Annotated in this window: 101 protein-coding genes and 4 pseudogenes (1 of these 105 only partly in view); 48 read left to right on the top strand and 57 right to left on the bottom strand. The window is 61.6% G+C overall.

Going from position 1 to position 114,837, the window contains the following annotated elements; genetic code table 11:
* Positions 1-361 precede the first annotated feature (361 nt).
* From QMO80_RS26865 to QMO80_RS26855, 3 genes and pseudogenes are all read left to right on the top strand, one after another.
* Complete coding sequence (locus tag QMO80_RS26865; RefSeq protein WP_283200919.1) at positions 362-1,333, top strand: hypothetical protein; 972 nt, start codon at positions 362-364, stop codon at positions 1,331-1,333.
* A 222-nt stretch (positions 1,334-1,555) separates the two neighbouring features.
* Positions 1,556-2,282: pseudogene (locus QMO80_RS26860) on the top strand (DUF2726 domain-containing protein).
* Between the two features lie 48 nt (positions 2,283-2,330).
* Positions 2,331-2,461: pseudogene (locus tag QMO80_RS26855) on the top strand (ABC transporter ATP-binding protein); the annotation flags it as partial.
* A gap of 149 nt (positions 2,462-2,610) precedes the next feature.
* On the opposite strand, the gene QMO80_RS26850 reads toward QMO80_RS26855, so the two are convergent.
* Together QMO80_RS26850 and QMO80_RS26845 are read right to left on the bottom strand one after the other, a co-directional pair.
* Positions 2,611-4,830 carry a P-loop NTPase fold protein gene (locus QMO80_RS26850; protein WP_283200918.1) on the bottom strand — a complete coding sequence of 740 codons (2,220 nt, stop codon included), beginning with the start codon at positions 4,828-4,830 and terminating at the stop codon, positions 2,611-2,613.
* Positions 4,831-5,043: 213 nt separating this feature from the next.
* Positions 5,044-5,535 (bottom strand): hypothetical protein, encoded by a 492-nt coding sequence (locus QMO80_RS26845; protein WP_283200917.1) that lies wholly within the window; start codon positions 5,533-5,535, stop codon positions 5,044-5,046.
* Between the two features lie 208 nt (positions 5,536-5,743).
* On the opposite strand from QMO80_RS26845, the gene QMO80_RS26840 reads away from it, so the two are divergent.
* The 8 genes from QMO80_RS26840 (at position 5,744) to QMO80_RS26805 (ending at position 17,533) form a co-directional block, all read left to right on the top strand.
* Positions 5,744-7,516, top strand: a complete 1,773-nt coding sequence (locus QMO80_RS26840; RefSeq protein WP_283200916.1) for an adenylate/guanylate cyclase domain-containing protein — start codon at positions 5,744-5,746, stop codon at positions 7,514-7,516.
* Between the two features lie 215 nt (positions 7,517-7,731).
* Positions 7,732-10,341 carry an AMP-binding protein gene (locus QMO80_RS26835; RefSeq protein ID WP_283200915.1) on the top strand — a complete coding sequence of 870 codons (2,610 nt, stop codon included), beginning with the start codon at positions 7,732-7,734 and terminating at the stop codon, positions 10,339-10,341.
* A gap of 108 nt (positions 10,342-10,449) precedes the next feature.
* On the top strand, positions 10,450-13,458 hold the full coding sequence (locus tag QMO80_RS26830; protein ID WP_283200914.1) for an AAA family ATPase: 3,009 nt from the start codon (positions 10,450-10,452) through the stop codon (positions 13,456-13,458).
* A 19-nt stretch (positions 13,459-13,477) separates the two neighbouring features.
* Positions 13,478-14,638 (top strand): YcaO-like family protein, encoded by a 1,161-nt coding sequence (locus QMO80_RS26825; protein WP_283200913.1) that lies wholly within the window; start codon positions 13,478-13,480, stop codon positions 14,636-14,638.
* Positions 14,628-15,392: a TfuA-like protein gene (locus tag QMO80_RS26820; protein WP_283200912.1), complete on the top strand. Its 765-nt coding sequence runs from the start codon at positions 14,628-14,630 to the stop codon at positions 15,390-15,392. Before QMO80_RS26825 ends, QMO80_RS26820 begins: the two co-directional genes overlap by 11 nt.
* A gap of 54 nt (positions 15,393-15,446) precedes the next feature.
* Positions 15,447-16,655, top strand: coding sequence for a hypothetical protein (locus QMO80_RS26815; protein ID WP_283200911.1), 1,209 nt, complete (start codon positions 15,447-15,449; stop codon positions 16,653-16,655).
* A 19-nt stretch (positions 16,656-16,674) separates the two neighbouring features.
* Positions 16,675-17,142 carry a hypothetical protein gene (locus QMO80_RS26810; RefSeq protein WP_283200910.1) on the top strand — a complete coding sequence of 156 codons (468 nt, stop codon included), beginning with the start codon at positions 16,675-16,677 and terminating at the stop codon, positions 17,140-17,142.
* Positions 17,120-17,533, top strand: a complete 414-nt coding sequence (locus QMO80_RS26805; RefSeq protein WP_283200909.1) for a hypothetical protein — start codon at positions 17,120-17,122, stop codon at positions 17,531-17,533. The genes QMO80_RS26810 and QMO80_RS26805 overlap by 23 nt, the downstream gene beginning before the upstream one ends.
* Positions 17,534-17,553: 20 nt before the next feature.
* Here QMO80_RS26805 and QMO80_RS26800 read toward each other — a convergent pair whose 3' ends face one another.
* From QMO80_RS26800 to QMO80_RS26790, 3 genes are all read right to left on the bottom strand, one after another.
* Positions 17,554-18,450 carry a GGDEF domain-containing protein gene (locus tag QMO80_RS26800; protein WP_283201234.1) on the bottom strand — a complete coding sequence of 299 codons (897 nt, stop codon included), beginning with the start codon at positions 18,448-18,450 and terminating at the stop codon, positions 17,554-17,556.
* 375 nt (positions 18,451-18,825) lie between these two features.
* Complete coding sequence (locus QMO80_RS26795; protein ID WP_283200908.1) at positions 18,826-20,943, bottom strand: carboxy terminal-processing peptidase; 2,118 nt, start codon at positions 20,941-20,943, stop codon at positions 18,826-18,828.
* 275 nt (positions 20,944-21,218) lie between these two features.
* On the bottom strand, positions 21,219-21,464 hold the full coding sequence (locus tag QMO80_RS26790) for a hypothetical protein (RefSeq protein ID WP_283200907.1): 246 nt from the start codon (positions 21,462-21,464) through the stop codon (positions 21,219-21,221).
* Positions 21,465-22,286: 822 nt separating this feature from the next.
* Between QMO80_RS26790 and QMO80_RS26785 the strand changes: the two genes are divergently transcribed.
* From QMO80_RS26785 to QMO80_RS26770, 4 genes are all read left to right on the top strand, one after another.
* The gene (locus tag QMO80_RS26785) at positions 22,287-22,958 is read left to right on the top strand and encodes a hypothetical protein (protein ID WP_283200906.1); all 672 of its coding nucleotides are present in this window, start codon (positions 22,287-22,289) and stop codon (positions 22,956-22,958) included.
* Positions 22,959-23,431: 473 nt separating this feature from the next.
* Entirely contained in the window at positions 23,432-23,698 is a 267-nt protein-coding gene (locus tag QMO80_RS26780) for a DUF1488 domain-containing protein (RefSeq protein ID WP_283200905.1), read from the top strand.
* Between the two features lie 38 nt (positions 23,699-23,736).
* Positions 23,737-24,003, top strand: a complete 267-nt coding sequence (locus QMO80_RS26775; protein WP_222140703.1) for a BON domain-containing protein — start codon at positions 23,737-23,739, stop codon at positions 24,001-24,003.
* Between the two features lie 163 nt (positions 24,004-24,166).
* On the top strand, positions 24,167-24,532 hold the full coding sequence (locus QMO80_RS26770; protein WP_283200904.1) for a hypothetical protein: 366 nt from the start codon (positions 24,167-24,169) through the stop codon (positions 24,530-24,532).
* Between the two features lie 44 nt (positions 24,533-24,576).
* Here QMO80_RS26770 and QMO80_RS26765 read toward each other — a convergent pair whose 3' ends face one another.
* Entirely contained in the window at positions 24,577-24,792 is a 216-nt protein-coding gene (locus QMO80_RS26765; protein WP_283200903.1) for a hypothetical protein, read from the bottom strand.
* 406 nt (positions 24,793-25,198) lie between these two features.
* Here QMO80_RS26765 and QMO80_RS26760 point away from each other — a divergent pair, with 406 nt between their 5' ends.
* The 3 genes from QMO80_RS26760 to QMO80_RS26750 all read left to right on the top strand — a co-directional run bounded on the left by QMO80_RS26760 (position 25,199) and on the right by QMO80_RS26750 (position 26,694).
* Positions 25,199-25,492, top strand: coding sequence for a hypothetical protein (locus QMO80_RS26760; RefSeq protein ID WP_097584852.1), 294 nt, complete (start codon positions 25,199-25,201; stop codon positions 25,490-25,492).
* A 232-nt stretch (positions 25,493-25,724) separates the two neighbouring features.
* Positions 25,725-26,033: a hypothetical protein gene (locus tag QMO80_RS26755; RefSeq protein WP_283200902.1), complete on the top strand. Its 309-nt coding sequence runs from the start codon at positions 25,725-25,727 to the stop codon at positions 26,031-26,033.
* A 349-nt stretch (positions 26,034-26,382) separates the two neighbouring features.
* A complete protein-coding gene (locus QMO80_RS26750) occupies positions 26,383-26,694 on the top strand; it encodes a hypothetical protein (protein WP_283200901.1) in 312 nt (103 codons plus the stop codon).
* Positions 26,695-27,018: 324 nt separating this feature from the next.
* On the opposite strand, the gene QMO80_RS26745 is transcribed toward QMO80_RS26750, so the two are convergent.
* The 9 genes and pseudogenes from QMO80_RS26745 to QMO80_RS26705 all read right to left on the bottom strand — a co-directional run.
* Positions 27,019-27,735 carry an NmrA family NAD(P)-binding protein gene (locus tag QMO80_RS26745; protein ID WP_369685948.1) on the bottom strand — a complete coding sequence of 239 codons (717 nt, stop codon included), beginning with the start codon at positions 27,733-27,735 and terminating at the stop codon, positions 27,019-27,021.
* A gap of 173 nt (positions 27,736-27,908) precedes the next feature.
* Positions 27,909-29,870 (bottom strand): elongation factor G, encoded by a 1,962-nt coding sequence (locus tag QMO80_RS26740; protein ID WP_283200900.1) that lies wholly within the window; start codon positions 29,868-29,870, stop codon positions 27,909-27,911.
* A gap of 154 nt (positions 29,871-30,024) precedes the next feature.
* A complete protein-coding gene (locus QMO80_RS26735) occupies positions 30,025-33,150 on the bottom strand; it encodes a sacsin N-terminal ATP-binding-like domain-containing protein (protein ID WP_283200899.1) in 3,126 nt (1,041 codons plus the stop codon).
* Position 33,151: 1 nt separating this feature from the next.
* Entirely contained in the window at positions 33,152-36,361 is a 3,210-nt protein-coding gene (locus tag QMO80_RS26730) for a DEAD/DEAH box helicase (protein ID WP_283200898.1), read from the bottom strand.
* On the bottom strand, positions 36,358-36,888 hold the full coding sequence (locus tag QMO80_RS26725; protein ID WP_283200897.1) for a hypothetical protein: 531 nt from the start codon (positions 36,886-36,888) through the stop codon (positions 36,358-36,360). Before QMO80_RS26725 ends, QMO80_RS26730 begins: the two co-directional genes overlap by 4 nt.
* Positions 36,889-37,030: 142 nt before the next feature.
* Entirely contained in the window at positions 37,031-38,944 is a 1,914-nt protein-coding gene (locus QMO80_RS26720; RefSeq protein WP_283200896.1) for a hypothetical protein, read from the bottom strand.
* A complete protein-coding gene (locus tag QMO80_RS26715) occupies positions 38,941-39,510 on the bottom strand; it encodes a hypothetical protein (RefSeq protein WP_283200895.1) in 570 nt (189 codons plus the stop codon). The genes QMO80_RS26720 and QMO80_RS26715 overlap by 4 nt, the downstream gene beginning before the upstream one ends.
* On the bottom strand, positions 39,507-40,688 hold the full coding sequence (locus QMO80_RS26710) for a dsDNA nuclease domain-containing protein (RefSeq protein WP_283200894.1): 1,182 nt from the start codon (positions 40,686-40,688) through the stop codon (positions 39,507-39,509). The genes QMO80_RS26715 and QMO80_RS26710 overlap by 4 nt, the downstream gene beginning before the upstream one ends.
* Positions 40,689-40,930: 242 nt before the next feature.
* Positions 40,931-41,555 (bottom strand): annotated as a pseudogene (locus tag QMO80_RS26705) (RHE_PE00001 family protein); the annotation flags it as partial.
* Between the two features lie 94 nt (positions 41,556-41,649).
* Here QMO80_RS26705 and QMO80_RS26700 point away from each other — a divergent pair.
* Positions 41,650-41,938, top strand: a pseudogene (locus tag QMO80_RS26700) (hypothetical protein); the annotation flags it as partial.
* A 108-nt stretch (positions 41,939-42,046) separates the two neighbouring features.
* Here QMO80_RS26700 and QMO80_RS26695 read toward each other — a convergent pair.
* The 6 genes from QMO80_RS26695 to QMO80_RS26670 all read right to left on the bottom strand — a co-directional run bounded on the left by QMO80_RS26695 (position 42,047) and on the right by QMO80_RS26670 (position 51,117).
* Complete coding sequence (locus QMO80_RS26695) at positions 42,047-43,417, bottom strand: alpha-glucosidase/alpha-galactosidase (RefSeq protein ID WP_183777949.1); 1,371 nt, start codon at positions 43,415-43,417, stop codon at positions 42,047-42,049.
* 22 nt (positions 43,418-43,439) lie between these two features.
* Complete coding sequence (locus QMO80_RS26690; protein WP_283200893.1) at positions 43,440-45,107, bottom strand: ABC transporter ATP-binding protein; 1,668 nt, start codon at positions 45,105-45,107, stop codon at positions 43,440-43,442.
* A gap of 10 nt (positions 45,108-45,117) precedes the next feature.
* Entirely contained in the window at positions 45,118-46,257 is a 1,140-nt protein-coding gene (locus QMO80_RS26685) for an ABC transporter permease (protein WP_283200892.1), read from the bottom strand.
* 1 nt (position 46,258) lies between these two features.
* Positions 46,259-47,266, bottom strand: coding sequence for an ABC transporter permease (locus tag QMO80_RS26680; protein WP_183777946.1), 1,008 nt, complete (start codon positions 47,264-47,266; stop codon positions 46,259-46,261).
* A gap of 172 nt (positions 47,267-47,438) precedes the next feature.
* On the bottom strand, positions 47,439-49,526 hold the full coding sequence (locus tag QMO80_RS26675) for an ABC transporter substrate-binding protein (protein WP_283200891.1): 2,088 nt from the start codon (positions 49,524-49,526) through the stop codon (positions 47,439-47,441).
* Between the two features lie 124 nt (positions 49,527-49,650).
* Positions 49,651-51,117 (bottom strand): alpha-glucosidase/alpha-galactosidase, encoded by a 1,467-nt coding sequence (locus tag QMO80_RS26670; protein ID WP_116276666.1) that lies wholly within the window; start codon positions 51,115-51,117, stop codon positions 49,651-49,653.
* A 245-nt stretch (positions 51,118-51,362) separates the two neighbouring features.
* Here QMO80_RS26670 and QMO80_RS26665 point away from each other — a divergent pair, with 245 nt between their 5' ends.
* On the top strand, positions 51,363-52,205 hold the full coding sequence (locus tag QMO80_RS26665) for an AraC family transcriptional regulator (RefSeq protein ID WP_283201233.1): 843 nt from the start codon (positions 51,363-51,365) through the stop codon (positions 52,203-52,205).
* Positions 52,206-52,223: 18 nt separating this feature from the next.
* Here QMO80_RS26665 and QMO80_RS26660 read toward each other — a convergent pair whose 3' ends face one another.
* Positions 52,224-53,285, bottom strand: coding sequence for a class I SAM-dependent methyltransferase (locus QMO80_RS26660; RefSeq protein ID WP_283200890.1), 1,062 nt, complete (start codon positions 53,283-53,285; stop codon positions 52,224-52,226).
* Positions 53,286-53,692: 407 nt separating this feature from the next.
* Between QMO80_RS26660 and QMO80_RS26655 the strand changes: the two genes are divergently transcribed.
* The 4 genes from QMO80_RS26655 (at position 53,693) to QMO80_RS26635 (ending at position 57,244) form a co-directional block, all read left to right on the top strand.
* Positions 53,693-54,013: a helix-turn-helix transcriptional regulator gene (locus QMO80_RS26655; protein ID WP_064843132.1), complete on the top strand. Its 321-nt coding sequence runs from the start codon at positions 53,693-53,695 to the stop codon at positions 54,011-54,013.
* A gap of 3 nt (positions 54,014-54,016) precedes the next feature.
* The gene (locus tag QMO80_RS26650) at positions 54,017-54,277 is read left to right on the top strand and encodes a hypothetical protein (RefSeq protein ID WP_088940643.1); all 261 of its coding nucleotides are present in this window, start codon (positions 54,017-54,019) and stop codon (positions 54,275-54,277) included.
* A gap of 9 nt (positions 54,278-54,286) precedes the next feature.
* Positions 54,287-54,526: a hypothetical protein gene (locus tag QMO80_RS26645; RefSeq protein ID WP_097625540.1), complete on the top strand. Its 240-nt coding sequence runs from the start codon at positions 54,287-54,289 to the stop codon at positions 54,524-54,526.
* Between the two features lie 156 nt (positions 54,527-54,682).
* The gene (locus QMO80_RS26635) at positions 54,683-57,244 is read left to right on the top strand and encodes an FAD-dependent oxidoreductase (protein ID WP_283200888.1); all 2,562 of its coding nucleotides are present in this window, start codon (positions 54,683-54,685) and stop codon (positions 57,242-57,244) included.
* A 57-nt stretch (positions 57,245-57,301) separates the two neighbouring features.
* On the opposite strand, the gene QMO80_RS26630 is transcribed toward QMO80_RS26635, so the two are convergent.
* Positions 57,302-58,039, bottom strand: a complete 738-nt coding sequence (locus QMO80_RS26630) for a phosphatase PAP2 family protein (protein WP_283200887.1) — start codon at positions 58,037-58,039, stop codon at positions 57,302-57,304.
* Positions 58,040-58,229: 190 nt separating this feature from the next.
* Between QMO80_RS26630 and QMO80_RS26625 the strand changes: the two genes are divergently transcribed.
* Positions 58,230-58,772, top strand: a complete 543-nt coding sequence (locus QMO80_RS26625; protein WP_283200886.1) for a hypothetical protein — start codon at positions 58,230-58,232, stop codon at positions 58,770-58,772.
* Between the two features lie 13 nt (positions 58,773-58,785).
* Here QMO80_RS26625 and hutH (QMO80_RS26620) read toward each other — a convergent pair whose 3' ends face one another.
* From hutH (QMO80_RS26620) to QMO80_RS26600, 5 genes are all read right to left on the bottom strand, one after another.
* Complete coding sequence (gene hutH / locus QMO80_RS26620; RefSeq protein WP_283200885.1) at positions 58,786-60,279, bottom strand: histidine ammonia-lyase; 1,494 nt, start codon at positions 60,277-60,279, stop codon at positions 58,786-58,788.
* Positions 60,276-61,052 carry an ABC transporter ATP-binding protein gene (locus QMO80_RS26615; RefSeq protein ID WP_283200884.1) on the bottom strand — a complete coding sequence of 259 codons (777 nt, stop codon included), beginning with the start codon at positions 61,050-61,052 and terminating at the stop codon, positions 60,276-60,278. Before QMO80_RS26615 ends, hutH (QMO80_RS26620) begins: the two co-directional genes overlap by 4 nt.
* A 140-nt stretch (positions 61,053-61,192) precedes the next feature.
* Positions 61,193-61,897 (bottom strand): ABC transporter permease, encoded by a 705-nt coding sequence (locus QMO80_RS26610; protein WP_040140927.1) that lies wholly within the window; start codon positions 61,895-61,897, stop codon positions 61,193-61,195.
* Between the two features lie 10 nt (positions 61,898-61,907).
* On the bottom strand, positions 61,908-62,633 hold the full coding sequence (locus QMO80_RS26605; RefSeq protein WP_283200883.1) for an ABC transporter permease: 726 nt from the start codon (positions 62,631-62,633) through the stop codon (positions 61,908-61,910).
* A gap of 105 nt (positions 62,634-62,738) precedes the next feature.
* Positions 62,739-63,581, bottom strand: coding sequence for a transporter substrate-binding domain-containing protein (locus tag QMO80_RS26600; protein WP_283200882.1), 843 nt, complete (start codon positions 63,579-63,581; stop codon positions 62,739-62,741).
* A gap of 191 nt (positions 63,582-63,772) precedes the next feature.
* Between QMO80_RS26600 and hutC (QMO80_RS26595) the strand changes: the two genes are divergently transcribed.
* Complete coding sequence (hutC, locus tag QMO80_RS26595; protein ID WP_283200881.1) at positions 63,773-64,528, top strand: histidine utilization repressor; 756 nt, start codon at positions 63,773-63,775, stop codon at positions 64,526-64,528.
* 32 nt (positions 64,529-64,560) lie between these two features.
* On the opposite strand, the gene hutC (QMO80_RS26590) is transcribed toward hutC (QMO80_RS26595), so the two are convergent.
* Together hutC (QMO80_RS26590) and QMO80_RS26585 are read right to left on the bottom strand one after the other, a co-directional pair.
* Positions 64,561-65,283, bottom strand: coding sequence for a histidine utilization repressor (gene hutC, locus QMO80_RS26590; protein WP_064808163.1), 723 nt, complete (start codon positions 65,281-65,283; stop codon positions 64,561-64,563).
* Between the two features lie 162 nt (positions 65,284-65,445).
* Positions 65,446-66,792 carry a formimidoylglutamate deiminase gene (locus tag QMO80_RS26585; protein ID WP_283200880.1) on the bottom strand — a complete coding sequence of 449 codons (1,347 nt, stop codon included), beginning with the start codon at positions 66,790-66,792 and terminating at the stop codon, positions 65,446-65,448.
* A gap of 122 nt (positions 66,793-66,914) precedes the next feature.
* On the opposite strand from QMO80_RS26585, the gene hutI reads away from it, so the two are divergent.
* The 6 genes from hutI (at position 66,915) to QMO80_RS26555 (ending at position 73,838) form a co-directional block, all read left to right on the top strand.
* Entirely contained in the window at positions 66,915-68,177 is a 1,263-nt protein-coding gene (gene hutI, locus QMO80_RS26580; protein ID WP_283200879.1) for an imidazolonepropionase, read from the top strand.
* The gene (gene hutH / locus QMO80_RS26575; protein ID WP_283200878.1) at positions 68,174-69,709 is read left to right on the top strand and encodes a histidine ammonia-lyase; all 1,536 of its coding nucleotides are present in this window, start codon (positions 68,174-68,176) and stop codon (positions 69,707-69,709) included. The genes hutI and hutH (QMO80_RS26575) overlap by 4 nt, the downstream gene beginning before the upstream one ends.
* 235 nt (positions 69,710-69,944) lie before the next feature.
* Positions 69,945-70,751, top strand: a complete 807-nt coding sequence (gene hutG, locus QMO80_RS26570) for an N-formylglutamate deformylase (protein WP_283200877.1) — start codon at positions 69,945-69,947, stop codon at positions 70,749-70,751.
* Positions 70,752-70,781: 30 nt separating this feature from the next.
* Complete coding sequence (gene hutU, locus QMO80_RS26565; RefSeq protein ID WP_283200876.1) at positions 70,782-72,455, top strand: urocanate hydratase; 1,674 nt, start codon at positions 70,782-70,784, stop codon at positions 72,453-72,455.
* A 4-nt stretch (positions 72,456-72,459) separates the two neighbouring features.
* Positions 72,460-73,035, top strand: a complete 576-nt coding sequence (locus QMO80_RS26560) for a HutD family protein (protein ID WP_283200875.1) — start codon at positions 72,460-72,462, stop codon at positions 73,033-73,035.
* 173 nt (positions 73,036-73,208) lie between these two features.
* A complete protein-coding gene (locus QMO80_RS26555; protein WP_283200874.1) occupies positions 73,209-73,838 on the top strand; it encodes a J domain-containing protein in 630 nt (209 codons plus the stop codon).
* Positions 73,839-73,850: 12 nt separating this feature from the next.
* On the opposite strand, the gene QMO80_RS26550 is transcribed toward QMO80_RS26555, so the two are convergent.
* Together QMO80_RS26550 and QMO80_RS26545 are read right to left on the bottom strand one after the other, a co-directional pair.
* A complete protein-coding gene (locus tag QMO80_RS26550; RefSeq protein WP_283200873.1) occupies positions 73,851-74,552 on the bottom strand; it encodes a DUF899 family protein in 702 nt (233 codons plus the stop codon).
* A 472-nt stretch (positions 74,553-75,024) separates the two neighbouring features.
* Complete coding sequence (locus tag QMO80_RS26545) at positions 75,025-75,207, bottom strand: hypothetical protein (protein ID WP_179613035.1); 183 nt, start codon at positions 75,205-75,207, stop codon at positions 75,025-75,027.
* 70 nt (positions 75,208-75,277) lie between these two features.
* On the opposite strand from QMO80_RS26545, the gene QMO80_RS26540 reads away from it, so the two are divergent.
* A complete protein-coding gene (locus QMO80_RS26540; RefSeq protein WP_283200872.1) occupies positions 75,278-75,910 on the top strand; it encodes an alpha/beta family hydrolase in 633 nt (210 codons plus the stop codon).
* Here QMO80_RS26540 and QMO80_RS26535 read toward each other — a convergent pair.
* From QMO80_RS26535 to pcaQ, 3 genes are all read right to left on the bottom strand, one after another.
* Positions 75,907-76,578 (bottom strand): RES family NAD+ phosphorylase, encoded by a 672-nt coding sequence (locus QMO80_RS26535; RefSeq protein ID WP_283200871.1) that lies wholly within the window; start codon positions 76,576-76,578, stop codon positions 75,907-75,909. The genes QMO80_RS26540 and QMO80_RS26535 overlap by 4 nt on opposite strands.
* A complete protein-coding gene (locus QMO80_RS26530; protein WP_283200870.1) occupies positions 76,575-77,099 on the bottom strand; it encodes an MbcA/ParS/Xre antitoxin family protein in 525 nt (174 codons plus the stop codon). The genes QMO80_RS26535 and QMO80_RS26530 overlap by 4 nt, the downstream gene beginning before the upstream one ends.
* 72 nt (positions 77,100-77,171) lie before the next feature.
* A complete protein-coding gene (gene pcaQ, locus QMO80_RS26525) occupies positions 77,172-78,089 on the bottom strand; it encodes a pca operon transcription factor PcaQ (protein WP_283200869.1) in 918 nt (305 codons plus the stop codon).
* A gap of 665 nt (positions 78,090-78,754) precedes the next feature.
* Here pcaQ and pcaD point away from each other — a divergent pair.
* The 5 genes from pcaD to QMO80_RS26500 all read left to right on the top strand — a co-directional run bounded on the left by pcaD (position 78,755) and on the right by QMO80_RS26500 (position 82,573).
* The gene (pcaD, locus tag QMO80_RS26520; protein ID WP_283201232.1) at positions 78,755-79,564 is read left to right on the top strand and encodes a 3-oxoadipate enol-lactonase; all 810 of its coding nucleotides are present in this window, start codon (positions 78,755-78,757) and stop codon (positions 79,562-79,564) included.
* A complete protein-coding gene (gene pcaC, locus QMO80_RS26515; RefSeq protein WP_064843055.1) occupies positions 79,561-79,962 on the top strand; it encodes a 4-carboxymuconolactone decarboxylase in 402 nt (133 codons plus the stop codon). The genes pcaD and pcaC overlap by 4 nt, the downstream gene beginning before the upstream one ends.
* Before the next feature lie 9 nt (positions 79,963-79,971).
* Complete coding sequence (gene pcaH, locus QMO80_RS26510) at positions 79,972-80,721, top strand: protocatechuate 3,4-dioxygenase subunit beta (RefSeq protein WP_283200868.1); 750 nt, start codon at positions 79,972-79,974, stop codon at positions 80,719-80,721.
* Positions 80,722-80,723: 2 nt separating this feature from the next.
* Positions 80,724-81,335, top strand: coding sequence for a protocatechuate 3,4-dioxygenase subunit alpha (gene pcaG / locus QMO80_RS26505; protein WP_283201231.1), 612 nt, complete (start codon positions 80,724-80,726; stop codon positions 81,333-81,335).
* A gap of 191 nt (positions 81,336-81,526) precedes the next feature.
* The gene (locus QMO80_RS26500; protein ID WP_283200867.1) at positions 81,527-82,573 is read left to right on the top strand and encodes a 3-carboxy-cis,cis-muconate cycloisomerase; all 1,047 of its coding nucleotides are present in this window, start codon (positions 81,527-81,529) and stop codon (positions 82,571-82,573) included.
* Here the strand turns inward: QMO80_RS26500 and QMO80_RS26495 are convergent.
* The 8 genes from QMO80_RS26495 to QMO80_RS26460 form a co-directional block, all read right to left on the bottom strand.
* On the bottom strand, positions 82,570-82,749 hold the full coding sequence (locus tag QMO80_RS26495; RefSeq protein WP_283200866.1) for a hypothetical protein: 180 nt from the start codon (positions 82,747-82,749) through the stop codon (positions 82,570-82,572). The genes QMO80_RS26500 and QMO80_RS26495 overlap by 4 nt on opposite strands.
* 64 nt (positions 82,750-82,813) lie before the next feature.
* Positions 82,814-83,644: a shikimate dehydrogenase gene (locus QMO80_RS26490; protein ID WP_283200865.1), complete on the bottom strand. Its 831-nt coding sequence runs from the start codon at positions 83,642-83,644 to the stop codon at positions 82,814-82,816.
* Between the two features lie 4 nt (positions 83,645-83,648).
* Complete coding sequence (locus tag QMO80_RS26485) at positions 83,649-84,716, bottom strand: Gfo/Idh/MocA family protein (RefSeq protein ID WP_283200864.1); 1,068 nt, start codon at positions 84,714-84,716, stop codon at positions 83,649-83,651.
* Between the two features lie 42 nt (positions 84,717-84,758).
* Positions 84,759-85,523, bottom strand: a complete 765-nt coding sequence (locus tag QMO80_RS26480) for an amino acid ABC transporter ATP-binding protein (protein WP_283200863.1) — start codon at positions 85,521-85,523, stop codon at positions 84,759-84,761.
* 55 nt (positions 85,524-85,578) lie between these two features.
* Positions 85,579-86,220: an amino acid ABC transporter permease gene (locus QMO80_RS26475; RefSeq protein ID WP_097625615.1), complete on the bottom strand. Its 642-nt coding sequence runs from the start codon at positions 86,218-86,220 to the stop codon at positions 85,579-85,581.
* 9 nt (positions 86,221-86,229) lie between these two features.
* Entirely contained in the window at positions 86,230-86,898 is a 669-nt protein-coding gene (locus tag QMO80_RS26470; RefSeq protein ID WP_012555312.1) for an amino acid ABC transporter permease, read from the bottom strand.
* Positions 86,895-87,344 carry a type II 3-dehydroquinate dehydratase gene (locus tag QMO80_RS26465; protein WP_283200862.1) on the bottom strand — a complete coding sequence of 150 codons (450 nt, stop codon included), beginning with the start codon at positions 87,342-87,344 and terminating at the stop codon, positions 86,895-86,897. Before QMO80_RS26465 ends, QMO80_RS26470 begins: the two co-directional genes overlap by 4 nt.
* A 280-nt stretch (positions 87,345-87,624) precedes the next feature.
* Positions 87,625-88,455 (bottom strand): transporter substrate-binding domain-containing protein, encoded by an 831-nt coding sequence (locus tag QMO80_RS26460; protein ID WP_071087126.1) that lies wholly within the window; start codon positions 88,453-88,455, stop codon positions 87,625-87,627.
* 220 nt (positions 88,456-88,675) lie between these two features.
* On the opposite strand from QMO80_RS26460, the gene QMO80_RS26455 reads away from it, so the two are divergent.
* Positions 88,676-90,571 (top strand): bifunctional sugar phosphate isomerase/epimerase/4-hydroxyphenylpyruvate dioxygenase family protein, encoded by a 1,896-nt coding sequence (locus QMO80_RS26455; RefSeq protein ID WP_283200861.1) that lies wholly within the window; start codon positions 88,676-88,678, stop codon positions 90,569-90,571.
* 105 nt (positions 90,572-90,676) lie between these two features.
* On the opposite strand, the gene QMO80_RS26450 is transcribed toward QMO80_RS26455, so the two are convergent.
* Together QMO80_RS26450 and QMO80_RS26445 are read right to left on the bottom strand one after the other, a co-directional pair.
* Positions 90,677-91,351: a GntR family transcriptional regulator gene (locus QMO80_RS26450; protein WP_184341621.1), complete on the bottom strand. Its 675-nt coding sequence runs from the start codon at positions 91,349-91,351 to the stop codon at positions 90,677-90,679.
* 58 nt (positions 91,352-91,409) lie between these two features.
* Positions 91,410-92,078, bottom strand: a complete 669-nt coding sequence (locus tag QMO80_RS26445) for a GntR family transcriptional regulator (protein ID WP_088940680.1) — start codon at positions 92,076-92,078, stop codon at positions 91,410-91,412.
* Between the two features lie 499 nt (positions 92,079-92,577).
* Between QMO80_RS26445 and QMO80_RS26440 the strand changes: the two genes are divergently transcribed.
* From QMO80_RS26440 to QMO80_RS26430, 3 genes are all read left to right on the top strand, one after another.
* Entirely contained in the window at positions 92,578-93,408 is an 831-nt protein-coding gene (locus QMO80_RS26440; protein WP_283200860.1) for an MBL fold metallo-hydrolase, read from the top strand.
* 95 nt (positions 93,409-93,503) lie between these two features.
* Positions 93,504-93,878, top strand: a complete 375-nt coding sequence (locus QMO80_RS26435) for a GFA family protein (RefSeq protein ID WP_283200859.1) — start codon at positions 93,504-93,506, stop codon at positions 93,876-93,878.
* Entirely contained in the window at positions 93,875-94,771 is an 897-nt protein-coding gene (locus QMO80_RS26430) for an alpha/beta fold hydrolase (RefSeq protein WP_283200858.1), read from the top strand. The genes QMO80_RS26435 and QMO80_RS26430 overlap by 4 nt, the downstream gene beginning before the upstream one ends.
* A gap of 34 nt (positions 94,772-94,805) precedes the next feature.
* On the opposite strand, the gene QMO80_RS26425 is transcribed toward QMO80_RS26430, so the two are convergent.
* Positions 94,806-95,558, bottom strand: a complete 753-nt coding sequence (locus QMO80_RS26425; protein WP_283200857.1) for a polysaccharide deacetylase family protein — start codon at positions 95,556-95,558, stop codon at positions 94,806-94,808.
* Positions 95,555-96,649: a glycosyltransferase family 4 protein gene (locus QMO80_RS26420; protein ID WP_283200856.1), complete on the bottom strand. Its 1,095-nt coding sequence runs from the start codon at positions 96,647-96,649 to the stop codon at positions 95,555-95,557. The genes QMO80_RS26425 and QMO80_RS26420 overlap by 4 nt, the downstream gene beginning before the upstream one ends.
* A 180-nt stretch (positions 96,650-96,829) precedes the next feature.
* Between QMO80_RS26420 and QMO80_RS26415 the strand changes: the two genes are divergently transcribed.
* From QMO80_RS26415 to QMO80_RS26405, 3 genes are all read left to right on the top strand, one after another.
* Entirely contained in the window at positions 96,830-98,548 is a 1,719-nt protein-coding gene (locus QMO80_RS26415) for an adenylate/guanylate cyclase domain-containing protein (RefSeq protein WP_283200855.1), read from the top strand.
* On the top strand, positions 98,548-99,426 hold the full coding sequence (locus tag QMO80_RS26410; protein ID WP_283200854.1) for an FkbM family methyltransferase: 879 nt from the start codon (positions 98,548-98,550) through the stop codon (positions 99,424-99,426). The genes QMO80_RS26415 and QMO80_RS26410 overlap by 1 nt, the downstream gene beginning before the upstream one ends.
* Positions 99,427-99,513: 87 nt before the next feature.
* Entirely contained in the window at positions 99,514-100,257 is a 744-nt protein-coding gene (locus QMO80_RS26405; RefSeq protein ID WP_283200853.1) for a dienelactone hydrolase family protein, read from the top strand.
* Between the two features lie 219 nt (positions 100,258-100,476).
* Here the strand turns inward: QMO80_RS26405 and QMO80_RS26400 are convergent, their stop codons facing one another.
* The 9 genes from QMO80_RS26400 to QMO80_RS26360 form a co-directional block, all read right to left on the bottom strand.
* Positions 100,477-101,373, bottom strand: coding sequence for an RDD family protein (locus tag QMO80_RS26400; protein WP_283200852.1), 897 nt, complete (start codon positions 101,371-101,373; stop codon positions 100,477-100,479).
* Positions 101,370-102,431 carry a stage II sporulation protein M gene (locus tag QMO80_RS26395; RefSeq protein WP_283201230.1) on the bottom strand — a complete coding sequence of 354 codons (1,062 nt, stop codon included), beginning with the start codon at positions 102,429-102,431 and terminating at the stop codon, positions 101,370-101,372. The genes QMO80_RS26400 and QMO80_RS26395 overlap by 4 nt, the downstream gene beginning before the upstream one ends.
* Positions 102,431-103,735 carry a DUF58 domain-containing protein gene (locus QMO80_RS26390; protein ID WP_283200851.1) on the bottom strand — a complete coding sequence of 435 codons (1,305 nt, stop codon included), beginning with the start codon at positions 103,733-103,735 and terminating at the stop codon, positions 102,431-102,433. The genes QMO80_RS26395 and QMO80_RS26390 overlap by 1 nt, the downstream gene beginning before the upstream one ends.
* Positions 103,736-104,692, bottom strand: a complete 957-nt coding sequence (locus QMO80_RS26385) for a MoxR family ATPase (protein WP_283200850.1) — start codon at positions 104,690-104,692, stop codon at positions 103,736-103,738.
* Positions 104,679-105,953 carry a hypothetical protein gene (locus QMO80_RS26380; RefSeq protein ID WP_283200849.1) on the bottom strand — a complete coding sequence of 425 codons (1,275 nt, stop codon included), beginning with the start codon at positions 105,951-105,953 and terminating at the stop codon, positions 104,679-104,681. The genes QMO80_RS26385 and QMO80_RS26380 overlap by 14 nt, the downstream gene beginning before the upstream one ends.
* Positions 105,946-106,695 carry a hypothetical protein gene (locus tag QMO80_RS26375; RefSeq protein ID WP_283200848.1) on the bottom strand — a complete coding sequence of 250 codons (750 nt, stop codon included), beginning with the start codon at positions 106,693-106,695 and terminating at the stop codon, positions 105,946-105,948. The genes QMO80_RS26380 and QMO80_RS26375 overlap by 8 nt, the downstream gene beginning before the upstream one ends.
* 3 nt (positions 106,696-106,698) lie before the next feature.
* Positions 106,699-107,142 carry a DUF805 domain-containing protein gene (locus tag QMO80_RS26370; protein WP_283201229.1) on the bottom strand — a complete coding sequence of 148 codons (444 nt, stop codon included), beginning with the start codon at positions 107,140-107,142 and terminating at the stop codon, positions 106,699-106,701.
* Between the two features lie 210 nt (positions 107,143-107,352).
* On the bottom strand, positions 107,353-107,799 hold the full coding sequence (locus QMO80_RS26365) for a DUF805 domain-containing protein (RefSeq protein ID WP_283200847.1): 447 nt from the start codon (positions 107,797-107,799) through the stop codon (positions 107,353-107,355).
* Positions 107,800-108,144: 345 nt separating this feature from the next.
* Complete coding sequence (locus QMO80_RS26360) at positions 108,145-108,624, bottom strand: class I SAM-dependent methyltransferase (RefSeq protein ID WP_283200846.1); 480 nt, start codon at positions 108,622-108,624, stop codon at positions 108,145-108,147.
* A 124-nt stretch (positions 108,625-108,748) separates the two neighbouring features.
* Here QMO80_RS26360 and QMO80_RS26355 point away from each other — a divergent pair, with 124 nt between their 5' ends.
* On the top strand, positions 108,749-109,924 hold the full coding sequence (locus QMO80_RS26355) for a DUF3095 domain-containing protein (RefSeq protein ID WP_283200845.1): 1,176 nt from the start codon (positions 108,749-108,751) through the stop codon (positions 109,922-109,924).
* Here QMO80_RS26355 and QMO80_RS26350 read toward each other — a convergent pair.
* The gene (locus QMO80_RS26350) at positions 109,914-111,251 is read right to left on the bottom strand and encodes a nucleotide sugar dehydrogenase (RefSeq protein WP_283200844.1); all 1,338 of its coding nucleotides are present in this window, start codon (positions 111,249-111,251) and stop codon (positions 109,914-109,916) included. The genes QMO80_RS26355 and QMO80_RS26350 overlap by 11 nt on opposite strands.
* Before the next feature lie 564 nt (positions 111,252-111,815).
* On the opposite strand from QMO80_RS26350, the gene QMO80_RS26345 reads away from it, so the two are divergent.
* The gene (locus QMO80_RS26345) at positions 111,816-113,159 is read left to right on the top strand and encodes an adenylate/guanylate cyclase domain-containing protein (protein WP_283200843.1); all 1,344 of its coding nucleotides are present in this window, start codon (positions 111,816-111,818) and stop codon (positions 113,157-113,159) included.
* Positions 113,160-113,313: 154 nt separating this feature from the next.
* Positions 113,314-114,837, top strand: partial view of an ABC transporter ATP-binding protein gene (locus tag QMO80_RS26340; protein ID WP_283200842.1) — the 5' portion only. Its footprint extends 366 nt past the window's final position; the window shows 1,524 of its 1,890 coding nt (coding positions 1-1,524); it begins with the start codon at positions 113,314-113,316; its stop codon lies beyond the right edge, outside the window.

The following is a 114,837-nucleotide window of genomic DNA, read 5'->3' as shown; positions in this document are numbered from 1 at the left end:
TTGGCGGCTGCGATGCGCAGACCACTTCAATGTACCTGTCGGCCCTCGGAACAGCCATAAACGACCAAAACACACCTCAAAGGCCAAGCGTTTATTATACACCTCCTCCTAGGATTCCAACTTATTCTCCGTATCAGGCACCAGTATATTCCGGCGCCCCAAATTCTTCAGGACAACGCGGCGTTGAGAGCTACGAGCCTCCCCAGAATGCGTATGTTGAGCCTCCCAGGTATACAGCTGAACCAGTGACCAACCCGGTCGGCCCCCCCGGTGCAAAGGCACCGATCCTGGGCGGGGGATGCGGAAACTACACAAAGCCGACGTTCGAATCGCCGAAGTATCCCGGGGCTCCCGCAGGACAATGTTGAAGGAATTATCTGCTATAGCGCTGACGTTTGGCGGCTTCTTTGGAGGTTTGCAGAACGCTGCTCAAGCTCAATCGGCAGGTCCATACCACCCTCGTTGTGTCGAAGCATTCAATGATCTACCCCTCGATGAAAATGACGATTTTATAGAGACGGATGTAAATGGCGAGACGCGGCTTACCCGTTCCTTGGAGATACATTTCTCGAAGCACCGCAAAGAATATCTGTCTTACGACGCGGATTGTTTCTCACCGTGGGAGGACCTGCGCCAACCTACCAAGGATTTCATCAGCGGCAGTTTAGGGACACTTTTTACCGATGATACGGCCACCCCATTTTGTGCAGCTTTCCGTATTTCTCGGGACATTTTGTTAACCGCTGCCCATTGCGCCCGACAGGCAAAGTACAGCGAATTTCGCTTGATTGGCTACCCTGATCGACGCATCAAGGTTGTGGGTCTTTTGGATGAGGCACCCTCCTCAGATGACATCTCGGATTTCGATGACTATGTTCGCTTGAAGATACGCGATCCGAAACTACCGGGACATTGGGACGCCAAGGATTTTTCACGCGATGCTGCACCCCATCAGGCCGTTATCGTAATCGCTTTAAGTATCGTTGCCCGGCAACTCATTGTTGGGAGCTCAATTGACAACTGGCGCCAAGCAGTGCGGTTCTCGCGGGCCAACTCAGCTCAGCTTTGGCCGGCGGGTGAGGTGGACACTGGCCTGCCTAAGGGCGCGGACATAAGGGAGTGCCTTTATCACCGGGCGCCTACATTTCCTGGGATGAGTGGTGCACCAATTATTGCAATTCATCGGCCGGCATCACCGACATCGCCACCAACATTCACAGTCATCGGCATACATCTGCGGAATGGGGTAGCGAGGAGCAACGGCTGCGGATCACCTCCTGACTTTAACGTCGGGATCAAGTTGCCAGCTTCCATAACTCGCGTGAGTCAGTAACTCTCAGTTCGGCCTGTTTCTTGAAGTTCAGTACCTTGGGCAAGCTGTCGCCAAACAGTGACAGCACGATTTTCGATGGCCTCAAATATAGCTCTCCAGCAGAATCTGTCGTTCTCTTCTCCGACCGTCCGCCGCGCTCGCCTGAGGTACCTAATTCATTTGAGTGACTTTCGCGCATGTTCCACGCGCTCTACTATCCCAGCGGGAAATCTGGAGAGGGGCATGCACTATCGCCAAAGGTCGATGCTGCTCGCGGCGTCCTGGCTAATCATCGGAGCTACCGCAGTAGGCGCGTCGGGCGAGATAACTGTTGCGGACTTCGATAATAAGCCAGAACTGCTGATCGTAGCACTGTTTTTCGGCTTCGCCATGGCATGGCCGTCGAGCAGCTCTTAGCCGCGATGAGAAAACAGGCGTGGCAGGAGAGAAACAGGTCACGCTCCGAGGAAAGGCGCAGCAATGAGCGCATCCTATTGGGACCTTGGCGTCAGATGCCGGCTCCGGAGTCATTGAGACCAGTCGAGGCCGCCGACGAAATGCGTATCGTGATGCGTTCGCAGTTCATTATTCAGCCGTTGCTGAACAAGAGCGAAGCTCGAGTGTTTCGGGAGCTCGACAGCATGGTGATCGGTTGCAATTCTTCCTGGCAGGTGATGGCGCAGGTTTCGTTTGGGGAAATCCTCCGAAGCACCGATGCTGACGCCCACCGTTGCATCAACTCCAAGCGTGTCGACTTACTGCTCGTAGACAGCAATTGCCAACCGCGACATGTCATCGAGTACCAGGGCGGAGGACACCATCAAGGGGCCGCGGCCGCACGCGACGCTGTAAAGAAGGAGGCGCTGCGACGCGCCGGAGTCGGCTACCACGAGGTGTGGCTGGCCAAACGACCCCGTCAGAACTTAGGCGATTGGTCGAAAAGCTGGTGGACAAACCCGATGTCATCTAACGTGCCCTCGTCACAAATATCTGCACGGCCGAGCCTAGGCCTACACAAGTCAACGTCCTCGCCGTCGCGACAACGAGCGCGGCCCTTCGATCAACTACATCACACATGGTCTCGCGACGGCCTATTACGTCAGCGACAACACTATCATATCGCACAAGGGTGAGATCGTGGAACGGGGAGGCATAGTAGATTGCGGAGATCTGTTTGAAGCGCGGTTTGACTGCTGCCCGCCTATGAGCGGATTTTAGTTGTAGCTTCCATTCGGAAGCAACTTGGCCGCTTTCTCCGACTGTGCCGGCACCATACGTCCCCAATGACGTTGGCTGGGTCAATAATTTTTTCCCTCACCGTTGCGAAGCGCCTCCCGGACGTCCTCGACACGGGCCTTCTTGACCGGATCAGTCGTGCTGGCTTCGATGACGTCAAGCCGTCCCATGGTTTCACCCCAATCCAGAAACGCTTCAACTGTTTTTCGACTGAGTGGGTAAGTGATCTTGGTGCTCATCGACCAGCCTCGCATCCCGAGCAGGTACGTGAGTAGGTTGTCGTCATCTTCGGTGAATTCACGAGCCCACGTCCGAGGCTCACCTTCAAGGTTGAGGTCACGCCAGCCCCAAATGAAGCTTCCAAGATCCGGCAGGTTCCCCAATCCGGAACGGATCTCCGGCTTCGATAAGCGTTCGCCGAGAGTCTTGATTGCCTTCTCGGCTTCCCCCTTCGTTAAAACCGCTTCCTCCGGCCGAGCTCGGTCCCCCACTTCACCTAGGTCCCACAGTTGTTGCCGGATGAACTCCCCGACGAGCCAGCCGATGGAAGGAGCATTGAACAGGCGATCGAGAGTTTCAGGAATGTCTGAGGGCTTGATCTTCCGCAGGTGGCGGATCAACCGGCCCACGACGAATTTGGCTTTCTGTCGGGGAGAAAGGGCAAGGAAATGTGGCGCATGTTCATCGTAGGCAAGTTGGTCCATCACTTCGGTAAGACCCAATATCAGCCCACGCGTCTGGGCTGCGTTCAAGGCAGGAATTTCCCCTTCATCCAGCCGATTCAGCAGGTATTCCAGCCAGCTTTTGCCCAACAGTCGCTTCATTGAGATATACTGCGAGAGCTGTTGCACCAAGCCAGAATGGTCGGTTTCCGCCAGTCGCAGGAGGCGCCTGAAATCAGACTCTGGCATGACGGTTTTGGGGCCGGTCAGAGCGAAATAGTACCGATAGTGATTAGGGCTGCCGAGACGTTTCTTGTCACTCGCCTCCTTTACTTCCCGATCACTTACCGTGTTGAAGACGCGCTTGGCTGGCTCTTCGTCCCATTGAACACCCAAAACATAGCTTGAAAGTGTTGAGATCGAGCGTGTCGAATAGGTAGCCTTTGACGGCAGCATCTCGTCAAGTTGTTTCCCAAGATCCGCTTTCTCATCATCCTCTATCTGGGCGTCCCCCGTGAAGACCACCGACTGCAACGAAAGATACACCTCCAGCCAACGATAGAGGCGTGGATTGAGGATCTTCAATAGGTTGACCCGGCAGACGTCCGGGAAATACACGTCGTCGCGGATACTTGGGAACATGAATCGCACGCCATTGAGTACCAACTTGATATCTCGCGGTGTCTTCAAGGCGCCACCTTCCCTGTCGACGGCGCGATGAAGATCGTTAGCCTCCTCGGTGGACAGAGGTTTGCGGCTAACCTTTTCGTAGATCTCAGTAAGCTTCTCGCGCAGCGATATACGCAGGTCGAAGGGCTCAGGCAGGGGAATCTGAAACGTGAGCTGAACCACCTTCTGAAGGAAGAGGTCCCCGTCAGCGACCTGGAGGCCATTCTGAAGCGCATGCGCCAGCACCCCTCTGTCATAACACATTGCATATGCGACCTTCGGAAAGTCCGCGACAGACCGTACAAGGCGAACGATTTCGACGGCCTGACGGGGTTCGAGCCGGTCAAGGTCATCGACAAGGACAAGAAACTTCGCGTCTATCTTGCCGAGCCGCTGAATGATCTCTGCCTTTAAAGCCGCCTCGGTGCAGTTTTTTCCGAGCTTTTCGAGATAGTCGGATCCTAAATCGAGGGCGTCTCCGGCAATCGCCGCGCCGGGCAAGAAGTTCCCGGCAAATTTGGCCAGCGGCGATAAAACGCGGCCGGTTTTCGCGCTGTAGATACGGAGCATCTCCCCGATTCCAGAGGCTTTTTTCTTATTTCTTTTGAAGAACGCTTGCTTCTGATTAGCCTGTTCAGCAACATCAAGCTTTTCGCCCATGGCACCAAGCAGTGTTGTCACCAGACTCGAACTGTCGCCTATCAGCCATGGTGCAATCTCGATGACGTGGAGATTCTCAATCTTGTTCCGATCGAGTTCACCTTTAAGGAAATTCAGAAGGCTGGTTTTGCCCGAACCCCATGGGCCCTCGATGCCGATTACCATACCTGCACTTTCGGTGGCCTCGACCAACGACGGCGCCAACTTGGCAGCCAGAGGTTTGAACCCAAATTCATCTACCCCATCGGCTGCGACAGCACGATCCGAATCAGGCTCCAGTACATTCATCATTGTCTTATTATTTCTCATCTGTGAGCAATGGACATCTAGCCACGCTGTCGCGCTCGCGGCCATTAGCCGCAATCGCAGAGTCCTCCTCGGAAATTCGGTTATCGGCTCCCCTCCCTGAAGTTGTCACGCGATATAACGTGCTCCACAATAGGAGGCCATTTTCAATCCAGCGCTGTCTACTGCAAAACCGGCCCATAACAAACCCGCCTTGAGCTATCGCTTGAGGCTCCTTAGCGGCGTCTTCGCCTGAACATTGGAGATCCAATACATGGCTGCCCCAACGGACAAACGCAATTCAAATCGCCTGGAGCTGCCCTCCCGGCCCATCCGACCGTCAAAGATCGGATAGCTTGAATCGGGCTGCTTGAGATTGATGCCGTTGAACGCGCACCACTTCTTTAAGCTGCTTGGCGACATCCCGTGAGAAGAGTCCGACGACAACATCGCCCAGTCGCCCGGCAATGTCTTGATGAGAGTTTTCGGGCTTAGATCCGCGCCGAAATCGAACGTCTGCACCAGCGTCTCGGCGACGGCTTGTACGCGTTCGCCGACGGTTTCGGCATTTGCCTTGATCGGCGCAATGGCTGCATCCTGCGCCAGAGGCGCCGATGGTCCGACCGCGAAGATAACGAGTCCCGCCAACACGCCAAGGGTCATACGATCAAGCTTTGCGCCCGGAGATTTAAAATCGGTTTTTAGCAGCATGTCTCAATCCGTCATTGCGATGATGACGGTGTTAACAGCCGGGCATTAACAATTCGCCTGTACGCCCGTTAAAGTTGCACATAGTCAGCGTGGGGCTAGAACGTCAGCTGCGTCCAGCTCGACCGCAACCGAGATCGCTTCACCAGCGGCTAAAACTTCTTTCTTGCCCTCTGTCTCCCTGCTATCCTGAAAGGGAGGAGACGGCGCCATGAGCGAGATCCGAAAGCTGGCTGCAATCCTGGCTGCTGATGTGGTTGGGTACAGCAGGCTTGCCGGCGCCGATGAGGAGCGCATCCTGGCGCGGTTGCGGGCACTGCGCAGCGATCTCATCGATCCGACGATCGCCGTGCATCATGGCCGGGTGGTGAAACGAACCGGCGATGGTGCGCTGGTCGAGTTCCGCAGCGTGGTGGACGCCGTACGTTGCGCCATCGAGGTGCAGAACGGCATGGTGGAGCGCAATGACGGCGTGCCGCAGGACCGTCGCATCGAGTTCCGGATCGGTATCCATTTGGGCGACGTCGTCGAGGAAAGCGACGGCGATCTGATGGGCGACGGCGTCAACATCGCCTCGCGATTGGAGAGCGTCGCCGCGGCGGGCGCGATCTGCCTGTCCGAGGATGCCTATCGCCAAGTCAAGGCGAGGCTCGACCTCTCGGTCAGCGATCTCGGCAACACGCAACTCAAGAACATCGCCGAGCCGATCCGGGTCTATTCGCTGCAAGTCGGCAGCGCCGGGATCAAGGCAGCCGCGACCCCGGAAACCGCGGGGGGCCAACCGGGGGCGGCAGCGTCGCCGAAGCTGTCGATCGCCGTCCTGCCCTTCGTCAACATGAGCGGGGACGCCGAACAGGACTACTTCGCCGACGGCATCTCGGAAGACATTATCACGGCGCTATCGAAACTGTCGCAGCTCTTCGTCATCGCCCGCAATTCGTCGTTCACTTTCAAGGGCAAGAACGTCCATGTGCAGGAGGTGGGCACGAAGCTCGGCGTCCGGCATGTCCTTGAGGGCAGCGTCCGCAAATCGGGGAACAGGGTCCGCATCACCGCGCAGCTCATCGACGCGACCACCGGTGGGCATCTCTGGGCGGAGCGGTTCGATCGCGAGCTCACCGACATATTCGCGGTTCAGGACGATGTCACGCAGCAGATCGTCGACGCGTTGGCGGTCAACCTGACGGAGGGCGATCGGAAAAGGCTGGCGCCGGGGCAGACCGGGCACCCCGAGGCGTATGACTGCTTCTTGCGTGGCCGGGAGCTATGGCACCGGCTGACGAAGCAAACGAACAGCGACGCCCGCAACCTTTTACAACATGCCGTCGAACTGGACCCGAACTTCGCCTCGGCGCACGCCTTCCTCGCCCTGACCCACGGGCTCGACTACCTGAACCGCTGGAGCGCGTCGCCGCAGCGATCGATCGAGCAGGCCGAAGAGGCTGCGACGCTGGCGGTAGCGCGGGATGACAGCGATCCCGTGGCGCACTGGGCGCTGAGTGTGGTCAGGCTTTACTCGCGCCGGCACGATAGCGCCATCGGCGAGGCCGAGCGTGCGATCGTCCTCAATCCGAATTTCGCCGAAGGGCAGGTCAGCCTGGGCGAGGCACTTCTCTATTCAGGCAGATCCGAGGAGGCACTCGCCTGTTTCGATCGGGCAAGGGTCCTGAACCCCTACTTTCCGGATGTCGTTCTCCACTTTCAGGCCTGGGCCTGGTTTCAGCTGCAAAGGTACGAAGAGGCCGTCGAACTGTTGCTGCAGCGCGTGAGCCGCAATCCCGTCACCGATGTCTCGCGGGCGCTTCTCGCCGCCTGTTACGGACACCTCGGCCGTCTCGAAGAGGCTCGGGCGACGTGGCAGGAGGTGCTGCGCATCAATCCCGACTTCTCCTTGGAATACCGCCGCAAAGTCTTGCCCTTCAAGAATTCCGACGATTTCGAGCTCGCCGTAGAGGGGTTACGCAAGGCCGGCGTCGTACAATGACGAGTGAGCAGGCGGCCACATGTCTTCTCGCCGGATTGAAGGCCGTGATAAGACGGGCCTGGGGTTCTAACGGCCGTTGCGCCGGGCGCGAAGCCGCCCTTCTCGCAGCCGAGCGCGAAATGCGCCGCACCGAGGTCATACAGCCGCAAATTACTTGACTGCAATTATCAAGGATTATACCCGCTTCGCCAGTTTCTGCCATTCGAAGCGTAAGCATGATCCCCGCCGACCTGTTTTCTGAAATCGCTCGCGCCGATCAGCGCCCAGCCCTTATCTTCGCCGACGGTCGCACGCTCTCCTATGCCGATCTCGACGCCCAGACGCAGCGCTTTGCCGAGCGGCTGGGACGGGGGGAAAAGCGGCTTGTGGCGATTTCGGCTGATCTCTCGGAACATGCGATCGTCGCCTATCTCGGCGCGTTGCGCGCCGGCCATGCGGTGGCGATGCTGCCGCCCTGCGATGACAGGCAATGGCAAGAGTTTCTGTCAGCCTTTCAGCCGGATTTCACCTACCGGCCGGCCGACGGCCGCTGGCGGCTCGTCGAAGAAAGCCGGCCCGGGCAAAACGACGCGCCGCTGCATCCGGATCTCGCCTTGCTGCTGAAGACCTCAGGCAGTTCCGGGTCCGCGAAAGCCGTGCGCCTTTCCTATGCCAGTCTTGACGCCAATGCGCGCGCGATCGCTGACTATCTCGAGCTCTCCCCCGCCGACAGAACCGCCCTCGTTCTGCCGCTTCACTATTCCTACGGCCTCTCCGTCCTCCATTCGCATCTCGTTGCCGGCGGCAGCATCTTCATTCCCGGCGTCTCCGTGGTGAGCGAGGATTTTGCAAAACTGCTCGGCGACAGCGGCTGCACCAATCTTTCGGGCGTGCCCTATTCCTATGAGCTGATGGAAAGGACGCGCTTCCGAAGCCACGAATTCAAGGCGCTGCGCTTCATGACGGTGGCCGGCGGACGGCTGGCGCCCGAGCTCATCCGCCTCTACCGCGACCATATGCGCGCAAACGGCGGCCGCCTCTTCGTCATGTACGGCCAGACCGAGGCAGCCGCCCGCATCGCCTTCGTGCCGCCGGAAAGCCTGGGCGACAATGAGGAGCGGATCGGCATCGCCATTCCCGGCGGCAGCCTGAGCCTCGTCGACGATGACGGGCATCCGCTCGACCGACCTGATGTTGCCGGAGAGCTCGTCTATGCCGGCCCGAACGTGATGATGGGCTACGGCGCCGACCGCGCCGATCTTCGGCGCGGCGCCGAGGTCGCGGCATTGAAGACCGGCGACATCGCCATGCGCGACGAGGACGGCTTCTACAGGATCGTCGGCCGCAAGAGCCGTTTCGCCAAGATCGCCGGGCTGCGGATCGGCTTCGACATCATGGAGCAGGGTCTGGCGGAGAAGGGGATCGCGGCGGCCGTTGTCGGTGACGATCACGGTCTGCAGGCCTATGTGACCGATGCGCGTGACGCCGACCGGGCGCTTGATGTGCTCGTCGAAGCGAGCCATCTTCCGGCGAGCCTGATCTCCGTCAGGGCGCGACAAGAGCTGCCGAGGCTTGCCTCCGGCAAGATCGACTATGCCGGTCTCAGCGAAGAGATGCTGACGACGCGCCAAACGAGCCGCGCCGCGGCGGTCAGCGTGCTCGATGCCTATAGCAGGGTCTTCTATCCCCACAGGGTCAGCCGCAACGACAGCTTCGTCTCGCTCGGCGGCGATTCACTGCGCTTCCTGCAATTGACGATGGAACTCGACAGGCTGGGTATCGCGCTGCCGGAGGGCTGGGAGCAGACGGCGATCGCCGCGCTCGATGTCGCCCCGCAGCCTGCACGGACCGATAGCGCCGAGGTCAGGGCGCTGCCGACCGATCTGGTGCTGAGGGCGATCGCCATCCTGCTCGTCGTGGTCCATCACCAAATGCTCTGGCCCATTCCCGGCGGATCGGGGGTGATGCTGCTCCTCGTCGGCTTCAGCCTGGCGCGCTTCCAGTCGGGCCATTTCCTCGCCGGCAATTTCCGCCCTGCGCTGCGGCCGGCAATCAACGTCCTCGTTCCCTATTTTCTCATCGTCGCCGCCTATGGCCTCGCCTGGCGCACCGTTCCCTGGGCCTCGGTCACGCTGACCGGCAATTTCGGTTATGCCGAGCCGGAGCGCCACGAGATGCTTCCCTATCTCTACTGGTTCATCGAAACCTATGCGCAGACACTTCTCGTCTTCTTAATGGTTTTTGCCGTGCCTGATGTGCGCAGGCTGGCGCGAGCGCAACCCTTCGCCTTCTCGCTCGCGCTGCTGGCGCTGGCGGTCGCGGCGCGGTTTTCGCTGCCGCTCCTCTTCGATGTCGGCAGGCGGCAGATTTTCACCCTCTACTGGGGCCTGCATCTCGCCATGTTCGGCTGGTGCGCGGGCCTTGCCGGCAGGAAGGCGCAGCGGATCATCCTGACGGCGATTGCCGCCGCCGTGCTCGGTTATCTCGCTTTCTGGGAAACGCTCTGGATCGGCACGACGGTCAAATATCTGACGATCTTCGCAGCGCTTCTCGCCCTTCTCTACCTGCCGCGCATTCACTTGCCCGTGCGGCTGGGGCGTCTGGTGACGCTGATCGCCGTTTCGGCTTTCCCAACCTACCTGCTGCACCGTTTCGTGCCGGAACTGCTGATGCCTGAGGCAGCGGCCGTGCTGCCGGCTCCCCTCTTTCATCTGCTGGCGATATCAGGCGGCCTGGCGCTCGGCGTCATCGCCAACAAAATCGCGGCCGACCTTCGCAATCTGCTTGGCGGGATAGCAATGGCTCGCGGCATGGCCCGACGTACGGTGATGGCGGAGACTGTCTGAACCGTAAGCGAACAGCAGAATATATTAGCATTACCGCACGAAAAGCTTGCATGCAGGCATTAAATCGGATGTCCTGAATACGGCTTCAGTGGTGTTGGGCGCCCCGCTATGAAAACCCTCGACGCACGGATTCGGTTTACAGGTGAACGGCGACAGGTCACTGCCCTTTTCTATGACATCGTCGGCTCCACGGAACTGTTGTTGCGCAGCGAGCCGGAGAAATTCTTCCGGTCCGTGTCGGCGTTACATCAAAGCGCCGAAGCGATCATCAAAAAGCACGGGGGATTTCTTCATCAGCGGCTCGGCGATGGCGGATGCTGTTTCTTCGGCTATCCCGAACAGTCCGAAGATGCCGCTGAAAGCGCGGTGCGCGCTTCTCTGGAGCTGCTGCGCGTCGTGGCCGGGGCCCAGACGCAGACCGAGGCCCAGACCAAAGCCAAGGCACGCAGGCCGTTCCGGCTGCGGATCGGGGTGGCCACCGGTCTTGTCGTCTTCTCCACGGCCGGCGATGAGATCGTCGGCACTGCGCCGGTTCTGGCCGCCCGCCTGCAAGCCGAGGCCGATCCCAATTCCGTCCTTGTCGCCGATTCCACGGTTCAGCTCACCCGGCAGAAATTCGACTACAGCCTGCTGCGGGAGGCAAGGCTCAAGGGGTTCGAACATCCGATTGCGCTGTGGCGCCCGCAGGAGCGCGATCGATCGACCGCCGAGCCATCGCCGCCTGAGGCAGGGGACAGGCCGATCCGAGGCAGAGAGAAGGAGCTTGCCGCCCTCTCCAGCGCCTGGAATTCGGCCGTCGGCGGCAAGGGACGTCTGATCGCCGTCGTCGGCGAGGCCGGCATCGGCAAATCCAGGCTGGTCGGCGAATTCGCCGAAACTCTGCGGCAGACTGCGCATGAGACAGTAATCTTTCAGTGCGGCAGGCGCCTGGAGAGCCAGCCGCTGCATCCCTTCGTTTCGTTTCTCGAACGGCTGGCCGCCGAACCCTCGGTCCTGAAGGATGGCGACAAGGACGCCTTTATGCGGGCTCTTCACGCCTCCGGCCGGGACGTCGATGCAGCCGTCGCCGACGCCATCCTCGCCTTCACCGCCGAGCGTTCGCCGGCGACGTCGCGCAATATCCGCGTCTCTGATCTCTCCGGGCGCGCCTTCCGGCGAAAAGTCATCGAAGCCGCCGCCGACATTCTGACATGCAAGGCGGTCCCGACGCTCCTCGTCTTTGAGGACGTACACTGGGCCGACGACATGACGCTGGAGCTGATCGACAGGCTGGGATCGCTGGCCGCCGGGCTTCCGATCCTCGTCATTCAGACATCGAGAATCCGGCGATCACTCGCGCTTGCAAGCGAGATCGAACTGCCAGGGCTGACGGCTGCCGCGGTTCGCGATCTCGTCGCCTCGATCTGGCGGGAGCATCCCCCGCCCGGCCTCTCGGATTTCATTCTCGACCAATGCGACGGCATGCCGCTCTACGCGGAAGAACTCGCCAGTTTCTTCCGCGCAAGGCAGCCATTGGGCAAATCACTCTCGGAATGGAAAGGGCTGCTGCTGGAAGGCGGCGTCACCTCGCTCAACGATCTGCTGTCCGCGAGGCTTGCTGCGACCGGTTCGGCCCGCCGGGCGGCGCAATTTGCCAGTGTCATCGGCCGCGAATTCAGCGTCTCGCTGCTCACCTATCTCGTCGAAGCGGGCAGCCGCCGCACCGTCGACGTCGATATCGAGCGGCTTCTGTCTCAAGGCATCATCGAGCGCTCGACCGTCACGCGTGGCTCCTATCAGTTCCGGCACGTGCTGGCGCAAGAAGCGGCCTACAGCAGTCTTCTCAAGAGCGACCGCCGTCGCATCCACCGGCGGATCGCAGATTTCCTGATCGGCGAGGGAAAACCCAGCCTGCCGGCGGCGATCGCCGCTTGGCAGTGTGCCGAAGCGGGCCTGCATGACGCTGCTGCCCGATTTGCCCTGGCGGCGGCGGAGGCAAGCGTTCTCCGCTCGGCAATGCAGGAGGCAAACGTCTCGCTCGAACTCTGCGCCGAAGAGGTCGACAGCCTTTCCCGGCGCCACCCCGACCGCACCGAACTGGCGCTCAGCCTGTTCGAACTTCAAGGCCTCGTGGCGAGCGCACTCGAAGGCGAGGGATCGGAGAGCGCGCGGCGGGTCTATGCCCGCGCCATGCAGCTTCTGCGCAAACAGTCCTCGGCCGTGCGCGCGAAACATTTCCCGGTCTATTGGGGATGGTGGTTCACCGCCCCCAACATTCTGACCCAGCAGTCGCGAGCGCGCATTCTCGTCGGCGACATGCAGGCCGTCGAAGATCGCGAGACAAGGCTTCAATCCTATCATTGCGGCTGGGCGACGAGCTTCCATGCCGGCGAGCATGAGTTTTGTCTCGATTGTGTGGCCGAAGGCCTTACTCTCTATGACCCCGAAAGCGCGGTGCGGAATCGAGCCTTCTTCGGCGGACATGACGCCAAAGTCTGCGGCTTGGGCGAAAGCGCCCTCTCCTACCTGCTGCTCGACGAAACCGGCGCGAGCGAAAGTGCGATCGAACAATGCCTGGAATGGGCGAACGCCACGGATCACGCCGGCAGCATGGTGCATGCGCTCTATTACGCCATGGTGCTTGCCCGCTGCCAAAGCCGATATGACGATGTTCATGCACTCGGCGAACAGATGCTGTCGCTCGCCGAGCGGCACGGGCTGGCGGCAAGCCAGGCGCGGGCCAACATGTATTGCGGCTGGGCGGAGCTGATGACGTCGTCCGCAGCAGGCGGCGAAGAGCGTTTTGCCGGTGGCCTTGCTCTCCAGCAGCAATTGGGCACCGATGACAATTTTTCCATGCACAGCGACATGCATGCGCAAGTGCTGCAGCATCTCGGCCGGTCGGCCGAAGCCCTGGCGACCGTCCAGAATGCCATCGATGTCGGGCGCAGCAGCGGCCAATCCTTCTGGCTTGCCGAACTCTACCGCCGCAGCGCCAAACTGAGGCGTGATCTGAACGAGCCGCCGGCATCGATAAAAAGGGACCTGACACGCGCCATCCAGATTGCCGAAAGCCAGAAGGCCGGCTGGCTGGCCGAAAGAGCAAGGCGCACATTGAACGGGCTGGCGATATTTTAACCTCGGACGGCAGGATGTGATGGACGAACAGACGCTCGATAACATCCTCGATACCGTCTTCAATATCCGGCCCCCCTCGCCGCCCGATCCCCGGCAGACGGTGCAGCGCATCCTTGCGCGCAGAAAGGACTATGGCATCACCAGGCTCGGCTCGATCACCGAGCTCGACTGGATCGGCGTTCCCGTTGTCCAGGTCGTGCGGCCGCACTCACGCTCCGTCGCCGTCAGCCAGGGCAAGGGGCTGACCTTTCCCCTGGCGGCGATATCGGGCCTGATGGAATCCCTCGAAGGCTGGGCCTCGGAGCGGATTGATCAGGCGCGCATCTTCACCGCAAGCCTGCGAGACATGAACGTAAGGGGAGACTGGTCGCACGTCGGCACCGGCCGGGACGAGGCGATGCTCTCCTGGATTGCCGGGCTGGATCTCCTTTCGGGGCGGAAAATGGCCGTACCGCTTGCCCTGGTCGATACCGCCTACATCGTCCCGTCGCCGCATCCCCATTGGATCGCCCGGGACACGACGGGCCTTGCCGCAGGCACGAGCCTGCAAGGCGCTGTCCTGCATGCCTGCCTGGAGATCCTGGAGCGGCAGGCCCGCTGCACGGCGATGAAGACGCCGCATTTCTTCGACCGCTGCCAGATCGACAGCCGGTCCGTGCAATCGGGAAACGCCGGCGACATCATGCGGCGGCTTTCCCAGGCAGGTTTTGTCGTCGGCATCTGGCAGATCCCGACGCCGCACGCGCTGCCGGTCTACTGGTGCCACGTCATGGAAGATGCCAGCCGGGCCCCCTTTGCGCCGCTGCCGGCGGAAGGCTTCGGCTGCGATGTCAGCCACAACAGGGCGCTGACCAGCGCCTTGCTGGAAGCCTGCCAGTCCCGCCTCGGGGTTATTTCGGCGGCGCGCGACGATATCAGGACGGAGCTTTACGCCCATGCCGACGCCGGCGAACTGGCCGCCTGGCGGCTGCAGCTCGCAAAGGGGGGCCGTTCCTTTCCCACGGACCGTCCCGCGGCCGAAGAGCGATCCATCCGGCCGATCATCGAGGCGTTGCAGCTGGCCGGCGCGCATGCGGCCGCTCTTGTCGTCCTTCATTCGGATGAGCGCATTCCGCTTCACGTCGTCCGCGTCGTCGCTCCGCCGCTGGAGACAAATCCGGAGGCCGATCTTGCGGGATGATATCGTGGTTTTCCTCGGCCCCACCCTCTCAGAGGCGCAAGCCCGGACCTGTCTGGATGCGATCTATCTTCCCCCCGTCGGCTGCGCCGATGTCGTGCGGGCCGTCACCAAATATGCGCCGGCGGCGATCGTGCTGATCGACGGCGTCTTCGGCCAGCTTCCGGCCGTTCGCCATCAGGAAATCCTCTGGGCGATGGCCCGCGGCGTGCGCATCTATGGCGCCGCCAGCATCGGCGCGCTCAGGGCAGCCGAACTCGCGCCCCAGGGCATGATCGGCCACGGGCTGGTCTACCGGTGGTACCGAAGGCACCCGCTCGCCGACGATGCCGACGTCACGGTGCCGATGGCCCCCGCGGCACTCGGATCACGCGCCCTGGGCGACGCTCTGATCGATATCAGGCTGACGCTCAAAAGCGCCGAGCGCACCGGCATCATCGAAAGACGGCTGCGATGCGAGCTCGAATCTCTGGCGCGCGCGCTTCACTTCAGCGAAAGATCCTTCCCGAAACTCCTGGCAGCGGCTGAAAACAATTGCGCCGCCGGAGGCGAAATCGAAGCACTGAAGGCCTGGCTGCCAACCGGAGCGGCAAGCCGCAAGTGCCGCGATGCGGTAAATCTTCTGACATATCTCGCCGATCAAAAGATCAACCGGCCGGATAAAGCCCTTCCTTTTGCGTTTGAACTTACGGAATCATTTGCCAACGACATGGAGTACTACAACATCCTCGATAGTTTATTGCCAAATGGCACGTAGTACTGGTATAGTTAACGATCGCTTGACGTTGGGCAACGGGCGGTGGGGGCAGCAGTGGATGCCATCACGCAGAACGAGGGCGCAGGCAACGGGGCAGCTCCAGAGCGGCCGCTCGGAACACGTTTCCTTGTCTTTCCCCAGCCCTCCTTCATTCCCGGTTACGAAAGGCCCGAAGTGGTGTGGATCGGGCCTTCGGCGGGGCCGATCCTGGCGGGGCCGTCCGACGGCCGGATCTATGTGGCCAATCCGGTCGAGCCGAAATTGCCCTATGCCGCGCCCTATATCCCGCCCTATCCCGGCCTGCTGCGGCCACCGGCCGAGCCGGGCCCCGACGGCCATTTCGATCACATCGGGCCGGGCTCGCCGGCCTTCCTTTCGACCCACAGCTATGCCTGCGCCCGCCGCGTTCTCGACATCTGCGAGAGCTATCTCGGCCGCGCGATCGTCTGGTTCTTCCAGCCGACGCTGGAACGGCTGGAAATCGTCCCCCGCATCCCGCATTGGCAAAACGCCCAGTCCGGCTTCGGCTTTCTCGAGCTCGGCGAAAGCGAGGAGCACGGCAGGGCATCCTGTTTCGCGCTGAATTTCGACGCGGTCGCCCATGAAATGGGCCACCTCATTCTGCTGAGCGAACTCGGCATCCTCGAAGGCGACGGATCGCGCTGCGATTTCTTTTCCTATCACGAAGCGATCGCCGATTTCATCTCGCTGCTGGGATTGCTGCAGTTCGACACGGCGCTCGACCGGCTGCTGCGCCGCACCGGCGGCAATCTGCTGCTGCACAACGAACTCGACAAATTCGCCGAGCTCAGCGACGAGAAGCAGCTGCGATCACTCAACAACTCGCTTCGCATCGGCGATGTCAGCCAGGAAGTGCACGACCGCTCCAAACCCTTTGCAGCCGGCCTCTTCGACTGCCTCGTCGAGGTCTACCAGTCGCTGCTCTTCGAGCGCGGCGTGTCGGATATCGATCCGAGGCGGTTCAGCGATCTGCGCCAGCAGATGGCGCCGGCGCTGATGGAAGAAAGACTTCACGTCTCGGCAGCATCCTATGAGCGGACGCATTTCGCATCGAAAGCCGCCCTGCAGGAGGCGCGCGACATCATCGGCGAAGCGCTCATCCGCTCCTGGAGATACCTCGATCCCGACAGCCTGACCTTCGAAGCGGCGGCCCTGGCCTTCCTCGAGGCGGCCAGCCGCGGGCGCGGGATCTCCTATCTCGATCAGCTTGAAGATTGCATGAGGTGGCGCGGCATTCTCTAACCAACGACGGGAGGCATCGATGACAGACGACAGCGTTCCAGCACCTTCTGGACCCCGCTATAAGGCGGATGAGATCATACTCTATGGCGTAGAGTTGAATGACACGAGCGGCGTTGCCCATCTCAATGTCGGGATGGTGGGAAAGGCGGAACTGCAGGTAAGACTCGCAAGCACGGTCGGCATCACCGGATCGACCGTCCTGGCCTATGGCTACGCCTTCGAAGGTCATTGTTACAGATTGGATTCCAACCGGATTTTTATCGTCACGGGTCCGATTGCACAACCGGCGGCCGGCTGTGGCTTCGATTCTCTGGGATATATGATGTGGCGGCTGACAGCATCGTCACAAATTCTGGAAATCTCGACGAGCTTCGCAGATGCAAGAGCGCTTATTCTGGATGCCCAGCTGCCGGGAAAGCGATCTCCGAGTTCCTACGCCATCACACTCAGAACGGCACATCGCAATGGCCGCCTCAGCAATGATTAACTCGATTCCAACGGGGAGAAGAGTCATGCCGTGTGAATTAAAGATAAATGTGACACAGGTTTTTACAGGTTTCACAGTCGAGGATGATCAGAAAAATCCCTACACAGACAAGAAGAAGGGCGTCCTCAAAAACCTGACGACGACTAGTTCCTCCATCTTCGAAATAACCGTGGAACTTGATGAAAAAAACGAGGCTGTAATCTACGTCGAGGCGACAAACGCCAAATCCGTAGCGTCTTCCTCCACTTACAACATCCCAGATGACTGCGCTCCCGGAGGGAATATCTACGTTCCCAAAATAGCGGCTGCGTTGCAAAGCGATCTCGACAACCTTGACGCAAAGGTCAACGCTTTAGCGCAGCAAATCGCGGGCAATAAACGCGGGAAGTAGCGCGTTCCAACCCCGACACGCTACGCCGCGCGCACCCTGTCGCGGCCGCTCAGCTTGGCGGCATAGAGCGCCTCATCGGCCCGCCGGTAAAGCTCCGAGGCGCTGTCCGTCGGCAGGCAGGCGGCGATGCCGGCCGAGCAGGTGCAGCTGAAATCGGGTGAGTCCGGCAGCGGCCGGGAGAAGCGGATCACCGTCAGCATGCGCTCGATCATGGCGATGGCGTCGTCCGGGCCGGTGGCCGGCATGACGAGGAGGAATTCTTCGCCGCCGACCCGGCCGAAACAATCGTTGCGGCGAACGCTCTGGTGAATGCGGTGGGCGAAATCACGCAGCACGAGATCGCCGGCGTGGTGGCCGAGCCGATCGTTGATCTGCTTGAAATTGTCGATGTCGAAGACGGCAAGGCAGCCGCTGCCGCCATTGCGGGCGGCGGCCAGCATATCTTCGACCCTCGCCATGACGAAGCGGCGGTTGGCAACACCGGTGAGCTCGTCGGTATAGGACGCCTTGATCGCCTGATCGCGATCCTGCCGGACCGTCCTGCCTTGCGCCCTGAGCCTGGTGATGTCGCTGGCGATGCACAGCATCCAGCCGTTACTCTGCACCGCCTCGGTCATCCACAGCCATCGGCCGTCGCACAAATCGGTCTCGAAGGCGCGATAGCCGATCTTGCCGCGGCGCGACTGGGTCGAGCGCAGCCACGCCTCGAAATCATCGGTCCGAAGGACGGTGCCCCGGCCGAGCTCGAAATTGCGCCGCATGAGATCCGGCCAGAGCGGCGTCTCCTCCGGCTCGATGAAATAGGCCGAACGAAAGGCGCTGTTGGCATATTGCAGGCGGTCATCGCCATCATAGACCGCAATCAGCGTTTCGGTGTGTGCGGAGAGATTGAGAAGCTGTTCGACGAGCGCGTCCATACCGAACCCTGTCTGATTGTCCTGGCATGACATGGCGCAGAAATCCTACGAGGAAAGACCCGGCTGCATCAAGCTAAGGCGCTTCCCGTGATTACGGAAACGTCAACGCGACAGCTCTGCACCAGCGGCAAAAGCATGATGATGCGCCCAAGCGATTGCATTTTTCGCTGGTCGGGAACGAACAGGATCTCAATAGCTACGCGATATCCCGGCTGGGAGATCGGCGAGGGCGCCCCTCATCCGCCTGCCGGCACCTTCTCCCCGTAAACGGGGCGAAGGGGTATGCCGCGACCTCTCCGTCTCCATCCCCCTCTCGCAGGGCACGTCCCCTCTCCCCGTCAAAACGGGGAGCTATTTCCTACCCAGTCGCTACGCCTATTTCCCGTCCGCCTGTCCCGCTGGTTTCGTGGCGGCATTCAACACGCCGTCCTGCAAGCCCACTTCATCCGCAAGAATGGCGGCGGCCTCCTCGAGCAGGACGTCTTTGGCGTTCTTGCGGGCGTTTTCGAGGGCGATATCGGCGCTCAGGCTGCGCTCGCCCGCCTCCAGGCCGTCATCGCCGGCGGGATTGTCGCCATCGCTTGCCTGCGCCCGCTCCTTGAACCGCTTCTCGCGCGCCGCCGCTTCCTTGCGGCGTTCGGCTTCGTTCAGGGAGACGATGCCTTTCTCGCGCTGCGCCTTCAGGTCGGCAATGTCTTTCACCAGGCGCTGGAAATCCGGATCGCCCTTGACCCGTGCATCATGGCGGCTTTGCAATGCCGGCAGCAAGGCCGTGACATTGCCCTCGGGCGCGTATTTCGCCGGCTTGATCTCCGCCCATGGCAGGGCATTGTCATAGCTGGTCTCGCCGAAGCTGGTCGGATCGGACAATCCCGGCAGGCTGATATCGGGGGTGACGCCGCGCAGCTGCGTCGTGCCGCCATTGACCCGGAAAAACTGGGCGATCGTCACCTTCAGCTCGCCATATTCGGGCTTGCTGTTGTGAACCATCTGGTCGAGATCGACGACCGTCTGCACCGTGCCCTTGCCGAAGCTGCCTTCGCCGACAATCACGCCGCGGCCGTAATCCTGGATGGCCGCGGCAAAAATCTCCGAGGCCGAGGCAGAGCCGCGATTGATCAGCACACCCATCGGGCCTGACCAGACAGGCTCCGCCAGATCCGAGCTTTTGACCTCGATCTTGCCGTCGCTGCGGCGCTGCTGAACGACCGGACCCTTGCCAATGAAGAGGCCGGTCAAATCGATCGCCTCTTCCAATGAACCGCCGCCATTGTTGCGAAGGTCCACGAGAACGCTGTCGACCTTTTCATCCTTCAACTCGCCGAGCAGCTTGGCGACATCGCGGCTGGCGCTTTTGTAATCCTTGTCGCCTTTGCCCTTGGCTTCAAAATCCTCATAGAAGACCGGCAGGGTGATGATGCCGATCTTGCGCTCGGTATCGCCGACTTTCACGGTCTGCACGGTCTTCCTGGCGGCCTGCTTTTCCAGGCTGATCTTGTCGCGCACCAAGCTGACGACGCGATGCGTGGCATCGGCGCCGGCATCGGCCGGCAGGATGTCGAGGCGCACGACCGAGCCCTTTTTCCCGCGGATCATCTGCACGACCTCATCAAGGCGAGTGCCCACCACTTCCTTGATCGGCCCATTCTTGCCCTGGCCGACGCCGGTGATGCGGTCTCCGACCGCAAGCTTGCCGGAAAGTTCAGCCGGCCCGCCGGGCACCAGCTCACGGATCGTCGTATAGTCGTCGCGCTCCTGCAGCACCGCCCCGATGCCGAACAGCGAAAGCTTCATCGATACATCGAAATCGGCCGAAGCGGCCGCGCCGAAATAATCCGTGTGCGGATCGATCGCATTCGAATAGGCGTCCATGAACGACTGGAAAACGTCGTCGCTCTTGAATTTGTAAGCGCGCTCGAGCGTGTTTTCATAGCGTTTGTCGAGCGTTTCGCGAATGGCCGCATCGGCCTTGCCGCCGAGCTTCAGCCGCAGCCAGTCGCTCTTGACACGCTTGCGCCAGAGATCATCGCTTTCTGCTTGCGATTGCGGCCAGGGCGCTTTCTCGCGCAGCACCGAATAATTATCCTGCCCGCTGAAATCGAAATCCTGCTTCAGCAGGCTGCGCGCATAGGTCATCCGGTCGACAACACGCTGTTCATAGGCGTTGAAGATCGCAAACGGGATCTTCAAATCCTTCCGCTCGATCGCATCGTCGATCTCGCTGCGCTCAGCCATGAACTTGTCGATATCGGCCTGCAGGAACAGCATACGATCAGGATCGAGCGACTTGATGAACCCATCCATCACCCGCGCCGACAAGGCGTCGTCGAGCGGAACGGGCTTATAGCTATAGCGCGAGAGAAATTGCGCGCTCAACTGGGCGGCTTCCGCCTGTCGCTCCAGCGGCGCCAAAACCGGCGGCGATGCGACTTCAGCGGAGGCGGACGGCGCAATTGCAAGAAATGCACCAAGAAAAACGTAGGCTATGCGCATTCAGCGTGGATCCAATTCTTATGCTGCTCTGTCGATGGGTGATTTAGGTGGCGCAATTATGGTATTTTGGCAAGCAGCTGGCAACGGGATGCGTCTGGGGCGCCATTTTAGTATTCGGCCGGGAGGCAGCCACATCTCACCGGCCATGGTGATACCGTGCTGCTCCTTGCGTCCCCCCGTCCGAATCGAGACTGGGCAGCAGTCCGCGCTCCAACAATGAGTCTAAGGTCGCCGACGTCATAAACTTGACCTTTTGCGGCAGCGGCACCACCGCCTCACGACTTCCGGCGCGTCAGCGGATATGCCTCGGCTTCATAGAGTTTGCGCATCTGCAATCCATCAAAGCGCGCCTCCTCGACTTCGAGCACGGATCCGCGAAGGAGAGAGGCCGGCATGTCCTCGATCGCAAAGCGAAGAGCTTCGGCGACGGTATCGAACCTTTTGTAAGCGAGGCTGCTTTTTCTCTTGATTGTCTTGCACGGGTAAAGCCCCGCGCCGGCACTATAGTCGAAAACGGTCATAACCTCATCCTTGCGATTGGGGCGATTGTCGAGGACAGTTGATCATCACCGTCCGGTCTGCGGTATCAACGGAAAAAAGAAGTCAGCCAACCGTTCAGCAGACGCTGCTGCATCTTGGCGTATCTCTTTCGCCTCCGGAGAACTTATCGGCGGAGGAAATCCTACCGGACGAACACATCCAGAACAAATCGCTCCAGCCAGTCTGGCCGAAAGCCTGAAAACGTGCAATTTATGTAAGGGTTTGATCAGCCTCCTTCAAGGCACCACATGAATAGCAAAACTTGCTTGCCAAAGGCGGAAATGAAGCCCAGGGTGCGATGTCGGCTGCAACTGGTCAGGGCGCTGCCGCCTGAGGGACATGCGCGCGCCCTAGCCCCGACGAGAGGAGGACGCGATGACGTCCCGATCCTCGCATGCCTGCTTCCTGCTTTATTTCCAGAAAATGCTCCTGAACGCCAACGGCGAAGGCAAGCACAATGCATGCAATCGGGAAGTCCATCGGGCTTTTCCGATGGTTCGCAAAAGACGGCAGCTTCATGGCTCGTCACTTGTCGGTCGCGTGATATGTCCGACGCCGATTTTTCCTGAGAAAGTTCCCGAGAAAAAGCCAAGGCTCTGGTAGCTTCGCACCGTATCTGTCTTTCCCTCTTTAGCCATCAGCGTTGTATCTCGGAATTCGGACCCGGAGATTGCAGATGCAGGCCTTTGGAGACAACTCATGCGCCAATCATATTACAGGGCGCTGGCCCTGACGATGACCGTCCTCCCCTGCAATTTGCATCGGGACTCAGCTCCCCGGCGTTCGGCCAGACCGCAAGGCCGGTGCCTGAAAATGCCCAGGCAAGCCGCTACGGCTCCGGCTGGACATGCAATCGTGGTTTTCGAAGGCAGGATGACACCTGCTTCGAGGTGCAGCTTCCCGACAACGCGTTTCTGACGAACTCCTCCTTTGGCAATGGATGGGATTGCCACTACGGCTTTCTCGAGAAGGGGGACCAGTGCCTTACCGTCCAAATCCCGACCAATGCATATCTCGACCCATCTTCCGGCGACCGCTGGAGATGCCTGCGTGGATACCGTCAAACCAATGTGGGTTGCGACCTTATTAAAGTCCCGGAGAAAGCATTCCTGTCCGATACCACCACAGGATCCGGCTGGGAATGCGAAAGAGGTTATCGCGCGACACAACAAGCATGCCTCAAGCTCGAACTCCCCGCCCAGGCCTATCTGACAACCGGCGGAAATGAGTGGAGGTGCGATAGAGGCTTTGAAAAGAAGGATCAGGCGTGTGTCGCCGTCCAGGTTCCGGAGAATGCCATCTTCGTCGACACGCCCCACGGGCAAAAATGGAAATGCGACCGAGGCTTCGAGACGAGGAGCAATCAATGCCTGCAGGTCAAGCTTCCCGAAAACGCACATCTTAACTCGACGGGCGACGGCTGGGACTGCAATCGTCCGTACCAGCTTCGCAGTGGTGCCTGCATGAGCGATTAAAGATCAGCGGAAGTCCACTGTCCGGCGCCTCCCTCGCCCTCAAAATGGCTGATGATGTTTTCAGCCGCCGGCAAGTTCGATGCAATCATCTCCAGCATGGCGGCGACGGCCAAGCCCGAGGAGATCATCGCCTTCAGCGATTCTTAAAGAATTAAGCTGAGGTAAGCGCGCTTAATAGCGGGAACCATTGTCACAGCCTCAAGCGCAGACGGCAGATTCTAGCCACCCGGCCCCTACATTGCAATTCGAATGCCGCGCCCTATATTTCTATAGGAGCGGAACTGCGAAGCTGCAGCCGTCCGCAGGAATTCCGGCGCCCCGCAGGAGGATGACGGTGTTTCTGCATCCGTAGCACACCGGCAGTTTGACCAGCCCTGCCGCGTCTCAGGCGAGACCGGCTGCTCCGTCCCCAACAGCATGTTCTTGCTACAGTCCGAATGGATTGGGCATACTGACCCTTCGGGAGAGAATGCGTGACACTGACCTTTCCGAATAAAAGCCGTAGTTTTGATGAGAGCCGGAATGCGGTCCGCTTCTCCGGTTATGACGGCATGTTCGAAGTGCGGTTTTTAGTCGAAGCTAACGCCTTGCGGACCGCGAGCCAGCCCGGCCGCTCCGAGGACGAGTACCTGAGAGCCTTCGACATGGCGCGCGAGATCATTCTGGAAGCGGCTACCCATGCCTACGGCCGCGGCGGCAAAGACCGATATACCCTGACGGCGCAGGATATCCGCCGGTAGACTTTTACACCCGGCAAGGCCGTGCAGGAGCCGAACCCATGTCAGTCGACAGAAAACATCTCAGTGTCGCGGGCCGCGTGGCGACCCGCTGTCCCGACCAGGGCGATCTTGAATCGGCCGTCTACAGCGCGCTCGCCCATGCCGGCGATCTCGACCCCAGCTATATCTTCGTCACCGCGCGCGGCCGTGACATCACGCTGGCCGGATGGGTGCATTTGAAAGCGGAGGTGTCACGGGCTGAGGAGATTACACTGAGAACCAACGGCGTGCGCAAGGTTCACAATGAACTGTCGCCGGATTTATGAGACAAGTCCGTCCGGCACCATTTCCATGGCGCGGCTGCGTCGTATTCCGGCCCGGCCGCTATACAGCGCCTTCGCCAGCCTGCTCGACAAGCAGGAAGTCGGCCGCGAAAGCGCGTCCCGCGCGAACGGCAGCTCATGACTTCATGAAAAAAGAGGCATCTAAATGTCGAGACATAACAACGCCAAGCCCCTTACCGCCAGTGACCGCCACGACTTCGGCGCTAACGCAAAGCGTCCGGACGGCAATCCCTCCGCGAATGAATTGATCGCCCATGCCGTGGCCGCACGCATCGACCTCGCCGTGCCGACCGCGGGAGCGCGCGCAGTTGACGAACTGCGTGAAGCAAAGAACCCGCGGCATCGGTTCACAAAGCCCCGAAGCACTGAGGCCGATGATAGGAGTCTGGCTGTCCGGGATCTTCCTACAATGGGTGAACTCGAGCAGGCGCGGACCGATCACAGCAGGAAGATCGCCACCCGGGAAGCCGAAAGGCGTGCCGAGGAGCCTGACGAAAAAGCCGGGGAGTGAACAAGGATCAGACCCGCCGACCGCCCCCGTGGGCGGCGGCTGGCTCAGCGCTCCAATCGGATCGACGCCTGAATCAGATCCTGATGGAAGCAATGGTTGCGCAAATCCTCTGTCAACTTCACCAGCCTTTCGCTGGCCAGCCCCGCGGGCTCGCCTCGCGCCAGCATTCCGTCGATCAGGCCCTGCTGCACGCAAATCATCTGCCGGTCGACAATCACTTGCCGGCGCGCGAGTTCCAGGTCCTTCGGGGAATAGGTCATAAGAGACTATATCACACAGGCCGCGATAGTAGGATTCAATTCGGGTGCCGTCCCGGTACTATCGCGGCCGCCAGGTTGGTTGCCGCTGAACGAGCTAAGACAGAGCCCGCGCCTCTCCTCGCGACCGACTGGCCCCAGCACGGAAAATTATAGGGGCGCCTGGCACAGCGTTCGTCGCTTTTGCCTTGGATAAAGCGCAATAAAGGCGCATGTTTGCATATCGGCAGCCAATGAAACGGGCGCTGCCGAACAAGGGGTGGCTCCCTTCGCCCCAATCAAAGGAGGACAAGATGTCTTCCACCCTCAAGCGTTCTTTCCATATCGTGGCTTACGGCGACTTCTTGTTCAGGGCTTCCATCCTGGCGAGTTTCGCCGTCATCATTAGTTTAATTTTGAGGGGATGGTTATGGTAGTAATCATCACGACTGGAACTGCTGCAAAACGCGACGAGAATTGGCGGCTGCGGTCCATCCTCAAGCGAGCGGACTACGCGACGACAGATCTCGCGGCTTCAGAAAACGGCGACCATCACGAAGAGGTGATGGTGATAAGACGCATCAGGGCGGCGACGATCCCGGCGCCCGCCTACCCCTCTTCGAGGCGGCGGAAGCTGCATGCCGATCCTGAGGCTTTGGCATCATGGGAAAACGAAGGAGGCGCCACGCGAGCTGTGCACCCGCCTGCGGACAAGAAAAATTGATGACGCCGCGAGGCGATTCAGCGAGGAACGTTGTTTGGCGCTGGTGACTATCGAACCGGGAAACGATGATTGCGAGAATAACTACATTCGAACGACCGCTTCCTGCTACCCCGGAATATTTAGTTTGCCAGCCGCATTGATTAGGCGCACGATGCATCTTCAGTAGCTGTTTCTCAGGGCGCTACTGAGTGGAGGTCGGTTGTTGCCTTCGCCCCAAATGAAGGAGGACAGCATGTCTTCCAATCTCAACATATCTGTGCGGACCTCTGACCTGGCTGTATTGCAAGGCGTCCTCGACGACGCCGGATACGATTCCACCAGTAGCCTCGCAGATCCGAAATATTACAACATCGCCGTCAGGCTGCTGTTCAATCTCTATAATGATGGAATGACCTCGCCCGCTGCCCTTTCCATCGAACTCAGCCGGCACTTTGGAAAAACACCACTGTCCTCGAAATCATCCGCGGCGTTCGAAAAAAATCGCAAGTTGATACAGGGGATTCGTTCAGCCGTTGTGGTTAAGTCGCCCACCGGCGCCTGAACAGACACTTGGTGAGTAACTATTTCGACGAAGCCATTGCCAGCGGGATGGCGGGTTGCACGCCGCAGCAGTTCGAACAGCTAGACGAACTTCTCATCGCCCTCGGCGCAAGCGTCGGAGGCGCGGGAAATCATCGACGCTCCGTGCCATGAACTTACCCGCAACTCAGTGGACACGGCGTCGGAATGCCCCGGCAGATGAACCTGCTGCTTTAATATATCATCGGGGTCGCCCGGCAGAGCGACCAAGCTGTTCACTCAAGCCCCTTTGCTGCACTTGCCGAAACCATAAATGCGGGACAGTGCGCCGGGAAGCGGCACAATAACAGGCACCATCAGAGGAGGCTGGAATGCCAGAAGCGCCAAAAGAATTTGCAGCGAGTGCAAACGGAGACACATGGTATCTCGGACATAACGGAACTGCGGACCAGCATATCGTGATCCATCGCGCCAACGACGCCTCCGGCGGCACTGAGACGAGATGGCCGATTTCGAGCTTTCTGCAGCACTTCGGCGATCATCCGCAAGGTCAGGCTCTTCGCGAGGCACTGCGCGATGCCGGATCTGCTGAACAGGAAGCACCAAGCGAACATACGTCCGTTGCGCAGAAACCGGTGATTGCTTTCCCTTGGTCTCGCAATATGGACCGCCTCAAGGATTGAGCCAGTAGTCACTCACATTAAAGGATAGCCCCCACGGGCTGTCTCAGAGCCTCCAACTGCGGCCAGGGCGCCTTCTCGCGCAGCTCCGCATAATCTTCCTTTCATGCTGAAATCGAAACTCTGTGTTCCTTCCTTTTGAAGGGTTCCCTTGCGGGCTCGCTTTCCCTTTCGGCCATCAGGACGCGTCGCGATGCGCCGCGACGAGCTTACCTATGTAGGTCTGGAGCGAGATCGATCCTCGAATTGGATCCTCGGGGTATTCGGGGCCGTCAGCGGTGAGAGCCGTCATCCTTGCATATGAGTAAGCCGCCGCGTCGGAGAAGCCTAAGCTGCGGTATGCGTCTTCCCAGTTTCGCGCGGGATCACATCGACGCGAACCGCCCGGCCGAGGGCGGCGGCGAAGGCCGCGGCGACATCGTTGGGGGAGTTCCGTTCCGGCCCCTCGACGGGGTATACGCCGATCTGTTCGATCGGCGCCTGCAGGAGCCGCGCCGCCACCCTTCCCAGATCCTCCGGCGCGACCATCGGGAGCTTGAGGTCGGCGGGGAGCATGGTCGACAGCGCCCCGTCCTTGACAGGTTCCAACATCGTATCCCAATTGCTGTAGTAGTAGGCTGCGCGGATGACACTGGCAGGAATCGGCTGGTTCCTCAGGCCCACTTCCAGGTCGTAAAGGACGTTGAGATCGCCGCATTGCTTGCCCGGCTGGGCGCCCAAGGTTGATTGCGCCACGACCTTCTCCAGTCCGGACCCTTCGATAGCCTCAAGCAGGCAGCGCACGGTCTCGCGTTCCTCCCGATCCGTATCGCTCGAGATGTCAGCGTTCGGGTTCAGTAGGAAGGCCCGCTTTCCGCGGCGGAACACCTCACGCAGCGAGGCGACGTCGTGGACGCCGGCGACGGCGACCTCCGCGCCCCGCCGTTGCCATGCGCCGGCCTTCTCACGGTGTCGCGTGACGATGGTAACGGCCTCGCCTTCATCGAGCAGTGTCTTTGCCACGGCGGAACCGACGTGGCCTGTCCCGCCAACAACGATGTACATTAGCCAGTCTCCAGCAATGAGGCGCATAACGTTTCGCCCCCTTCGAAGGTTCCTGCTGCAGGGTTGGATCCGAAAGTGCTTGAGCACCTTGAAAGGAATCGAACCTTAGGCACGCATTACCAGGTGAACAAATCCGCCGGCTCTGGAAACGAGCATGAAGTGGCGCGAAGGTTTCAGTGGGCGGTGCCTGGTTTCTCCTTTGCCCTCACAATGGCGTCCGCTTCCTTGCCGTATAGTTCCTCGAAGTGATCGAAGGTCTTGGAAAAATAACCGATGCCCTGCGTCGCCGAGCGCAGCGACCGCGCCAGATCTTCAAGTGCGCCGCCCGGAACGAGCGCGCGGAAGATGTCCCAACCCTTGGCGGTTTCATCCCGGTCGAAGCCGAGAACCTGGCCATTGAGACCGGCGACGATCTGGACAAGGCTGCCTGAATAGACCGACGGGATGTGGAACTCCGTGCGGAAGACCGGCTGCATCAAGACGGGCGATCCTTCGGAAAACGCCTGTCGCACCCCCATTTTCGACGCCGTCCGGAAGGCGTGTTCCGAACTGTCGACGGTATGGTGCTGACCATCCAGCAGCGTTACGCCGACATCGATGACTTCGAAGCCCAGCGGTCCTTTCTCCATCGCTTCGCGCGCCCCCGCTTCGACGGCGGGGAAGTAATTGCGCGGAACGGCGCCGCCCTTGACGGTTTCGCCAAAGGTGAAGCCCTGGCCGCGCTCGTTGGGGTGAATGCTCAACTTCACATCCGCGAATTGCCCGGCGCCGCCGGTCTGTTTGCGATGGCGGTAATGAACCTCAGATGGTTTGGCGATCGTCTCGCGGTAGATCGGGCTGGGCGTCCGGTCGGTCACGGAGATGTGAAAGACTTCCGCCAGCGTTCGGCAGAGATCACGCAGATGCACCGGCCCTTGGGCGCGGACGAGTTGAGCGCCCGTGCCTTCCTCCTGCAACACTTTCAGGCCGCGATCCGTCTCGGACAGTTTCGCCAGTGTTTCGGAAAGCTTGTTTTCATCGCGCTCGCTGCCCGGAACCAGAATCCTTTCAAGCATCGGCGTCGGTGGTTCCGTCCACTCGGGCGGGGCGATCACCGCGCCGGGGATCAAGAGCGAAGGGACGCGCAGATGGTCGGACTTAACAGTCGCGAAGACATCCCCCGGCGCCGGCAGAACCGCCGAATTGGACCGCCCGTTTGCGAGATTTTGGACGGCGCCGAGGCTGGAACCGCCGAGTGATGCGCCTTGCCGCAGTCCCTCGCCAAGTGCGCGCACGAGCACCGTCTTGCCGACATTCTGGCGATGATAGGCATGGAAGCTCACGGCCGCCAGCTTGCCTTCATCGACAGTTGCCGTCTGCGCGAGACGCTGCCTGAGGATCCCGACCGGCGGCGCCTCGTGGCGCAGCGCCTTCATCAACCTCATCATGCCGTTGCCGTGACTTGCAGCACCGATCAGCACCGGGATAATTCTGTTTTCCCTGAGAACCCGTGATGAAATGGCATAGAGCGCGTCGCTGGATGGCTCGCGGTCCTCGATCAGTTCCTCGAGAAGCCAGTCATCGAATTCGGACAGGTGTTCCAGGAGCTCGGTGCGCGCTTCATGCTCACGTTCGGCAGTGCTTTCGGGGATTGCGATCAGCGCCGAAGTCTGGCCTTCCCGGTAGCGCCACGCCCGTTCCGAAATCAGATCGCAACTGCCAATGATCCTGTCCCCCTCGCGGATCGGGATCTGGCGAAGCAAAAGGGTGTGGCTGGCGTAGTCTTGAAGCGCGGCGATCACGTCCCTCAACCGCCCTCTCGGTTCGTCCATCCGATTGACGAAGAGGATGCAAGGCGTCCCCGAGGCTTCGACGATCCTGAGATAGGGCGCGGCGAGCACAGCCTCCTCGGGTGCCGATGAAACGCACAATATGCAGGCGTCGCTGGCAAGAAGCGCGTGCTGCGCATGCGCCAACGCTTCGTTGGGTCCTGGCGCATCCAGCGCACACCACGCCTCGTTTCCGAAGGTGAATTCAGTGAGGTTCAATCCATAAGGGGAGCTGGATTTTCTCGGCGTCCCCTCCAGCGAACCGAGCTTTTCCACGACTGTCGATTTTCCGGTCTGCGAAGGTCCAAGCACGGTAAAGCAGCGCATCGGCATTCCTCCAACTGCCATAACACAATTTTCAGCCGCCATAGGATGCCCTGAACCGCTGCAAGGCGCCAGAGGTGTTCAGTTTCACAACGCTTTGACCTAGACTTCCACCCAGCGGTCGACATGCTTCAGCCGTGAACCGTTCCCGCACCAATCAACTGCCGGACAATGCCTGAGATGCTTCGGTTGCCGGCACGGAGCCCGGCAGGCCGATGCGCGCAACTGTACGGAGGTCTTCAAGATGCATTTGAGTGAACCGAATCTTAGAGGGTTCACCCGCGAGCTCAACTATGATTTCCGGCAATGCTGCCGCGCCTATTCTCGCACGCAAATCACCATCATTGATGGGGTTAGCATGGCGCCACTTTGCAGCACAAATCGGACACAACGCGAGATGGTTCTCTGCGTGCTCTCTCTCAAGTGAGTCAAGACACTCCACCGCCTCGAAATAGGGTGCGCCATCAGCAAGATAGAATGGCATTTTTCCGTGACATCCTTGGCATACCATATCGCCGGCAGGATTCGTGTAATGGTCTTCTAGATATGTCCGCGCCAGCTTTCTGCTTTCCATGTCGTTAGTGCGCACGCTGCGCGCGCGGACCTCAAAGGTCTTATGTGGCGCCGCTTGCGCGCGGACTCCAAGCCGTTCGGCCCTTCGCCCAGGATTGCCCGCTTCCCGGTTCGGAAACTCGACCGGCTCGTACGATCGGCTGTTAATATTTCGGATCATCTCTGCGCTGAAGGCTGCCAAGGCATCCGGGGAAAGATTGCCCAGCTGATCGACAAGTTCGGACGGAAGACCAATAAGTTCTGCAGCCTGACGGCGTGCCCTGGTTTGCTCATTACGTTGACGATCCTGCTCTCCGAAACCAATAGCTCGCAGCCATTCTTCGTTTCCGCCGACCGTGTAGCCCTTTGCTAGGTCAGACTGGGTGATCTCATTCGGCTTACGGAGGCGCCCGTCTTTGGTCGGGATCCACGCAGCGTCCCGCAGCCCGATCGCAAGCGACGAAGGCCGCTTACGCGCAGCGTAGGTCTGGTTAGGCGAGAAGCTGGCAACCATCGTTGATGCCCCGACGCGGTTCGCCGCATCCCATACTAATCTTGAAATGGCTGGATCTTGCCGTGCGAGCATCTCCGGAAGCTGATCGATGCGATAGTCAGTATTAACACCCGTTCCAGTAAAACGAGCTGCTCCCCAGTTGTATCGAAGTTCACTTGAATTGGGATGGCTGTAGGGAATAGAGGACGACCATACTACAAGTCGGCTCTCGACCCCACATTTCTCCAGGAACGCCAGAAAGTCTTTCCGAGGGAGCGATTTATATCCCTCCCACAGCGCTACCTTATCCCGACCCGCGATTTGGTCATTATAGATGCTTTGCAAGCCCGACTCGAGGTAGGGCGGTCCAAGGTATACGTTGCCGGGAACCTTGTAAGTGGCGTCCGCTCCAGCGCGAAGGAACGGTACGCCGTTGAAGAGGCTGACCTCCGATGTCTCCTTCCACCAACGAAGGAAACGACGCATATGCTGGAGATGCTGCTCGCGATTGGGCTGCTGTCCGTCACTCTTATATTTGGTCCGAATTATTGCGGTGAGAAAGGCCCGCTCATCAAGGTCGCGAACGCCCGTTCGCCGCAGGAATTCCTCGACATCCTTGCCTCGACCGCGGCCGAGCCTGATCAAGGCCTTTTTGACGAGATACAGCTCACCCTGTTCGGTTTCAGGGTCTAGGTCGCTATCGATTGGCGCGAAAACCGCGTGTCGCGGGGAATGGCGACGGCCATCCTCAAGTCTGACAAATTGCAGGTCAGAGATGTTGACTGAGGGCTTTTGGGCCTTCCATGCGGCTTCCAATGCGAGATAGAAATGTTGGAGTTGCTCGTCAGGTAATGCGTTGAACCATTTAAGGCCCCGCTCACGCCAACGCTTGTCTCTATCGCCGAAGAGGCTCTGATCGCCCAGCACATGCCGGAACGATGAAAAGAACTCCGAGTAGCCGAATTCGTATAATTTTAACGTGTTAATGAATGCATCCACGCGACTGTTCTTCGGCGCGGCGATAACCCAGCGACGATCCGGCTTTTGACAAAATTCTGCTAGGCCAACTTCCCCTAAGAGATCCCGAAGGTCGGCCGGCCCTCGAATGCCATTCATTGTCGTCGCAAAGCCGCCGCCATGGACGGGGATTAGCTCCTCGCCAGCGAACTTGGCGACAATCGCAGCGAGGATTGGTGTGAACGTTGTGGGCAGTTCATCCGAAGCATTGGGTAAGAGACCGAGAGCGGCGCGCTTGAGCATCCCACGGTCACGTAACGAAGGAAGCGCATCTGCAATCATGCCAGCGATTTCATTGATCAGTACGGCATTCCAATTATCTTCGCGTTTAATATTACCGCGGTTGTCGGTGAGCTGGAACGGACCATGAATGGCGAAATGGAGGCCGGTTACTTCTTCGGTCTCGAAAAACACCATAAGTCGCGTTGGAGCCTCCTCGGCGATCAAATCGCCGGCGCTGTTGATTCGGAACGCGGCCTTAACTTCATATTGCTTGCGGCCCTCTCGGTGTTCGACGGCGCGCGCTAGGATCAGGAAGCGATCGAGCTGATTGGTCCCGTCCGGCATTTGAGAGCGGATCGAACGTACCGATCCATCGGAGTCAGTGACCTCTGCAGTCCCCTTACGCGCTCCATCGGTCCATTCGAGCCGTTTGATATTCCGCAAGAATAGAAGAGAACGGGCGCCTGAGGCTGTAAGACCCTCGCGAGCGCGTGTCAGCGCGAGTTCGGCGCGATCGGTGCGCAACGGCAGGACGATTTTCGTTTTGGCCTCAGCATGATCCGATTTAACGAGCCGCGGAACTACGAGATTCTCAATCGCAAAGGCCAATGGCTCATCTTCGATAAATGAGTGGATCTCAGGGCGCTCGGTCACGACGTATACCGACTTGAATCCGATGCCAAAACAACCGATCTTGTGCCCATCATCCAGCTTTGTCGTATTCCCGATACCGGTGATTCCCTCGATATCGTCGCGGTCGAAAGGCCTACCATCGTGCTCAAACACTATACGGGTCGGCTCTAGCACGAACCGGACCCAACTCGCTCCGGCATCCTCAGCATTCTGTAGCAGTTCGAAGATGAAATGGCTGGGGTCGGCATATTTGTCGACAGTCGCGTTCCAGATGCCGCGATCGAAGTTGTTCTCGTGGTTCGCCGCCACCCACCGTTCGCGCCTCGCGCGCAGATCGTTAAGCCAACCGTGAAATGAGGTTCCCATGTCAATGCTCCACTCTGAGCGTGCCCGAGGCGACGCGGCGGGGAAGGATATCGGCACGCCGCTCCGCGGCCATGAGGCCCTCAAGTGCCTCCTGATGGTCTGCGTTGGCGCGGGCGAGCTGGCCGGCGCGCATCCGTCGGATGCGATCTTCGGACGCGGCCGCGAGTTGTTCCTCTAAAATTGCGACACGGGCTCTATGGCTGGCCGCCAAGCTGTCGCGCCGAAATCGCGCGATCTCGCCCGCCTCGGCAACGTGTGCGGCACGCCGTCGGGTCCAAAGCTCATGATGCCAGCTTTCGAGCCCTTCGATCGTAGCACTATCGGGGGGTGCCACGTCGGAAGCATCAATCGCTGTCGCGAACACATCCATAAACGCAGCGCCGACAGTCGAATCCTCGACAACGGGCACAAGCATCGCATCCTCGCGAAGTCCGCGCATCTGCCATTGGTAGATTGCAAAGGCGTGATCCCCGAGAGGAAGTGTCGGGTCTTTCACGCGTAGCGTCACCACCACTTCCTCGTCGCCGGCGAATGACCGCGCGGCTGCCTGAGTGAGAGGGTGTACGGGCGTGATGAAAGCTAGCGAACGGTCCTCGTTGGCAGCTTCGCGATCGAAGGTTAAAGCAAGCGTTTGTTGGTCACCGCGCAGCCATGTTTCCCACTCCCGATCCGCAAGGCTAAGTCGGGTACCACGCGCTCGTGGTGGGACAAGGCGTCGGCGGGCGTCCGCTGCGAGGCGGAGACTTTTCACGGGACCCTGTCCACTGATCGGGTTGCGGCCAACGTCCAGCTCGCGCTCTAGGTGGAGGCCGACCAGCCGTTCAATCGCGACCGGCTCCAACCAGCGGCTTGAGGCCTCGGCGATCTCATCATTCATGCGCGTGCGCTCGATACGTACGCCGAACAGTTCGGCCTCGCGCTCCTCAAGTGCGTCTGCCTCAATGATTTGGCGGATCTCATTGTCGGCGAGTTGCTGCAGGCGGGCCTGGCGCTCAACATCAGTCAACAGAAAGTCATCGGCCACTGCCTGAAGTCGACCGGCGATTTCGCCCAGGATCGCCTCGCTGCCGCCGATTGCACGTTCGAAAACGCCAATACGCAGCAAACAGCGTTGGAAGATGTCGAAGTCAACGGTACCCGGGGTCACAAAATTATAGATCGCCACCGTCTGGCTAGTCTGGCCGTAGCGATCGATGCGACCGATACGCTGCTCGATGCGCATCGGGTTCCAAGGGATATCGAAGTTTACGAGCGCATCGCAAAACTGAAAGTCGAGCCCCTCCGAACCAACTTCGGACGAAAGAAGAATGTCGACAGCGTCGGGATGCTCCGGCGGAAGGGCGAAGGCCTTGCGTAGAGCACGACGGTCGTCGTCGACTATCCCACCATGAATAAGCCCCACGCGCACTCCACACGCGCGCAACGCTTTGTCCAGATAGAACAGCGTATGTCGGAATGAACTGAAAACAAGCAAACGGCGGTTGGCCATGCCGCCTTTCTGAGTGACGATGTCAATGAGCGCCGCCAGTTTAGGATCATCGCGCGGCAACCCGCGTGCGCGTTCGACGATCGCCGCAATCTCCTCGCGGATAGCGTCGATTTCGCCCTCACCATGATCGAGCGCTTCCTCTTCCATCTCGACGAGTTCCAGGTCGCTAAGACGTCGCGTTAAGATATCTTCGAGGAAAGGGACTAGCCCGTGCAACGAACTTGCAGCCTGCCGACGTATTGTTGTCATCAGGAAGCCAAGCGGGCCTGCGCCGTGCGTTCGCAGATAGATGGCGCGCTGAAGGGCGAGTAGATCGTCATGAACGGCCTGCTGCTCGGGCGTGAAAGGCACTTCGACAGTGCGCGCTTTTCGACTAGTGAAGTTGCCGATATCGCGCCGCCGCGTGCGGCTGATCATCGATGCGAAGCTGTGAAGCGCCTCCGCTGGCCTGATGAGACGGACGCGGTCATCATCGCTTGAGGCACCACGTGTCGCCGCGACAAGATTGCGATATTCTGGCGACGGCGCAAGCATAACCCGGCCCCAGTCGGTGCTCGCGGCTTCATTAAGCTGTACGATCGCAGCATCCTGCCATCCGGGAGCTGCGCCGCGGATTGTCGCGATTGCTGCGTTGATGGCTTCGTTCGGCTGGGCCATCCGCTCGAATGTTGGGCGGTCGATGACGAGATCGGGTCTCAACAGGTTGAGCAGCGAGAACAGGTCTCCTGTCCCCAGCTGAACGGGAGTGGCGGTGATCAATACGACAGCCTCGGCATTGTCGGCGAGGATGCGAAGGCCCTGATGCAAGCTCGTGTCCGTGTTGCGGGCGTTATGGGCCTCATCCACTATTAGCAGGTCGAATCGTGGCGGCGTGTCGAGTGTGCTGAGGCCGGGGCCGCGGCCGCCGCCCCGCGAGGGGTAGCCTTGCAGTAACTTTTCATTGACAAGCGAGAAGGGCAAGATGGCGCGCGAATAACGATCCGGCCACTCGCCTTCGAGATCGCTCTGATCAAGGCAATATCGGAGTTCGTCGCTACCGACCGTCACGAATTCCTCATCAAATCGTCGCATCTCTCGATGCCACTTCTCTTCCGCCACGAGTGCCTTTGAGCAGACGACAAGCACTGAACGTAGCGGCCGTCGTGCCTGCAGCTCCCGGAGCAAGAGGCCAGCTTCGATTGTCTTGCCCACGCCGACTTCATCAGCGACCAGCAATCTCGGACGATCGGCACGGATGAATTTCAGCACCGGCCGAAACTGGTAGGGGATGAAATCGATGCGGCCTGCCTGCAATGAGTATAAGTTCGCAATGCTCGGCTCGGCCAACTGGAGGGCCGTGAGACGCGCGTGAAACTCACTCAGAGTCGCACGGACGGCACCCGGCGTGAGGTCGGCGCGTACAACCTGGCTCAGATAGAGCGTCTCAAGACGCCCATCGATGAACACATTGAGCCGTGTTTCCCGATTGCTAGGCGTAATGCCGGTAATGACGCCGATCCGTGTTGGATCGGATCGCAACGCTACAGTCTCCCCGATTTGCAGCGATCGTGTTGGCTGAATCGCTGCGACGCGGATCGCGATGATTTCTCGCACCTTCCTCTCCAGTGCGCCTACATCAACGCCGTGCGAGCGAGCGGCTTCGATTATTTCTTGGTCGCTTGCTTCGAGGATGCTCTCCGCAATCAGCGCGAGGATCTGATCGGTGTCGGGGCCGTTCGTCATTTGATCCATCCTGGTTTGAATTGGCGCCTGAGAACTCGGGTCATGCGGCGGCGCGCTGTATCGTAGCCGGTGGTATCGAGGCCAAGTAGATCACATGCTTGCTTTCGGCTTGTCTGGGCCATGATGTGATCGAAAATGCCAAGCGCCAGATAATCAGCAAGGAGTGTTGCGCGCATGCGCTGGACGAGGTCAACAAACTCGAAGCCGTCTTCAATGGTGCTATCACTAAGCTGGCTATCCTGATCGGCGGCAAGCGGTTCGCGCATATCTTCGTGCCGCCATTGACTTGCAATGCTTCGCATCACCTGGGAGAGGAAGGCGTGAAGCGAAACATTGGCGGGCCACGGCCTGTCACCAGAAAGAATTCGAGCGAGTGCCTCGTTGAGCAAGTCGGACGCTTCGCGACGAGGCGCGGCACGGGCCCACGTCTCGGCAAGAGCAGCCAATCTCAGTAAGTCAGCTTGCCGCTGACGGCTGAGCAACCGCCCTACTTCCACCAATGAAAGATGTTCGACCTCGTCTGCCATGAAACCTGCTGCACCCTTTCCACTACTTTGCGGGGATGGACGGCAAAATGGGAAGACAGGACGAATTATTTTTCAATGCGGTCTGGGCACCTCTTTCAACCAGAGGATCAGCGAACGCTCCGGTGAGGCAAAAATTCCCAGATTACGCAACATGGACATGTGTCAACTTTTGAAAATGCGCTCCGTCCAAACCGGAGAATGATGCTCCTGTCATAATTAGTTGGCAGTCGGCATATTCATCTTGATTCAGGAGTGCGATGAACGGTTGGACTATGAAGTTCTCCTTATCCTCGACCGCTTCCCCAGAAAATTCCCCAGGTACATCGATGACCGCTAAACCAGGGTAGTGACAGCCGAGCTTGCTGCTTAGAGATAGCAGCCCATAGTGATACGCCATCAAAAAATAAAGGGTATCGGTGCCTCCGAGTGCAACACTCCAACGGCGGGCTCCCACTCTGACCGTAAAACTTGATCGAGACAGATTGATGTTGACCGGACTATGGCGCCACACCCCCGGCCGAAGTGCGTTGATTGCATTGAGGTACGCATTCATGCCGTCTTCAAGTAGGGCCGCCGCGGCCTCAAAGTCAGTAGCCCGCGCGAGTTCATCGTGCTTTGACTGTAGAGGTTCAATGAGCGATTCTTTTTCTGCTATTTGCCTGGTGAGATCTTTACCGAGCTCATGCGCGCTCGCGATTCTCCGGATCTGCCGCTCACGCTCGCTTGCTTGCCCCAGCGCAACGTCGACCGCACTAATCTCCTCCTGCACAAATGCTGCAACAGCTTGCCGTGCGGGGACGAGTTCGTTTTCTATTGAGCGAAAACTGTCGTCAATGGCCGCCGTTTCCTTCGCGAGCATTTGGTACTCCCGGCGGAGCACATCCAGCAGTTCATCTGCCTCCTTCAACTCACCCGACAACCGGTCCCTTTCAAATTGTAGGCGCACAGAACCAAGTTCCTCAATTACCGGCTCGTCTGGAAGGTTCTGGTGGCATAAAAAACAATGATAGGGATCGCCTGATTTCTTCGAAATTGACTGATCGCATGCTGGGCAATGTGTAATTCGCAAGTCTGCCAGGACTTCACCCGCGTCTTCTGCACGAACGATGCGATCGAGCTCATCGGATAGATCGATACGGTATCGGCGCAGCTCTTCAATGCGCTCGGAAATGGCGCTGAGTTTTCGTCGCCCTACCTCTAGGCGCGCCAACATTTCGGCGCGTTTTTCACTCAGCTCGGCAATGTGCCCGCGCTCTTTTTCCCCGACTGCGCTTTCTCCACCCTCTGAGAGAATCTTGTTGCGACGTTCACGCAATAGTTGCGTCTCCGCAGCTAGGCCGTCCTGTGCCACTTTAATCGTCGTCGGTGTGACACTCACAGTGACACCAGCCTGAGCAAGCACCTCCTGCGCAAGGTCATCAAGCGTGTGACCATACTGCTCCCGTCGGGCCTTCAGTCGTTCGATCTCTAATTTCAGCCCGATCAACCGGCCGTATTCAGGAGTATATATCCGCTCAGCGAGTCCCAAAAACTGCAGCAAACAAGCATGTTGCTCGCCGTCTGGCTGCTGATCAGCGAGTCCTCCCCAGAACCGTTGTTGGCGATAGATATGGCGCAGTAGCATGCGAAAACTTAACTCCGGCCAGGTTTGGCCTGACATCGGATTTCCTTTGGGAAAATTGAGGAGCGGTATCTCAAGGCGCTGCATCAGCCATTGCTGAAATTCGCGAGCAGGCATTCCTTCGCCGTTTACAAAGACTTTCGTCTTGGCGCCTTGCTCCCGCCATCGGCGTTCGATGCGGACCTCCTCGTCGCCAAGCAAGAGCTGAGCGCCCGCTGCATCGTATTTTTCTGCTAGGCCCGCCTCTTCAGCGCCTTCAAATGGATTTTCACCTGGATCGCCGAGAAGAAAATCAAGTGTTTGCAGCCATTTTGTTTTACCGGTGTTTGGTCGCCCGACCAGCAGATTCACGCCTTTATGGAATATCAGCTCTTCGACATTTCCATTAGTATGACGGCGTTCAAGGCGAGAGATCGAAAGACATTCCTTTATCATCGACTAATCTTCTCTCCCATGGGGCGCCGACCGACCTCTGCGTCGAACAGTCGATAAATCAGATCCTTGAGGAAGGTGCCGGTTTTTCCGCCAAAAGTCTTCTTAACTTGCCTCATCCTCTCAACCAGTGGCGCAAACGAAGGGCGAGATGCGAGGGTCTTTGATCGCTCCCGGCCCAAATCCGTGAGAGCGATCCGGTATGATTTTCCATCCTTGGTCACTGTGATCAAGCGCTTGGCCTCGAGATGTGCAAGAACATGATAATAGCGCCTGTCCCAGGGACCATAGTGATGACGCACCATTGCCGATTCTACGCTTTCGCCAGCAGACACATCTGGCTCGGTCGTAGGGCCCGAAGACGTAACGGCAGCTCGAGCAACATCGAAAAAATCCGGGTAGCGCGCAAAGAAGTCAAGCTTAGCCATTTTTGTGAGCCCGTCGATTCGGCCGTTGACACCGCAGAGGTGCATCAACAGCAGCAGACGAGCGGCATGAAACTCCACAATGTCATCCGCTGATAGCGGTAGACTCATCGCCTGGGTACCGAGTCGGTTGATCGACTTCATATCGCGCGCCTCGTGAATCTAAGAAGGCATCGATCCGCGATGTCGTACATGCAGCCTTTCAGAAAAGCTGATCGGTCCTCGCTTACTGCAGGTCTCTCGGCGTTGATCGCGTCCATATGATCCAGGCAGAGCGCGTGGAATCCAAGCGGATCTAAATCGACTTGGCCGGCGATGAAGCGCGCACGAAGGGAGACGACCTCAGACTGGACTCGCTGTTGCAGACGTTCTGCCTCGCTGGGTTCCAAATAACGAGCAACCCGGATTTCGGACGCATATGCTCTCCGCATCTCAAGCGCCAGCCCGACGAGCTCGTCGGGCAGTCCTGCTTCCTCCATTTTCGTAGAAAGCTTCCCGCCCGAGGTTGACGCCGCACCGTCTATGAGCTCTCTAGTTCGCCTATCCCACCAAGCGCGAAGCTGCTGTCGTGAGACTATCTTTTTGTCGCGATCAGGTTGCCATTTGGCATCCCCGGCAGTCTTTGCGATCGACCGCAGCTCGAGCAATAGAACTTCGGCCGGCTCAACGAGCAGCGGACGCCCCTCTCGCACGCTCAATCGGATCAGTCGGAGAAGATTATCTTTCCGAACAGCTTCCTCGCTGTGCCGCTGATCCCATGTGCAATTCTGGACCCAGAAGCGCGCTCCATTCCCCTTTGGCGAGCAAACGCCGGGAAAGCGGGACTCAAGCTCGGTGGAAAGAGCCATTACTCCTTGGGAATCCAGGGATCGGCCGGGGGGTTCTAATGCATACGTCAGAGGTTCCAAGGCGGTGACTACAGGTCGCAGCGTGACCAACCTAAACAATGAAGTCTCTTCATGCTTGTCTCGTGAAAGAGAAATCTCGAAGATGGAGGAACCCACCTTGGTCTTCTTACGTTGGCAGAGATCGGCTACGGACCAAAGTTTGTCCTGTTCGCTCGCTTTAACCTGGACATACTCGGCAGTTCGATGGGCAACACCGTTTGCCTGGCGAATTAACACGATGTCGTCGTGAGTTTCGCAATGAACCTTTAGTAGTTCCGGTTGCTCCAGCATTTCGATAAGGAAGCCGACAGCGATCTCGTCTTGATAATTGAAACCAGTCCGAGCTACGGGCCCCCCTTCTTCATCAGGCTTCGCGTCATCAATCGATGGCCAAGACGCCTCTGATGGACCAATTTCTGTAACCACCTCGCTCATGGCCAGAAAATTAGAGCAAGTGAAGGTTTGAGATCAGTTGCAACGGTGGCGTGATTCATGCACGCGCACAAGTCGTCACCAATTGCCGCATACGGCAACATTGTTTTTCTCAGCTTCCTCATTGCGTCCCCTCAAAGTACATCTACTATTTTACAGCTATGCAACCATCAAGTGATTTTTATCGGGAACACGATTTTACTTACCGTGTGATCTCCTCGGAGACGCTCAATTGAAATTGCATCTTATCTAAAGGCCCCCCACGCCCGAAACCTCCCCCTCCCGGTCACTCCCTGAGCCCAAGCTCGCCGACCATCCGGAGCGCCGCCTGCGGTGTCACGTCAAGGGTTTCGGAGACCATGCCCGGCCGACACCAGTGGCCGGCACATGACGAGCTCGACGAGGGCCGGCAGCTTTGACGACGCCCGCCAGCCGGCCAGCCGCCGTTCCATCATTTGCCGCAGCAGCGACAACCGATCATGCTCTCTGAGGCCAAGTTCGGCAGCCGCGGCGAGGCCACCAAGGATAGCGGCAAGGCGCGTGTCTCGGTGGCGATGTCGGCGACGATCCACAGATATTGATTTGAGGCCGAGATTGAACCCGGCGAGATGAGCAGCCGGCCAAACCACGGCGCGTGCCGCAGGACCTGCAGCACGCTCCAGGCGTCGAGGGCGATGATCGCTCGCAGCACTGGCGGCAAGCCTTCAGTCTCACCGACTGTCGTGCGCCATTCAGCAAGGCGTTCATCCTGTCCCAGTCGAGATCATAAACGAGCGGATCCTTGTCAATCCTGCCGAGGCGCTCGGGCGTCTGGGCCTCGGCGATAGCGGCGTCAGAACGGGCGAGTACCGCGTCGATCGCCGCTAGCTCTGCCGCGATAGATGACGGCTCCCACAAAGTTTGAGTTGACCACCTCCGACGACGAGGCAACACTCGCCCCAGCAGCAAGGCAGGAGGAAAATCGATGGACGACCCAGATCGCTGGCGCCAGATGGCAAGTGCACCGAAGGACGGCAGCCGGATCCTGGTGACGATCCGGGCGTCCGAGCAGGGGCGGAGGTTGACCTCGCTTATTGGTCGCATGCGATCAGTTCGCAGAATTAGGCTGGCGCGCGTCGGATTCTCCGCCCGGGCACATCATCGAATATGCCGAGCCGGAATTGAAGTGTTGGATGCCGGTGCCTTCGGCCAATCGCACCTCGATGCCTTCGCCCTGGGAAGGCGATGACGACGAGCAACTCGATGGGTCGGGGGATTTAGACTTCCGGCAAATGAATGCCGGCGCGCATCCCTCGATGCAAAAGCCCCGCGGTCGTTGCCACACCGCGGGGCTCTTTGACGCCTAACCCGGGAGAAAAAGGTCAGGCGGCTTTAACTTTGTTGGATGTGCGGGCCCATTCCGGCAGCCAGTCGCCGTGGGTGGCGAGCAGGTCGTCGACCAGCGACCAGATCTGGTCGAGGTCGAGTTCGGCTGCGGTGTGCGGGTCCATCATCGCGGCGTGGTAGATGTGCTCGCGATTTTCGGTCATCAGCGCCTGCACCGTCAATTCCTGGACGTTGATATTGGTGCGGATCAGCGCGGTCAGCTGCGGCGGCAGGTCGCCGATGAAGGTCGGCTGGATGCCGGAGGCGTCGACCAGGCAGGGCACTTCGGCGGCGCAATTCTCCGGCAGCGAGGTGATGCAGCCATTGTTGCGGACGTTGCCGTAGATCACCGAGGGCTCGCCGGTCCAGACCGAGTTGATGATCGAGGAGGCGTATTCCTTCGAGGGCGTCACCTCGATCTTGTCGGCGCTGCGATAGGCCTCCGCCTGGCCCTTCCAGCGTTCGATCTGCTCGATGCAGCGTTTGGGATATTCATCGAGCGGAATGCCGAATTTCTCGATCAGGTCGTCGCGGCCCTCCTTGATGAAATAGGGCGTGTATTCGGCGAAATGCTCCGAGCTTTCGGTGACGAAATAGCCGAGCCGCGTCAGCATCTCGTAACGCACCTTGTTCGGGCAGCGCGGGTTCCAGCCGGGCTTCGGCGCCCTACCCTCGCGATAGCCGCGCACCAGATCGGGATAGAGGTTGCGGTAGGAGCCGTCGGCCTGGCGATGCTCGAATTTGAGATAGAAGGCCATGTGATTGATGCCGGCGGCGCGGTAGCGGATTTCCTCGTAGGGAATGTCGAGGTCGTGGGCGAGCTCCATCGCCGTGCCCTGCACTGAGTGGCAGAGGCCGACCTGGCGGATGGTGGGGTATTTCTCCGATATCGCCCAGGTGTTGATCGCCATCGGGTTGACATATTGCAGCATGATCGCCTCGGGGCAGACGGCGAGCATGTCCTCGCAGACCTTCCAGAGATGCGGCACGGTGCGTAAGCCCCGCATGATGCCGCCGACGCCCAGCGTATCGGCGATCGTCTGGCGCAGCCCGTATTTCTTCGGCACCTCGAAATCGGTGACGGTGCAGGGCTCATAGCCGCCGATCTGGAAGGCGACGACGACGAAATCGGCGCCGGCAAGCGCCTTGCGCTGGTCGGAATAGGTCTCTGCCTTGGCCTTGACCCCGAGCGTCGAGATCAGCTTGTTGACGACGATAGCGCTTTCCTCAAGCCGCTGCGGGTTGAGATCCATCAGCGCGATCGTCGCGCCCGACAGCGCCGGACGCTGCAACACGTCGCCGATGATGTTCTTCATGAAAACGGTGGAGCCTGCTCCGATGAATGTAATCTTGGGATTTGCTGCCATTATAACCTCCGGCATTCGATAGTCATGCTACCTCGAAAGCGGCTTTGACGAGCCGTTCGGTGTAGGCGGTCTTGGGATGGGTGAGAACTTCGTTCACGGGGCCCTCTTCGACGATCTTGCCGTGCTGCATGACGATGACGCGATGGCAGAGGGCCCGGACGACCTTGAGGTCGTGGGAGATGAAGAGGTAGCTCAAGCCGCGCTCGTCCTGCAGCTTGCGCAAGAGTTCAATGATCTGCGCCTGGACGGAAAGGTCGAGTGCCGATGTCGGCTCGTCGAGCAGGATAAATTCCGGCTCCAGCGCGATGGCGCGGGCAATGGCGATGCGCTGGCGCTGGCCGCCGGAAAATTCATGCGGGAAACGCGAGAGGATATTGCCGGGCATGCCGGCTGATATCAGCGCCTCGCGCACCCGGTCCTGCCGTTCGGCCCTGGTGGCGCCCAGCTTGTTGACGACGAGGCCTTCCTCGATGATCTGGCCGATCGTCATGCGCGGGTTGAGCGAGGAGAACGGGTCCTGGAACACCACCTGCATGCGGGCCCGTAGCGGCCGCATCTCGGCTCTGGAAAGCCCGTGGATCGGCTGATGGTCGAAATGGATCTCGCCGCTGTCGGGCGTATTCAGCCGCAGGATCGCCTGGCCGAAAGTCGTCTTGCCGGAGCCGGATTCACCGACGAGGCCGAGCGTCTCGTGACGGCGCAGCGTCAGATCAAGGCTGTCGACGGCGACAAGCTCGCGCATCGCCGGCTTGAGGAAGGAACCGTGGCGCAGCATGAAGGCGACGCGCACGCCCTTGGCGTCGAGGATGACATCCGATCCCGCCGGCAGCGGGTTGGCCTCGCCGCGCGGCTCGGAGGCAAGCAGATGCCTTGTATAGGCGTGCTGCGGATTGGCAAACAAAGCTTCGGTGGTGTTGTGCTCGCGCACTTCGCCATGCTGCATGACATAGACGTAATCGGAAAACTGCCGCACCACCGTCAGGTCGTGGGTGATGAGGATGACGGCCATCCCCATTTCCTTCTGCAGGTTGCGGATCAGGTTGAGGATCTGCGCCTGCACGGTGACATCGAGCGCCGTCGTCGGCTCGTCGGCGATCAAGACGTCCGGATCGTTGGCGAGCGCCATGGCGATCATCACGCGCTGGCGCTGGCCGCCGGAAAGCTGATGCGGATATTGCCGGATGCGCGCGGCGGGATCGGGGATCTGCACATGTTCGAGCAGTTCCAGTGCCCGCTGTTCCGCTTGCCTGCGGCTCATCCGGCGATGCACGCGGATCGCCTCGACGATCTGGCTGCCGATCGTATAGATCGGGTTCAGCGAGCTCATCGGCTCCTGAAAGATCATCGAGATGCGGTCGCCGCGCAGCTTCCGGCGCTCCCGCTCGGAGAATTTGAGGATATTGCTGCCGTCATAGGAAACCGTCGATTTGCCGGAGACGACGGCGCGCTTCGACAGAAGCCCCATCACCGTTCGCGCCGTCACCGATTTGCCGGAGCCGGATTCGCCGACGATGGCGATGGTCTCGCCGCGATAGAGCTGGAAGGAGACGTCCTTGACGGCTTCGACCATGCCGTCCTCGACCTTGAAATTCACCGCCACATTGCGGGCATCGATAACAGGCGTGTCCGAGCGGCCGTCATGGTCGTGGCGGACGGGCGGGGCGAAGGAATTGACCAGGGAAAGAGCCATATCAATCACCTCAATAAGGATCGACTGCGTCACGCAGTCCATCGCCCAGCGCATTGAAGGCGAAGACAGTGACGAGCACGAAGCCGACGGGAGAGAGAATCCAGGGATAGGAGCCGATCACCGAATAGGTCGCCGTATCCTGCAGCATCAGCCCCCAGGAAATCAGCGGCGGCTTGACGGCAAAGCCTAAGAAACCGAGGAAGGATTCGAGAAGCACGACGCTCGGTATGGCGAGCGTCACCGCGACGATGACGTGGCTCATCACATTCGGGAAAATATGCTGCAGGATGATGCGCCGGTCGGTGGCGCCGACCGCCATCGCCGCCCTCACATAATCGATGCGGGCGAGCGCCAGGGTCTTGCCGCGCACCTCGCGCGACATCTGCGCCCAGCCGAGCGCCGACATGACGATAATGACGAAGGCGAGAAAGACATTGGTCGGCGCCGTCACCGGGATCAGCGAGGTCAGCGCCAGGTAGAGCGGCAGCTGCGGGAAGGCGAGCACCAGCTCGACGAAACGCTGCAGCCAGACATCGAATGTGCCGCCGAAATAGCCGGAGACCATGCCGACCGTGGTGCCGATCAGCGTGACGATGAAGACGACGGTCAGCGCGATCATCAGCGAGATGCGCGAGCCGATGATGGCGCGCGACAGCACGTCGCGGCCGAATTTGTCGGTGCCGAGGAAATGCACCGGCTGGCCGTCGGTCGAGCCGAAGAAGTGGCGCTCCGCCGGGATCAGGCCGAACAGCTTGTATTCGGCGCCCTTGACGAAGAAGCCGAGCAGCCTCGGATTGTCGTAATCCATACCGACGATCGGCTGGAAGGTGACCGGGTCGAGTTCCTCGGAATCCGACAGCGCATAGACGCGCGGCTGGAAGACGAAATTGCCGTCCTTGTCGTGGAAGCTCATCACCTGCGGCGGGGCGAAGCCGACATCGGTCGCCTTCGGGTCCATCGGCGCAACGAAATCGGCAAAGATCGCCATGAGCAGCAGCAGGCCGACGAGGATGAGCCCGGCCATGCCGGTCCACGAGCGCCTGAGCCGGCGCCAGACCAGGGCGATGTAGCTCTCATGCCCGCGCGATGGCTTGCTGACCGAAGGTTCGGTCGTCGTCGGCGGTGGCGGCGAGGAGTCGAAAGCCAGCATCTCAGGCTCCTTCATATTGGCGGACACGCGGGTCGAGCAGCGCCAGCAGCATGTCGGCGATGATGTTGCCGACGATCAGCGTCGCCGACAGCACCAACATGAAGGTGGCGGTGACATAGACGTCGCCGATCGCCATCGAGCCGACGATCGCCGGGCCGACGGTCGGTAGCGCAAAGATGATGGCGGTCTCGATCTCGCCGGTCAGCATGTAGGGCAGCACGACGCCCTGATACATCACCAGCGGGTGCAGCGCATTCGGCACCGCGTGGCGCATCACCACCGCCCCGCCGGAAAGCCCCTTGGCCCTGGCCGTCTCGACATATTGGGCATTCAGCGTATCGAGCAGGTTGCCGCGCATCACCCGCATATTGTAGGCGAGCCCGCCGAAGGTGGCGATCGCCACGACCGGCCAGACATGGTGGACGAGGTCGACGAATTTCGCCCACGACCAGGGCGCCCCGCCATATTGCGGCGAGAAGAAGCTGCCGATCTCCGACACGTTGAACTGGAAGACCAGGAGATAGACGATGATCAGCGCCATCAGGAAGCGCGGCACCGTCATGCCGAGAAAGGAAACCGCCGAAAGCGTGCTGTCGATCCAGCTGTATTGGCGGGTCGCCGCCCAGATGCCGAAGCCGATGCCGAGCACGGAAGCGAAGATGTGGCAGACGAGCGCCAAGAGCAGCGTGCGCGGCAGCCGCTCGGCAACGACATCGGCGACCGGCTTGTTGTAGAACATGCTGTAGCCGAAATCGCCGCGGGTGACGATGCCGCCGATCCAGTTGACGTATTGCACGACCATCGGCTTATCCAGGCCGTGTTCGACCCGGTAGGCCTGTGCCTGGGCGTCGGCCTGGGCGTAGGAAGCGCCGCCCTGGTTGATCAGCTGCGATCTTATATAGTCGGCGTAGTCGCCGGGCGGAGCCTGGATGATCGCGAAGGTCACCACGCTCAGGATGAAGAGGACGGGGATCGCGGAGGCTATGCGCACGAGCAGGAATCGTAACATCGGACGGTCCGCTTTTCCTTGCCGCCAGTCGCTCCTTGTCGGCGCGGCCGGCTCGTTGGTCATATCCGGCCGCGCGCCACGCGCGGCCGGAAGTTCATTTCAGCTGGGAGGGAGTTCTCCGGCGCGCCGCATCGGATGCGACGCGCTCAGCTCTTTGTCCTGATGACACCGATCAGTTGATCGGACCCTTGTCGCCGGGCTTGCCGGGCAGCTGCTCGGGGAACAGCTCATATTTGCCCTGCTTGTCGGCGGCCACCCACAGGCGTTCGCGGATGACCGAATCTTCAGCCCAGTTGAACATGAAGATCGGGGTGCCCTGCGGCACGTTCGAGAACCGCTTGTTGATGATCAGCGCGCCCGGATATTCGGTCAGGCCCACCGTGTTGACGTGCTCGGTCGAGATCTTCTGATATTGCTTCATCAGATCGACGCGCTCGTCGTTGCTCTGGCTTGTCGTGAACTTGTTGACGACGTCGACAAGCTCGTTTTCGAAGGGCATCAGATCGAGCTTGTCGTCCTTGCCGGCGCGATGTTGCCAGCTGGTGCGCGGGCCGACGGGGGCGAGCTGCTCGGTATTCTGCACCACCGACGACAGTTCCGTCGTGTTGCGCTGGATCAGCCAGTCGAAGCGGCCGGCATAATGCGCATCGTCACGCTTGGCGCCGTCGAGCGCATTGAGGACGATCTTCAGCCCGAGCTTCTCCATCTGGCCGACGACACCTTCGGCAAGGCTCTTGTCGGTCGTGTACTGATTGTTGATCAGCATGACGATTTCGACATTCTTGCCGCCGGCCGTGCCGGCCGGGAAGTTGACGATGCCGTCGCCGTCGGTATCCTTCAGCCCTGCCTTGGCGAGTTCCGCCTTGGCGCCCTTGAGATCGAAGGGATAGTAGACGGTGGAGTTGCGGTCGTAGAAGCTGGTGCCGGATGAAAGCCCACCCGGATAGATCGCCGTGAACGGCCCCTTGACCAGCGAGTCGCCGATCGCCTTGCGGTCGAGCGCCATGGTGACGGCCTTGCGGAAGTCCTCGTTGCGGTTCAGTTCGCGGATCGCCTGGCCGCGCTCGTCCGGGCTGCCCCAGCCGTTGGCGGAAAAGTTCATGCGCAGGTTATAGCCGATGAGGCGCGGGCCGAAGGCCAGGCGGGCGGGTGCCGTCTTCTCGGCGGCACGCTTCAGCGAGGCGACGAAGTTTTCCGGCTGCTCGAGGTTGGAAATGTCGGCGGATCCCGCCACCGCCTGCACGTCGCGGTCGGCCCAGGTCGAGAGCTTGTAGTGCAGCTCATTGAGGTAAGGCAGCTGATTGCCCTTCTCGTCGACCTTCCAGTAATAGGGGTTGCGGCGCAGTACGATGATATCGTCGGAGCGATATTCGACTGGCACCCAGGCGCCCATCACCGGCATGTTCATGTATTCCGGCGGGAAGGCGTTCTTGAACTGGTCGTAGGTGTTCTTCGAATATTTCGGATGCTGGGGTTTCAGGATATGCGACGGACCCGGGCAGAAGTTCGGGTAGGACATCGTGTAGAGATATTGCTTCGGGAAGGCCTCCTTGAAGGTCCATTCGACGGTGTAATCGTCGATCTTCTTCAGCGTCGTGCCGACGCCGAAAGCCTCCGGCGAGGCGCCGCCGCCGAGCGGCGAGACGTTCGGATCGATGACTTCGTCATCCCAGTAGAACATGATGTCGTCGGCATTGAACGGCGCACCGTCAGACCACTTGGCGCCTTCGACCAGGTGCATGGTCAGCTTGTGGCCGTCGGCGGACCAATCCCAGCTCTTGGCCAGGTTCGGCAGCGGCTCGGTGTCCTGGGCTTTCACCTGGAACAGCGGCGCGGTGCGCGTCAGGCATTCGGAAAGGCCGATATCGATACCGCCCCAGCCCTGCGTCTGGCCGGCGCCATAGTTCCAGCCTTCCGGCCGGCCGCCGATGACGTGGCGCATCGTATCGCCGTAGACGCCGATGCCGTCGGGCATGTTGCCGGTTTTGAAGACCATCGGCTCCTTCGGCAGACGGTCCTTGACCGGCGGCAGCTTGCCGGCGGAGACGAAATTCTTCGTGACCCAGTCGGGTTCGTGATATTCCGGCAGCGCCTTGAACTCCAGAATGGAGTCGCGCGCCACATAGTTGATCTTGCCCTCGGCCGGGAATTCCGGCGGCACCGGCGGCACGGTTGCCTCTGAGGCATAGGCATTCACCGCCAGGACCGAGACGCCGAGCGCCAGTCCGGCCAGAATGCTTGCTTTGCGGAAATTCATCATCGTTTCTCCCTTTTGTTCCGGAGCGCGGGTCACGCGGCTCTCTTCTCCTCGAACGATATGAAGGCGGGCCCGATGTCATGGATCTCCCTCCCGGAAACCCATGACGACCAGCCTTCACGAAAAGTCAGACGGCCTGTTTTAGCGCCGCCTTTTCCGCGCGCAGCTCTTCGATCGAGCGGACGCTGCGGCGTGCGGCGCCCGCCCAGTCGCGGGTCTGCACCTTGGATTTCGACAGCCGCTCCTTGGCGGCCGGCACGGCATCGGCATATTGCGGCAGCCAGCGCGCCTGGGCAACGACCATCTCGTCGACCATCTGCCAGACCTCCTCGGGCGTCGAGACGGCGCCGACCAGCGGATCGTGCAGCACGGCGAGCTTCAGAAGGTCGATGTCGCCTGTGACCGCCGCATGCACCGACATGCGCTGGACGTTGATCGAGGCGATGCAGGTGGCCGCGCAGGCCTCCGGCAGGGTGACGCCGGAGACCATGTTGATGCCGAAACGGTCGACGAAGCCGGGCGATTCGATGATCGCATCGGCCGGCAGGTTGGTGATGACGCCGTTGTTCTTGACGTTGAAATGGCCGCGATAGACCCGGTTCGTCTCCAGCCCCTCGAGGATGTGGCTCGCATGTTCGTTCGAGCGCTTGGCAGGGTCGATCGGCTTTGAGGCGGATTCCAGGAATTGCGGGAATTCGGTCTCGAACCAGTTGCGGGTTTCGGTGGAATGGCGGAGATAGCCGCCGGTTTCGCCGTGGATCCAGTCGGACATGTCGATCCAGCGGGTGATTTCCTCCGGCCGCTTGCGGTACCAGGGCAGGTATTCCGAAAGGTGGCCGTTGCTCTCGGTGGAATAGACGCCGAAACGCTTCAGCACGTCGATGCGCAGTTTCTCCTGTTGCGAATAGACCGGATGCGCCTCGAAGGCGGCCACCAGTTCGTCCTTGCCGATCTTGCGGCCGTTGAGGCGCAGGTCAATGAACCAGGTCTGATGGTTGATGCCGGAGCAGATATAATCGAGCTCACCCAGCGACTTGGCGCCGAGCACCTCGGCGATCTGTTCGGCGCCGTGCTGGACGCCGTGGCAGAGGCCGACGGTATCGACCTTGCCGTATTCGATCGCCGCCCAGGTGTTCATCGCCATCGGGTTGGCATAGTTCAGGAATTTCGCGCCCGGCTCGGCGACCTCTCTGATATCCTTGCAGAAGTCGAGGATCACAGGGATGTTGCGCTGGCCGTAGAGAATGCCGCCGGCGCAGATCGTATCGCCGACGCACTGGTCGATGCCGTATTTCAGCGGGATCCTGATATCGTCGGCATAGGCCTCAAGGCCGCCGACGCGCACGCAGCTGATGATGTAGCGCGCGCCGGTCAGTGCCTGGCGCCGGTCGGTCGTCGCCGTCACCTTGGTCGGCAATCCGTTCGCCTCGACGATCCGGTCGAGGATCGCCTTGATCATCTCCAGATTATGTTCGCTGAGATCGGTCAGCGCGAATTCGACGTCGCGAAACTCCGGAACGCACAAAATGTCGGTAAACAGCTTCTTGGTGAAACCAACGCTGCCCGCACCGATGATAGCGATTTTGAAACTCATGATCTTCACCTCGACCCAATCGAATGCTACAGAAAAGACGGCCATGAAGGATCAAGCCGCATGCTAGCGCATGCGGTTGAAAAAGCCGAAAAACTGTCTGTTTTCCTCCCGGCCGCTCTTTCGGCCGTGGACTCTTCCCTGTTTGTCGAGCGGGATTATGCCCGAAATCGGCAAGCCGACCAGAGAAGGATTATGCTTTCAGGGGTAATTTTGTGCTGCAGAATTTGATTGCCAACGGACAGTCGATGAGGACGGTTTCGCTGCCCCGCGGCCGCCAGCGATTGCATGCCATGCCGACGAGCTCCGGCTATGAAGTGCGCGAGAACGAACCCTATGACTGGGATGGCCGCAGGCGCGGCCAGACGCCCTTCACCGTGCTGCAGCACACGATCAGCGGCAGCGGCCGGCTGCGCTACCAGAACCGCAATTATCGGCTTCAGGGCGGCGATACGCTGCTGGTGCTCGTGCCGCACAATCATCGCTACTGGCTGGAGAAAGGCGACCGCTGGGAATATTTCTGGATTTCGATGAATGGCGAGGAGACGCTGCGCATTCACCAGCTGGTGCTGTCGACGGCCGGCCCGGTGCTGAAACTGCAGCCCTCGACCATCGATCATCTCGCCGATTGCAGCCTGCGCCTCGTCACCGGCGCGACCTCGCCGGGGGCGGCCTCGGCGATCGCCTATGAAGCGGCGATGGCGCTTTATGACGACGTTTTCGGCTCGCCGGCCTTTGCCGCCGAGCTCAGCCTGATGCAGCCGGTGATCGACCATATCAACGCCAATCTCGAAAAGCCGCTGCCGGTCAGCGAACTCGCCGGCATCGTCGGCCTCAGCCGGGCGCATTTCTCCCGCAGCTTCGCCGAGAGCGAGGGCATGCCGCCGGCCGAATTCGTGCTGCAGCAGCGGCTGCAGCGCGCCGTCAAGCTGCTGACCAAGGCGGATTTCCTGCCGGTCAAGGAAGTCGCCATCATGTGCGGCTTCGAGGATCCGAACTATTTCTCCAAGGTCTTCCGCCGGGTCTACGGCACCAACCCGACGGAATTCCGCACCACCGGCATGTATGCCAGCATCGGCAAGCTGAAATAGCCGCCGGCCGGGGTCATCTCAGGCCCGCACCTCGAACACCATGTTGAACGGGGTTTCGGTGGCGCGGCGGAAATGGGTGAAGCCGGCGTCGAGCGCCACCTTGCGAAGCTTCATTTCCCCCGCCTGGGCGCCGAGCCCGAGCCCGACCTCCTGGGAGAGCGAGGCCGGCGTGCAGATCATCGTCGAGGCGCCGTAATAGACGCGGCCGACGGGGTTGAGATTGTCCTTGAGATGGTCATGGGCAAAGGGTTCGACGATCAGCCAGGTGCCGTTCGGCCCAAGCGTTTCCTTGACATGCTGGCCGGCGCCAACAGGATCGCCCATATCATGCAGGCAGTCGAACATGGCGACCATATCATAGCCGCGCCCCGGAAATTCCGCCGCCCGGCTCTGCTCGAAGGTTACACGGTCGGCAACGCCGGCATCCTCGGCGGCGGCCTTGGCTTTTTCGATCGACGGGCCGTGGTAATCGAAGCCGGTAAAATGGGAGGCGGGATAGGCCTGCGCCATCAGGATGGTCGAGGCGCCATGGCCGCAGCCGACATCGGCGACCTTGGCGCCGGCCTTGAGCTTGTCTTCCACCCCGGCCAGCGCCGGGATCCATTCGGCGACGAGATGGCTGTTATAGCCGGGACGGAAGAAGCGCTCGGTGCCCCGGAACAGGCAGGTGCTGTGCTCATGCCAGCCGAGCCCCTCGCCGGTGCGGAAGGCATCAGTGACCTTCGGCTCGTCCATCCACATGGATTGCACGACCTCGAAGGCGCCGACGAAGAAGGCCGGGCTGTTTTCTTCGGCAAAAACCATCGCCTGCTCCGGCGTCAGGCTGAAACGATCGGTCTTTTCGTCATAGACAATATAATCAGCCGCCGCCTGGGCGCTCAGCCACTCCCGGAGGTAACGCTCCTTCACCCCGGTTTTTGCGGAAAGCTGCTGGACGTTCATCGGCGTCCCATCGGCCATCGCCTTGAAAATTCCCACCTTGTCGCCCAGCACGACCAAGGCGCCCGACATGGCGGCGCCGACATCACCGACCAGCCGGCCGACGAGCGCATCGAGTTTCTGCATATCTGGCTCACGCATTGTTTCCTCCCGAGTGCGTGATTAAGGGACTGCAAAATTAGGCTTTAATAATATTCAGTCAATCAACCTTGCCTTTCAGGGGATGAATCTGAAGTATTAAGGGTCGAAAGAATGCGGGGGGAGTAACACGTGGCCCCGACAAAATGCTGACACCACGCCCCTCATCCGCCTGCCGGCACCTTCTCCCCGTAAACGGGGCGAAGGGGGCAAGCCGCGACCTTTCCGTCTCTCTCCAGCGTCTCGCGTGGCACGTCCCCTCTCCCCGTCAGAACGGGGAGAGGGTTAGGGTGAGGGGCAGCCTTCGGCGCAAATCGAACTTCGGCACGCGATGACGCTCTCATCACCGCTTGTGCAAGATTGCATTTTTTATATAATCCGTCCCACGACACTTTCGACGCAAGGCTATCATGACGGACCTGTCTTCCGCTCAATGCCGCGCCGCACGCGCCCTCCTCGCCTGGTCACAGGACGACCTCTCCTCGGCCGCCAACGTCGCCAAGGCGACGATCGCCAATTTCGAGGCGGGCAAACGCTCGCCCTATGACCGAACCCTTCAGGATATGAAGCAGGCCCTGGAGGCAGGCGGCGTCGTTTTCATCCCGGAAAACGGTGGAGGGGCCGGTGTGCGCCTTGCCAAACGCGCAAATTCGATCGACACCAACGAGACCGAAACGGTTCAATATGAAGAATATCTCGAAAACGACGCGCCGCCCGGCGCGGGTGGCTGACTGATGACAAAGAAAGAAAAGCTGGAACACTCGGAACTGGCCGGAGAATTCACCGATGACGGGATCACCGTGCTCGTCGATATCTTCCGCACATCCGGCAGCAATGAAGACTGGACGATGGAAGTCGTCACCCAGGCCGAGGATCTGATCCGCTGGGACGAACCCTTTGCCACCGACCGGGAAGCGTTCGACGAATTCCTCGCCACTGTCGCCCGCGATGGTATTCGATCCTTTCTCGACGATGAAGAACCGTCCGTTCACTGAGGAATCGTCGTGAAAAGCATCAATGATCTGGTCGCCTCTGCGAAAACCGTCTGCGACCGATACCGGGCCGGGCGAATGGAACGCGAGACTGTGCGCGAATGGGTCCTCGGCCTTGGCGCCTATCCAGGCCCGCATGGGGACCGCGTGCGCGAAGCGATGGATTGGTTCCGCCTGCACAATCGCGAGCCGGTTTCCGACGACATCGTGCTGGTGGATATCGACCGGCTGCAGGCGATTTCAGCGCCGTGATCTCATGGCGCCTGGCGAGCCCGGCTGGCGCAATCACGCCGGTCCTCGGCGGCGTAGGACCAATGGCGATCATCCGCCTGATGCATAATGCCCCCGTCGCAAGTCGAGGGCGGCTGGCAAAGTTTTAGTTCGTCCGATCAGTAGAAGGAACAGCACGTGGCAGCATTTCCGGAAAAGGCAAAGGTCGTCATCATCGGCCTCGGCGGTATCGTCGGCGCCTCCATCGCGCATCATCTCGTCGAGCGCGGATGGGACGATATCGTCGGCATCGACAAGTCGGGCATCCCGACCGATATCGGCTCGACAGCCCATGCCTCGGACTTCTGTTACACCACCAGCCACGACTATCTCTCGGTCTGGACGACGCAATATTCGATCGATTTCTACGAGAAGATGGGCCATTACGCCCGCATCGGCGGCCTGGAAGTGGCGCGCACCGGCGACGATACCTGGATGGAGGAGATCAAGCGCAAGCTCTCCTCGGCCCGCGCCTTCGGCACCCGCGCCCATTATGTCAGCCCGTCCGAGATCAAGGAGAAGTTCCCGCTGATCGAGGAAGATCAGGTGATGGGCGGCCTTTACGATCCGGATGCCGGCCTCGTCATTCCGCGCTCGCAGACCGTTGCCGGCAAGCTGGTCGATGCCGCCGAAAAGGCCGGCAAACTCAAGGTATTCGGCAACACGCCGGCCAAGTCGCTGATCGTCGAAGGCGGCCGCATCAAGGGCGTCGTCACCCATCGCGGCACTATTATGGCCGACCACGTGATCGTCTGCGCCGGCCTCTGGGGCCGCCTGATCGCCGAGATGGTCGGCGAAGACCTGCCGGTCATGCCGGTCGACCACCCGCTCACCTTCTTCGGTCCCTATAATGAGTTCGAAGGCACCGGCAAGGAAATCGGCTTCCCGCTGCTGCGCGACCAGGGCAACTCCGCCTATATGCGCGATACCGGCGATCCGGCGACGACCGAAGGCGGCCAGATCGAGTGGGGCTATTACGAAGCCGCCAATCCGCGCATGTGCCATCCGCGCGAGCTTCTCGAAAAACACGAGGCGCGCCTTTCGCCTTCACAGCGCGACCTCGAGATGGAACAGATCATCGAGCCCCTCGAGCGCGCTATGGAACTGACGCCGATCCTCGGCGAACTCGGCTACAACGAAGGCCACTCCTTCAACGGCCTGCTGCAGGTTTCCGCCGGCGGCGGCGCGTCCTGCGGCGAGAGCCAGAAGGTCAGGGGTCTCTGGTATTGCGTTGCCATCTGGGTCAAGGACGGCCCGGGCTACGGCAAGCTGATCGCCGACTGGATGACCGACGGCCGTACCGAAATCGATCACAACAGCATCGACTACGCCCGCTTCTATCCGCATCAGCTGACGGAAGAATTCATCGAAGGCCGCTGCTACGAAGCCGCTCAGAAGATCTATTTCCCGGCCGTTCACACCCGCGAACCCTATCTATCCGGCCGCAACGCCAAGCGCTCGCCGTTCTACGAGCGCGAAAAGGAGCTGGGTGGCTACTTCATGGAGCTGGGCGGCTGGGAGCGTGCGCACGGCTATGCCGCCAACGAGCACCTGCTGGAGAAATACGCCGATCGCGTGCCGGTTCGCGAGAACGAATGGGACAACCGCCATTTCTGGCGCGTGTCGAATGCCGAGCATCTGGCGATGAGCGAGGATTGCGGCATCGTCAATCTCAGCCACTTCCACATGGTCGATATCGAGGGGCCCGACCATGTCGAGCTGATGGAATGGCTGTGCGCCGCCAAGGTCGGCGGCGATGCCAACATCGGCAAGGGCGTCTATACCCACTTCCTCGACGACGAAGGCATGGTCCGCGCCGACTTCACCGTCTTCCGCATGGCCGACCGCTGCCGTCTCGTCAACGGCGCCGATGCCGGCCCGCGCGACCTGCACTATATGAAGCGCGTCGCCGAAGACCGCGGCCTCGACGTCACCATCACCGACGTCTCGGAAAAATTCGTGACGGTCGGCATCTGGGGTCCGAACGCCCGCGAGACGCTGAAGAAGGTCGTGGCCGATCCGGCCGGGCTCGATCAGGAAAACTTCGCTTTCGCAGCGATCAAGCCGATCGAAATCGCCGGTAAAACTGTCACCGCCTTCCGCATCTCCTATGTCGGCGAGCAGGGCTGGGAATTGCATATGAAGTACGAAGACGGCCTCGCCGTCTGGGATGCGCTGCGCTCGACCGGCGTAATGGCCTTCGGTGTGGAAACCTATGCAAACTCGCGCCGCATGGAAAAGAGCCTGCGCCTGCAGAACGCCGACCTGCTGACCCAGTACAACCTGATCGAAGCCGATCTCGCCCGTCCGAAGGTCAAGGAGGCCGATTTCCGCGGCAAGGCGAAGCATCTCGAATACAAGGCGCGCGAGCACCAGCCGGCCATGCTCTGCACGCTTGTGATGACCGAGAATACCGACAAGTCGGGCGTCAAGCGTTATCCGCTCGGCAACCTGCCGGTCGTCGACCCCGCCACCGGCGAGGTCCTGGTCGACGAGCTCGGCCGCCGCTCCTACACGACCTCGATCGCCTACGGCCCGACGGTCGGCAAGAACATCGCTCTGGCCTATTTGCCCTGGTCGCATTGCCAGGTCGGACGCAAGCTGAATGTCGAATACTTTGCCGAGACCTATCCGGTGGAAGTCGTCGGCGTCGGCTACAAGCCGATTTACGACCCGGAAAATCTGAAGCCGCGCACTTAAGCGCTCAAGCACTTGTGGCGCCCCATGCGGGCGCCACAGTCGTTCTAAGCCCATGTTCTAGTCGCCGTCGCCATTGCCGTTTTCGAGGCCATCGCCCGGGGCTCTGCTCGGGACGAAGCGTTTCGAGATCAGCCAGCAGCCGAGCGCCCAGAGCGCCCCGGCGCACCATCCGGCGAAGACATCCGTCGGGTAGTGGACGCCGAGATAGATCCGGCTCAGACCGATGATGACGGCCAGGAAGACGCCGGCGGCCATGACGAAGATCCGCGTCGAGGGGTAACGCTGTGTGCGGGCTAAGAGCGCGCCCAGCGTCAGATAGGTCACCGCCGAGACCATGGCGTGCCCGGAGGGAAAGCTGAGATCGCTGACCTCGACCAGATGCGGGACGATATCGGGGCGCGGCCGGGCGACGAGGATCTTCAGCGTCGCGCTCGCCAGCCAGCCTGATAGTACCGAGGAAAAGATGAAGAGCGCGATCGGCCAGCGCCGGTCGAGCAACAGATAGGCAGTGACGAGGACCGTCATCAGCGAGAGAACGGTGACGCCGCCGAGACTGGTGATGTCACGGACGGCATGCGTCAGCCAGCCGGGGCCGATCGGCACGCCAAGCTCGCCCGGCCGTCGCAGCGCCAGCAGGATCGCCTCGTCGAAGCGGAAGGTCTCGCCTTCGAGCACCTCGCTCGTCAGCCGCTGCAACACGAACAGCCCGCCGGCGACGGATGCCAGCATGATCAGCGTCAGCGGCTCATATGCGGTGAACCTCGCCCAAAATCCGCGTCGTTGAACCTCGCTCATGCCTGAGTTCGAACTCCCTTCTAATCATGCCGTTCCCCGCCAAATCGGCAAGGTGGGCCGCAAATTCAAGACCTTGCGACATTTGAGGGTCGTTCATAAGGGCATCCGCTGCCCCTCCCGCCGGCTCGGTAGCAAAAGCTCAACCTTCTTTTGCTATCGCTGGAGCGATTGACCTAGAGAGGTTTCGGCGATGAAAATTCTGACCGCGATGGTTCTGATGGCAGCCGTCCTGCCGCCGGTCTCGGCCTTCGGCGAGACCGAATGGATGGGCGACGCAAGGCAATGGTCGGTCGGCTTTGCCGGCGAGCATCCTGCCTATTGCCGGCTGCTGTGGAACAGCGAGTTGGGCAAGACGATGGAATTCCGTCAGAGCGCCACCGAAACCTTCTGGCTGGTCTCGAAGAACACCTGGGACATTCCGGCCGGCACCACGACCGAGGTGACGCTGACCGATCGGGCGATCACCAAGGTGGTCGCCGCCGAATTCTTCGACAAGAACACGCTTCGTCTCTGGCCCAAAGGCAGCAAGGGCAGCGCCGGCCTGAAGAAGATCATCAAGAATTCCTTTGCTGGAACGCCTGACGTGCAATTGACCTTTGCCGGCGACGAAGGCGACTGGACGCTGCCGCTTTCGCGGGTGGACCAGCTCTATCCCACCTTCGCCCAGTGCCTCAAGCGGCTCGAGGCCAGCGAACCGGCCAAGCAGGATACGGCGACCAGCAAACCTTTCTGACCGCCTGTCCTGCTCAGCTGAACGGTGGCGGCGCCGTCTCGCGGATCAGACTGCGCACGACCTCGATATCGCCGTTCAGCGGCCGCTCGTCGCCATAATGGGAGATGCGCTGGCGCACGGCTTGGTAGACCATATCCGTGCCCGCCGCCCGCGGCGCGGTCGCCGCCAGGAAATCATGCGCCTGGGCCGCGGCCATCAGCTCGATCGCGAGGATATATTCGGCATTGTCGATGACCGCGAGCAGCTTGCCGGCGGCGGCTGTCGGATGGGCGAGGAAATCCTCCTGCAGGCCGGAGGTCAGTCCGCCGTCCAGGGCCGCGGGTGCTGCAAGCCGGCGGTTGTCGTTGCTGAGCGCGGCTGCGGTATATTGGGCGATCATGAAGCCGGAATGGCTGCCGGCATCGCTCGCCAGGAACGGCGGCAGGCCGCTCACCAGCGGATTGACCAACCGGTCCATGCGCCGCTCGCTGATCGCGCCGATCTGCGCCAGCGCAATGGCCAGACTGTCGGCCGCCTGCCCGAGCGCCGGGGCGACGGCATGGGCCTCGGAAGAAACGATGGGCTGCTCCGGCGTGCCCGACACCGCCGGATTGTCCGTGACGGAAGCAAGCTCCTGATCGGCAATGCGGGCGGAATTGTCGAAAACGTCGCGGGCGGCGCCATGGGCATGCGGCACCGAGCGTAGGCTGAGGGCATCCTGGGTGCGCCGGCCGAAGGCGGCGGCGACGAGGCCGCTGCCCTGGAGGCGGGCGCGCAGCGTCGCTCCGACCTTTTCGATCCCGGTGGACGGGCGCAGCTTCAGCACCGCCGCGTCGAAGGCGGCGATCTGGCAGCCTGCCGCTTCCAGCGTCAGCGCCGCGATGGCATCGGCCCAGTCGAGCAGCCGTTCGGCGCGCAAAAGCGCCGTCGCCATCAGCCCCGTTGCGCAGGCCGTGCCGTTGACGAGGCTCAGGCCCTCCTTGGCGCCGAGCACCAGCGGCTCGAGGCCTATCGCCGCCAGCGCCTCGCGGCCGCTCATCTGCCGGCCGCCCAACGTGGCGCTGCCTTCGCCGATCAGGACGAGCGCGGTATGGGCATTGTGGGTGAGATAACCGGCCGAGCCTTTCGACGGCACGTCGGGAATGCAGTCATGCTCCAGCAAGGCTGTGAGATGCTGGACGATCTCGCGCCGCACGCCGGAATGGCCATGGGCAAAATTGGCGATCTGCGCGGCGATGATGGCGCGCACTTCGCGCCCGGCCAGCAGCGGCCCGACGCCGCAGGCATGGCTGAGCACGATGCTGCGCGACAGCAGGCTCTGCGAGGCGCGGTCGACCACGGTATCGGCCAGCGCCCCGACGCCTGTGTTGACGCCATAGGCGCGCACGCCGGTCTCGACGATGCTGGCGACGATGCGGCTTGCCTGCTCGACCCGCGCCCAGGCGGCCGGCGACAGCGCAAGCGCCTCCCCTGCCCCGACGCGCGCGACGTCGCGCCAGGTCAGCACCCTATCGATGGTGATGGTCATTGCCCTGTTCCGAAATGGCCGATGAACTGGCGGAAGGCCGGCGACGCGCCGCCGCCGAACATCTCGTCCGGCTTGCCGCTGCTTTCGATCAGCCCCTCGCGCATGAAGACGACGCGGTTGGAGACGTTGCGGGCAAAGCTCATCTCATGGGTGACGACGAGCATGGTCATGCCTTCCTCGGCAAGCGCGCGCATGACGCGCAGCACCTCGCCTACGAGTTCCGGATCGAGCGCCGAGGTCGGCTCGTCGAAGAGCATCACCTTCGGCTTCATCGCCAAAGCGCGGGCGATTGCGGCACGCTGCTGCTGGCCGCCGGAAAGATGGGCGGGATAGGCATGGCGTTTGTCTGCGATGCCGACCTTTTCGAGCAGCGCCTCGGCCTCGGCGATGCAGTCGGCGCGCGGCCGCTTCAGCACATGGATCGGCCCTTCGATGACGTTCTGCAGGATCGTCATGTGGGACCAGAGATTGAAGGACTGGAACACCATGCCGAGTTCGGAGCGGATATGATCCACCTGCTTCTGGCTGGCCGGTTTGCTCCGCCCGTTCTTGTGCACCATCTCGATGTGCTCGCCATCGACCCAGATCTCGCCGTCGCTGGCGGTTTCGAGCATGTTGATGCAGCGCAGAAAGGTCGATTTGCCGGAGCCGGAGGCGCCGAGCAGCGAAATGACATCGCCGTCCTCGGCATCGAGGGAAATGCCGCGCAGCACCTCATGCGTGCCGAAGCTCTTGCGGATATTGCGGACCGAAAGTCGGGTAACGCCTGGCATGGTTGCTCCAATCGGTTCAGGTTCGACCTAGAGCATGATGCCGAAAAGTGTGAGCGGTTTTCGGACGACATCATGCTCTAACTCTTTAATGTAGAACAGGATTCAGATTTTAGGCCGACCCGGCCTAAAATCATCCTGTTCTAGGCCTTCAGCGGCTGCGGGGCCGCGCGGCGGTGTCGGGACAGCGAATATTCGAGCAGGGCCATGCCCTGCAGGATGATGAAGTTCAGCACGAGATAGATGATCGCCGCGCAGAGGAAGACCTCCATCGTGCGGTAGGTCTGCGAGATCAGCCGCTGGGCGACACCGGTGACCTCCCAGACGGTGACGAGGCTTGCGAGCGCCGTCGACTTCATCATCAGCACGATCTCGGTGGAATAGGCCGGCAGTGCATGACGGAAGGCGATCGGCGCCAGGATGCGGCGCACCATCAGGAAGCCGGACATGCCGATCGAGCGCGCCGCCTCGATCTCCTTCGGCGAAACGGCGCGGATGCCGCCGCGGAAGATCTCCGCCGTGTAGCCGGCGGTGCAGAGCGCCAGCGACAGCACGGCGCAGACCATCGGCTCGCGCAGGAACGGCCAGAGGAAGGAATAGCGGATGACGCCGAACTGGCCGAGGCCGTAGAACACCAGGAACATCTGGATCAGGAGCGGCGAGCCGCGAAAGACGAAGATATAGCCCTTGGCGAAACCCGACAGATAGCGGTTGCCGCTGACCCGCATCGTGACGATGACCAGCGCCAGTAGGCCGCCGAAGAGGATCGACAGCGAAAACAGGATCAGCGTCGTCGGCACCGCCTTCAGCAGCGTCACCATGGTCGAAGCGAGAAAAGTGAAATCCATCGTCGCCTCCTTACGCTTGGCCCATGGCGGAGGCCGGCATGCTGCGATTGGCGCGGCGTTCGGCGCCGTTGAAGATGCGGTCGGAAAGGCTGGTCAGGATCAGGTAGAGGCAGCCGCCGGCGATGAAGAACAGGAAATATTGCCGCGTCGAACCCGCCGCGACCTGGCTGGTGCGCATCAGCTCGGCAAGGCCGGTGACCGAAATCAGCGCCGAATCCTTGAGGCTGAGCTGCCAGACATTGCCGAGACCGGGGATGGCCAGCCGCAGCACCTGCGGCATGATGATGCGGCGGAAGCGCATGGCGCGATGCATGCCGATCGCCGAGGCCGCTTCGAGCTCGCCCTTGGAGATGGCGAGGAAGGCGCCGCGGAACACCTCCGCCTGATAGGAGCCGGAGATGATGCCGACGGCAAGCGCGCCGGCAGCAAAGGAAGGCAGGCCGAGAAAACCCTCATAGCCCATCGCCTTGCCGATCGAGGTGACGGCCGAGGAGCCGCCGAAATAGATGAGATAGATGATCAGCAGTTCCGGCACGCCGCGAAAGACGGTCGTATAGACATTGCCGAGGGCGACGAGGATAGGATTGCCGGAGAGCTTCGCAGCCGCGACGAGCGCACCCAGCACCGCGCCGATCGCCAGTGCCGTCGCGGTGACGGCCAGCGTCATCAAGGCGGCGATAATGAGCAGCGCGCCCCATCCCGTCGAGCCGAAGCCAAGCAGTTCCAAGCTTGCCATATCGTCCGTTCCCCGTCCGTGGCAGTGTTTTCTGGATTGAAAATAACACGCGGTCTCCGGCGATAAAGCCGGAGACCGGCGCCTGCGGCCAAACGGCCGAAGCGCTTACTGCTGCGGGCTGACGTCGACCTTGAACCACTTCATCGAAAGGTTCTTGACCGTGCCGTCGGCAAGCGCCGACTTGATCGCCACGTTGAACTTGTCGCGCAGATCGGTATCGGCCTTGCGGATGCCGAGACCTTCGCCCTCGCCCCAGATGGAGCCGACGATCTCAGGACCGGTGAAATCGAGCGTGTCGTTGGCGCTCTTGAAGGCATTGGCGAAATAGACGGCGTCGTCGAAACCGAGGTCGATACGGCCGTTCTGCAGGTCGAGGTCGCGGTCGGCGCCGGTCTTGTATTCGCGGATCTCGGCAATATCGCCGAAATTGTCATAGACGAACTTGGCGTAGACGGTCGCCGCCTGGATGCCGATCGTCTTGCCCTTGAAGGCCTCCTTCAGCGCATCGATCTCCTTCACGCCGGTCTGGCCGGGCGTCATCTTGATCGTGGCGCCGGTGCCGGCAGCTTTCGCCAGCGGGCTATCCTTGGCGGTGGCGAAGGCGGCGGGGGTGGCGGCATAGGGAACGGTGAAGTCGATGACCTGCTTGCGCTCCTCGGTGATCGACAGCGCATCCATGATGACGTCGAACTTGCCGGCATTGAGCGCCGGGATCATGCCGTCCCAATCGGAAGCAACCAGCGTGCATTCGATCTTGGCGCGCTCGCACAGCACCTTGGCAAGCTCCGGCTCGAAGCCGCCGAGCGTGCCGTCGGCATTGGTGAGGTTCCACGGCGCATAGGCGCCTTCAAGCGTAATGGTCGCCTTCGTCCAGTCCTTGGCAAAGGCGGGAGCGGCAAAGGCGGAAAGGGCGGCGACGCCGCAAAACAGGATGGCGCTAAATTTCATTGATGAATTCTCCTCTGGAGTTGAAACAGACCTTGCGGCACCGCCGATCTCCGCCGGCTTGCCCTTTCCGTCCTATTTTTGTCTCAAGGACCGATTGGGAGGTTGTATATGGTACCATATGAGATATTTTGTGATATGCAAGAGGAAAGTCGATTATGTAGAAAATTGCATCCGTGCAAAAGGAATAGGCAATGAAGCGTTCCGGCGAGATGAAGCGCGACTTGGCGGGAAATGACAGCACGCCGCTTTACGCCGGCGTCAAACAGGTGATCCTCGACCGCATCCACAGCGGCGAATGGCCGCCGAAATACCGCGTGCCGTCGGAAAACGAGCTGGTCGTCGAACTCGGCGTCAGCAAGATGACCGCCAACCGGGCGCTGCGCGAACTTGCCAATGAAGGCGAACTCGTCCGCATCCAGGGCGTCGGCTCCTTCGTCGCCGAGCGCAAGGGTTATTCGGCGCTGTTCGAGGTGCGCAACATCGCTGAGGAAATCGCCGAACGCGGCCATGTCCATGAAGCCTCGGTCGTCGTTCTGGCCCGGGAAACCGCCTCTCCAGAGATCGCCGACGCCTTGGAGCTGGCAATCGGCGCCGCTGTTTTCCACTCGCTGATCGTCCACAGCGAAAACGGCGTTCCGGTGCAGATCGAGGACCGCTTCGTCAATCCGGACGCCGCTCCCGAATATCTCGAGCAGGATTTCACGACCCTGACACCGAACGCCTATCTGACGGCCGCCGCCCCGCTCAGCGGCTCCGAGCACGTCGTCGAGGCGGCGATGCCGCAGGCCTGGGAATGCAAGCTGCTGACCATCCTCAAGAGCGAGCCGTGCCTGACGATCCGCCGGCGCACATGGTCGGCGAAACAGGTGGTTTCGACCGCCCGCCTCGTCTATCCCGGCTATCGCTACCGGCTCGAGGCACGCAGCGGCAAGATGTTCGAAGACTAAAACACCCGCGACGTTGTATATGGAACCTATGATTATTGCGACGCCGGTGTGAACCGCGCCACCAACGCGTGACGATCGCCGGGATAGGTGAAGCGCACATGGGTCACCGGGCCGGCGCCGCTCCAGGTGCGGCGCTCGACCACCAGGCAGGCGGTGTTGCGGGCGATGTCGAGGGCCGCCGCCACCTCGGCGCTGGCAGAGACGGCGTGGATCCGGTGTTCGGCGGTGCTCCACGGCACCTGGTTGAGCAGCCATGGCCCCGGCGCCACCGTCAGGAAGTCGGCATCGGCCGCCTCCGGCACGGTCGCAAGGCTGATCAGCCGCTCCTCCAAACAGAAAGGCCGCGCGCCGGCATTGTGGATGCAGACCACCTCGACGACCGAGGACGCCAGAGGCAGCTCCAGCCGGCGACTGTCTTCCGCCTTGGCCTTGCGGCTCGTCTTCTTCGACACCGCGTAGGAATAGGGCAGGTTCAGCGACTGCACCTCGGCCTTGATGTCGTGGATTTCGAGAACCGCCGATTGCGCCTGCGGCTGGGTGACGAAGCTGCCGGATTTCTTGCGACGCTCGATGAGGCCAGCCTTGGCGAGCTGGGTCAGCACCTTGTTCACCGTCATCCGCGAGACGTCATACTGCGTGGCGAGATCGACCTCGAAGGGAATGCGATGCCCCGGCGGCCATTCGCCCGAGACGATACGGCCCTCGATGTCGCCCAGGATGCGCTGATGCAAGGTAGGATCCCTGCTTTGATTCATCGCCACGTTCCGATTGGTTTTCCGATCTAGCGCAATTCCAGCAGATATGTGAAGCCGTTCTGCGTCCGGAATTGCGTGAAAACAACGGGATAGAGCATTTTCGCGAAACGAGGAAACATGGAAATGCTCCAGGGCCGCTACCCAGCCGTGAAAAGCTCCTTTTCAGGCGGCCAGCAACTCGCCCATCGCAGCAAGGAAGCGACGGTCGATGGCGTCACGCTTGAGATGGCGACCGCCCTCCACCTGCTTGCGGCCGCGCGCCCAGACGCAATCGACGGAGATGCCGCCGGCAAACAGCCAGTGATCGAGGATCTGGTCGCCGGAGAGATAGGGAACGGCCGTGGCATCGAGCGAAACGAGATCGGCGTGATGGCCTGCGGCGATACCTGCCGGGGCTTTCAGTGCCGCACCGCCGCCGGCAAGCGCTTGGTTGAACAGCGAAAGCGCCGTCGAACCGCCGGGGGCGGCCACGACATTGCGGGCGCGCAGCGCCAGGCGCTGCGAATATTCGAGCTGGCGCAGCTCCTCCGGCACGGAGATCAGCACGTTGGAGTCCGAGCCGATGCCGTAACGCCCGCCCTCTTCGAGGAAGAGCGGCACGGCGAAAGCGCCGTCGCCGAGATTGGCCTCGGTGATCGGGCAGAGGCCGGCAATCGCCCCGCTCTTCGCCATCCGCCGCGTCTCGTCGTCGGTCATGTGCGTTGCATGGATCAGGCACCAGCGCTCATCCACTGGCATATGATCGAGTAGCCACTGCACCGGCCGGGCACCCGACCAGGCGACGCAGTCCTCGACCTCCTTCACCTGCTCGGCGACATGAATATGGATCGGGCCGTCGCCCGCCATCGGCACGAGCTTCGCCAGTTCCTCCGGGGTTGCGGCGCGCAGGCTGTGCGGCGCAAGCCCGAGTTCGGCGCCGCCGAGCCGGCCGGTCACTCCGCGGCATCCCTCCATCAGCCTCTCGAAGCTTTCGAGCGAATTGATGAAGCGCCGCTGGCCGTCGATCGGCTGAGCGCCGCCGAAGCCGGAATGGGCATAGAAGACCGGTAGAAGCGTCAGGCCGATGCCGGTCTCTTCACTTGCAGCGCCGATGCGTTCGGCAAGCTCGGCGATATTGGCATAAGCGCCGCCATCCCTGTCATGATGGAGATAGTGGAACTCGCCGACCCGGGAAAAGCCGGCCTCCAGCATTTCCGCATAGAGCTTGGCCGCGACCGCCTCGACATGTCCAGGCGTCATCGCCAAAGCGAATTTGTACATGACCGTGCGCCAGCTCCAGAAGCTGTCGTTTGCCGGACCGCGTACCTCGGCAAGACCGGCCATCGCCCGCTGGAAGGCATGGCTGTGCAGGTTGCCCATGGCCGGAACGATCAGGGCATGGCGCTCATCGCCGGGCGCGGCGGACACACCGGCCTCGACCCGGGCGATGCGCCCGGCTTCCAGCGTCAGCCGCACATCCTTCTGCCAGCCTTGCGGCGTCAGAGCTGTACCTGCGTGAAGTATGGTCATGGCCTTTTCTCCCCTTCTGCCGCGCCGCCGATCTTTCTTTTCCAGAAGAGCGCGCAAAATTTCTCTTGTCACCTGCTTATTATGTATATACATGTTTCGGCATAAGGAAAGGCGCAAAGCTGATGACCGGGAACAATTTTTCTGAAGGTAACCCATCCGCCGAGGTCAGGCCGGCGCTCTGGCGCAATGCGCGCCTGGCGACGCTCGCGCCTGAGAAGGAAGGGCTCGGCATCGTCGAGAAGGGCGCCGTGCTGATCGAAAATGGCCGCATCGCCTTTTCAGGCGCCGAAAGCGAGCTGCCGGCTTCCGCCATCGAACATTCCGATATCATCGACCTCGAAGGCCGCTGGGTGACGCCCGGCCTCGTCGACTGCCACACCCATATCGTTCACGGCGGCAATCGCGCCCGCGAATTCGAGATGCGCCTCGAAGGCGCGACCTATGAAGAGATTGCGCGGGCCGGGGGCGGCATCGTCTCCTCCGTTCAGGCGACCAATGCGCTGTCGGTCGAGGAACTCGTCGCCTCAGCGCTGCCGCGGCTCGATACGCTGCTTGCTGAAGGCGTAACGACGATCGAGATCAAATCAGGCTATGGTCTCAACCGCAGCGGTGAAGTGAAGATGCTGCAGAGCGCCCGCCTGCTCGGCCATGTCAGGCCGGTGCGTGTCGCCACCAGCTATCTCGGCGCCCATGCGACGCCTGTCGACTATAAGGGCCGCAACGGCGATTATCTCGACGATGTCGTGCTGCCCGGCCTCGACGACATGTATAATCTCGGCCTTGCCGATGCCGTCGACGGCTTCTGCGAAGGCATCGCCTTTTCGACTGGCGAGATCGCCCGCGTCTTCGACAAGGCCAAAGCGCTCGGCCTGCCGGTCAAGCTGCATGCCGAACAGCTCTCCAATCTCGGCGGCGCCAAGCTGGCGGCCGCCTATGGCGCGCTTTCCTGTGACCATCTCGAATATCTCGATGAGGAAGGTATCGCCGCGATGGCTGCCGCCGGCACTGTCGCCGTGCTGCTGCCCGGCGCCTTCTACGCCATCCATGAGAAGCAGAAGCCGCCGGTGGAAGCGCTGCGCCAAGCGGGCGTGCCGATCGCGATCGCTACCGATTGCAATCCCGGCACCTCGCCGCTCACCTCGATGCTGCTCACCATGAACATGTCGGCGACGCTGTTCGGCCTGACCGTCGAGGAATGCATCGCCGGCGCCACCCGCGAAGGTGCCCGCGCGCTCGGCCTCATCGGCGAGACCGGAACGCTCGAAGCCGGCAAATCCGCCGATCTCGCCGTCTGGGATGTCGAGAGCCTCGCCGAGCTCGTCTACCGCATCGGCTTCAACCCACTTCATACACGCGTCTTCAAGGGCGAAAGGAACGGCCGATGACCATTACGCTCCACCCGGGCTCCGTCTCGCTCAAGGATCTGGAGATCATTTACTGGACGGGTGAGCCGGCCAGGCTCGATCATTCCTTCGATGTGGGCATCGCCAAGGCTGCCGCCCGCATCGCCGAGATCGCCGCCGGCAATGCGCCGGTCTATGGCATCAACACCGGCTTCGGGAAACTCGCCTCGATCAAGATCGACAGCGCCGACGTCGCCACGCTGCAGCGCAATCTCATCCTCTCGCATTGCTGCGGCGTCGGCGCGCCACTGCCGGAAAATATCGTGCGGCTGATCATGGCGCTGAAGCTGGTCTCGCTCGGCCGCGGCGCCTCCGGCGTGCGGCTGGAGCTGGTGCGGCTGATCGAAGGCATGCTCGAAAGGGGCGTCATCCCGCTGATCCCGGAAAAGGGCTCGGTCGGCGCCTCTGGCGATCTTGCGCCGCTCGCCCATATGGCCGCGGTGATGATGGGCGAGGCCGAAGCCTTCTTCGCCGGCGAACGTCTGTCGGGCGCCGAGGCCCTTGCGAGGGCCGGGCTGAAGCCAGTCGTTCTCGCCGCCAAGGAGGGCTTGGCGCTGATCAACGGCACGCAGACTTCGACGGCGCTGGCGCTCGCCGGCCTTTTCCGTACGCATCGCGCCGCGCAGTCGGCGCTCATCACCGGCGCCATGTCGACCGATGCGGCGATGGGCTCTTCGGCGCCCTTCCATGCCGATATCCATACGCTGCGCGGCCATAAGGGCCAGATCGATACCGCAGCCGCGCTTCGCGGCCTGCTCGAAAACTCCGTCATTCGCCAGAGCCATATCGAGGGCGACGAGCGCGTGCAGGATCCCTATTGCATCCGCTGCCAGCCGCAGGTCGACGGCGCCTGCCTCGATCTCTTGCGCTCGGTCGCCCGCACGCTGGAGATCGAAGCCAACGCGGTCACCGATAATCCGCTGGTGCTGTCGGACAATTCCGTCGTCTCAGGCGGCAATTTCCACGCCGAACCGGTCGCCTTTGCCGCCGACCAGATCGCGCTCGCCGTCTGCGAAATCGGCGCCATCTCGCAACGCCGCATCGCGCTGCTAGTCGATCCCACCCTCTCCTACGGCCTGCCGGCCTTCCTCGCCAAGAAGCCGGGCCTGAATTCCGGCCTGATGATCGCCGAGGTCACCTCGGCAGCGCTGATGTCCGAGAACAAGCAGATGTCGCACCCGGCCTCGGTCGATTCGACGCCGACTTCGGCCAATCAGGAAGACCATGTCTCGATGGCCTGCCACGGCGCCCGCCGCCTGCTCGGCATGACCGAGAACCTGTTCGCCATCATCGGCATCGAGGCGCTGACCGCTGCCCAGGGCGTCGAACTGCGTGCGCCGCTGTCAACGAGCCCAGAGCTTTTGAAGGCGATCGCCGCAATCCGCAGCCAGGTGCCGAGCCTCGACGTCGACCGCTACATGGCGGGCGATCTCGCCGCCGCCGCTGAACTGGTGGCGACGGGCGCGCTGAATGCCGCCGTTTCGAATGGCATCTTGCCGGTTTTGGAGGGTTGATCTTGATGTATGTGCACTTGGTACCCCCCTCTGCCCTGCCGGGCATCTCCCCCACAGGTGGGGAGATCGGCTGGGCAGACCCGCTCGCTCCAACATCGATTGTTTGGGGAAGTCTCATCTACTTGCCGATCTCCCCCCTTGTGGGGGTCCGAAGGACGGGTCGAGACCCGCGGCTCGACCCCGGGTCCGGCAGGACAGAGGGGCGTGATGCCCCAGACGCCGGAGCGCTCTGCCCATGAGCACCCCCGTCTTCGAAATCCATCGGGGCACCTCCCCCGTCATCCTCGCCTTCCCTCATACCGGCACCGACGTCCCGCCGGCGATCTACGACCGTCTCAACGACAATGGCCGGATCCTCGCCGATACCGACTGGCACATCCACCGGCTCTATGACGGCCTGCTGTCCGACGCCTCGACGGTGCGCGCCACCTTCCACCGCTACGTGATCGACGCCAACCGCGATCCGGCCGGCGTCAGCCTCTATCCCGGCCAGAACACCACCGGCCTCGTTCCGGAAACGGATTTCGACGGCAAGCCGATCTGGAAGGATGGGCAGGCGCCCGACGAGGCCGATATCGCGGCACGGCTCAGAGATTTTCATGCGCCTTATCACGCCGCTCTTGCCGCCGAGATCGAGCGCATCAGAGCAATGCATGGCGTAGCGATCCTCTATGATTGCCACTCGATCCGCTCCCATATCCCCTTCCTCTTCGAAGGCAAGCTGCCGGATTTCAACATCGGCACCGATATGGGCAAGACCTGCGACGGCGCCATCGAGCAGGCGGCGCTCACCGTCGTCGAAGCCGCCGATGGCCATGACAGCGTGCTCAACGGCCGCTTCAAAGGCGGCTGGACGACCCGCCACTACGGCCGGCCCGAGACCGGCGTGCACGCCATCCAGATGGAGCTCGCGCAATCGACGCATCTGCAGACCGAGACGCCGCCGTTTGCCTATGACACCGCTAGGGCGGACCGGCTTGGCATCCATCTCAAAGACATTCTGGTGCGCATCGAACAGATCGCACCGGGCCTGAAACGCTGAAGATTGAAACCTGAGAACAGGGGAACCGCCATGAGCAATCCACGCCACAATATCCGCGAAATCCGCGCACCCCGCGGCAACGAGCTCAATGCCAAGAGCTGGATGACCGAAGCGCCGCTACGCATGCTGATGAACAATCTCGATCCCGATGTCGCGGAAAATCCGAACGAGCTCGTCGTTTATGGCGGCATCGGCCGCGCCGCTCGCACCTGGGAGGATTTCGATCGCATCGTCGCGACGCTGAAGACGTTGACCGAAGAAGAAACCCTGCTCGTGCAATCCGGCAAGCCGGTCGGCGTCTTCCGCACCCACAAGGATGCGCCGCGGGTGCTGATCGCCAACTCTAACCTCGTGCCGCATTGGGCGACCTGGGATCATTTCAACGAGCTGGATAAGAAGGGCCTTGCCATGTACGGCCAGATGACGGCCGGCTCGTGGATCTATATCGGCACCCAGGGCATCGTGCAGGGCACCTACGAGACCTTCGTCGAGGCCGGCCGCCAGCATTATGGCGGCAATCTCAAGGGCAAATGGATCCTGACCGGCGGCCTCGGCGGCATGGGCGGCGCCCAGCCGCTCGCTGCCGTCATGGCCGGCGCCTGCTGCCTGGCCGTCGAATGCAATCCCGACTCGATCGATTTCCGCCTGCGCACCCGCTATCTCGACGCCAAGGCCGAGACGCTCGACGAAGCGCTCGAAATGATCGACCGCTGGACCAAGGCGGGCGAGGCAAAATCCGTCGGGCTGCTCGGCAATGCCGCCGAAATCCTGCCGGAAATGGTCCGCCGCGGCATCCGCCCCGACATGGTCACCGACCAGACGTCGGCGCACGACCCGATCAACGGCTACCTGCCGAAGGGCTGGACGATGGCCGAATGGAAGGCCAAGCGCGAGAGCGATCCGAAGGCGGTCGAAAAAGCCGCACGCGCCTCGATGCGCGAGCATGTCGAAGCGATGATCGCCTTCTGGAACGCCGGTATCCCGACCCTCGACTACGGCAACAACATCCGCCAGGTCGCCAAGGAAGAAGGCTTGGAAAACGCCTTCGCCTTCCCCGGCTTCGTGCCGGCCTATATAAGACCGCTGTTCTGCCGCGGCATCGGCCCCTTCCGCTGGGCCGCCCTGTCAGGCGACCCGGAGGATATCTACAAGACCGATGCCAAGGTGAGGGAGCTGACCCCCGGCAATACCCACCTGCACAACTGGCTCGACATGGCCAGAGAGCGTATCGCCTTCCAGGGCCTGCCGGCGCGCATCTGCTGGGTCGGTCTCGGCGACCGTCACCGCCTGGCTCTGGCCTTCAATGAAATGGTCAAGAACGGCGAGCTTTCAGCTCCGATCGTCATCGGCCGCGATCACCTCGACTCCGGCTCCGTCGCTTCGCCGAACCGCGAAACCGAGGCGATGAAGGACGGCTCGGACGCCGTCTCCGACTGGCCGTTGCTCAACGCTTTGCTCAACACCGCCTCGGGCGCCACCTGGGTGTCGCTGCATCACGGCGGCGGCGTCGGCATGGGCTTCTCCCAGCATTCGGGCGTCGTCATCTGCGCCGATGGCACCGACGATGCGGCCAAGCGTCTCGAGCGGGTGCTCTGGAACGACCCGGCGACCGGCGTCATGCGCCACGCCGATGCCGGCTACGACATCGCCCTCGATTGCGCCCGGGACAAGGGCTTGCGCCTGCCCGGCATTCTCGGGAACTGAACCCGTGAAGATCCTGCGGGCGGCCGATCACAAGCGCATGCCGTGGAAAAACGGCGGCGGCGAAACGGTGGAGATCGCCGTTTCGCCCGAAGATGCCGGCCTTGCCGGCTTCGACTGGCGCGTCAGCATGGCGACCGTCGCAACGGATGGGCCGTTCTCGATCTTTCCCGGCATCGACCGCACGCTGGCGATCCTGAACGGTAATGGGATGACGCTCGACATCGAAGGCAAGGCGCCGGCGCTGCTGACGACGGCGAGCGATCCCCTCGCCTTTCCGGCGGATATCCCGGTCGCCGCCAGGCTCCAGGACGGCGCGATCACCGATCTCAACGTCATGACCCGCCGCGCGGGCCTTGTTCACACGCTGGTGCGGATCGAAATCGATGGCGGCAAGACCCTGCCGCTGACGGCGTCGTCATGCCTGTTGCTCTGCCACCGCGGCGCGCTGTCGTTCCGGCAGGGCGATGAAACCGGCTCGCTTGCATCAGGCGATGCGCTGCTGATGACGGATGCAGTGGGAATCGAACTCAAAATCGATGGCGAGGCAACCTGTTATCTTGCTTCGATCGACGCCGGCTGATCTTGGCGCAACGGCTTGAAAAAATTCGATAATCGAAAAACGGCCAGGGCATTTGCGCGAACCGTTGCTTTTTCGGGCCATGGACGTCATTCCTGCTTTCGGTCTAAACTTCGCCTTTCTGATGCAGAAGAAGACCTAGACTGCCCGACGTGCGGGGTAGCAATGGAGCGGGCGTGACGGATCCCTACGATATTCTCGGCGTTGAACGCGATGCGAATGAGGCGCAGCTGAAGGCCGCCTATCGCAAGCATGCAAAAGTCGCCCACCCGGATTCGGGCGGAGATTCGCAAGCCTTCGACAATCTGCAGAAAGCCTACGCGCTGCTTCTCGATCCCGTCCGCCGCAAGGTTTATGACGATACCGGCTATGACGTCGAACTCGCCGACGCCGCCGAGTTGCAGGCGCTCGTCATGATCGAGAAGCTCGTCACCGACGCAGTGCTCGACGAGCGCGTGCCCGGAAGTTTCGATCCCGTCGCCGTCATGCAGGAAAGCCTTTCCGAGGAACTGCGCAAGGCCCGCTTCAGCAAGAGCGAACTGGAACGCCACGCCTCGCGCATCGGCCTGCATCTGGAACGGCTCGAAAAACAGTCCGGCCGCGATGTGCTCGCGCACATGTTCCGCGCCCGCATCGAAGCGATCGGCAAGGCGGTCGCGGAAACCGAGGCGAAGATCAAGGCAGCGGAACGCGCCGCCGACATGCTCGCCGGCTATGTCTACGACGTCGATCCATCACCGCTGCCGGAGGCTTCTGTCGCCAATCTCGAATGGATCGAAACGTCGAGAAACCGCTCCACCGGCTGACGGCCTACGGCCTCAATAAGACAGCTTCGGATACCAGTCCGGCGCCCGGCCTTCCGGCGTTGAATCCAGCACGGTCCAGAGCGGCATCAGATCGGGTGCGCCGCGCGGATCCTCGCCGGGATCGGCCGTTACCCCGCCCATCTCTCCGCTCCAGAAATGGCGGATGGTGCCGTCGCGCCGCGTGAAGACGTTGAAAGCCGCGTCATCGCTGCCATCTTTGCCGATGGCGTGATAGTCGCGGCTGTATTCATCCGTCGTGTCGGAATAAAGCGGCAGGTGATTCCAGCCGCGTTCCTTCTTGAAGGCGAGCAGCCGTTCGAGCGGCGAGCGGGCGACGACGGCAAGCCCGACGCGCTGCAGCATATCCGGCACCTCGCCGTCCCAGGCCGACAGCAGTGAGGTGCACATCGGGCATGGGCGCTCTCGTTGTGGGCCGAACATATAGCTGTAGACGACCAGCGTTTCCTTGTCGGCGAAGAGCTCACTGAAAGCTATCGGCCCGTCAACGCCTTCGAAGCGGTAGTCTTTCGTCACCGCGCCGCCCGGCGGCAGCGCCCGGCGCTGTACCGCCACGCGTTCGATGTGGCGGCGCAATTCGATCTCTTCGGCAAGCAGCGCATCGCGGGCGCTGCGATACGCCTCGCTCTCATTGGGGAAGCGGACGCCGTTCTTTGCCGCAAGCATAGCGGCGGGGACGAGATGCTGATGATCCATGACATTTCCTCCTTCTGTTGCCGCACGATTGCAGCACATCGTTAGGATGACGATCGGCGGATGCGAAAATCGACAGCGCCGGCGAAAAACCGCGGCGGGAAAAAATCCCACTTCGGAATCCCGAAGGACTGCCGCTTCGGGATTCCGAAATCCGCCGGCCTTTTCGCAATGTCATCGCGGAAAAACAGACAATGATTTCAATGCCCCAACCAATTTCGGGATTCCGAAGTGCTATATAGAGTATGGTGGGAGTTCGTCACGATCACCCGGATCGGAACAAACGTCTCGGCGAATGCAATGTCTGAAAAGCAAAAAGGGCGCTCGACCCTTGCGGGGAGCGCCCTTATCCTGTCGGACAGCAAAGAGTTCGACGACGTCGATACCCCATGCATCCATTTTTCAGGCAGGACCGCTATATGTCCCCTCTCCGCCGCGGTTTCAAGGGCCGATAGGCATCATAATTTTGCGATCCCTAAAAAGCGACGCCGGTTACGGGATTGACGACCGGCCGTTCGCTTTTGTCGCCCGCCCCAGCCGGCTGCACCGTTGGTGGCGCCAGCGATTCTGCATCGGCAGGCTCCGGCTTGTCGGGGACTGCGCCGACATCCTTGGGGCGCCGCTGCTCGGGCTTTACGTTTTCGTCATTCGTCGACATTGTCTGTCTCCTTTCAGGCAAGAAGTCACGGCCGTCGAGATGGTTCCGATGACGCTATGGAGGATTGCCGATGCTCGACAGATTTCTGCTCCAGGGGCCGCAGGATGCACGCTTCACCATCCTGCTGGCCCATGGCGCCGGCGCGCCGATGGATTCCGCGTCGATGACAGCAGCGGCGGAAGCGCTTGCCGGCGCCGGCTTCAGGGTCATCAGGTTTGAATTCGCCTATATGGCCGCCCGCCGCAGCGGAATCCGCAAGCCGCCGCCTCGGGCCGAAACGCTCAATCCCGAATATGAAGCAGCGATTGCCGAACTCGGCGTCAGCGGCCCGCTGATCATCGGCGGCAAGTCGATGGGCGGCCGGGTCGCCAGCATGATCGCCGACGATCTCCATGGCAGGGGCAAGATCGCCGGCCTGCTCTGCCTCGGCTATCCCTTCCATCCGCCCGGCCAGCCGACGAAACTACGCACGGCCCATCTCAAGGGGCTGACAACGCCCACGCTGATCTGCCAGGGAACGCGCGACGAATTCGGCACGCGCGACGAGGTGCCGGGCTACGTTCTCTCCCACCGGATCGAAATCCTCTGGCTCGAGGACGGAGACCACGACCTCAAGCCGCGCAAGACAATCTCCGGCTTCTCCGCTGCCGATCACCTCGCTGCGATGGCGAAAGCGGCAAAGGCCTGGGCGGAACGCCTCTAGCTTGCAAGCTTCCTGACATCGATGCGCCGGTCGGCGGCGAAAACGGTGATTTCGAAGTGATCGGCCTGCAGCACATCGCGAATGTTGCGCGGCCGATGCGCAGCGATGTTGACCCCGCCTCTCAGGCGGACGCTGTCATAAAGAATGCCGGCGCCGCCGCTCGAACGCACCTCTTCGCCCAGCATCTGCGACGCCGCATAGCTCGCACTGTTATAGACATCGGGCCGCAGCGCCTGCTCGCCGCGAATGTCGAGATAGTCGCCAATCAGAGTGGCCGCATAGCTTCGATAGGTGCGCGCCATCGTCGCCACGCCGCGGGCGACGACCTCGCGCCGGAGATGATGGCCGACCTCGGCGGCGGCGGTCTTCAGATTGTCGGCGGCATACCAGGCGCCGAGATCGGGGCCGTTGAAGCGCATGCCGCCGGGGGCGACATGCAGGAACGCCGCCATGACGATGCTGGCATTCGCACTGCCATAGACCCACTCATCCTCGGGGAGCCGCTGGATGCGGTCGGCGACGAGACGGTCGTTGGTCCAGCCGACGAGTTCCATCACGGCTTCGAGATCGGCCGCCCGGGTCACCGTGTCGAAAAGCCCGATCGGCGGAAATTGCGATGGGATCAGCCGATAGGACGGACGCGGCGCCGCGGCAAAACGCTCACTCACCGGAAGACGACGTCCGCATCTTCATAAGGCGTGAAGGCCTCGTCGAGCCTATTCGGCTGCATGTAGACACCGCCGCGGGCGCCATCGAGGAAGCGGCGCACGGTCATCAGCCCGTCCTGGGTCCCATTCGTCACGATATCGAGCGGCGGATGCCCGCCGAACACCGGCGCCTGATGCGGCACGCGCAGCCAGGCGACGCCGGCGCGTTCGTCGGCAAACAGCACGCCGAGCGCCTGATGAATGCCGAGCACGGCGGAGATCCGGGTCAGCGTATCGACATCGAGCGTGAAGGCCCCGTGCTCGCGCGCCTGCTTGGCCCAGTTGTGATAGGTCGACCGGGAGGGATAGCCGAGCACGAGCAGCCGCTGCTCCTCGCTCAAACCCCAGAGATCGGCGATCGCCAGGAAGGTTCGCAAGGCCGGCGCACTCAGCCTTTTGCGATTTACAGGCGCAAACCGCTCGGTCTCAAGCCGCTGCGGCCCCTGGCTTTCCCGCTGCTCCCTGCGTCGTGCATGCTGCATAACAGCCTCCTGTCCTGAATTAGACATAGTCTAAATCTGGGCAAACTACAACCAGAATTAAAGAGCGGAGGCTCAGGAAATCTCCCCGGCCGCTTCGCGGATCGTCTGCATCAGGATCGATTGCGGCGCCGACGGCACGGCATCGGCGCGCATCGTCAGCCCGACCGGCCCCCTGGTCTCGCCGGTATCGACCGGCAGCAGCGCCAGCCGCCCGTCGGCGACGTCGTCGGCCACCACGCCATTGGAAATGATCCAGATCGCATCGCTCGAGCGCAGGAAGGCGCGGCCGAAGGAATCCGAGACCGTTTCGATCTGGTTCGGCAGGCTGGAGACGCCGTTGGCGATGAGGAAATTTTCGACCACCGGCCGGATGATCGAACCCCGCGTCGGCATCAGCACCGTGTAATCGCCGAAACCTGAGAAGGGCGATTGCCCAGCGTCGAGCAGCGGATGACCGGCGCGCACGGCAAACACGACCTGCTCGGAATAAAGATGCTCGAAGGAAAAGCCTGCCATCTTCTCCGCACCCGCCAGACGTCCGACGACGAGATCGAGATCGCCGACGCGAAGCTGCTCCAGCAGCACGGCATTCTCGCCGGTGACGATCTTCACCCGGCTCCAGGTCCGCTCCTTGAGGAAGAGTTCCATCGCCCGCGGCATGATGCGTGACGACACCGTCGGCAGGGCGCCGATGCGGATCGGCGGCGCATCGGCGAACTGCTCCTGCGAGACGGAATCGAGCCCCTGGCGCAGCGCCGTCAGCGCCGCCCCGGCATGGCGCAGGAAGACCTCGCCGTAGCGGGTGATCTTGATGCCGCGGCCGTCGCGCTCGAAGACGTCGACGCCGAGCACCTGCTCCAGTTCGCGGATCGTCTTCGTCACCGCCGGCTGGCTGACATGCAGCAACTCCGCCGCCTTCATGACGCTCTTCTGCCGCGCCACCTCGACAAAGGTCTGCAAATGACGAAACTTCACGCGGCTGTCGATCATCGTTCACATAACTCCGAGGTTATCGAAAGGCTGATAAATATCATTTTACTTAACCGGATCAACCGGTCAGTTTCATCTTTAGAAGTATGTGCCGTTGGGTGGGCTTTGCATGCCGGGGACGAGTTTGGCGAAGAGCCTCCCCCACTCTCCGTCATCCTCGGCCTTGAGCCGAGGATCCATGCCGCGGCTGCCGGTGGGCGCCGCGTGGATGCTCGGGTCAAGCCCGAGCATGACGGAGGGTGGAGAGACGGACGGAGCCATTCGCGGCGTCGGCGACCGTGTCGGAAACGCACTTGCCGGCGGAACTGACTTGATGAGGAAGTGACGTGCAATTTGTGAGGGCCAGCCAACCCCACTCTCCGTCATCCTCGGGCTTGACCCGAGGATCCATGCCGCGAATGCCGCGTGATGCGCGGGTCAAGCCCTGGGATGACGGAAGCGCCAAAGGCTGCCCCTCACCCTAACCCTCTCCCCGCAGGCGGGGCGAGGGGACGTGCCAAACGCAGCGTCGAGGTTTAGGGAGACGGTGCGACATATCCCCTTCTCCCCGCCTGCGGGGGTCCGAAGGACGGGTCGAGACCTGTGGCTCGACCCAGGCAAGGTGGCGGCAGCCGGATGAGGGGCGCGCCCCCGGCTGAACTGACTTGATGACGGAGGAGATTGACGTGCAGTTTGCCCGCATAAACGACGTAACGATCCACTATCAGGTCATCGGCGCGCCCGCCGATCGGCCGGTGATCGTCTTCATCAACTCGCTGGGAACGGATTTCCGCATCTGGCGCGACGTCGTGGTGCGGCTTGCCGGCGACTACGCCGTCCTGCTCTACGACAAGCGCGGCCACGGGCTTTCCGATGTCGGCCAGCTCCCCGCATCGATCGAGGATCATGCGACCGATCTCGCCGGCCTGCTCGATCTGCTCTCGGTCAAGAATGCGGTCATCTGCGGCCTCTCCGTCGGCGGCCTCATCGCCCAGTCGCTCTATCAGCGCCGGCCGGATCTCGTGCACGCCCTCATCCTCAGCGACACCGCCCATAAGATCGGCACGGCCGAAAGCTGGAATGCCCGCATCGCCGCGGTCGAGAAGAACGGCATCGGCAGCATTGTCGACGCCATCATGGAGCGCTGGTTCACGCCTGCCTTCCGCCGGCCGGAGAACACCGCCTATTCAGGCTATTGCAACATGCTGACGCGCCAGCCGGTCGAGGGTTATATCGCCGCCTGCGAAGCGATCCGCGATGCCGATTTCACCGAAGCGGCAAAGAGGATCGCGGTTCCGGCGATCTGCATCGTCGGGGACCAGGACGGCTCGACGCCGCCCGCTCTCGTGCTTTCCACAGCGAAGCTGATCCCCGGCGCCCGCTACGAAGTTATCCCAGATTGCGCCCATATTCCCTGCGTCGAGCAGCCGGAAGCGCTGACGGCGATCATCCGCGCCTTTCTGACGTCTCTTCCGCCTGGAGAAACCAACCGATGAACGAGACCGCCTCCTCCGAGCGTTACCGGCAAGGCATGGCGACCCGCCGCGCCGTGCTCGGCGACGCCCATGTCGACCGTGCTGCGGCCGCGGCGACCGAGTTCGACCGGCCCTTCCAGGAGCTGATCACCGAAGCCGCCTGGGGCCATGTCTGGTCGCGCCCGGGGCTGAGCAAACGCGAGCGCTCGATCGTCACCATCGCGCTGCTGGCGGCACTCGGCCAGGACGACGAGGTTGCCATGCATGTGCGCGCCACCGCCAACACAGGTGCGACCCGCGAGGATGTCTGCGAGGCGCTCTTGCATGTGGCGATCTATGCCGGCGTTCCCGCCGCCAATCATGCGATCAAGATCGCCAAGCAGGCCTTTGAACAAATGGACGCCGAAAAGGCGGCCTGAGGGAGGAAAATGTCCGAATTACCGAACCGCAAGCCCGAGACCGGCGCCTTCTTCGCCCGCGACCGCGCCTGGCACGCGCCGGCGCTGACCCCCGGCTACAAAACCTCGGTGCTGCGCGCCCCCCAGCGCGCCCTGCTCTCGCTCGACGGCACGATCTCCGAAACCACCGGCCCGGTCTTCGGCCATTCGATGATCGGCGATCTCGACAACGACCTGATCCTGAATTATGCGCGGCCCGGCGAAAGCGCCATTGGCGAGCGCATCATCGTCCATGGCCGCGTGCTCGACGAACGGGCAAAGCCGGTTGCCGGCGCGCTGGTCGAATTCTGGCAGGCCAATGCCGGCGGCCGCTATCGCCACAAGAAGGAATCCTATCTGGCGGCGATCGACCCGAATTTCGGCGGCTGCGGCCGCGCCGTCACCGATGAGGAAGGCCGCTACCATTTCCGCACGGTGCGGCCCGGCGCCTATCCCTGGCCGAACGGCGTCAACGACTGGCGCCCGGCCCATATCCATTTCTCGGTTTTCGGCCACGGCTTTGCCCAGCGGCTGATCACCCAGATGTATTTCGAGGGCGATCCGATGATCTGGAAATGTCCGATCGTCGGCACGATCCCCGACAAGGCGGCGATCGAGCAGCTGATTGCGCCGCTCGACTGGGGCAATACGATCCCGATGGACTCACGCGCCTATAAATTCGATATCGTGCTGCGCGGCCGCCGCTCGACGATGTTCGAAAACAGGCTGGAGGGCAATTGACCATGCAGCAGCTCGGTTATCTCAAGGAAACCCCGTCGCAGACGGCCGGCCCCTATGTCCACATCGGCCTGACGCCGAATTTCTGCGACATCACGGGCGTCTACGATGCCGATCTCGGCACCCAGATGGTCAACGAGAAGACGCTCGGCGAGCGTATCACCGTCACCGGCCGCATCCTCGACGGCGCCGGCGCTTTGGTGCGCGATGCCGTCGTCGAGATCTGGCAGGCCGACAGCGCCGGCCTCTACAACAGCCCCTCGGAAATGCGCGGCACCGCCGATCCCAATTTCACCGGCTGGGGCCGCTGCCCGACCCGCAGCGAAGACGGCGTCTACAGCTTCGACACCATCAAGCCCGGCCGCGTCCCCTTCAAGGACGGCCGCAGACAAGCCCCGCACATCACCGTCTGGATCGTCGCCCGCGGCATCAATATCGGCCTGCACACGCGGATGTATTTCCCGGAGGAGACGGAAGCCAACGCCGCCGACCCGCTGCTTCTGCGCATCGAACATCGCGAGCGTGTCGCCACCATGATCGCCACCCGCGACGGCGCCATCTGCCATTTCGACATTCATCTGCAGGGTGCGAAGGAAACGGTGTTTTTGGATATTTGAGGGGGTTCTGGAGGCGGAGAGTGCCGTGCAAGAAGCCCCCTCACCCTGCCCTCTCCCCGTGGGGGAGAGGGGAACAGTGCCACACGAGATCACTTGGCCCTTAGGCGCCGGCATTGCCTCAAAACCCCTTCTCCCCTGGGGGAGAAGGTGGCGGCAGCCGGATGAGGGGGCGACCACGCAACGAGCAATCCATGACCGCATCGCCCTTCGACCATCCCTTCCTCTCCGGCCTGCTCGGCGACGATGAAATCGCGCCCTATTTCTCCGCCGAGGCTGATCTGCGCGCCATGGCCTCCTTCGAGGCCGCGCTGGCGAGAGCGGAAGCCACGCATGGCCTGATCCCAGCGGAAGCGGCAAGAAAGATCACCGCAGCCTGCGCCGGCTTTTCTCCCGATCTCGCCAGTCTTCGCTCGGCGACCGCGCGGGATGGCGTCGTCATCCCCGATTTCATCAGGCAACTGCGCGCCGAAGTCGGCGAGGAGGCAGCAAAAAGCCTGCATCTCGGCGCCACCAGCCAGGATGTGATCGACACCAGCCTGATGATCAGGCTGAAGGCCGTGGTCTTCCTGTTCGCCGGCCGGCTTTCCACTATTGCCGGAGCGCTCGACGGACTCGATCGCCAGTTCGGCCACAGCCGGCTGATGGGCCACACCCGCATGCAGGCGGCGATCCCGATCGCCGTCTCCGACCGTCTCGACGCATGGCGCGCACCGTTGGAAACTTGTCGCGACCGCCTGACCGAGCAGAGTTTTCCCGTCCAGTTCGGCGGCGCCGCCGGCACGCTGGATAAGCTTGGGCCGCAGGCCGCAGCCGTTCGCGCCGCGCTCGCCCAGGAACTCGGCCTGACCGACGCCAGGCAATGGCAGAGCGGGCGTCTGCCGATCGCCGATATCGCCGGCCTGTTTGCATCGATCTCCGGCAGCCTCGGCAAGATCGGCCAGGATATCGCCCTGCTTGCCCAGGCAGGCCAGGAGATCGAAATCGCAGGCGGCGGCACCTCGTCGGCGATGGCCCACAAGCAGAATCCGGTCGCCGCCGAAACCCTGGTCGCGCTCGCACGCTTCAACGCGACGGCGCTGTCGGGCATCCACCAGTCCCTCGTCCATGAACAGGAACGCTCCGGTGCTGCCTGGACGCTCGAATGGCTGCTGCTGCCGCAAATGACGATGGCAACCGCCGCCAGCTTGCGCCTCGCAGCGGAGCTAACAGGAAATATCAGGCGGCTTGGAACTGCCTAAAGCGCGTCGCGATCTTTCAGGTCTGCGCCTCGCGCTTTTACCTGAGGCGAAACGAGGCACGTTTCATCGAAGGAGCGCATCGTTTCTCTGTCGGCTGTGCCGGCACCGTGCATGGCTGCGACCGCACTGTGGATCGCCTCGAAAACAGCGCTTTTAAACCGCTTTGTCTTCATCATTTACCTCTGCGTGCGCGCCGCATCATCGATATTCGCGCGATCCTGAGCAATTTCGGCTCAGTCATCAACCAAGCTTGGCGATGGCCCGCAGATTGTCGGCCGTCGTTGTCGGGAAATCGAAGAATTCGAGATAGGCGGGGATCTGTTCGAACAGCATATCCGTGCCGACCTGAAAGGCGCAGCCGCGCGCCCGGGCGGCCTCCAGGAAAGGGGTGATCTCCTTGCTCAACACCACCTCGCCGACGAAAGTCGAGGGGGAGATGCGGTCGACGTCGATCGGCAGAGGGTCGCCCCGCCGCATTCCAAGCGGTGTCGCGTTGACGACGACGTCGAAGCCGGCCGGATCGAGCGAGCCGATCGTGACGTGGAGGTGGGGATAATATGTCTTCAGCCGGTCGAGCAGCGCGGTCGCGGTCGTCTCGTTGGCGTCGAAGAGCGCGAGATGGGCGACACCCGCCTTTGCGAGGGATGCCGCGATCGCCGAACCGACGCCGCCGGCGCCGACGACCAGCGCATTTGCGCCTTCGACCTTTTTACCCTTGCGCAGAACGCCCCGCACAAAGCCTTCGCCATCGAACATGTCGCCGATCAGCCTGCCGTTCGAATCGAGGCGCACCGCATTGCACGAGCCTGCGACTTTGGCATTGGTCGAGGTTTCGTCGAGCAGCGCCATCGTCGCAATCTTGTGCGGCATGGTGATGAGCGCGCCGTGAATATTGGAGAGCCGGAAGACAAGCTTCAAGAACGCCGGATAATCCTCCGGCCTGCAGCCCATCGGCACGACGACCGCGTCGATGCCGTTCTTCTCGAAATACGGATTGTAGATCAGCGGCGCCTTGAAGGACTCGGTGGGATAACCGAGGTGGGCGATGAGTTTGGTCGTCCCGGTGATCATGTGGCTAGACTTTCTCAGGATCGGCAAAGGCGCCGGCGTCAGAGAGGTGGATCATCTGCCCCGAGCGCGCCGATCTCTTGATCGCTTCGACGACCCTGAGGGTGGCGAGCCCCTCCCGCCCGCTCACGAGCGGCGTGGCTTCGCCGCGAATGACATCGCAAAAATGGCTGAGCTGACGGCAAAGCGGATCGGCGACTTCGTAAGCCACGCGCTCCTCGGCAAGCGGCGCCAGCCAATCCGGCTCGGCCGTGCTCGTCCAAAGCGTCAGATCGGGAATGCCGAGCGAACCCTTCGTGCCACCGATCTGATAACAATGTTTGGGATAACGGGGAAATGCCGGGTTCTCGCCGGTGGTCGCCTCCCAGCTCCAGGGTGCGGCCACCGCATCGCTGCCGGTCAGCGTGGCGAGAACACCGTTTGCGAACCGCAACGAGACGACTGAAGTATCCTCGACGGCGTGGTGGCGCACGGCGTGCGATTCCATCGCATGCACGGCTTCGACCTCGCCAAACAGAAATCGGAACAGGTCGACATCATGGATCAGGTTGACGAAGATCGGGCCGGCGCCGGCTTCCCGCCGCCAGGGGATGTCGAAATAGTTGTCGGGCTTGGCGACCCAGAAGGTGCCGTGCACCGTGACGATCCGGCCAAGCCTGCCGCCGTCGACGATCTGTTTGGCCGCCTGGATCATCGGGTTGTGGCGCCGGTGATGGCCGACGAGGAGCGGTATCCCTGCCCTCTCGCCGGCGGCAGCGAGCGCTGCGGCGGCGTCGACGTCGTCGGCGATCGGCTTTTCGATGAGAACGGGAATGCCGGCGGCGATAAGCTCCATGGCATTCTCGACGTGAAGCTGGTTCGGCGTTGCCACGATGACACCGTCGGGCCTGTCCTCGCCAGGAATGTCCTGGAAGGACGCGTAGCACCGGACGCCGGCATTGCGGGCAAAGTCGCGGCCAGCCGCAGACGGATCGATCACGGCGGAGAGAACGGTTCCGGGCTCGGATATGACGCGCTCGGCATGGCGTCTGCCGATCAGGCCGGCTCCCATGACTGCAATCTTCAATGGCTTCATGATCGGCTCCGGAATTTGACGAGATATCGGCCCTGAGACCGATTATTTCCGCAGGATTTCTCCCAGAAATTTCCGGGTCCGCTCGTGCTGCGGGTTGGTAAAGAATTCGGCCGGCGGGGCTTCTTCGACGATCGCGCCGCTGGCCATGAAGATCACCCGATCGGCGACCTGGCGGGCAAAGCCCATTTCATGGGTGACGCAGATCATCGTCATGCCCTCGTCGGCCAGCGCGATCATCGTATCCAGCACTTCCTTGACCATCTCCGGGTCGAGCGCCGACGTCGGTTCGTCGAACAGCATCACTTTCGGCCGCATGCAGAGCGCCCGGGCGATGGCGACGCGCTGCTGCTGGCCGCCGGAAAGCTGGACCGGGTATTTGTCGGCCTGTTCCAGGATCTTGACCCGCTCGAGCAGCCCGCGTGCACGTTCCTCGGCTTCCGCCCTGCCGACGCCGATCGCCTTCATCGGCGCCAGCATGCAGTTCTGCAGCACGGTCAGATGCGGAAACAGATTGAACTGCTGGAAGACCATGCCGACCTCACGACGGATAGCATCGATGGTTTTGGCCTGGTCGCTGAGAAGGATGCCGCCGACCCGGATCTGACCTTTCTGGTAGGTCTCGAGGTGGTTGATACAGCGAATGAGCGTCGACTTTCCGCTGCCGGAAGGGCCGCACAGGACGATCCTCTCGCCGCTGCGAACGGTCATGTTGATATCGTGAAGGGCTTGAAACGAGCCGTACCACTTTTCCACCTGCGCCATGGTGATCATGGCTTCCGCGCGTTGGGGGGGAACGGGTCTGGTCATCGGTAGAACTCCAGGATTGGCGGTCAAGGCCGCATCGACGAACAAGTGGTGCGGATCAGCGCGCTGAAGCGGCAAACTTTCGCTCGAGGCGCGCCCCGAGGATCGTCAGCGGGCAGCACATCAGGAAATACAGGATGCCGACGACGCCGAAGACCGTCAGCGGCTGGAATATCTGGTTGGAGATGATGTTGCCGGCCCGGGTCAGCTCGGTGAAGCCGACGATCGAGGCAAGAGAGGTGCCTTTGATCAGCTGCACGAGGAAGCCGATCGTGGCCGGCAGCGAGATGCGCAGCGCCTGCGGCAGGATGACATCTCTCATGCGGGAGACGTATCTGAGGCTGAGCGCCTTTGCCGCTTCCGTCTGGCCACGCGGCACCGCTTCGATCGATCCGCGCCAGATCTCACCGAGATAGGCGCTGGCATGCAGCGTCAGCCCGATGGCGACGGCCACCCAGGCATCGAGCATCAGCCCGAGCAGGGCCAGGCCGTAATAGACCACGAAAAGCTGCATCAGCAGCGGCGTTCCCTGGAAGACGGCGATGTAACCGGCGGTCAGGCGTTCCAAGAGCGGGTTGCCCGAGACGCGGGCGAGAGCGACGCCGAGCCCGGCAATGCAGCCGCAGACAAAGCCGACGGCGGACAGAAGCACGGTCCATTTCAGACCGATCAGGAGGAAGACGAATTCGTCGTGACCCATGGAATCCTCCTACTTGACGGGATATTTGAAGTAGCGGGCGGAAAACGCCGCAAATAGGCGCATCATCACCCAGGAAATCACGAAATAGAAAAGCGTGACCGTGAAGTAGACCTCGAAGCTCCGGAAGCTCTCTGATTCGATGCGCTGGGAAACGGAGGTCAGCTCATAGGCCGAGATCGCCGAGGCAATGCTGGTGGTCAGCGTCAACAGCACGAACTGGCTGGTCAGCGACGGATAGATCGCCCGCAATGCCGGCTTGAGGATGATCAGCCGGAAGACCTGCGCCTTGTGCAGGCCAAGCGCCAGGCCGGCTTCCATCTGCCCCTTCGGGATCGACTGGACGCCGCCGCGAATGATCTCGATCGCGTAGGCGCCGCCGTTGATGCCGAGCGCGATGATCGCCGTCGGCGTCGGATCCAGCCGGATGCCGGTGAGCGGAAGCGCGAAATAGATGAAGAAGATCTGCACCAGGAACGGCGTGTTGCGGATCAGTTCGACGAAGGCGATGACCAGCCACCGCAAGGGTTTGAGCGCGGAATCGCGCAGGGCAACCCCGCCGATCCCGATGACGATCGCCAGCAGCATTCCGCAAATGGCAAGCAGGAAGGTCCCGAGACAGCCGAGCAGAAGGCTCGGCAGCCCATCGATGACAGGGGTGAAATCCAGCTTGTAATTCATGCTTTCGCTGCTCCCGCCATGTCGGCCATTGCTTCGATGGCAAGCTCATAACCGCGGGCGCCGAAGCCGATCATGATGGCGGTGGCGACGCGCGAGATCAGCGAATTGTGGTAGATGCTTTCGCGCGCATGAACATTCGAGATATGCAGCTCGATCTTCGGCGGCTCGAACATCTTCAGCGCATCGAGAAGCGCGATCGAGGTGAAGGTATAACCGGCGGGATTGATGATGATGCCGCAGGCCTCTTTGCGGGCCTGATGCACGCTTTCCACCAACTCGCCTTCGAAATTGGTCTGCCGGAAGTCGATGGCAAAGCCGAGACTGTCGGCCTTCGCCAGGCACTTCTCCCTGATATCGGCGAGCGTCGTCGAGCCGTAGATGGCGGGTTCGCGCTCACCCAGCAGGTTGAGGTTCGGGCCGTTGAGCACAAAAATGGTTCTGGTCATGTCGCGCACCTCAGGGCCTTGGGCATGGCGGTTGCGTTGACGGGCATGCCTGCCCGCCTTCACTTTGGTCTTTGTCTGGAAATTCCCACCGCAGGAGATCGCCGACTGCCCCTCATCCGGCTGCCGCCAGCTTCTCCCCGCTCGCGGGGAGAAGGGGATATGCGGCAACCTCTCCGTCCCTCACCAGCGTTTCGTGGGGCACGTCCCCTCGCCCCGTTTTTACGGGGAGAGGGTTAGGGTGAGGGGCAATCTGCAGCCACGGACGCGAACCGACGCTGGCTCAGTTCGCCGCGAACGGAATGCCTTCCAGCTTCTCCGGGAATTCCGGGACCGGGACCTTCATCCACTTGTCGTAGACGGCCTTGAGATCGCCGTTTGTCTTGATCTTGTCGATGAAGGTGTTGAGCGCCGCATTGATTTCCTTCTCGCCGAGACGCGTGCAAGCGCCGTTATAAAGTTTCTGGAATTCAAGCTTGTTTTCGAATTCGCCCGGACGCGCCTTGTTGACCCGGTCCATATAGAAGATGTTGCCGCCCAGCGTATCGACCTGGCCGGAAACCAGGGCCTGAACGCTCGCAGCGTCTCCGTCATAGCGGCGGATCGTCGTGCCTTCAGGCGCGTTCTTCGTCACCTGCGTGTCCTGTGCCGCACCCTTGGCGACGCCGACGCTGAACTTGGCCATATCGGCATTCGTCTTGATCTCCGCCGATTTGGGACCGATCAGGACGATGGCATTGGCAACATAGGGCTTGCTGAACTGCACCGCCTTTGCGCGATCCGGCAGCATTGCCATGGTCGCGAACAGAACGTCGACGCGCCCCGCCGTCAGCGCCGGAATGCGGTTGTTGACTTCGAGCGGTACGAATTCGACGGAAACGCCCAGCTCCTTGGCGAACAGCGTCGCGATGTCGGCATCGAGGCCGTCCTGCTTGCCGCCGCTGGTCACAAAGCCCCAAGGCGGGTTGTCGCCCTGAATTCCGACGATGATCTTGCCGCGAGCCTTGATTTCGTCAGGCGTGATGGCAGCGGCCGGTTGCGCCACGGTGACGGCAGCCACCAGGGCCGCCGCTCCGAGCATCGCGTTTCGGCGCGTCAGCATAGATTTGAACATTGTGTTTCCTCCTCTTTGGCGGTCGTTCGACCGGACAGCCACCTCACCTTTTGACTGTGGGAGGAATGATTGCCAGAGACGGACACGTAAATCAACAGAGTTTTTCAAAATCGTATGAGATTTTATAATGCCTCAAGCTATTTGAATTCCTCACGAGATTTGCAATAATAGGTGAGAGCGATTTTTCGCGGCTGGCGATGGATGCCGAAAGGGCTTTGATATGAAGACCTCGATTGCGACTGTGACGATCAGCGGCGAACTGCCGGAGAAGCTCGAGGCGATCGCCCGAGCGGGCTTCGACGGCGTCGAAATCTTCGAGAACGATTTCCTGGCCTTCGACGGCAGCCCGGCCGATGTCGGAAAACTGGTGCGCGACCATGGGCTGGAGATCACCCTGTTCCAGCCGTTTCGCGACTTCGAGGGCATGCCGGAGCCGCTTAGAAGCCGCACCTTCGATCGCGCCGAACGGAAGTTCGACGTGATGCAGCAGCTTGGAACGGATTTGGTGCTGGTCTGCTCGAACGTCTCGCCGGCCGCCATCGGCGGCATTGACCGGGCGGCAGACGATTTCCGGGAGCTCGGCGAACGGGCCGCCCGGCGCGGACTGCGCGTGGGCTATGAGGCGCTCGCCTGGGGTCGCCATATCAGCGACCACCGCGACGCCTGGGAGATCGTGCGGCGCGCCGATCATCCGAATGTCGGCCTGATCCTCGACAGCTTCCACACCTTGTCCCGCAAGATCGACGTCAATTCGATCCGCTCGATTCCCAAGGAGAAGATCTTCATCGTCCAGCTTGCCGATGCGCCTGATATCGACATGGACCTGCTCTATTGGAGCCGCCATTTCCGCAATATGCCCGGAGAAGGCGACCTTCCCGTCACCGCCTTTACCGAAGCCGTCGCCGCCACCGGCTATGACGGCTATTTCTCCCTGGAGATTTTCAACGACCAGTTTCGAGGCGGCCTGTCGCGGCCGATCGCGGCCGATGGCCACCGCTCGCTGATCTATCTCGGCGATCAGGTGCGCCGCGATCTCGGCACCGGCAGCATGACCGGGGCGGCGATGCCGGAAAGGGCTGCCGTCAAGGGTGTCGGCTTCGTGGAGTTTGCCACGGACGAACAGGATGAGGTCGAGCTGGTGGCCTTGCTGCGCACCCTCGGCTTCAGACAGACCGCCGTCCACCGTAGCAAGAAGGTCTCCCTATTCGAGCAGGGCGAGATCCGCATTCTCGTCAATGTCGATCAGGCGGGATTTGCCAATGCGGCCTATGCCGTGCATGGCACGTTTGCCTATGCCATGGCGCTGGTCGTCGACGATGCCGCAAAGGCATATGCGCGTGCGCTTGCTCTCGATGCCGAGCCCTTCGCCCAGCCGGTGGCGGAGGGTGAACTCGAGCTGCCGGCCATTCGGGGCGTCGGCGGCGGCATCGTCTATCTGATCGACGACAAGAGCGCTCTCGGCCGCTTTTCCGAAATCGACTTCCACCCGGTCACCGACGACACCGGCACGGCGTCTGCCGGCCTTCTCCGCATCGATCACGTCGCCCAGACGGTCGGCTATGATGAAATGCTCACCTGGCTTCTGTTCTACACGTCGATCTTCGAGACCCATAAGACCCCGATGGTCGACATCATCGATCCAGCCGGCGTGGTGCGCAGCCAGGTCGTCGAAAACCAGTCTGGCGCGCTGCGCATCACCATGAACGGAGCCGAAAACCGCCGCACCCTGGCCGGGCATTTCATTGCCGAGAAGTTCGGGTCGGGTATCCAGCACCTGGCGTTTTCGACCGACGACATCTTTGCAACCGCCGAAAAGCTTCGCGCCTGCGGTTTCCGGTCCCTGCATATTTCGCCGAACTACTACGACGACGTCGAAGCCCGCTTCGGGCTCGATCCTGTCATGACCGAGCGGCTGAAAGCGGAGAACATCCTCTATGACCGCGACGAGCACGGCGAATATTTCCAGCTTTACAGCGGCACCTATGGCGAGGGTTTCTTTTTCGAGATCGTCGAGCGCCGCGGCTATCGCGGTTATGGCGCCCCGAACGCAATTTTCCGCATCGCCGCGCTGAAAAGGCAGATGCGTCCCGAAGGAATTCCGAAAGACGCCTACTAAAGCGCGGCGCGATCTTTCAGATACGCTCCTCGCGCTTTAGCTCTTTGGTTTTGCGCATGTCGTTGCCGCAAAACCGCTGCACACTTTTGCGCGACATGCTTTAAATCAGAGAATGCGGCCGCTCTTCAGCACATGCTCGACGCCGCTCTGCACGTGCCGTCTAACCACCTCGGTCGCGCCGGCGACGTCACGTTGAATGGACAGTTCGAACAACAGCCGGTGGTCATCGACGACAGGCTTGCCGCGAAAGCTTTCGGCCAGCATATGATAACGAAGGAAGCGGTCGAAGACGGAAGACAGGGTCGCCATCAGCGTCTCTGAATTGCAGGCCGAGACGATCGCCTGATGGAACTCCCAATCGTACCGGACCCAGTCGACCGTGCGCGACATATCGCCCGCCAGCAGCTTGCGCTCGGCGGCGGCCAGCCGGTGATGGGCAGCAACGATGCGCCCCTCCCATTCGAGATTTCCCGCAGCGAATGCAAGGCCGATCGCATGCGTTTCAAGAACGATCCTCAGATCGGCGAGTTCCAGCAGTTCCCGACGCGAAGCCGGGCTGACTTCGAAACCACGCTGCCCTTCGGCGACGACGAGATTCTCCGTGGTCAGGCGGCTCAGAATTTCGCGCAGCGACGAAATGCCGATGGAGTAGCGCTCCTTGGCCTGCTCCAGCTTGATCTTGGCCCCCGGCGGCAATACCCCCGATATGATATCCTCGCGGATCTGCCGGAAAACGACATCGCTTACGGTTTCGGCCGGGTCGTGGACTTGCTTGAGCATGGCTTTTCCTGGTTTGCCGAGATGTGTGATGTCCCTGACCTCGAAGAGGCGTCCGTTGCTATTTCAGCGTCCCTTTGGCGAGCGCATGTTCCACCCCGCCTTCGATATGAAACGCAAGCACCCGCTTCGCCGTCTCCGCATCCCGCCGCAAGGCCGCATCCAGAAGCTGCTGATGTTCTTCGGCGGCGACGTCGCCGCGGTAGGACAGAGCGACCATCTGATATCGCAGATATTTGTCGAAGATCACCGAGTGGGTCTGCATCAGCAGCTTCGACCCGCAGGCGGAAATCAGCGCCTGGTGGAACTCCCAGTCGTAACGCTTCCAGTCCTCGGCCCGGCTGGTGTCACCGGTCGCCATGACCTGCTCCATCCGCGCCAACTTGTAATGGGCCGCGACCAGCGGCGCCTCCCATTCCACGTCCCCATGCGCAAATGACTGCTCCAGGGCATGGCTCTCCAGGAGCAGCCGCATGGCCGCCGTCTCCCTGAGGTCGGAAACCGACACCGGAGAAACTTCGAACCCCTTCTGTCCCTCGGCGACGACAAGCCCCTCGGAGGAGAGCCGGTTCAGCACCTCTCGCAACGTGCTGATACTGGTCTCGTAGGATTCCTTCAGGCTTTCCAGCTTCAGTTTTTGGGCGGGCGCCAGCCGCCCGAAAATGATGTCGGCCCGAATGCGCCGGTAGCTGCTCTCGGCAATGGTCTCGTTTACGACAGGCTGCAGCATCACCGAGTCTCTTATATTTCCACTATCGTCGGATATATCGCTTTTCGGCAACGCCGATCAAGGAAACATTCGCGCGGAAGCGAACACAATTTTCTCAGAGGATGCTGTTTCTGCCGACATGCAATGCAGACGAGAAATCCGCTCACGCCGCACCGGCGCCTGCAACTGTATCAGGCTGTCGCAAAAACGTTTTAGCGCAAGTGGTTGACACCCGGATTCGGGCTGAGATGGCGGCAATTGTTTTTTCAATCGCGCGCAACCATCTAATAGGCATGACTTACGGGAAAATGCCCCCGCCCCTGCAGCCCGTTTACCGAAAACCAACCATACCGGGTTGCTTTCCGACGCGAAAGCCGATTGCTTAGGAAAATCTACTTCTTCTTCCGCTAGCGGTTAGGAGAATGAAAGGGGGTACAGGCAAACCCGTGGAATTCTGCTGCTTCGCATCGGGATAAACTATGTTTACGATGGCGGTGCGGGAAGGCCGGTTTGAAGAAAGATGACGACAGAACTGTTTCAGGTAAAATTTTGGGGCGTCCGCGGCAGTATTCCCGTCTCGGGGCCCGAGTTCGACCGCTATGGCGGTAACACTTCCTGCATCGAAATTCGTTGCGGAGAACACAGGATGATCTTCGACGCCGGCTCCGGCCTGCGCGAGGCCGGTCTGTCGTTGCTCGCCGACGGCGTCAGCGACGTCGACCTGTTCTTCAGCCACTGCCACTACGACCACATCATCGGCCTGCCCTTTTTCAAGGCGATCTATTATCCCTCGATCAACGTCAACATCTGGTCGGGCCATCTCGACGGCAAGATGAGCACGCGCGAAATGGTCGAGCAGTTCATCAGCCCGCCCTGGTTTCCTGTGAAGACCGACATCTGCCAGGCGACGATGAACTTCCGCGATTTCCATCCCGGCCAGGTGCTCACCCCGCACGAGGGCATCGAGATCAAGACCTTCATGCTCAACCATCCGGGCGGTGCCATCGGCTACCGCATCGAATGGCAGGGCCGTTCGGTCGCGCTGATCTACGATATCGAGCATATTCCCGGCAGCCACGACCCGGTCTCGCTGGAGATGATGCGGGACGCCGATCTCGTCGTCTACGACTGCACCTACAATGAAGACGAGATGCAGCGTTTCAAGGGCTTCGGCCATTCGACCTGGCAGCACGGCACCGAGCTGGCAAAGATTGCCGGCGCCAAACGCTTCGCTCTCTTCCATCACGCGCCCTCGCGCACCGACGAACAGCTGGCGCAGATGGAAGCCCAGGCCCAGGCCGCCTTCCCCGAATCCTTCGCCGCCCGCGACAATCAGACCGTGGTGATCTGACAGCTGCAGGCCGCTTTTGCCGCCTGCAGCGGGGAACCGATCCCGAGCCGGACCGTTTTCACAGCATCGCAAGATCGTCGAAACGGGTATCAGCCATGACCGTATTTTCCGGACAATGCCTTTGCGGGCAAGTGCGCATCTCCGTTCGCGGCGAACCCATTCGTGTTGGGATCTGCCATTGCATGGACTGCAGGAAGGAAAGCGGTTCGGCCTTCACCTTCTATGGGATCTGGCCCGCCGGCCAGTTCGAACATGTGGGGAAAACCGGCGCGTTCCAAGGCCGGCATTTCTGCACCGGCTGCGGTTCGCGGCTGTTTTCCGTCGATGACGAGGAGGCGGAAATCAAGCTCGGCATCCTGTCCGAGGCGCCGACGCCGCTCGTGCCGAGCTACGAACTCTGGATCAAGCGTCGGGAAGCGTGGCTGCGGCCGGTCGAGGGCGCCGAGCAGTTTGAGGAAGACCGACGATGAGCGGCGCAGCCGGAGACGCTCCGACGGCGGCCCTCGTCCAGCATCGCCGGATCACCGTTGCCGGCATCGAGACGTTTTATCGCGAAGCCGGAAGACGCGGTGCGCCTGTCTTGCTGCTGCCGCATGGATATCCCTGCTCCTCCTATGAATTCCGCAACCTCATGCCGCGCCTGGCCGACCGCTGGCGGTTGATTGCGCCGGACTTTCCCGGCGCCGGCTATAGCGGCACGCCCGACGACTTCAACTACAGCTTCGATGGCTACGCCACCTGGCTGGAGGCTCTCGTCGACGTGCTGGAGATCGACCGCTTCGCCCTTTACCTCCACGATTTTGGCTCGCCCACCGGTGCGCGACTGGCCATCAAGGATCCCAGGCGCATCGTGGCGCTGATCATCCAGAACGGCGACATCCCCTATGAGGATGCGCTCGGGCCGAAATATGCGGATATCGAGGCGACGTGGTCGCTGCCGCGATCGGAGATGAGGAAGGTGCTGGCCGAGGCGATCAGCGAGGCGACCTTCAAGGAGGAATTCCTCAACGACCTGCCGCAGCCTCTGGACGCCGCCGTCCCGCCGGATCTCTGGACGCTGCACTGGTCGCTGATGACGCCGCAGCGCAAGGAAATCGCCATCGACCTGATCGCCGGGCTGAAGGAGAACCGGGCGTGGTTTCCGCAGCACCGGAAATATCTCCGGGAAAACCGGCCTCCGGCCTTGATCGTCTGGGGTCCCAACGACCACTACATGCCGGAACAATCGGCGCGCGCCTATCTCCACGATCTGCCGGATGCGGAACTGCATCTGCTCGGCGGCGGCCACTGGCTGCTCGAGACGCATCTCGAAGAGGTCACCGCACTGATGCGAGATTTCCTCGGGCGCGTTCATCCCAGTTGATCGGCTAACTGATCGGTCACCGGACCGGCAAACCTCACGGCTTGAGAAGTGCCGATGCCGCCGACCAGTGGACGGCGGGATGCCGTCCCGTTGCGGCAAACAGGGCCGACAGGAAACCCCAGGCGGCGGCGTCATGCACCAGATGGTGGGCGAGCACGCCGATCGGCTCGTCGCTGCCGGCAAAGCGGTCGCGCAATTCCGCCACCAACTCGGCCACCAGTTCCGCCTCGCTCCGTCCACCGCGGGTGCCGTGCCAGTCGATAATGTCGACATGGGTGTTGAGAAGCGGTATCGGCCCGCCCTGGCTTGCTCGCCCATAGACCGAAAGCGCTGTAAAACCGAGGTCCGGCAGCGCCGGGATGAGGGCGGCGTCGATCCGGTTCCATGGCGGCACCAGCACCGGCAGGAAGCGGGCCGGATAGAGCCGCTGCAGCAGCCGGAACCCGTCGCTCAGCTCGCCGAGCACGATCTCCGCCGGCCGTTCACTGCCAAGCTCCTGCTTCTTCCGCTCCGGCCCCGCATGATTGCTATGCGACCAGCCATGCACGGCAACCGTAACGCCCGCCTCTGCCGCCAGCCGCGCCGCCAGTGCCTCGCCCGTCAGGCCGGGAATGACGGCAAGCGTCAGTGGCACCTTGTTTTCGCCGGTTAACGCCAGCAGCCTCTCCAGATCAGGCGTCGGCTCGATCGCATCGTCGTCGCGCAGCCACAAGCGGGCCACACGGCCGGCGGCCTGCCAGCGGTCGAGTTCGCGGCGTAGCGGCTCCCAGCTCGTCATGTTGGTCATTCCATCACTCCTGTTGCCGCATTGGCTCGCAAAATTCCGTCCAAAATCCCGGCGGCGCTTGCCAGCGAGCGCTCCCTGAGCACGAAGCGGCGCGCCGCCTGCCCCATCGCGTCGCGCCTCTCCCCCTCGTCCAGCAGGGCAGCCACGGCCGCGGCATAGGCGGCGACATCGCCATCCCGCGTCAGCAGGCCGGTCACCCCGGGCTCGACCACCGCAGGCACCCCCGCCGTCTCCTGCGCGACGACGGGCAGGCCGGCAGCCTGGGCTTCGAGATAGGCAAGGCCGTAGGCCTCGCCGCAGCCCGGCCAGACATAAAGGCCGCCGCGCCCGAGCAGGCCGGCGATCTCAGCCCCATTTAGCTCGCCCAGCCATTTGATGCGGCCGGCGGGAAAGGCGGAAAACAGCGCCTGCACCTCCCGGCGCATCGGGCCATCGCCGATGACGGCAAGCGTCCAGGGCCGGTCTTCGATCAGCCGCAGCGCTTTTGCAAGCATGGCATAACTTTCCATCTTGTCGCCGGCCCGCATCATCGCCACCACCATCAGACGCAGCGGATCGGGCACCAGTGACACCGTCTCGAACAGCGCCGTGTCGATGAAGGGCTTCAGACGAGCAAGCCGCGCCTGCGGAAAGGCCGCCGCAAGCCCGGCCTCATCGCGCCCGGTGAAGCTGATATTGACCGCCGCCTGCAGGATCGCCTGCCCCACGCGCCTCTGCTGAGCCGCCCAGCCGGTGCTGTCGCGTTTGGCCGCATAGGAGGCTTCGGCGGTGACATAGGGAATGGCGAATTCGGCGGAGATCACCGGCCCGAACGGGTCGGGCGATTTGTAATAGGGATGGTAGCAGAACCACAGATGGGGCCGCGGCACTGATGCCCATTTTTCCCGCAGCCGCCGCAGCTCGGCACCGATCGCCGGTTCGAGCGCGGCTGCCGCTTCCGGGGTCGCGGCATAGGTGCGGAATTCCGAGACGACCTCGACCTCATGGCCGGCAAGCTCCAGCGCCCGGATCAACAGCCGCGCCATCAGCCGGTCGCCCGACGGCACCGGATGGTTCGGCGATTTCATCGGCGCGTAGAAAGCCACCCGCATGCATAACCCTCATATGAAGACACAGTGTTTCCAACCGGCATGGCCGCGGGCGAAACTCCGCTATTGTCCATTTCCCTAAAACTTGCGCATAAGCATATGGAATGTGATCGCGATGGAAGCAATTCCGCCTCTTTCTCAATTTCTATGAGCCTGCGGTTGCATCGACAAGAACGGGAATGAATGACGACGGTCTCGGCCACAGGGATTTTTTCGGAGCGCACGATCAGAAGGGCGAGGCTTGGTTCCGGCCTCGTCATTTTCGTCTTCGTCCTGATGCATTTGTCGAACCATGCGATCGGCCTGATTTCAGTCTCCGCGGCCGATAAAGCCGCCCGGCTGTTCATGGCGATCTGGCGCAATCCTCTCGGGACCGTCATCTTCTATTCGTCGGTTCTCACCCACATGGCGCTGGTGCTGCGCGCCATCTATATGCGACGCAGCCTGGTCATGCCAAAGGGCGAAATGGCGCAGATCGTCCTCGGCCTGCTGATCCCGCTGCTTCTCATCGATCATGTCATCGGCACCCGCATTGCCCATGAACTCTACGGCTATATCGATGACTACGAGACGGTCGTCGGCTCGCTGTGGATCAGGGCGCCGGCGAACGGCTTGCGGCAGGCATTCGGCCTCGTCGCCGTCTGGATCCACGGCTGCATCGGCCTGCATTTCTGGCTGCGCTACCGCCCCTGGTACCCGGGCCTGGCGCCGCTGCTGCTGGCGCTGGCGATCCTCGTGCCGGTGCTCTCGCTGCTCGGCTTCGTCGAAATGGGCCGCACACTCGCCGACCCGTCCTATCAGCAGGCAATCGCCAACAGCCCCTATAAGGCGACGGTCAATGCCCGTTACGGCTCGAACCCGGAGGTTCACCGTCAGGTCTCGGCGATCCGCGCCGGGCTCTACGGCGCCTTCTCGGCCTCGCTGCTGATCGTCGTCGCCGCCCGGGCCCGGCGCAAGCTGAAGGAGCGCCTCGATCAGGTGGCCGTGCATTATCCGGGCGGCGAGGTGATCCGTGTGCCGCGTGGCTTCTCGGTGCTGGAGGCAAGCCGGCTCGGCGGGCTGCCGCATTATGCCGTCTGCGGCGGCAAGGGCCAGTGCTCCACCTGCCGGGTGCAGATCCTCGGCGATTACGAAAGCCTGCCGGTTCCCGACAAGATGGAACAGACGACGCTGAGGCGCATCAATGCCGGCCCGGATGTGCGGCTTGCCTGCCAGCTTCGCCCGAACCGCGATGTCGCGGTGGCGCCGTTGCTGGTGCCGGCGCTCGAAGCAGCCCTTCCCGTCAACAGCCAGGAGACCAGCCCGGGGCGCGAACGCGAGATCGCCGTGCTCTTCGTCGATATCCGCCATTTCACCACGCTGACGGAGACGCGCCTGCCCTTCGACGTCGTCTTCCTGCTGAACCGCTATTTCGCCATCATCGGCAAGGCGGTGGAGCAGGCGGGCGGGCGACTCGACAAGTTCATCGGCGACGGCGCCATGGCGCTCTTCGGCCTCAACACCGCCCCTGAAGAAGCCTGCCGCCAGGCGCTGAAGGCGGCCGCGGCGATCGTCGCCGAGATCGAGAAACTGGCCGCCGAACTCGCCGAGGAACTGGCGCTGCCGCTGCGCATCGCGATCGGCATCCACACCGGCCCGGCCGTGGTCGGCACGATGGGCTACGGCCGGGTCCGCAGCATGACGGCGATCGGCGATACTGTGAATGTCGCGAGCCGGCTGGAAAGTGCGGCCAAGGAGTTCGAAGCGGCGATCGTCATCTCCGAGCCGGTGGCAAGCCTTTCCGGCGCCGATCTTTCCGGCATCGAAAGCCGCGACATCAGCGTGCGCGGCCGGGCGCTACCCTTGAAAGTCTATGTCATTCCGAGAGAGAAAGCGGCAGAACCGCTCGAAGGAAAAGACTGATGCCCGGCACACCCTGGCTGACCGCCAAATATTGGAGCCGCCGGCTGCGCAAGGCGCGCAATGCCGCGGCCTCGCGCTTCTTCGACACCCGCTTCGGCCGCCGCCTGCTGATCGAAAATATCGGCCCGCGCGTCGTCTCGATGACCGTCGATGCCGGCGACCATCTGATGACTTTCTCACCTTCGGATTATATCGGCCGCAAGGTCTTCCGGAAGGGCCATTTCGAGCGCGAGGCGGTCGACCGGCTGATCGCCATCCTGCGCGAGCGCGGCCTGCTCAGAAAAGACACGACGCTGCTCGAGATCGGCGGCAATATCGGCACCCAGACCGTCTATTTCGCCTTGAGCGGCACCTATGCCAATATTGTCAGCATCGAGCCCGACCCGCGCAATTTCCCGCTGCTTGAACTCAACATCCGCCAGAACCGGCTCACGGAAAAGGTCCGCCTCGTCAACTGCGCCGCCGGCGAGCACGACGGCGAGATCGACTTCTTCCTCAACCGCAACAATCACGGCAAGAGCAGCGCCCTCCGCCAGAACCCGACCGACAGAAAGATCAGCGTGCCGGTGAAGCCGGTCTCCGAGATCCTTAGCGACCTCTCGATCGATCCTGGAGCAATCGGCCTCGTCTGGATGGATATCGAAGGCTACGAGCCGATCGCCTGCCGCTCGATGCAGCCCCTGCTTACCCGCCGCGTGCCGCTCCACATGGAGTTCACGCCGCTGTTCTACGGAGCCGAGGGCACGAGAGCCTTCGTCTCCATGCTCGCCGGCTATTATGAGGATTGCCTCGTCCTCTTCGAGGATCGCGAGGAGGAGATGAAGGTGCGGGATCTGCCGGGGGAATTCGATCAGTATAATGTGTTGTTTCTGCCGTAGAGGCGGCTTGGAGGCCATAAGCCCCAAGCGGTCCTTGGCGCTCGTAAGACTCCTAGTTTTTGTACTTTGGCAGAGTTTGAGAAACAAATGCGCTTGTTTTCATGCATCCTCGTTTTTCTCGCGTTTATGTTTGGCAATGCTCATGCATCCCGGCAGCAATTCACCGTATCGACGCCGGGCGGCCGGATTCTGATCGAGAGCTTCGGGAACTGCGCGAAGGCAACATGTCCGGCTGTTTTGATCTTGAGCGGCAGCAAGGGCTTTGGAGCGATCGCTTATGATGAGATCAGCAAGACGTTCCGCGCTGCTGGATTGAATGTCTATCTCGTTCACGTCCTGTCGCCGGCCGACATTGACGCCATTGCCACAGCGACCGATGCGCGTGCGCGGATCGTCTTCTATGCGCAGCGATTGCCGGAGTGGATATCGGCCGTTCAGGGCGTGGCCGCCTATCTTGAGGGGCAGCCGCGTCACGGCGGTAAGGTTGGCGTCCTCGGAATCTCCCTCGGCGCGCAAATCGCTGCGGCCGCTACGGTTGGACGCGCCGATATTGACGCTGTGGTGTTGGTCGATGGCGCCTTCCCGAACGGCTATTCGCAACCTGTCCGTTCATTGCCGCCCTTACTGCTGATCTGGGGAAGTGCTGATCGTACATTTCCCTTGTCGACCGGCCGGGAGCTGCAACGGACGATACAACAGCTTGGAGGGTCCGTTGCATTTAATGTTTATGAAGGCGGGGCGCACGATTTTTTCCTGAGATCGGCAAGCCCAATCGCTGAGGCAGCACACCGGAACGCAGCCGATTTTTTGGCAGCGCATCTATTGCGATAGGTCCGACTTCCGACCGACGCAGCCGTCCCGCCGCGTGCCGCTCCTGAAAAGGCCATTGGGATCGTCGTTGGCGCTGTGCCGTGCGGCCCCCATCATTGCCACCACTTGGCTTTCTCAAGAATGACCTTCCGCATCACCTTGTGGCTGGGTACGGCATGTGCCCGCGTGGTCGAGAGGTGACGATGCCACACGCTCGGGCCTGCCTGCGCATTCGCCGTCTCACACAAGCCTCTTCGCCTCTGTCCGCGTATGCTCGTGATACTTATTCTCCCGCAGCGTCCCGAATAGCTTCAAGCTCTCCAGATGCTCGCGCTGGGCGCGGTAGAATTCGTTGAGGAAGAGCAGTTCCTGGCCGGGCTTGACGGTGTCGGGATAGCGGATCCTTCGGGTGATGGTGCGCACGATCTGGACGATCTCTTGGCTCTGGGCGTTCTTTGTCGTGTCGCGAAGCACGTCTTCCAGCGTCTGCAGCTCATATTTGCCGTAGACATCGAGATGCTCGGGCAGGAATTCGAACTCCGGCTGCGCGGCGGCGGCGGGTGCGGACAGTGCGAGGTCGGACAAAAGCACGGAGCGCGGATTGTCGATCACCAGCGTGCCGGCGATGATGTCGCCAAGCCGTTGCCGGCGCCGGTTGGCGAGCGGCACGATCACCACCACCAGAAGCCAGGCGCTCGTCAAAGCGATTTCCCAGCCCGACTGCGTGGCGACCGATGCCAGAAGGCTCATCGGCCCGAAGATCTCCACCTCCTTCATCAGGTTGCGCGCGGTCACCTGGTGCGGCGTCAGCCGCCGTCCATTGGCGTTGATGACGCGGATGCCGGTTATCTTTTTTCCGGGCGTACGCCCGTTCCAGATGAGCTCGGAGAGAATGTAATAGGGCGTCCGCACCAGGAAGCCCAGCAGGACGATCAGCATCGCCTCGACGTTCGAAGGCAGGATTCCCGTGAAGGCGATCAGGAAGGCGCAGATGAAGATGAGGATATTGGTGAAGATGACGTCGAGGATTTGCGCGCCGAGGCGGCTGCCGATGGAGCCGATCGCGAAAGTGATCGGAACACCTTCAGGCGGGATGAACCGTTCGACGCGCTTGCCGTGCTGGACTGACTGGTTCATCGCACAGGCTCACGCGAAACTTTGCTGTCGCGGCCGCTCAACAGCAGCCAGCCCACCCAGAAGAGGCCCATGCCCCAGCCGACGGCGAGGCGCCAGATCGGATCCTGTATCAGCTGGCGCAGGAAGCCTTCGATGAAGGCCGCCACGATCAACATCAGCGCCGCCAGGATCGCGAGCTTGACGGCATCATGCCCCTGGTGGCGCAACGCCTCCCTGCGCGTGCGTTCACCCGGCAGAAGAACGGCAAGGCCAAGCCTTGCGCCGCCGGCACAGGCAATGGCGATGGCCGCAAGCTCGGTCACGCCGTGGATCGAAAGCCAGCCGAACACCTCGTAACCCAATCCCTTGCGGGCGAACATCGCGTAGAAGGCGCCCAGGATCAGGCCGTTGTAAAAGGTCAGGATGAAGCTCGGCAGCGACACGAAAATGCCGAGCGTGAAAATCAGCACGGCGATGGTGGTGTTGTGGGAAAAGAGAAAGGCGGAAAAGGCGGCCAGCCTGTCGCTGTCATGCCCCTCATTGCCATAGATCGTCGAGCGGAGATATTCGGCCGATGCGTCCGGGGTGCGCTGGTCGGCGAGGTCCGGCGGCACAAAGGCATAGAACCAGCTCGGGTCGCTGTTGCAGAGCTTGTAGCCGGCAAGCGCGCCCAGAACGAGGGCCAGGAAACCGATGAACAGAGGCAGCGCCGATCGGCGCACCGCCTGCGGGATGCCCTGCACCAGCAGCCGGGTGAGCAGGCCGCCGAGGCTTTCCTGCGGCGCATAGACGACCAGATAGGCCCGGGCGCAGAGGCTTTCGAGATAGGCGATCAGCGCGCGGTCGAGGGAAATGTCGCGCGCCACGCTCAGCGAGTTCATCGCCTGCCTGTAGCCGCCGGCGAGATTGCGGACCTCGTCATAGCCGAGCGCTGCCGCGCCACCCTTTTCGGCCCGCGTCACGAGATCATCAAGCTGACGCCAGTGCGCTTCACGCTCCACCCGGAAGCGCGCCGAGCGAAGCATATCGGTCTGGACCGCCCCGCCCGTATCTCTGCTGTCGCCGATACCGATATCCATCATATCATCTCACGGGATTTGATTTCGATGTAACGCGCAATGAGATCCGAAGTCAGTGCCTCCGGCGTGCTGTCGAGGCAGAGCACGCCGAGACGCGCCAGTTTTTCCATCACGGTGCGCCTCTCCTGCAGGATCTGGCGCGCTGCCACGGAGCGGGCGACGGCGTCCAGCGTCACCTCTTCGGGTTCCGTCAGCTTTGCCAGCATCGGATCGCGCAGGGCGACGTAGACGACGAAATGATGCCGGGCGAGCACCTGGATGTTCTCGATCATCAGTTCCGCCGTGATGCTGTCGACGAAATCGGAGAATATCACGATCAGCGACCGTCGCATCAAACGCCCGGACAGATGCGTCAGTCCCAGCGTATGGTTGCTCTCCTGGGTTTCGTAACTGAGCTCGGCGCACATTGTCTGCAGCCGCGGAAAGGCCGCTCTTCCGGGCAGAGCCGGCACGAATAGGCGGGGGCGGCTGTCGAAGCTGTAAAAACCCACGAGATCGCCGGCAAGTCCCGCGGCCCAGCACATGGCCAGCGCCGCGTTGATGGCACGATCGAGCTTGGTGAAGCCACCGAGCTGTTCGGCCATCAGCCGCCCGGAATCGACACACAGGATGATCTGGTGGTTTCGTTCGGCCCGCATCTCGCGCACGACCAGATTGCGCATCCGGGCGGACCGCTTCCAATCGATGCTGCGCGGATCCATGCCGCTGGCAAATTCACGCAGCTGATGGAATTCCGATCCTTCGCCGCGCAGCCGCAGATCCTTCTGGCCGGCTTCCAGCGGCAGGATCTGGGTCTTGACCGCTCCCGACAGCACCGGCGATATGTCGGGCAGCACGGCGATCTCTTTTCCCACCGGCATGCGCGCGACCATATCGAGCAGCTTCAGCCGCGACGGCCATTTCAACCACAGCTCATGGACCGCGTATCGTCCCCGCCGCGTCAGATGAAGATCGAAGGCGGCACTGGTCTGTTCTTCTCCCGCGCCCAATCTGCTTTCGCCGATGGCAAGCTCGGGCGCGCAATCGAGCCGGCTCTCGATATTCCGAGGCACCGCGCCCTTCTGCGGCCGGATGGCGAACGTAAACGCGGCGGTGTGGCCGACAAAGCCTTGCGGCGGCAGATCGAATTCCACCGTCATCCGGCCGGACAGAGCCGACATGACCAGATCGCCTGCCGTCAATGCCGCGACCACGACCCACAGGCCGATGAGGAGGTAGCCCATATCGTGCCACCACACGCTGACGAAAACCGTCACCGCCGCCAAAATCAGAACAAGCGCGATCAGATACCGGGATGGCCGCATTTAACGGGGCGCATCCACGCGGTTCATGATGTTGCGCAGCACCTCGTCCGGTGTGCGGCCGTCGATTTCGGCCGAAGGCGAGAGAATGATGCGATGGCGAAGCGCCGGCACCAGCAATGCCTGGACATCATCCGGCAAGCCGTAGTCCCGGCCCTCGAAGGCCGCACGCACGCGCACGGCGGCGGCCAGGGCGTCGGCGGCGCGCGTCGATGCGCCGTAGAGAATATCGGCATCTGAGCGCGTGGCGCGCACCAGGTCGACGACATAGGTCAGGATCGTGCCGTCCAGATGGATCGCATCGATCAGCGCGCGCCCCTCGGCCAGCGCGGCGCTGGTGACGAGCGGGCGGATGCCGGCATTGCGCATATCCGCTTGCAGCGCCTGCTTGGCGTGTTTGGAGAGGATGGCAATTTCCGTATCGCGGTCGGGAAAATCGACGACGAGCTTGAACAGAAAGCGATCGAGCTGGGCTTCCGGCAGAGGATAGGTGCCCTGCTGTTCGATCGGGTTCTGCGTCGCGAGCACGAAGAAATTCGAGCCCAGCGAGTAATCGGTTCCGTCGAGCGTCACCATCCGCTCGTTCATCGCCTGGAGAAGCGCCGATTGCGTCTTCGGCGGGGCGCGGTTGATCTCATCGGCCAGAAGGATATCGGTAAAGACCGGACCCTTGGTCAGATGGAACTGATTGGTCTGGAAGTTGAAGAGATTGACGCCGAGCACATCGCCGGGCATCAGATCGGGCGTGAACTGGATGCGGCGATAATCCAGCGCCATGGCGGCGGAAACCGAGCGGGCCAGCAGAGTTTTGGCCGTGCCGGGAGGACCTTCGACGAGGCAGTGCCCACCGGCAAAGATCGAGATCAGGACGAGGTCGATGATCGCATCCTGCCCCTGCACCACTTTGCCGATTTCGCCGCGAACCGTGGCGATAAGATTGCGAAATTCACCTAGATCCAAGGTCAAAGCTCCCCAGCGATTTTCTGAATGTATCGAGATTGCGGTGCAGGTCCGCCCGCGTCATCACATGGCCGCGTTCGATCAGCGCCTCGGCTGCGGCGTGCAGCGCCTGCGCGGCTGCCTTATCCTGTCGCGCCAGGCGTTGAAACAGCCGCGCTATACCGGCCTGATTGCCGGCTCCGGAGCCGAAGAGCAACTGCGCCTTGTCGGCCAGCAGATGCAGCACGAACTGGCCGGCCATCCGCCCGTCATTGCCCGACAGGCGCAAGAGCCGCGCCGTGGCGTCGATGGCGGCGGTCTTCGACAGCTCGATGTTTGCGGATGCCTCGCGCAAAGGCGGCCCGAAGCGATAGGCGCCCCGCCAGAAGCAGATCGCTGCGACGACGATCAGCGTTCCCCAGATGACCGACAGCGGGTAGGCGAAAAACCGCTTGAGATCGGAGGCAGAGCGCTCATAGGACTTGCCCTCGTCAACCGGTTTCTCGCTGTCCAGAGGCTGGCCGGCCGTATCCAGATAGACCGGCCGTTTTTCCGCTGCTCCGCGCAACAGGGTGACGAGCGACACGGCGAAGGAGGCGTTATCGGCCAGGGCCAGTCCATGATTGTTCAACAGGTCGGGATCCGACAGAAGATACACATTGGGCTTCTGCGCGCAGCGCAGGAGCAGCGCACCCAACGGCGTGCCTGCAATCTCCTTGCAGCCGCTCGGGAGACTCGACCGCTCGAAGGTCTGTGCTTGATAGAGGTCGATCTTGATTGGCTGACCCGATTTCAGCTGGGTTTGCGCCTCTTCAAAATCCGTCTTGCTGCGGGCGAAGCCAAAATCCGAGTACCCGATCTTCTCGAGTTCATCACTGATATCGATGAGATCAACCAGTTTCGATTTGCTGGCGACACCATCCATTGACACGCTGCCGCGCCATTTCGGCAAAACGATCAGCGTCGGCAGGGCGTATCGGCTTGCCTCCTCAGCCGGGTTTGCCGGGCCCGCGTCATCCGTTTCTTCGCCGGCCTGCGGTGCGACAGCCTCACCTTTGCGTATCGACAGCGGAACGATGCGCAGCGAGATTTCCGAACTCGCTCGGGCGACATGCGGGTCGGATCGGACGACAGGGATTCCCTTGGCCTGCAGCCACAATTCCAATCCCTTGTTGCCGAGCGGCGAGCGGTCGAAATCATTGCCCCGCGGCAGCCAGAAGAGTGCCAGCGCTACCAGCGCAAGCACCAGAACCAGGATTAAAACGGGGGCCGACTTACGCATGGGCCAACCTGCCCATTGCAAGCAGGTCGCGCGCCGTCGTGAGAAGGACGCCGAAATGGTTTTCCGCAACGCTGCGGCCGCCGTAATGCACGAGTTCCACCGCCGTCAGGAAATTTGCAAGCCGCTCGCGCTCGGGCATGTTTTTCGGCAGCCGGGCGAAAACGGCGCGTTCCGTATCGGCGCGGAAAAGCCGTGTTCCGGTGATATCCGCCGCGTGCAGCAGGCAATGCCTGAGCAGCAGGACAAGCGCCTGTCTTCGATCCGCCATGGCCGCAATGCGCTGCAGGAAATCGCTCGGCTTTTCCTCAGCCTCCGCGGCTGATGTGCGCCAGCTTTCCGGCGCTTCGCCTTGCCGCTTCATGTCGCGGGGAGCCGATGAGAGCAAGACACCGCCATTGCCGAAGCGTATCAACAATCCGATGACCACGATGAGACCGACAAGCACGACGGCAACCGCCAGAGGACCGCTGACGGCCGGTTCCCGCGGGATCATCAACGGCTTGCGTTGCGGTGACGATGTCGTCGTATTCGATGCCGGTGCGTCTTTCGCGGAGGCGTCGCCATAGATCAGCGTACAGCGCAGGCCGTTCTGCTGGCACTGCGAGGCATATTCGGCTCCGGCGGCGCTCTTTTGAAGATCACCGCCCGCGGCCTGCTGACTGCCCTGCGCTTGCGCAGGCGGAAAGGGAGCCGAGGCGGCCAGGAACAAGGCCACCAGCAGGCCGGCGTTGCGGATGGTCATGCTTTAGGCAAAGACCTCTGATCGCGCTTCGGGGCGCAGAGGATCGGGACCGAACTTGTTCGGACCTTCGGTGCCCGGAAGCATGGAAATAACAATCGTCACCGGGAATGTGACGAAAGCGACATAAGGAATATAGCTCAAGGCAAACAGCGCAAGATACCACCAACCGGAAATATTGCGGTCATGGAAACGGCGAACCTGCAGGGATATCCCTGGCAAAAGGATTGCGAGCCCGAACAACATCCAGATGACCACGGTATAGCTAACCGGTGACGGCACTCCGCCACCACTGGTGGCGTAGGCGAGCACAAAGGCCACTATTGCAAGCGGGAACAGCGCCAGCACGCAAAATAGCATGAACCACCAATATTCCGAGCGGGGTGCCCGACCGGAAAAGGTTGCATATTTCTGCTTCAGAACAGTCCGAACGGCTTCAGTAAACCCCATTTGAAATGCCCCCATTTCAGTTTGCTGCAAGCGAGGCGCCCACAGTCTTATCCACGGCCTGCTTAATAGTCGTTTTTCGGATAAAACAGCTACAATTCAAACGCAGAAATTGCAATAAGTCGGCTGCTTCAAACAGGCGCCAGCTGATGCGAAAAACTAACCGCAGGAACGGAGCCGCCAGCAGGCCCAAAGTTGCGGATGCCCATGCTCTTAGGCAAAGACCTCTGCGCGCGCTTCAGGCCGCAGCGGATCGGGCCCGAACTTGTTCGGACCTTCGGTGCCCGGAAGCACGTTGATCACCAGGATCGCAATAACTGCAATGAGGCCGATGTACGGAACGAAGTTGCCGATCAATAAGGCGAGATACCACCAGCCGGAAATGTTGCGATCATGGAAGCGGCGAACTTGAACTGCGATCGCCGGCAAGAACATCGCGAGCAAAACCAATCCGCAGAGGAAGAAGAGGAGGGCGAGTGGTGGGGGAACTCCGTCCCGGAAGTCGGAAAAGCTGGCGACTACATTGCACAAGATGCCTATGGCAAGCAGCACGAGAACATAAAATAAAACATACCACCAATATTCCGCGCGGGAGGCCCTGCCGGAGAAAGTCGCATATTTCTGCACCAGAACCGTGCCGGCAGCGTCTGTAAACCCCACTTTAATGACCCATCTCTGCTAGCTGCGAGTTTGGTGATCCCTCACCTACCGGCTCGGACCTAACAGCCCGACGAAAAACAGCTACAATTCAAACGTATAAATTGCAATGAGGCAGCTTCATCGCGTCAGCATTCAAAAGCGACGCTTGGGCGGAGACGCTTTTAACTTCGATGACCGCGAGACGGACTTGCTTTGCGACTTGCCGGGGAATTCGCTCATATGATGTGGTGCGCGTAGCCCCCTCATCCGCCTGCCGGCACCTTCTCCCCGCGGGGGAGAAGAGGATCGTGGCGACGCCTCGCTTTTGTTGAAACTTCGGTTCGTCACAGTCGCCGCAACGGCGACTTAAGTCCTGCGATAGAGGAAATACCGCCCTTCCTTGATCCCCTCCGGCAGCGGCAGCGCCACCAGCTCGGCATGCTCCAATGGCAGGCCGCTGACGGCGATGCCGTTGGGGGCGAGCACGCCGGCCATCAGCTGCGGCAGCCAGGTCAGCGTTACCGCGTCGATCTCGTCATGGCCGGTGCCGATATCGGCATGGGCGAGCGCCGCGCCGATGCCGAGGAAGGCCTGGCCGGACTCGCGGATATTGCCGGTCACCATGTCTTGTGCCTCTGGCGTCGAGGCCGAATAGGAGCGGACCTCCCAGTCAAAGGCGACGATGCGCCGGCCGGGGAAATTTTCGCGCAGGTGATCATAGGTGCGGCCGTTGCCGAGGCCGAATTCCAGCACCGGGCCTTCGATTTCGCCGACCAGATCGATGATCGCGTTCAAAATATCGCGCTGCGCCGTCAACCGGCGAATGAAGCTGTCGAGGCGGCTCATCTAATCCATATCCGTGATGAAAAATCGTCAGCGCGTGCTAACACATGAAACCTTGCCAAGTCGATTGCCGTAAATGGGAAATGGCGTTGCAGTGGCAACATGGGTCTGTGCTAAGCTGGATGACATGAAAACCGTAACCGACGAAGAATTCTTTGCCGCCGTGCCGCTGTTCAGCGCCTTCGAGGGCGTGACCGATGCCGCCAATTACCGGCCGCTGCCGGACGGGTGGGTGCTGGCGCTCGCCGATATCGTCGGCTCGACACAGGCGATTGCCGGCGGCCGGTACAAGGACGTCAACATGGCGGGCGCCAGCGTCATTTCGGCTGTCCTGAATGCCGTCGGCAAGGGCGATTATCCCTTCGTCTTCGGCGGCGACGGCGCACTGATTGCGCTTCCCGGCTCGCTTGAAAAGGCGGCGCGCGAGGCGCTTGCCGCCGTGCAGGTCTGGGTCGAGGAGGATCTCGGCCTGATGCTGCGCGTCGCCATCGTTCCGGTCGCGGACACCCGTGCCGAGGGCCTCGACGTCCGCGTCGCGCGATACTCGGCAAGCCCGCACGTCACCTATGCGATGTTCTGGGGCGGCGGCACCAGCTGGGCGGAACGGCAGATGAAGCTCGGCCATTACGCCGTCGCGCGCGCGGCGGCCGGAACACGTCCCGATCTCACCGGCCTCTCCTGCCGCTGGAGCCCGATCGATGCGCAAAACGGCGAGATCGTCTCGATCATCGCGGTTCCCGGCGAAGGCCGGCCGGGCGAGGAATTCCGCGACCTCGTCAACGGCATCGTCGCCATCACCGGCGAGCAGAACCGCGGCAGCCATCCGGTGCCCGCCGATGGCCCGGAGCTTGCCTTCTCGCTGCACGGCATCAACCGCGAGGCCAAGGCCACGGCACCCGCCGGCCGGCGCTTGCGCCAGAAGCTCATCATCTTCCTGCAGCTCGCCATCACGGTGGTCTGCTATCGGCTCGGCATTCCGCTCGGCCGCTTCGATGCGCGCCGCTACAAGCGCGACGTCGCCGGCAATTCCGATTTCCGCAAGTTCGACGACGGGCTGAAGATGACGGTCGATGTCGACGCCGAACATCTGAAACGCATCGAGACGCTGCTGGAAGCGGCACGCGCCAAGGGCGTCGCCCGCTACGGCCTGCATCGGCAGGCCTCGGCGCTGATGACCTGCTTCGTGCCGACGCCGATTTCGCGCGACCACATGCATTTCATCGACGGCGCGTCAGGCGGTTATGCGGTGGCTGCCAGCCGGATGACCGGAAAATCGCTTTCCGGCGTTGCCGTCACGCCTTGATGACGTGATCGGCCGAAAGGCCGAGCCGGTTGAAAACGTTGCGGGTGTCGATGATCAGCGCAGCGCTTTTTGCCAGCGCCGCGTATTCGACGCTGTCATGGTCGGTCGCGACCAGCACCGCATCGTAGCCGGCAATCACCTCGGGCGTCAGCGCCACCGATTTGCGGCCCTTCAGCGCCTGGTATTCGCGCGTCGGCGGGATTTCGGCGACGAAGGGATCGTGATAGTCGGCCCGTCCGCCGCGTTCCTCGATGATCTCGATCAGCCGCAGCGATGGGCTCTCTCTTATATCGGCGACGTTCTTCTTGTAGGCGAGGCCGAGCACCAGCACCCTGCTGCGGCTCAGCGCCTTGCCGGCGCGGATGTCGAGCGCTTCGGCGAGCTTGCCGACGACATAACGCGGCATCGCCGAATTGATCTCGCCGGCAAGCTCGATGAAGCGGGTCGGCAGCTCGTATTCGCGCGATTTCCAGGTGAGATAGAAGGGGTCGATGGGGATGCAGTGGCCGCCGAGGCCGGGGCCGGGATAGAAGGGCATGTAGCCGAAGGGCTTGGTCTTGGCCGCATCGATCACCTCCCAGACGTCGATGCCCATTGCCGCATAGACGGTCTTCAGCTCGTTGACGAGGGCGATGTTGACCGAGCGGAAAATGTTTTCGGTGAGCTTCACCGCCTCGGCCGTCGCATTCGAGGAGACCGGAACGACGGTCGACACCGCCGCGCCATAGAAGGCCTTCATCAAGGACAGCGCCTCGGGCCCGTCGCCGGCGACGACCTTCGGGATGGTGGCGGTATGGTAATGCTGGTTGCCGGGATCCTCGCGCTCCGGCGAGAAGCCGACGAAGAAATCCGAACCGGACTTCAGCCCTGTGTCTTCGAGAATGACCTTGACGATATCGTCGGTGGTGCCGGGATAGGTGGTCGATTCCAGCACCACGAGCTGGCCGGGGCGCAGGTGCTCGGCGATCGAACGCGACGTTGCCTCGACGAAGGAAAGGTCGGGATCGCGATGTTTGGTGAGCGGCGTCGGCACGCAGATGATGATCACGTCGCAGGCGGCAAGCCCGGCGAAATCGGTTGTCGCCTGGAAGCGCCCCGCCTCGATCTCGGCGGCAAGCGCTGCGTCGCTGACGGCATCGATATAGGAGCGGCGGGCATCGAGTGCCACCATCTTGGAAGGATCGATGTCGAAGCCGGTGACCGCAAAACCGCTGCGCCCCACCGCCATTGCCAGCGGCAGGCCGACATAACCGAGCCCGATGACGCCGGCACGCGCCGCGCGGGTTTCGATCTTCTGCAAAAGCGTGTCGAAGGTGGAGGTGGCCAAGGCGGGATCTTTCAAACGGGGAAGAGGAAGCTGATCTAATGCATGATCGCGGTGAATTAAACCCGGGCCGCCTCCCGATTCGCGCCGAAGGCTGCCCCTCACCCTAGCCCTCTCCCCGTAAAAACGGGGAGAGGGGACGTGCCCTGCGAGACGTTAGTGAGAGACCGAGAGGTCGCGGCTTGCCCCTTCGCCCCGCGCGCGGGGAGAAGGTGCCGGCAGGCGGATGGGGCGGGTCTCGCCGACATAACCCCTTAGCCGGGTGTGGCCAAAATGCCCCGCCGCCGTCCTTTGCTGCAACTTGAGGGCACAAAAAAATCCCGGTCCCATTGTTTCGCATATGCAGCATCCCTATTTTCACTTTTAATAATGAACCGCCGTGAAAGGACTGCCCGTCCGGTCCTCCAATATGGGGAGCAGAGGGGTGCCGCTGCCGGGCTCTCGGCAGATCGTTGACAAATAATACCGCTCGTACATCCTGATTTCCTTGTGACCTGCGCATGAAAATGTGCCGGCCGAGGGATTTTTTTCTCTGGGATGGCGTGCCTTATGAGGATCATACCGAGAATGAGCACGATCGAATCCAGCGTCTCCTCCATCCTGTTGGACCGGGTCGCTGAATGGCTGACGAACTCTTCGCTGGCCGGAGACGAGCTTGAAAACATCGTGCGCGGCTTCTGCGAAAGGATCGCGGCCGCCGGCCTGCCGATCGCGCGCGTGCATCTGACCTTTTCGATGCTGCATCCGCTCTACGACGCGCTGAGCTTCACCTGGCGGCGCGCCAGCGGCGTCACCATCGAGGGCTTCCGCATGCCGGCCGGGCAGAAGCCGGACCGTTTTCTGCAGAGCCCCTATTATTATCTGCTCGACAACAACCTGCAGCACATTCGCCGCCGGCTGATGCAGGAAGGGCCGGCCGAATTCCCGATCTTCGAGGACCTGCGCAAGGACGCCATCACCGATTACCTCGCCTTCGTGCAGCCCTTCGGCGACGGTTCGGTGCAGGGCATGATGGGCTCCTGGTCGACCGACCACCATAACGGCTTTTCCGACGACATGATCGATGCGCTGATCAGGATGCAGAACCATCTGGCGGTCGCCGCCAAGATGGCGGTGCTCGGTAAACTCGCCAACAATATGCTGACCACCTATCTCGGCGGCGACGCCGGCAAGCGGGTGCTGAACGGCCAGATTCGCCGCGGCGACGGCGAGACGATCCGTGCGGCGCTCGTCATGGGCGACATGCGCGAATCCACCATGTATGCCGAAAAAGAGGGCCGCCAGGCCTATATCGACACGCTGAACCAGTTCTTCGACGCGATCGCCGCCCCCTTCAACCGCAATGGCGGCGAGATTCTGAGTTTCCTCGGCGACGGCTTCCTGGCGGTCTATCCCTGCGGCCGCCACAAGGACCCGTCGAAAATCGCCTGCGAGGCAGCCCTTTCCGCCGTCCATCAGGCGCAGGCGCGCGTCGCCGAACTCAACAGGGACCGCGAGGCGAAAGGCCTGAGCAAAGTCGGCTACGGCATCGGCCTGCATGTCGGCAACGTCATGTTCGGCAATGTCGGCCTGAAAGACCGGCTGACCTTCTCCGCCTTCGGCTCGGCGGTCAACGAGGTGCAGCGGCTGCAGGTCCTCACCAAGAAATACGGCCGCGAGGTCGTCGCCAGCCAGGCCTTCGCCGGCTACTGCGGCGGCGAATGGACGACGCTCGGCGAAGAGAAACTGCGCGGCATCCGCCAGAAGGTGACGGTGCTGCAGCCGCGCGCACCGGCCCCCGAGATCAACGTCGAGGAGGGCTTCCGCGAGGCAGTGCAGAACGGGCTTTCCGAAGCCGAACAGGTCATTCTCCTGCACCGGGACGCGAAGAAACACGTCGAGCGCACAACCATGGAGAAGTTCATCCAGTAAAAACTCGAACGCCTGCTATGAATCTGCGCGTCTCGCCTGGGGAACTTCGGCGGGATGCTACGGTTTTCCCTTGATTGTCATCTGCTAGACACCCCGTTTGCGGTACGATAGTGTGCCTTAACGGGAACATAGAAGACTGGGGAATTTCATTGGTATGGCGTCTGCAGCCGATTTGTTGCGTATTGAAAATCTCGACGTCTCCTTCTCGGTTTTCGGCGACCGGCTGCGTGTCGTAAAGGACGCCAATCTTCGCATTCTTCCGGGCAAGGTCACCGCTCTCGTCGGCGAATCCGGCTCCGGCAAATCGGTGATCAGCCAGTCGGTGATGGGCATCCTGCCCAACCCGGCCAAGGCCTCCGGCCGCATCCTTTTCACCGATCCGCTCGACGGCAGCACGACCGATATCCTGTCGCTTTCGCGCGACAGCGAGGAGATGCGCGACCTGCGCGGCCGGCGCATGGCGACGATCTTCCAGGAGCCGATGACCTCGCTGTCGCCGCTGCACACGGTCGGCAACCAGATCAGCGAAGTGCTTTTGATCCACACCGAGATCGACAAGCAGGAAGCGCGTGAGAAGACCGAGGAGATGCTCGGCCTCGTCGGTTTTGCCAATCCGCACCGCACCTACGACATGTACCCGTTCGAACTGTCCGGCGGCATGCGCCAGCGCGCCATGATCGCCATGGCGCTGATCTGCAAGCCGGCGCTGTTGATCGCCGACGAGCCGACGACGGCGCTCGACGTGACGATCCAGGCGCAGATCCTCGAATTGCTGCGCGAGCTGCAGGCCAAGCTCGGCATGGCGATGCTGCTCATCACCCACGATCTCGGCATCGTCGCCAATATGGCCGACGAGGTGGTCGTCATCTATCACGGCGAGATCATGGAGGCGGGGCCGGTCGAGGCGATCTTCCGCAATCCGCAGCATCCCTATCTCAAGGCTTTGATGGCCGCCGTTCCGCATTTCGACATGAAACCCGGCGAGCGGCTGAAGGCGTTGCGCGACGTGCCGGTCAATCTCGAGACTCTCGTCGGCAAGAAGAAGCCGCTTCAGGCCGAAGCCCCGGGCACACTGCTTTCGGTCGCCAATCTTTCGAAGACCTACAAGACCCGCAAGCGCAGCCTGCTCGGCAAGCACGAAGCCGCCGTGGTGCACGCCGTCGACGATGTCAGCTTCGACATTCGCCGCGGCGAATGTCTCGGCCTCGTCGGCGAATCCGGCTGCGGCAAGACGACACTCAGCAAGATCCTGATGCGCGCCGTCACACCCGATAGTGGCGCGGTGGTGTTCAACGACGGCAAGGACGTGATCGACGTGCTGTCGGTGCGCGGCGAGGCACTGCAGGATATGCGCACCAAGATCCAGATGGTGTTTCAGGATCCGGTCTCCTCGCTCTCGCCGCGCATGACGGTGCGCAACATCCTCAGTGAGCCGCTTGAAATTCATGACCGCGGCGACAGTGACGAGCGCAAGCGCAAGGTCGAAGGGCTGATGGCGGCGATCGGCCTCGACAAGCGTTACCTCAGCCGTTACCCGCACAGTTTTTCCGGCGGCCAGCGCCAGCGCATCGGCATTGCGCGCGCGCTGGCGCTCGGCCCGAAGCTCGTCATCCTCGACGAGCCGGTCTCGGCGCTCGACGTCTCCGTCCAGGCACAGATCCTCAACCTGTTGAAGGAC

Source organism: Rhizobium sp. BT03 (assembly GCF_030053155.1).
GTDB lineage: Bacteria > Pseudomonadota > Alphaproteobacteria > Rhizobiales > Rhizobiaceae > Rhizobium.
Note: the sequence above shows the minus strand (reverse complement) of the source record. Positions and strands in the feature narration are given on the sequence as shown.

Excerpts from the sequence above, each read along its gene's own strand:
- QMO80_RS26865 (WP_283200919.1), top strand. The coding sequence starts at position 362 with ATGTTGAAGGAATTATCTGCTATAGCGCTGACGTTTGGCGGCTTCTTT.
- QMO80_RS26850 (WP_283200918.1), bottom strand. The coding sequence starts at position 4,830 with ATGATGAATGTACTGGAGCCTGATTCGGATCGTGCTGTCGCAGCCGAT.
- QMO80_RS26845 (WP_283200917.1), bottom strand. The coding sequence starts at position 5,535 with ATGCTGCTAAAAACCGATTTTAAATCTCCGGGCGCAAAGCTTGATCGT.
- QMO80_RS26840 (WP_283200916.1), top strand. The coding sequence starts at position 5,744 with ATGAGCGAGATCCGAAAGCTGGCTGCAATCCTGGCTGCTGATGTGGTT.
- QMO80_RS26835 (WP_283200915.1), top strand. The coding sequence starts at position 7,732 with ATGATCCCCGCCGACCTGTTTTCTGAAATCGCTCGCGCCGATCAGCGC.
- QMO80_RS26830 (WP_283200914.1), top strand. The coding sequence starts at position 10,450 with ATGAAAACCCTCGACGCACGGATTCGGTTTACAGGTGAACGGCGACAG.
- QMO80_RS26825 (WP_283200913.1), top strand. The coding sequence starts at position 13,478 with ATGGACGAACAGACGCTCGATAACATCCTCGATACCGTCTTCAATATC.
- QMO80_RS26810 (WP_283200910.1), top strand. The coding sequence starts at position 16,675 with ATGACAGACGACAGCGTTCCAGCACCTTCTGGACCCCGCTATAAGGCG.
- QMO80_RS26805 (WP_283200909.1), top strand. The coding sequence starts at position 17,120 with ATGGCCGCCTCAGCAATGATTAACTCGATTCCAACGGGGAGAAGAGTC.
- QMO80_RS26800 (WP_283201234.1), bottom strand. The coding sequence starts at position 18,450 with ATGGACGCGCTCGTCGAACAGCTTCTCAATCTCTCCGCACACACCGAA.
- QMO80_RS26795 (WP_283200908.1), bottom strand. The coding sequence starts at position 20,943 with ATGCGCATAGCCTACGTTTTTCTTGGTGCATTTCTTGCAATTGCGCCG.
- QMO80_RS26790 (WP_283200907.1), bottom strand. The coding sequence starts at position 21,464 with ATGACCGTTTTCGACTATAGTGCCGGCGCGGGGCTTTACCCGTGCAAG.
- QMO80_RS26775 (WP_222140703.1), top strand. The coding sequence starts at position 23,737 with ATGTCAGTCGACAGAAAACATCTCAGTGTCGCGGGCCGCGTGGCGACC.
- QMO80_RS26770 (WP_283200904.1), top strand. The coding sequence starts at position 24,167 with ATGTCGAGACATAACAACGCCAAGCCCCTTACCGCCAGTGACCGCCAC.
- QMO80_RS26765 (WP_283200903.1), bottom strand. The coding sequence starts at position 24,792 with ATGACCTATTCCCCGAAGGACCTGGAACTCGCGCGCCGGCAAGTGATT.
- QMO80_RS26760 (WP_097584852.1), top strand. The coding sequence starts at position 25,199 with ATGGTAGTAATCATCACGACTGGAACTGCTGCAAAACGCGACGAGAAT.
- QMO80_RS26755 (WP_283200902.1), top strand. The coding sequence starts at position 25,725 with ATGTCTTCCAATCTCAACATATCTGTGCGGACCTCTGACCTGGCTGTA.
- QMO80_RS26750 (WP_283200901.1), top strand. The coding sequence starts at position 26,383 with ATGCCAGAAGCGCCAAAAGAATTTGCAGCGAGTGCAAACGGAGACACA.
- QMO80_RS26745 (WP_369685948.1), bottom strand. The coding sequence starts at position 27,735 with ATGTACATCGTTGTTGGCGGGACAGGCCACGTCGGTTCCGCCGTGGCA.
- QMO80_RS26740 (WP_283200900.1), bottom strand. The coding sequence starts at position 29,870 with ATGCGCTGCTTTACCGTGCTTGGACCTTCGCAGACCGGAAAATCGACA.
- QMO80_RS26735 (WP_283200899.1), bottom strand. The coding sequence starts at position 33,150 with ATGGGAACCTCATTTCACGGTTGGCTTAACGATCTGCGCGCGAGGCGC.
- QMO80_RS26730 (WP_283200898.1), bottom strand. The coding sequence starts at position 36,361 with ATGACGAACGGCCCCGACACCGATCAGATCCTCGCGCTGATTGCGGAG.
- QMO80_RS26725 (WP_283200897.1), bottom strand. The coding sequence starts at position 36,888 with ATGGCAGACGAGGTCGAACATCTTTCATTGGTGGAAGTAGGGCGGTTG.
- QMO80_RS26720 (WP_283200896.1), bottom strand. The coding sequence starts at position 38,944 with ATGATAAAGGAATGTCTTTCGATCTCTCGCCTTGAACGCCGTCATACT.
- QMO80_RS26715 (WP_283200895.1), bottom strand. The coding sequence starts at position 39,510 with ATGAAGTCGATCAACCGACTCGGTACCCAGGCGATGAGTCTACCGCTA.
- QMO80_RS26710 (WP_283200894.1), bottom strand. The coding sequence starts at position 40,688 with ATGAGCGAGGTGGTTACAGAAATTGGTCCATCAGAGGCGTCTTGGCCA.
- QMO80_RS26695 (WP_183777949.1), bottom strand. The coding sequence starts at position 43,417 with ATGGCAGCAAATCCCAAGATTACATTCATCGGAGCAGGCTCCACCGTT.
- QMO80_RS26690 (WP_283200893.1), bottom strand. The coding sequence starts at position 45,107 with ATGGCTCTTTCCCTGGTCAATTCCTTCGCCCCGCCCGTCCGCCACGAC.
- QMO80_RS26685 (WP_283200892.1), bottom strand. The coding sequence starts at position 46,257 with ATGCTGGCTTTCGACTCCTCGCCGCCACCGCCGACGACGACCGAACCT.
- QMO80_RS26680 (WP_183777946.1), bottom strand. The coding sequence starts at position 47,266 with ATGTTACGATTCCTGCTCGTGCGCATAGCCTCCGCGATCCCCGTCCTC.
- QMO80_RS26675 (WP_283200891.1), bottom strand. The coding sequence starts at position 49,526 with ATGATGAATTTCCGCAAAGCAAGCATTCTGGCCGGACTGGCGCTCGGC.
- QMO80_RS26670 (WP_116276666.1), bottom strand. The coding sequence starts at position 51,117 with ATGAGTTTCAAAATCGCTATCATCGGTGCGGGCAGCGTTGGTTTCACC.
- QMO80_RS26665 (WP_283201233.1), top strand. The coding sequence starts at position 51,363 with ATGAGGACGGTTTCGCTGCCCCGCGGCCGCCAGCGATTGCATGCCATG.
- QMO80_RS26660 (WP_283200890.1), bottom strand. The coding sequence starts at position 53,285 with ATGCGTGAGCCAGATATGCAGAAACTCGATGCGCTCGTCGGCCGGCTG.
- QMO80_RS26655 (WP_064843132.1), top strand. The coding sequence starts at position 53,693 with ATGACGGACCTGTCTTCCGCTCAATGCCGCGCCGCACGCGCCCTCCTC.
- QMO80_RS26650 (WP_088940643.1), top strand. The coding sequence starts at position 54,017 with ATGACAAAGAAAGAAAAGCTGGAACACTCGGAACTGGCCGGAGAATTC.
- QMO80_RS26630 (WP_283200887.1), bottom strand. The coding sequence starts at position 58,039 with ATGAGCGAGGTTCAACGACGCGGATTTTGGGCGAGGTTCACCGCATAT.
- QMO80_RS26625 (WP_283200886.1), top strand. The coding sequence starts at position 58,230 with ATGAAAATTCTGACCGCGATGGTTCTGATGGCAGCCGTCCTGCCGCCG.
- hutH (WP_283200885.1), bottom strand. The coding sequence starts at position 60,279 with ATGACCATCACCATCGATAGGGTGCTGACCTGGCGCGACGTCGCGCGC.
- QMO80_RS26615 (WP_283200884.1), bottom strand. The coding sequence starts at position 61,052 with ATGCCAGGCGTTACCCGACTTTCGGTCCGCAATATCCGCAAGAGCTTC.
- QMO80_RS26610 (WP_040140927.1), bottom strand. The coding sequence starts at position 61,897 with ATGGATTTCACTTTTCTCGCTTCGACCATGGTGACGCTGCTGAAGGCG.
- QMO80_RS26605 (WP_283200883.1), bottom strand. The coding sequence starts at position 62,633 with ATGGCAAGCTTGGAACTGCTTGGCTTCGGCTCGACGGGATGGGGCGCG.
- QMO80_RS26600 (WP_283200882.1), bottom strand. The coding sequence starts at position 63,581 with ATGAAATTTAGCGCCATCCTGTTTTGCGGCGTCGCCGCCCTTTCCGCC.
- hutC (WP_283200881.1), top strand. The coding sequence starts at position 63,773 with ATGAAGCGTTCCGGCGAGATGAAGCGCGACTTGGCGGGAAATGACAGC.
- hutC (WP_064808163.1), bottom strand. The coding sequence starts at position 65,283 with ATGAATCAAAGCAGGGATCCTACCTTGCATCAGCGCATCCTGGGCGAC.
- QMO80_RS26585 (WP_283200880.1), bottom strand. The coding sequence starts at position 66,792 with ATGACCATACTTCACGCAGGTACAGCTCTGACGCCGCAAGGCTGGCAG.
- hutI (WP_283200879.1), top strand. The coding sequence starts at position 66,915 with ATGACCGGGAACAATTTTTCTGAAGGTAACCCATCCGCCGAGGTCAGG.
- hutH (WP_283200878.1), top strand. The coding sequence starts at position 68,174 with ATGACCATTACGCTCCACCCGGGCTCCGTCTCGCTCAAGGATCTGGAG.
- hutG (WP_283200877.1), top strand. The coding sequence starts at position 69,945 with ATGAGCACCCCCGTCTTCGAAATCCATCGGGGCACCTCCCCCGTCATC.
- hutU (WP_283200876.1), top strand. The coding sequence starts at position 70,782 with ATGAGCAATCCACGCCACAATATCCGCGAAATCCGCGCACCCCGCGGC.
- QMO80_RS26550 (WP_283200873.1), bottom strand. The coding sequence starts at position 74,552 with ATGGATCATCAGCATCTCGTCCCCGCCGCTATGCTTGCGGCAAAGAAC.
- QMO80_RS26545 (WP_179613035.1), bottom strand. The coding sequence starts at position 75,207 with ATGTCGACGAATGACGAAAACGTAAAGCCCGAGCAGCGGCGCCCCAAG.
- QMO80_RS26540 (WP_283200872.1), top strand. The coding sequence starts at position 75,278 with ATGCTCGACAGATTTCTGCTCCAGGGGCCGCAGGATGCACGCTTCACC.
- QMO80_RS26530 (WP_283200870.1), bottom strand. The coding sequence starts at position 77,099 with ATGCAGCATGCACGACGCAGGGAGCAGCGGGAAAGCCAGGGGCCGCAG.
- pcaQ (WP_283200869.1), bottom strand. The coding sequence starts at position 78,089 with ATGATCGACAGCCGCGTGAAGTTTCGTCATTTGCAGACCTTTGTCGAG.
- pcaC (WP_064843055.1), top strand. The coding sequence starts at position 79,561 with ATGAACGAGACCGCCTCCTCCGAGCGTTACCGGCAAGGCATGGCGACC.
- pcaH (WP_283200868.1), top strand. The coding sequence starts at position 79,972 with ATGTCCGAATTACCGAACCGCAAGCCCGAGACCGGCGCCTTCTTCGCC.
- pcaG (WP_283201231.1), top strand. The coding sequence starts at position 80,724 with ATGCAGCAGCTCGGTTATCTCAAGGAAACCCCGTCGCAGACGGCCGGC.
- QMO80_RS26500 (WP_283200867.1), top strand. The coding sequence starts at position 81,527 with ATGACCGCATCGCCCTTCGACCATCCCTTCCTCTCCGGCCTGCTCGGC.
- QMO80_RS26495 (WP_283200866.1), bottom strand. The coding sequence starts at position 82,749 with ATGATGAAGACAAAGCGGTTTAAAAGCGCTGTTTTCGAGGCGATCCAC.
- QMO80_RS26490 (WP_283200865.1), bottom strand. The coding sequence starts at position 83,644 with ATGATCACCGGGACGACCAAACTCATCGCCCACCTCGGTTATCCCACC.
- QMO80_RS26485 (WP_283200864.1), bottom strand. The coding sequence starts at position 84,716 with ATGAAGCCATTGAAGATTGCAGTCATGGGAGCCGGCCTGATCGGCAGA.
- QMO80_RS26480 (WP_283200863.1), bottom strand. The coding sequence starts at position 85,523 with ATGACCAGACCCGTTCCCCCCCAACGCGCGGAAGCCATGATCACCATG.
- QMO80_RS26475 (WP_097625615.1), bottom strand. The coding sequence starts at position 86,220 with ATGGGTCACGACGAATTCGTCTTCCTCCTGATCGGTCTGAAATGGACC.
- QMO80_RS26470 (WP_012555312.1), bottom strand. The coding sequence starts at position 86,898 with ATGAATTACAAGCTGGATTTCACCCCTGTCATCGATGGGCTGCCGAGC.
- QMO80_RS26465 (WP_283200862.1), bottom strand. The coding sequence starts at position 87,344 with ATGACCAGAACCATTTTTGTGCTCAACGGCCCGAACCTCAACCTGCTG.
- QMO80_RS26460 (WP_071087126.1), bottom strand. The coding sequence starts at position 88,455 with ATGTTCAAATCTATGCTGACGCGCCGAAACGCGATGCTCGGAGCGGCG.
- QMO80_RS26455 (WP_283200861.1), top strand. The coding sequence starts at position 88,676 with ATGAAGACCTCGATTGCGACTGTGACGATCAGCGGCGAACTGCCGGAG.
- QMO80_RS26450 (WP_184341621.1), bottom strand. The coding sequence starts at position 91,351 with ATGCTCAAGCAAGTCCACGACCCGGCCGAAACCGTAAGCGATGTCGTT.
- QMO80_RS26445 (WP_088940680.1), bottom strand. The coding sequence starts at position 92,078 with ATGCTGCAGCCTGTCGTAAACGAGACCATTGCCGAGAGCAGCTACCGG.
- QMO80_RS26440 (WP_283200860.1), top strand. The coding sequence starts at position 92,578 with ATGACGACAGAACTGTTTCAGGTAAAATTTTGGGGCGTCCGCGGCAGT.
- QMO80_RS26435 (WP_283200859.1), top strand. The coding sequence starts at position 93,504 with ATGACCGTATTTTCCGGACAATGCCTTTGCGGGCAAGTGCGCATCTCC.
- QMO80_RS26430 (WP_283200858.1), top strand. The coding sequence starts at position 93,875 with ATGAGCGGCGCAGCCGGAGACGCTCCGACGGCGGCCCTCGTCCAGCAT.
- QMO80_RS26425 (WP_283200857.1), bottom strand. The coding sequence starts at position 95,558 with ATGACCAACATGACGAGCTGGGAGCCGCTACGCCGCGAACTCGACCGC.
- QMO80_RS26420 (WP_283200856.1), bottom strand. The coding sequence starts at position 96,649 with ATGCGGGTGGCTTTCTACGCGCCGATGAAATCGCCGAACCATCCGGTG.
- QMO80_RS26415 (WP_283200855.1), top strand. The coding sequence starts at position 96,830 with ATGACGACGGTCTCGGCCACAGGGATTTTTTCGGAGCGCACGATCAGA.
- QMO80_RS26410 (WP_283200854.1), top strand. The coding sequence starts at position 98,548 with ATGCCCGGCACACCCTGGCTGACCGCCAAATATTGGAGCCGCCGGCTG.
- QMO80_RS26405 (WP_283200853.1), top strand. The coding sequence starts at position 99,514 with ATGCGCTTGTTTTCATGCATCCTCGTTTTTCTCGCGTTTATGTTTGGC.
- QMO80_RS26400 (WP_283200852.1), bottom strand. The coding sequence starts at position 101,373 with ATGAACCAGTCAGTCCAGCACGGCAAGCGCGTCGAACGGTTCATCCCG.
- QMO80_RS26395 (WP_283201230.1), bottom strand. The coding sequence starts at position 102,431 with ATGGATATCGGTATCGGCGACAGCAGAGATACGGGCGGGGCGGTCCAG.
- QMO80_RS26390 (WP_283200851.1), bottom strand. The coding sequence starts at position 103,735 with ATGCGGCCATCCCGGTATCTGATCGCGCTTGTTCTGATTTTGGCGGCG.
- QMO80_RS26380 (WP_283200849.1), bottom strand. The coding sequence starts at position 105,953 with ATGCGTAAGTCGGCCCCCGTTTTAATCCTGGTTCTGGTGCTTGCGCTG.
- QMO80_RS26375 (WP_283200848.1), bottom strand. The coding sequence starts at position 106,695 with ATGACCATCCGCAACGCCGGCCTGCTGGTGGCCTTGTTCCTGGCCGCC.
- QMO80_RS26370 (WP_283201229.1), bottom strand. The coding sequence starts at position 107,142 with ATGGGGTTTACTGAAGCCGTTCGGACTGTTCTGAAGCAGAAATATGCA.
- QMO80_RS26360 (WP_283200846.1), bottom strand. The coding sequence starts at position 108,624 with ATGAGCCGCCTCGACAGCTTCATTCGCCGGTTGACGGCGCAGCGCGAT.
- QMO80_RS26355 (WP_283200845.1), top strand. The coding sequence starts at position 108,749 with ATGAAAACCGTAACCGACGAAGAATTCTTTGCCGCCGTGCCGCTGTTC.
- QMO80_RS26345 (WP_283200843.1), top strand. The coding sequence starts at position 111,816 with ATGAGCACGATCGAATCCAGCGTCTCCTCCATCCTGTTGGACCGGGTC.